Below are 112,762 nucleotides of genomic sequence, written 5' to 3'. Positions count from 1 at the left end.
GGGGAAAGCCGGTTTTAAAACCCGCCTGATTGCGGCAATCTCCGTCGTGGCCGTCGATCTGGCGGAGATCCCCGGCCGGCAACCGAGACCGATCCAGCCGCCGGAGAGCTTCATGCGCGAGACCATCGACCTGCCGCCGGAATCGATCGAAAGTCCTGCCGCATGGACCGGCGAGGACATGGCGAAACATCCTGAGCGTTGGCTGGTCGAACTGGACCCGCGCGACGTCGCGGAACTGGAGTTCGCGGCAACCGGCTTTCTCGCCCGCTCGCACGACATCGGCAACCTGACCAAGGCTGACTTCCCCTTGCCCCGGCTTGCCGGCCATCTTGCCGCCCTTCGCGAAAAACTGATCGCCGGCATTGGCTTCGAGGTGCTTCGCGGTTTGCCGGTCGAGGGATACTCCGCGCAAATGGCGGCAACGATTTTCTGCGGGATTGGCGCGCATCTGGGAAGCGCACGATCCCAGAATGCCCAGGGCCATATCCTCGGCCATGTCCGCGACACAGGCGCCGACGCCAGGGACGCCACGACACGCATCTACCAGACCTCGGAGCGTCAGACGTTTCACACCGACTCCGCCGATGCGGTTGGGCTGCTCTGCCTGCGCGATGCCATGCAAGGCGGCGAGTCCCTGCTAGTAAGCACAGTGACGATCTACAACGAGATGCGTAAAAGCCGGCCTGATCTCACCCGCCTGCTGTTCGATCCGATCGCCACCGACCGGCGCGGCGAGATACCGGAAGGGGAAAAACCCTACTTCGAAATCCCGGTCCTCAACTGGCATGCGGGATTGCTGACCGGCATCTATCAGCGCCAGTACATCGACAGCGCGCAACGCTTTCCGGATGCCATGCGGCTCAGCGCCGCGCATGTCGAAGCGCTGGATCTCTTCGACAGCCTTGCTAATGATCCCAGACTAAACCTGTCGATGCGGCTGCGGCCCGGCGACATGCAGTTCGTCTACAATCATTCGCTGCTTCACGACCGCATGGGCTTTCGCGATTGGCCGGACCCGGACAACCGCCGCCATATGCTGCGGCTGTGGTTGTCGGTGCCGGGCGACCGAACGCTGGCTGAGTGCTTCAGGCAGCGTTATGGCTCCATAGAGATCGGCAACCGGGGCGGCATCATCGTCAAGGGGACGCGCCTGAACGTGCCGTTGTTGTAGATCGACAACGGGCGGACGCCCCAGGCCTTCGCGGCGTTGATGCCCTTCGAAGAGCACACCGCAGCAGGCATCGGTATCGGCGTCAATTGCGCTGGCCGGCGACGACGCCGTCCCTGCTCAGCTGTCCAAGAAGCTCCTGAGCTTCCGGCTGCGGCTCGGGTGCTTGAGCTTGCGCAGCGCCTTGGCTTCGATCTGGCGGATGCGCTCGCGGGTGACCGAGAACTGCTGGCCGACCTCTTCCAGCGTATGGTCGGTGTTCATGCCAATGCCGAAGCGCATGCGCAGCACGCGTTCCTCGCGCGGCGTCAGCGAGGCCAGCACGCGCGTGGTGGTCTCGCGCAGATTGGCTTGGATCGCCGCGTCGATCGGCAGGATCGCCATCTTGTCCTCGATGAAATCGCCCAGATGCGAATCCTCCTCGTCGCCGACCGGCGTTTCGAGCGAGATCGGCTCCTTGGCGATCTTCAGCACCTTGCGCACTTTTTCGAGCGGCATGGCGAGCTTTTCGGCCAGCTCTTCCGGCGTCGGCTCACGGCCGATCTCGTGCAGCATCTGGCGCGAGGTGCGCACTATCTTGTTGATCGTCTCGATCATGTGCACCGGAATGCGGATGGTGCGCGCCTGGTCGGCGATCGAACGCGTGATCGCCTGCCGGATCCACCATGTCGCGTAGGTCGAGAACTTGTAGCCGCGGCGGTATTCGAATTTGTCGACCGCCTTCATCAGGCCGATATTGCCTTCCTGGATCAGGTCGAGGAACTGCAGGCCGCGATTGGTGTATTTCTTGGCGATCGAGATGACGAGACGCAGATTGGCCTCGACCATTTCCTTCTTGGCGATCGCGGCTTCGCGCTCGCCCTTCTGCACCTGGTTGACGATCTTGCGGAACTCCAGGATCGAGATCGCCGTTTCGGTGGCCAAATGCTGGATTTCGGCGCGCAGGTCGCGGATGGCGTCCTTCTCGTTCTTGGTGAATTCCTTCCAGCCGCGCGAGGTCAGGTTGCCGATCGCGCGCGTCCAGTTCGGGTCAAGCTCCGAGCCCTGATATTCCTTCAGGAATTCCTCGCGGCGCACGCCGTAGCTTTCGGCGAGCCGCAGGAGCTTGCCTTCGTTCTGCACCAGGCGCTTGTTGATGTCGTAGAGCTGTTCGACCAGCGCCTCGATGCGCGCCGTGTTGAGCGACAGCGACTTCACCGCCTTGATCAGCTGGTCCTTCAGCTCCTTCAGCCGGCGGTCCTGGCTGGGCGACAGCGTGCCGGCCGCGGCCAGCCGGTTCTCGACCTGCTGGTCCTGCAGCTTGCGCAGCTTCTTGTAGGTGTCGGCGATGACGTCGAGCGTCTCCATCACCTGGGGGCGGAGTTCCGCTTCCATCGCCGCCAGCGACAGGCTGGCCTCGTCCTCGTCTTCCTCGTCGTCATCAACCAATCCGCGCGTGTCGGCGCCGACATTGGTGACGTCGTCTTCCTCATCGCGCGAACGGCGCGGCTTGTCCTCGACCTTGGCTTCCTCGATGCGCTCCACCACCGGCGCCTGCTTGGCCTCGGGGCCGGCATAGGTGGCTTCGAGATCGATGATCTCGCGCAGCAGGATCTTGGATTCGTTGAGCTCGTCGCGCCAGATGATGATGGCCTGGAAGGTCAACGGGCTTTCGCACAGGCCGGCGATCATAGTCTCGCGGCCGGCCTCGATGCGCTTGGCGATGGCGATTTCGCCCTCGCGCGACAGAAGCTCGACCGAGCCCATCTCACGCAGATACATGCGCACCGGATCGTCGGTGCGGTCGGTCGGCTCTTTCTTGGTGGTGGTGGCGGCAACGGCGGTGCCGGTCTGCTCGGCCAGTTCGTTGGCGTCTTCCTCGGCATCGGCCGCGGTGTCTGCGGCCTCGGGCTCTTCGCCCTGCTCGTCGTCCTCGACTACGTTGATGCCCATGTCGGACAGCATCGCCATGGTGTCCTCGATCTGCTCGGAGGTCACTTCTTCGGAGGGCAGCACCGAATTCAGCTCGTCCATGGTGACATAGCCGCGCTTCTTGGCGGCCTTGATCATCTTCTTGACAGCATCATCGGAAAGGTCGAGCAGAGGGCCATCGGTGGCGCCTTCGCGTTCGGTTTCGACCTCTTCCTTTTCCTTTGTCGCCATAGTCTTTATCTTCTCCTAGCGGCCGAACATCAAAGCCGCGTAAGCTGTCGGACCAGTCAAATCGGATGCGCTCGCTTATGAGTCGCGCTTCACCGGGCCAGTAACTGCATCTCTCGTTAAGTCCAGATTAACCCTGATATCTGTGGCAGGCAGCCTGCCTGTCCAGTGACCAGTACCTCACATCGTTTATTTCCCGTCGACGCGGGTGCGGGTTAACGTTTCGAATCGTCCTGATTCCGCCATTCTGCCGGAAGGTCAAGCGCCTCTCGCATGATTCGCATGAAAAAAGCGAATCAATTACCCGACTTAGCCCCGCCACGCGCCATTTGGACGCGCAACAGCGCTTTCACATTTCACTCTCTTGCCGAGCCCGTCCCTGCCCTATGGGCCGGCAAGGGCTCTGTCTTTCTTTTGGTGGAAGCACGATCTCTGGACAAACGGTTTCCGTTTGTCCGAGAAAACCGGTTCCCACTTTTCGGGATCATGCTTTAAGCTCGCCCGGCCCTGCCCGAAGATACGCCGAAACCTTCGATCAGCGCCTCCGTCGCCTGTACATCCTGAAATTGCGCCTGAATTTCGATCAGGTGCCGGTAGTTTTCGTCTGTGGGATCGGTGGCGAGCGCCGCTTCCGCCTGTTTCAGCTCTTTATGTAAGGTGCGCGCGCTGCGCTGCAAGTGCAGGGCCTGGCTGAAAGCGTCGCGGGCATCCTCGAGGGCTGCGGTCTCCAGCGCCGGCCAATGCCGCATTCGCCGGATCAGCCCGACCGCCCGCTCCCAGATCTCGGCGCAGCCGGCGCGCTCGATCATTGCCACCACGGCCTGACGGTCATTGGCCATGTCATGCGCCATCGCGTCGAGGATGGCGGCGTGCAGCCGCCTCAGATCGGAGTTGGCGAGATCGAGAAACTCGATATGTGCGAAATTCTCGTCGATCAGCACCGGATGGTTGACCAGCGCGACGATGATCGTCGCCTCGCGCATCGACATCCCCTCGCTGCCGCGCTTGACCAGCGCCGAGCGGCCGAGGCTCTCGGTGATCGGTGTGCGTCCGCCGCCGGCCTTGGCGAATTGTCCGCCCGGCGGCGGTGCCTTGCCCTGGCCCGGGCGCCCATCCTGGCGGCCTTGCCTTATACTGCGCTGCGCGCCGAAGAAGCTCAGCACGCGCTCGCGCATCTCCTGTTGATAGTGATAGCGAAGGCTTTCGTCGCGGATGCGACTGGTCAGTTCGCGCAACGTCTTTTCGAGCTCGGCCCGCCGCTCGGGCGTGTCGAAGACGCCGCCGGCCGTTTCGCGCATCCACAGAAGGTCGGCCAGCGGCCGCGCATCGGCCAGCACGGAACGGAAAGCGTCCGGCCCTTCGGCCTTGACCAGGTCGTCGGGATCCTTGCCTTCCGGCAGCAGCGCAAAGCGCGCCGAGCGCCCTGCCTGCACCGCCGGCAGCGCCATGTCGGCGGCCCGCCAGGCAGCCTTCAGGCCGGCCTTGTCACCGTCGAAGCACAACACCGGCTCGCCGGCCATGCGCCACAACAGCTCAAGCTGGTTTTCGGTGAGCGCCGTGCCGAGCGGCGCCACGACATTCTCGAAGCCGGCCTGCGCCAGCGCGATCACGTCCATATAGCCTTCGACGGCAATGACCGTGCCGCCCTTGGCAAGAGCCTTGCGGGCGCGGGCGAAATTGTAGAGCACGTTGCCCTTGTGGAAGAGTTCGGTGTCGGGCGAGTTCATGTATTTGGCCAACGCATCCGGCGCCAGCGCGCGACCCCCGAAAGCAATGATCTTGCCACGCGAATCCGGGATCGGGAACATGATGCGGTCGCGGAACCAGTCATAGGAGACCGGAATGTCGTCGCCATGCCGCACCAGCCCGCAGGCCTCGATATCGGCTTTGGGAACACCCCTGGCGGCGAGATGCTCCTTCAGCGCATTGCGGCTGTCGGGCGCGAAGCCGAGCCGGAACGATTGCTGCGTGGCCGGTGTCAGCCCACGATCACGCAGATAGGCGCGGGCTTTCGCGCCCTCCGGCCCCTGCAGGCGCTCCTGGAAGAAGGCGGTCGCCATCTCCATGACATCGGTCAGGCTGGCGCGTTCCTTTTCGCGCCGCTCCTCCTGCGCATCGCGAACCGGCATCGGCACGCCGGCCATGTCGGCGACCTTCTCGATGGCTTCGGGAAAGCTCATGCCGTCGAGTTCGGTGAGGAACTTGAAATGATCGCCCGACACCGAGCAGCCGAAACAATGGTAGCGGCCCTTCTTGTCCTCGCAGTGGAAGGATGGGCTCTTCTCGCCATGGAACGGGCAGCAGGCCCAATAATCGCCGCGCGGCGCGTTGGTCTTCTTCCTGTCCCACGCGACGCGCTGGCCGATCACCGATGAAATCGGCACGCGGTCGCGTATCTCGTCGAGGAAGGCGGGCGGAAAGCGCATCGGGAAACTCGTTTCCCCACCATATAATCATGCCCGCGGAATCCGACGACCCCTAATGCGGACGATGCCCGGTTTCCACAGGGCAAGAAAAGGCGGCCGTTGCGGGCCGCCTTCCCTTCGCCCCCAGCAGGTTTGCTGGCCCAGACGGGATTTACTGCCCGGCAAGCGCGCCGAAAATGACACCGGAGAGGACGCCGACCAGCACATAGTCGTTGCCGACGCGGATCCATTCCTGGCCGCGGCCGGGGCGATACAGGCCATAGCGGCCATAGTCGCGGATCGGCCGGTGCTGCCTCCAACCGGAATACTTCTGGCCATTGCGCCAATGGCTGCGCTTCACGACGATCTTCTTCTTCACGACACGCTTCCTGACTTCGACGTGCTTGCCGGGCTTTTGCCAGTCGACCCGGCTGTAGGTCGACTGCGGGGCGCTCGGCGCATTCATCGGCGCGGCCTGGCCGGCGAGCGACGTGGCGGCCAGCATCGAGAAAGCGAGAGCGGAAAGGACAATGCGTTTCATTGGAAGTCTCCTTGGTTGTCGATGCCCAAGGGATAGTGACCCACCGATGAACCGAAACTGAACACCTGCATTACAATTGTGTAATGAATTCCTTCGCTTATTTAGGAGAATTGAACATCCTCGCAAAGATCACAACCAAACACGCGCGATCCACCGCGCCACACCAGCCTCGCAATGCAACCATTTGCGCGTCCGTCCATTTTCCGACACCGCCTGTCGCGGCGCAACGGCCCTTGAAATCGACAAGATTTTATTACCCGGCTAATGTAATATCGTCATCCTGGTCACTGCTATGAACATGATTCGCACCCTCGTTTCCCCCACTGATCGCCGCGCTGATCGCATCGCGCACCCCGTTGTCCGCATGCGGAAAGCGACATGAGCGGTTCCGTCGTCCTTCTGCATCTGGCCGGCGCCGTGGCGCTGATGCTGTTTGCCACCCGCATGGTGAAAACCGGCGTCGAGCGCGCCTATGGCGACGTGCTGCGCCATCGTCTGCGCGCCACCATGCGCAATCCGATCATGGCGGTGCTAGCCGGCACCGGCCTCGCCATCGCCCTGCAAAGCTCCACCGCCGTTACACTACTGGTCGGCTCCTTCGCCGGCTCCGGCATCGTCTCCGGCGCCGCCGGGCAGCTTGCCGTGCGCGGTGCCGAAATCGGCTCGGCGCTGGTGGTCAAGCTGCTGACGTTCGATCTCACCCTGCTGGTGCCGCTCTGCTTGATCACCGGCACGGTGATGTTCATGGCCACCGAGCGGCGCGACTGGCGCCAGTCCGGCCGCATCCTGGTCGGTATCGGCCTTTTGATCCTGTCGCTGGAAATGATCGGCCAGGCATCGGAGCCGCTGCGCAACAGCCAGCTCATGCCGGTCATCATCAATTACTTCTCCAGCGATTCCGTCACCGCCTATCTGCTGGCGGCGCTGATCACCTGGCTGTTCCAGTCGAGCATCGCGGCGGTTCTGTTGATGGCGACGCTGGCCGGCCGAGGCCTGATCACGCCGGAACTCGGCGTCGTCCTCATCCTCGGCGTCAATCTCGGATCCTCGATCATCGCGCCGATGCTGACCCGCTCGGCCGGGCCTGCCGTGCGCGTGGTGCCGATCGGCAATCTCCTGATGCGCGGGCTTGGCTCGCTGGTCGTGCTGATCCTGTTCATGACCTTCAGGCCGCATGTCGCTTTCCTCGGCGCGACCGCGGCGGACCAGATCGTCAACGCTCACATCCTGTTCAATGTGCTGATCCTGCTCGCCGGCCTGCCGCTGGCCGGGTTCGTCTACCGCGCCTCGGAGAAGATCGTGGCACTTGGCACCAAGCCGGCGCCGGCCGCCACACTCGATGTCGTCGAGCTTTCCGCGCTCAACGAGAGCGCGCTAGATGTTCCAAGCCAGGCATTGGCCAATGCCACGCGCGAGGTGGTGCGGGTCTGCGAGACCGTCGAGATCATGCTCAAGCGCATCATCGAGCTGTACGAGAGCGCCGATGCCGACAAGATCAAGGCGCTGGCAGCACTCGACGACCGCGTCGACCGCAAGCACGCGGCGATCAAGCTCTATCTGGCCAAGCTTACCAGGAACCCGCTGACCGAGGACGAGGCGCTGCGCTGCCAGGAGCTGATCGGCGCCTGCGTCAAGCTCGAGCAGGTCGGCGACATCATCGTGCGCAACATGCTGGTGCATGTGAAGAAGAAGCTCGAGCGCGGGTTGGAGTTTACCCCCGAGGGCTGGCGCGAACTGTGCGCCTTCCACGCTTCGGTGCTGGCCAATGCTCGGCTCGCCTTCAACGTGCTGGTATCACGCGATCCCGAGACCGCCCGCCAGTTGGTGCTGGAAAAGGACCAGCTGCGCGACCGCGAGAAGGAAACCAGCGCCAGCCATTTCGTGCGGCTGCGCGACGGAACCGCCAAGAGCGTCGAGACCAGCTCGATCCACCTCGACACCATCCGCGACCTGAAGCAGATCAATTCGCTTTTGGCGTCGATGGCCTATCCGGTGCTCGAAGAGCGCGGTCTCCTCACTGGATCGCGGCTTAAGGCGAGCGGAGGTTGACCCTGCCGGTCTCCCCTGTGAGGGAGATCGGCGCTCCACCGTCCCCACGCACCCCTCAAGAAAACCTAAAGTCGCGACAAAAATTTCTGGATTGCCCGCGACGCCCATCCGTGGTTTGAGGCCGTTCCTGCTAGGGCCTTCCCCATGTCGCTTCCGCTCATTGCCCTGTTCATCGCCGCCTTCGCTTTCGGCACCACCGAATTCGTCATCGCCGGCGTGCTGCCGCAGGTGGCGGAGGGGCTTGGCGTCTCGGTTCCATCGGCCGGTTATCTCGTCTCGGGCTATGCCTGCGGTATCGCCATCGGCGGTCCGCTGCTGGCGCTCGCCACCAAGTCGCTGCCGCGCAGGACCTTGCTGCTCGGCCTTGCCGTCGCCTTCACCATCGGCCAGGCGGCCTGCGCTCTGGCGCCCGATTTCACCTCGATGCTGTTGCTGCGCATTGCCGTGGCGATAGCGCATGGCGCCTATTTCGGCGTCGCCATGGTCGTGGCGGTCGGTCTCGTGCGCGAGGACCAGCGCGGCATGGCGGTCGCCGTCATCCTGTCCGGGCTCACCGTCTCCAATGTCATCGGCGTGCCGGCCGGCACGGCGATCGGCAACATCTGGGGCTGGCGCGCGACCTTCTGGGTGATGGGTGCGCTGGGTGTCGCGGCAACGCTTGCCATGGCAGCGCTTTTGCCGCGAACCGCTGGATATCAGGCCAAGCCCGCCGGCCTTGCGCGCGAGGTTCGCGTGCTGGCGCGCCAGCAGGTCTGGACTTCGCTGATCCTGATGCTGATGCTGATGATCGGCCAGTTCGGCCTGTTCACCTACATCACGCCGACATTGCTCGAAATCACCGGCCTTGATGAAAGCCAGGTGCCGTGGGTACTGCTGCTCAACGGCGTCGGCGCCACACTCGGCGTCTTCCTCGGCGGCAAGCTCTCCGACTGGAAGCTGATGCCGTCGCTGATCACAATGCTGGCCCTGCAGGCGGTGACGCTGGCGGTGATCTATGCCGTCAGCCCCTACCCCTTGCCTATGGTTGTGGCGATTGTCGTCTGGGGCGGTCTCAACTTCGCCATCGGCACGCCGATCCAGACCCGTATCCTGGCCTGGACCGCCGATGCGTCCAATCTCGCTTCGTCGCTCATTCCATCCGGCTTCAATGTCGGCATCGCGCTTGCCGCATCGCTGGGCTCGGCGATGCTGAATGCCGGCTACGGCTACCGCAGCCTGCCGCTGCTTGGCGCCATCGCCATGCTGGTCGCCGTCGCGGTGGCGCTCGCGTCTTATGTCTGGGAAGGACGCAGCGACGCCACGCCGCCGCTGACGGCGCCAGCCGAGTAAGCGCACGACACAGAAACGCTCACCCGCGCCAGCGTAGCAGGCGCATGGCGTTGGCGGTGACCAGCACGGTGGCGCCGGTGTCGGCCAGGATCGCCGGCCACAGGCCGGTGATGCCGGCAATGGTGGTGACCAGGAACACCGCCTTCAGCCCGAGCGCCACTGTGATGTTCTGGCCGATGTTGGCCATCACCGCCCGCGACAGCCGCACCATGCGCACGACATCCATGACCCGGCCATGCAGGATCGCCGCATCGGCCGTCTCCAACGCCACATCGGTTCCGCCGCCCATGGCTACGCCGATGTCCGCGGCGGCGAGCGCCGGTGCGTCGTTGATGCCGTCGCCGACCTTGGCCACCTTAAGCCCCTCGCACTGCAGCTCGCCGACGATGCGCTGCTTGTCCTGAGGCAAGAGCTCAGCCCGTGCCTCGATGCCGAGCGAAGCGGCAATGGCTTCAGCCGTGCGTCGGTTGTCGCCGGTCAGCATCACCGCACGGATGCCTTCGGCCTTCAGCGCCGCAATGCCGGCCGCCGCATCCGGCCGCGGCTCGTCGCGCATGGCGATCAGCCCGGTCACCACGCCATCGGCCACCAGCGCCGAGACTGTCTTGCCCTGGCCGTTGAGGCTGTCGATGGCAAGCCGCTGCGCCTCGGTCATCGCAGCACGTTCGCCCGCCGCCTGACCGGAGCCGAGGAAGACCGCGACGCCGCCGACGCTGCCCTCGACGCCTTTGCCTGGAATCGCCTTCGCGGCCAAGGCAGGCGGCACCGGCGCCTTGGCGGCCTTCGCCTTGTCCAATATGGCCACCGCCAGGGGATGGCTGGAGCCCTGCTCAAGTGCTGCCGCCAGCGCCAGCACGGTGCGTTCGTCGCGCCCATAGGCCACGATGTCGGTAACCACCGGTTTGCCCGCGGTCAGCGTACCGGTCTTGTCGAAGGCGACGGCGGTGATCCGGCGAAAGTCTTCCAGCACGGCACCGCCCTTCATCAACAGGCCATGCCGCGCACCAGTCGCCAGGCCCGCGGCGATCGCCGCCGGCGTCGAGATGACCAGCGCGCAGGGGCAGCCGATCAACAGGATCGCCAGGCCTTTGTATATCCATTCGTTCCAGTCGCCGCCGGCAACCAGCGGCGGCAGCAGCGCCACCAGCGTCCCGACCGCCAGCACAGCGGGCGTATAATACCGTGAGAAGCGATCGATGAAGCGCTCGGTCGGCGCCTTGGCCTCCTGCGCTTCCTCCACCAGCCGCACGACGCGGGCGATTGTGTTGTCCGACGCTGCTGCCGTCACCCGAACCTTGAGCACGCCATCGGTGCTGATCGTGCCGGCGAAGACACCGTCCGTGACACCTTTGCGCTTCGGCGTGCTCTCGCCGGTCACCGGCGCTTCGTCGATAGCGCTCGCTCCCTCGACGATCTCGCCATCGGCCGGGATACGATCACCTGGCCGCACCACGATCACGTCGCCGACGGCAAGGTCTTCGGCAGGGACTTCGACCGTGCCACCTGCCCGCTCGACAATTGCCGTCTTCGGCACCAGGTCGGCAAGGCCTTGGATGCTGGCCCGTGCCCGGCCGGCAGCGACGCCTTCCAGCATTTCGCCGATCAGGAACAGCACAACCACGGCGGCGGCTTCCTCGGTGGCGCCGATCATCACCGCACCGCCGGCGGCGATGGTCATCAGCATCTCGATCGAGAACGGCGTGCCGGCCAGTGCCGCCATCAGCGCGCGCCGGGCGATCGGCACCAGGCCAACCAGCAGCGCGGCCAGGAAGACCCAGCGCTCGGCCGCCGGAAACAGATGACCGATGCCGTAGGCGACAAGAAGTGCTGCAGCACAGGCCAGCGTCAGCGCCGCGCGGCGGCTGCGCCACCACGGCCGTCCCGCCTCGGCATCGTCGTGGGCGGAACCGATAGTCCGCTTGGTGGCCGGCTCGCCGCCATGGTCATGGCCTTCATGATCGTGATCATGATCAGCATGATCATGCACCTTGGCCACTGAGGCACGCCCGTCAGTCTTGGCTTCCGCCTTGACGATGCCGTAGCCCAGCCGAGCCACCTGCTGCAGCACCTTGTCTTCCGGGAGTGCACCGCCGTGGCTGACTGTCATGCTGGCGCCGGTCACCGAAACCGAGACGTCGGCAACGCCATCGAGACGGCGCACCGCCGTCTCGATCTTGGCCGCGCAGGAGGCGCAGTCCATGCCGCCGATCTTGAATCGCGTTTGCCTGAGGGGAGCCGTCATCACATCACCTGTCTGTCTTGCCCGCGCGGCGTGCCGCCACACGGGTCTTGAACCTTGATGCCCGGCACTGTAATTGCTCTAGTCACTAGAGCTTCAAGAGGCAAAAACATGTTTTCGATCGGTGATCTCTCCCGCCGCACCGGGGTCAAGGTGCCGACGATCCGCTACTACGAGCAGATGGGCCTGGTTGCAGCACCCGAGCGTTCGGAAGGCAACCAGCGCCGCTATGGCCGGCAGGAGCTCGAGCGGCTGGCCTTCATCCGTCACGCCCGCGACCTCGGCTTCGCCGTCGACGATATCCGCTCACTGATCGAATTGAGCGGCCACCCCGAGCAGCCCTGCGGCCATGCCGACCGGATCGCCGGGGAGCAACTGATTTCGGTGCGGGAAAAGATTGCCCAGCTGCAGCGCCTGGAGGCCGAACTCGAACGCATCGCCTCTTGCTGCAACGGCAAGACGGTCGGCGACTGTTACGTCATCCGCGCCCTGTCCGATCACGCGCTGTGCGCCGACGAGCACGGGTGAGGATGGCTCGCGCGCGCCCGCTACAGCTCGATTCGGAACCGCAGGCTTTCCGCTCCGCCATAGGCGGCATCTTCGAAGAAACGCTCGACGAGCTTGCCGCCATTGGTCAGGATCACCTTGTGCGATGCCGGATTGCCCGGCTTGGCGGTGATCTCGACATAAGGCAAGCCGACCGCCCTCGCCTCGTCCAGCATCAGCCGTAGCGCCTCGGTGGCGTAGCCGCGCCGTCGCTTCCACGGCACCACCGCATAGCCGATATGGCCGAGCACATGCGGCGGCAGCGCAGCCGTACCTGGCTGCCAGCGAAAGCCGATCGAACCTGAAGCTTCCCCGTCCCAGATCCAGCGCCGAAAGCCCGGCAGACGCGGCACCTTTCTGCCGTCGGGCAAGGTTATAGGGCCGCCCTTGGCCAGGGGGTCATCGAGGTCGGCGAGAAAGGCCACCGGATCCTTTTCGATGGCCGCAAGCTGCTCGCGCGTGGCTCGTTCGAGCCGCACATTGTCCGGCGACCAGCCGCGCTCGAGCGCCGCCTTGTAGGACGGTAAATGTTCAAGCGCGGGTTTGACGAGTTCGACCATTTTGCACCGGCGGAGTAGCTGCGCCGATAAAGTAGCAGCATTATCCGCGAAGGCACGGTCCACCGGGTGTAGCCTCTTGCGACAAGGCCGCATTCCCATCGCTGGAAACGCGGCCCTGGTCTTATCCCTTGGGAGGAACCGACGCTCTGGCGCAACCATTCCCAGGCCGCGCCAGTGCCTTTTGCCGAGCTCAGGCGATATCAAAACGGTCGGCGTTCATCACCTTGGTCCATGCCACCACGAAATCCCTGGCGAATTTCGCCTTGGCGTCTGCGGTCGCATAAACTTCGGCCAGCGCGCGCAGCTGCGAATGCGAGCCGAAGATGAGGTCGGCACGGGTGCCGGTCCACTTGACTTCGCCGGTCTTGCGGTCGCGGCCTTCGAACACGTCCTTGGCGTCCGAGGTCGCCTTCCACTCCGTGCCCATGTCGAGCAGGTTGACGAAGAAGTCGTTGCTCAGCGTTTCCGGCAGCTTGGTGAAGACACCGTGCTTCGACTGCCCGGCATTGGCGCCGAGAACGCGCAGGCCACCGACGAGAACCGTCATCTCCGGCGCCGTCAGCGTCAGCAGTTGCGCGCGGTCGACCAGCGCCTCCTCGACGGTCAGCCGCTGCTTGCCGCTGACATAGTTGCGGAAACCGTCAACGGTCGGTTCCAGCGGCGCGAAGGAGTGGATGTCCGTCTGCTCCTGCGAGGCATCCATGCGGCCCGGCCAGAAGGGAACGTCGACGCTGTGGCCAGCGTCCTTCGCAGCCTTCTCGACGGCGGCACCGCCGCCGAGAACGATCAGGTCGGCAAGCGAGACCTTCTTGCTGCCGGTCTGCGAAGCGTTGAACGCCTTGCGGATCGCTTCGAGCTTGTCGAGCACCTTGGCGAGTTCCGCCGGCTGGTTGACGGCCCAGTCCTTCTGCGGCGCAAGGCGGATGCGCGCGCCATTGGCGCCACCGCGCTTGTCGGAGCCACGGAAGGTCGAGGCCGACGCCCACGCCGCCGACACCAGTTGCGACACCGATAGGCCGGACGCCAGGATCTCGGCCTTCAGTGCTGCAGCGTCCTCTTCGTCGATCAGCACATGATCGACCGCCGGAATGACGTCCTGCCAGGGCAGTTCCTCGTTCGGAACCAACGGGCCGAGATAGCGAACCAGCGGGCCCATGTCGCGGTGGGTCAACTTGTACCAGGCGCGCGCGAATGCGTCGGCGAACTGAGCCGGGTTCTCATGGAAGCGCCGCGAGATCGTCTCGTAGGAAGGATCGAACCGCAAGGCGAGGTCGGTGGTCAGCATGGAGGGCGCGTGGCGCTTGGCCGAATTGTGCGCATCCGGCACGCTGCCAGCACCCGCGCCGCCCTTCGGCGTCCACTGGTGCGCCCCGGCGGGGCTCTTGGTCAACTCCCATTCGAAGCCGAACAGATTGTCGAAGAAGTTGTTGCTCCACTTCGTCGGCGTCGTCGTCCAGGTGACTTCCAGGCCGCTGCCGATGGCGTCGCCGCCCTTGCCGGTGCCGAACGTGCTCGCCCAGCCAAGGCCCTGCTGCTCGATGTCGGCGCCTTCCGGCTCCACGCCGACCAGCGTCGCATCGCCGGCACCATGGGTCTTGCCGAAGGTGTGGCCGCCGGCGATCAGCGCGACGGTCTCCTCGTCGTTCATGGCCATGCGCGCGAAGGTGTCTCTGATATCGCGCGCCGAGGCCAGCGGATCAGGCTTGCCGTTCGGTCCTTCCGGGTTAACGTAGATCAGGCCCATCTGCACGGCACCGAGCGGATCCTGGAGATCGCGGTCGCCGCTGTAGCGCTCGTCGGCCAGCCACTTGCCTTCCGGACCCCAGTAGATGTCCTCCTCGGGCTCCCAGACGTCGGCGCGGCCGCCGGCGAAACCGAAGGTCTTGAAGCCCATCGATTCCAGCGCGACGTTGCCGGTCAGGATCAGGAGGTCGGCCCAGGAGATCTTGCGGCCGTACTTCTGCTTGATCGGCCACAACAGCCGGCGGGCCTTGTCGAGGTTGACGTTGTCCGGCCAGCTGTTCAGCGGCGCGAAACGCTGCTGGCCGGCTCCGGCGCCGCCACGGCCGTCGGCGATGCGGTAGGTGCCGGCGCTATGCCACGCCATGCGGATGAACAGCGGCCCGTAATGGCCGAAATCGGCCGGCCACCACTCCTGCGAGTCCGTCATCAGCGCATGCAGGTCCTTGATCACGGCGTCGAGGTCGAGGCTCTTGAATTCCTCGGCATAGTCGAACGCCTCACCCATCGGATCGGACAGCGGCGACTGCTGGTGGAGAATCTGGACATTGAGCTGATTCGGCCACCAGTCGCGGTTGACCCTGCCGACGGCTGTGTGCACGACCGGGCATTTGCCCGTGCTGGGGTCGTCAGTTTGTGCGTCCATGTTTTTCTCCGATCGTGGCTGTGTTGAGCTGTTTCAACTGCTGCGTGAACAAGGACAAAGGATGTCCCTGGAAGCGGTCCGTTTCATGGCTGACGCATGACCGTATGCCAGATACGCGACCGAATATCTTGGATGTTCCTGTCGCTGCGGGCACGCCCCGGACGAAGCCGTCCCGGCTGCTCCTCATCTCCCTTGCAGCTCCTATAGCAAAGCTGCGCGATTAATTTAAGTTGGATTTCCTGATTACAGCGATAAGGTGACATTATGACAAACCTGACGCTGAAGCAGCTGCGCTATTTCGAGGCGTTGGCGCGGCACAACCACTTCGGGCGCGCGGCCGACGCCTGCGCGATCTCCCAGCCTGCCATTTCGGTGCAGATCAGGGAATTGGAGGAAACGCTGGGCACGGAGCTTTTCGAAAGAGGCCCGCGACAGGTCCGGCTGACCAATTTCGGCGAGGAATTCGCCTTGCGCGTCCGCGACATCCTGCGTTCGGTGGACGAGCTCGCCGACCTCGCGCGCTCGTCGCGCGACAGGCTGGTTGGTCGGCTGCGCATTGGCGTCATCCCGACGATCGCGCCCTACCTCCTGCCGACGATCATCGGCAACCTCTCGAGCATGCATGATGGCCTCGATATCCATGTGCGCGAGACGCAGACCCAGAAGCTGATCCAGGAACTCGCGGACGGCCGGCTCGATGCGGCCATCGTTGCCTTGCCGGTGTCCGAACCCTCGCTGACGGAGATCGTGCTGTTTGCCGAGGCCTTCGTCCTGGTCCGGCCCGGCGAAGACGAGGGAAAGCCGGTGCCCAATCGCGAAATGCTGCGTGAAATGCGGCTGCTCCTGCTGGAAGAAGGCCATTGCTTTCGCGACCAGGCACTATCCTTCTGCAACATGCATTCGGCACGGCCGCGCGAGTTGCTGGACGGCAGCTCGCTGTCAACCCTGGTCCAGATGGTCAGCGCCGGGATCGGCGTCACCTTGATCCCGGAAATGGCGGTGCCGGTGGAGACGCGCTCGGCGTCGGTCTCCATCGCCCGCTTCAGGAGCCCTCAGCCGTCGCGGACGATCGGCATGGTCTGGCGCAAGACCAGCCCGATCGCCAAACAGCTGCTGCGGATTTCCGAAATCGTTCGTCAGTCGGCCGACGCGCTGCGCGCGCAGCACAATCCGACACCGATTGCGCATCTGCTGAACCTGACGGCAACCGCCTGACAAACACGACATGGTCTCCGGCTTCGCGGGGTTGCCTAGACCAATCGTGTAATCACCGCTGGGAGCCTGCTAAACAAGATGTGTTTCGCCGATTGGCGCGAGGCGATTTATGATCGATTCGCGGCGGCAACACCGCGGGGAATTGCGAACGGTGGGAGAATTGATCAGGTGCGGTTGAGATCTGTCCCTCTGGGTGTCGTCGCCAGCCTCCTCCTTGCTGTCATCGCTTTGACGGTGTCGGCGCGGTCGTTTGCCGCGTTTCCCGATGTTCCCGCCTGGTTGCAGGCCCATGTCGGCGACAGCGATGGTCAGATCTCGCAAGTGGTCCTGGAGCGGGCGCGCGCGCTTTACCTGAAAAAGGTGGCGCAAGGTGCGGTCAGGAATCCCTGCTACTTCGCCATGGACGCCACACGTCCCGGCGATCTGGGCAATGGCGTGCTCGGGCGTCGGTACTATGTCATCTGCGAAGCCAGCCAGTCGTTTCGCGCGATCTCATCGGGTCATGGCGCCGGTCGGAATCTGAAAGGCACTGTCGATTTTTCAAATGGCAGGCGGTGCGCGAAGAACTTCGGCAACGCCATGGATTCTGAACTGACCGCCGGCGGGGCCTATATGACCCGCGAGGCGAAAACGTCGTTCAAAGGCTTTTATCGCACCGGTGCAAAACAGGACGCGGCTTTCTTGCGCACCTTCATACAGTTCGACGGCGAAGGCGAAGCCGCCAACGCCAGACAGCGGGTGATCGGCGGCCATGCGGCCCAGGTGCTGCGCGGCATGTGTATGCGCAAGAGTCCGAACAGCTCATACGCCGACCATGACGGTTTCGTGCCGTTCGGCAAGCTGGTGGACTATGCCGGCGGTCGCAGCAACGGCTGCACCAGCTGGTCGTCGGCGGATGCACGGCAGATCATCGCGATGGTGAAGGACAACCCGACGACGCTCTACATCTACCCGGAATCACGCGACATCGCCGCAGTGGCGGCCAACCGTTCGCGGTCGGGCGGTGAGCTCTACTGGAACGCATCCTGCCTGAAGGAAATCGGCACCCCGAAATTCTGGCCGCGAAAAACCCTCGAGCCGGTCATCGCCCAATACAAGAAGGATCATCCGGCACCACCGCCCCAGCCACTGCCGATCTGCAAGGGGTCTTGAAGTCCGCCCCCGGATAGGCCTCTCAGCGAAGATGAGATCAGGCACCTGATCCGCATCGTTGTCGAAGGCATTGGTGAACGGTCAGGCCGAATTGGCAACCGCTGACGGTCGCAAGCCCCGGTCAGCGATGGGCGGCAAGCCTACTGCAGCAGACCCTTGACGATGCCGCTTGCCTTGCCGAAATCCATCTGGCCGGCATATTTCTGCTTCAGCGCGGCGATCACCTTGCCCATGTCCTTCTGGCTGGCCGCACCTGTCGACGCGATCGCCTCGCGCGCCGCCGCCGCCACGGCGGCATCGTCCAACTGCGTCGGCAGGAAGGCGCGGATGATTTCCATCTCGCCACGCTCCTGCGCGGCCAGTTCCGGCCGCTTGCCGTCGTCGAAGGCCTTGGCTGACTCCTCGCGCTGCTTCACCATCTTGGCAAGGATCTGCAGGATTTCCTCGTCGCCGGCCGGGCCCTTGCCGGCGCCACGATTGGCGATGTCGCGGTCGTGGATGGCCGCCTGTATCAGCCGCAATGTCGGCAGCCGGTGCTTGTCCTGTGCCTTCATCGCGCTCTTCAGGGATTCGGCGATTTTGCCACGCATGGTGCTTTCTCCTTCGATCGGCGCGGACAATAGCGCCGGGGACAGGCCAACGCAAACCCTGATATTGCCAGGCAAGCCACTGATATTGCTAGATGAAATAAATCGGAGCCGGATTGCGCATGATCATTGACCGCTTTGCGCCCTTCCCCTATGTACTGGGCCTTGCATGAACTGAAGCTTGACTGCGTGGAAGCTGCGAAATCGCCGCTTCGCGCTATTTGCCGCGCAGATGACCCGCCGGGCCGATTGCAGCGCGCAGACTGATAGGAGCGCCTCCATGGCCGAGATGACCCCCGCTTGGGCAACCGAAAAGCCGACCGCCCTTCTGGTTCTGGCCGACGGCACCGTCATCGAGGGTCGCGGCCTGGGCGCCACCGGATCCGCCGTTGCCGAAGTCTGCTTTAACACCGCGCTGACCGGCTACCAGGAGATCCTCACCGACCCGTCCTACGCCGGCCAGATCGTCACCTTCACCTTCCCGCATATCGGCAACATCGGCACCAATGAAGAGGACATCGAGGATCTCAATCCGGTTGCACGCGCCGGCGCTGTCGGTGCCGTGTTCAAGGCCGATGTCACCAACCCGTCCAACTACCGCGCCGGTACCGGTCTCGACCAGTGGCTGAAGAAGCGCGGCATCGTCGCCCTGTCGGGCATCGACACCCGCGCACTCACCGCGCTGATCCGTGAAAAAGGGATGCCCAACGCAGTCATTGCGCATGCGCCCGACGGCGTCTTCGACCTCGACGACCTGAAGCAGCGCGCCGCCGCATGGTCGGGCCTGATCGGGCTCGATCTCGCCAAGGAAGTCACGTCAGGTCAGTCCTCGGTCTGGCGCGAGACGCCATGGGTCTGGAACGAAGGCTTTGGCGAACAGGCCGAGCCTTCGATGCATGTCGTTGCCATCGACTACGGCGTCAAGCGCAACATCCTGCGCCTGCTCGCCGGCCTCGGCGCCAAGGTCACCGTGGTGCCGGCCAAGACCGGCGCTGAAGAAATCCTTGCCATGCAGCCGGACGGCATCTTCCTCTCCAACGGCCCCGGCGATCCCGAAGCCACCGGCGACTATGCCGTGCCGGTCATCCAGGACCTGCTGAAGACCGACATCCCGGTGTTCGGCATCTGCCTTGGCCACCAGATGCTGGCGCTGGCGCTGGGCGGCAAGACCGCCAAGATGCATCAGGGCCACCACGGCGCCAACCATCCGGTCAAGGACCACACCACCGGCAAGGTCGAGATCGTCTCCATGAACCACGGCTTTGCCGTCGATGCGGACTCGCTGCCATCAGGCGTCGAGGAAACCCACGTCTCGCTGTTCGACGGCTCGAATTGCGGCATCACGCTGACCGGCCGTCCGGTGTTCTCGGTCCAGCATCATCCCGAGGCCTCGCCCGGCCCGCAGGATTCGCACTATCTGTTCCGCCGCTTCGTCAACCTGATCCGCGAAAAGCGCGGCGAGGAATTGCTGGCGGAGCGGGCTTAGCCGGAAGCTTTGCGCCGCCCCACGCGCCCGTCATCGCTCATATCTGCGCTCCATCTTCCGCCACGCTGGTGGTGACGTTTCTGACCGCCACCGGCTTTGCCACCTTGGTGATGAAGACGATGAGTGCCAGCGTCAGGAAAAACGCGCCAACCAGATAGGGCGCGCCGCCGAAGGTCACGGGCGCGCTCGGCCCGGTGAACCAGGAAAAGATCGCCGTATAGAGCAGCGGAGTGATGATGGAGGTGATCGAAAAGATCGAGGTCATCGCGCCTTGCAGTTCGCCTTGCGCTGAAGGCGGCACCTTGGCGGCGGCGAGGCTCCTCAGCGGGGGATCGGCCAGCGCTTCCAGACAGCCGACGACGATCACCGCATAGATCATCCAGCCTTGCGACGCGAAGGCGTATCCGAAGGCGCTGAGCGCCGTGAAGGCAAGGCCGATGGCTGCCGTCTTCCACTCGCCAAGCCTGGGGATCACGCGCGGCAGCACCGTCGCCATGACGATCGCACCGCACAGGCCGAAGGCGCCGAGCGAAAAGCCGATCTGCTGTTCGCTCCAGCCGTAGCGGTAGTTGGAGACGAACGACCACACCGCCGGATACATCATGTGCCCAAGCGTCATCAGGAAGAAGACAAGCCCGATCCAGCCGATGCCTTTGTATTGGCGCATCTGCAGGAGCGTCCCGACCGGGTTCGCGCGTTTCCACTCGAAGCGGCGGCGGTGCTTGTCGTCGAGCGTTTCCGGCAACAGGAACAGCGCAATCAGGAAGTTCACGAAAGCCAGCCCGGCGGCGAAATAGAACGGTACGCGCGGCCCGAACGTGCCGAGCAGCCCGCCCAGAACCGGACCGATGACGAAGCCGACGCCAAAAGCGATGCCGAGCAGGCCGAAATTCTTCGCCCGGTTCTCATCGTTGGAGATGTCGGCGATGAAGGCGGATGTGGTAGAATAGCTGGCGCCGGAAATGCCGGCCAGCACGCGCCCGATGAACAGCATGGGGAAGGACCAGGCGACGGCGCAGATCAGGTTGTCGATGGAAAAGGTCAGCACGGAGGCGAGCAGGATCGGCCGCCGTCCGAAACGGTCGCTCAAGCCACCCATGATGGGCGCGAAGAAGAACTGCATGGCCGCATAGACGAAGAACAGCCAACCGCCCTCGATCGCCGCTCCGCTGATGCTGACGCCGGTCAACTCCCTGAGATAGGCCGGCAGCACCGGCATGATCATGCCGAAGCCGATGATATCGAGCAGAAGCGTGGTGAAGACGAGCGCAAGGCCCCGTCTGGCGGTTTTAGGGTCGATCATGAAGGGTCAAGCTCCTCTGCTCGCCCTGGGGCGCAGGCGGACGCACCTTATAAGCGAGCCCGCCTGAAGGAACAATGAGGGAACAGGCCGGATTTTTTTATCCTGACATCCCCTGACGACACCTTCGCCGTCAGGACGGTCTGGGGAACCCGTCGCTCAGATCGGGCCGCTCAGCGTGTTGCAGTCCGAAAGCTTGCCGCTCTTGTAGCCGCGCGCCAGCCAGGTTTGCCGCTGCTGCGAGGTGCCGTGGTTGAAGCTTTCCGGCACGACATAGCCTTGCGTCTTCTTCTGCAGCGTGTCGTCGCCGATCTGCTTGGCGGCGTTCAGCGCGCTCTCTATGTCGCCCTGCTCCAATATGCCTTTCTGCGCGGTGTAATGTGCCCACACACCGGCGAAGCAGTCGGCCTGAAGCTCGATGCGCACCGACAGTTGGTTGGCATCGGCTTCGCTCATGCCTTGCCGCATCTGGTTGAACTTAGACATGATGCCGGTCAGGTTCTGCACATGGTGGCCGACCTCATGCGCGACCACATAAGCCCGGGCGAACTCGCCCGAGGCGCCGAACTGCTGGTCGAGCTGCTGGAAGAAGGTCATGTCGAGATAGACCTTGTGGTCGCCGGGGCAATAGAACGGTCCGGCTGCCGCGGAGGCAAAGCCGCAGGCCGAGCGGACCTGGCCGCTGAACAGCACCAGCTTCGGGTCTTCGTAGGTCAGGCCCTGCGATTTGAAGATGCCGGTCCAGGTGTCTTCGGTCTCGGCCAGCACGGTGGCGACGAACTGCTTCATCTCGTCGTTGGCGGGCGCACCCGCGCCGCTGTCCTGGCCGCCGCTGTCGTCGGTGATCTGCCCGCCGCCGCCCGGCAGCAGGCCGCCGTCGCCGCCACCCAGGATCGTCGACGGATCAAAGCCGAAATACCATCCGGCCAGCACCACCAGGATGACGAGGAAGATGCTGCCGCCGCCCCCGGCGCGACCACCGATGGGGATGCGGAACTGACCGGGGCTGCCGCCGCCGAGCCCGCCGCCGCTGTCGCTGCGGTCGTCCTCGATATTGTCACTCTGACGACGGCCTCTCCAGAGCATGGCAACTCCTCGCGCTGCGAACTTCCCCATTGTTCCGGCATGGCCGGCTCAACCCAACAAACAATTATCCCAATGGTTGCACCAAGTCACAGCATTTTTCGAGACTGCACCCTTGCCGATATGGCGGCCTCGCCGCTCTGGCCCAGACCACGGAAGGCCTGTAGCATCGCTGCAAACCGAGGGGGTACGCGAGGCTTGAAGACGGTCGGTGAATTCGTGTCGCTGCTCGCGGCCCTGCTCTGCCTTGGTCTCGCAAGTGCCGGCGCGGTGACGCTTGATTCCAGAGTCGCCGTCACCGATCCCGCCACTTTGCAGGCACTGGAGCGTGGCGGCCTGTCGATCAGCCGCCTGCTCGGTCCGGCACTCGGCCTCACCCGCGAGGTCGACAATCGCGGCCTGTTTTCGGTGCCGGCGCTGGCCACCGTCCGCGACACCGTCAAGCTTGAGATCGCCGACGAACCGAAGACCAGTCCCGACCCCTATGTCGCGGCCATGGCCAAGTCGAACGACACCAGCCAGAAATTCAATCCGAAATACATCGACGACGACGGCTCGACGCTCGACCTGACCGGGGTCGTCAACCGCATGGATCGCGGCTATCTCGGCCATACCGAATGCGGGGAGATCCGGCTGATCTATCGCTTCCACTATTCGGTCGCGGAAAAGCCGGTGAAGGGAAAGGCGGGCCAGCGCATCTCCTCGCGCCTGCCGCTGACCATGAGCCTGGTGTTCAACGCCAAGCCCACGCAGGCCCAGGCCCGTGCTTCAAGGGATTTGCCGAGCGCAATCGATGTGTCCTGCGCCGAAATCGCCAAGCGCTGGCTTGCAGCCGGGCAGAAGGATCTGCCGCCAAACCAGTTGGCGGCGTGGCTGCGCTCCGACGAAGGGCCGCTCTCCGGCGCCATGCTGAATTCGTCGCAGATCATGCGGCTCGAACTCAACATGCAGGTGCTCAGGCTATCGGCCTCGACGCGTCGCGATTTCGGCGGCCACGCCGAATATCTGCTGAAGATCTTCAAATGGAATCCGGCCACCTCGAGCTTCTACGAATCGAAAATGGAGAACCAGATCGACCGGGCCATCGTGCTGGCCGACAAGCCGTCCTTCGCCAAGTGGCTGCTCACCGACCGAAACATCTACGACCTCGATCATGGGCGGCTGGTCATCGACGAAAAGGTCTTGGCCAAGAGCGCCGTCTCCGTAGCACCCGGCGGCCTGAGCCGGTCGCAGAACAACATCGCCTATGGGCTGGTCGACGACGCCGATATCGACAAGGCGCTGAAGGACTACGTTGCCAGGGGCAACACGCTCTCCTCCGTCAAGTCGGTGGCCGGCTTCGAATTGCGGCTCAATGAAATGACCTGCACCGGTTGCCACCAGACGCATGGCATTGCCGGCTTCCACTATACCGGCGCAGACCCGGCCAGCGAGCCGCGCCGCAACGCTGTCTTCGTGCCGGGCTCGGCCGTGTTCTTTGCCGACCTGCCCCGCCGCCGCGCCATCGTCGAGCAGTTTGCCGCTGGCGGCCATCCGGATTTCACGCGTGGCTTTGCCGCCCGTCCGGACCAGAAATACGCCGAGGCGCTGAAGGGCACCGACCTCTACAATGGTTGGGGCTCAATCTGCTATCGCGGCGAGGATTTGAGCTTCAAGGACTGGAGTTGCGGCGAAGGCCTGCGCTGCGCCGGCGTCCACGAGAGCGCCATCCATCCGGGGTTCGGCACCTGCGTCAGCGAGGCCGGGACGGCGGTCGGCGACCCCGTCGAGTTCGGCGAGATAAAAATGTCGACATGGGGCAACGACCAGTATTGCCGGCTGTCACCGGCCACCGCCAAGGCATGCGCCATCGATCCGGCGCGGGACAAGAAGCCGCTGGTCAAGCTCGCCGGCTATGGCGCCGCACGCCAGCGCTATGACAATCCGCAGCAGAAGACCGGCGGCTTTCCCGGCGGCATGCTGCGCAAGGCAAGCTGCGACAAGCTTCCCGACGAGGCGACATGCGGCCGGCTGGCCAAGACCGGCTTCAACGACTGCATCGCGTCGGGCAAGGATCACAAATTCTGCACCAAGGAATTCACCAAGACCGCCGGCCTGCGTGCATGCGACAAGGCGCACCCCTGCCGCGAGGATTATATCTGCACCGCCGGCTATGACGACCTGGCGGAAGCAAAAGCCGGCGAAGGCACCTGCATCCCGCCCTATTTCATCTTCCAGTTCCGCGTCGACGGCCACCCCAGAAGCTGGGTGCAAGATGTCAGGGAGTGAGAGCCCGGTTTTGCCGCAGGCAAATTGATAGGCCCAGCGGTCCTTTCAAAGGGCTAACGCCCGGGCCATAGCCTAGGGACAAGCGGTTCTGCCACAACGAAGGTGCGGTTGCTGCGTCTCAGCAAACGGCTTTCGCCGACAATTGACGATGTCTGGCCGAGAGGCGCCTAATCCCTCTGCTTGGCGCCGGCGCTCTTGCCGTCGGAACTCTTTGAGCGCTCCTCGAAACGCGCGGCGCCCTTCTTCAGCGGGTGACCGGTCTCGGCCTCGGTCTTGCGCTCGTCCTTCGCCGCCGCCTGCTTCAATCCCTTGGCCGCCTGCTTGCCCTTTGCGGTCGGTGCCTGTTCAACGCCCATCACTTCCTCCCTTGGCGCGCGACGATCGCGCGGTGTCAGGAGCAACGTTCGTAACATCAGGCGGTTCCGATGGCCCGCAGGTCGGGAATTAAGGGCAATGCGGCTCAGCGCGCTGCCGTCATCGCCTTGCGGAACGCTTCGAGTGTCTCGGCGCTGACATGGTGCTCGATGCCCTCGGCATCGATGCGCGCGGTCTCGGCGCTGACGCCGAGCGAACGCAAAAAGGCTTCCACCGTCTGGTGGCGGATGCGGCTCTCCTCCGCGACCTTGCGGCCGGCCACGGTCAGGAACACGCCGCGATAGGGTTTTCTCGACACCAGCCCATCGGCGCACAGCCTGGTCAGCATCTTGGCCACCGTCGGCTGGGCCACGCCGAGCCGTGCGGCGATATCGACCTGGCGCGCCTCGTTGCCATCCTCGATCAGGTCGGCAATCAGCTCGACATAATCCTCCACCAGCGCACTGCGGCGCGCTTCGCGCGTGTGCCGGAACCCCTCCGAATGGACGTCGGCGTCAGGCAGCGGCTTTTCGCGCGGGACCGGTCTGTTCTTCAGCGCCAATGCGCGCTCCTCCTGGGAGTTTAGCCGTCCATGCATTCATAGCACGGGCTCTGATTCTTCAGGCCGTTTATTTGCATTCCGCCACAGGCGCAACCGGCGTTATCGGCAGCCGCTCCCGCGCGAGGTCACGGCCTCGCCAAAAAGCACCGACAATGAAATATAGCATATTGCATAATGTTGAGCCATGGCATACCTTAGGACAACATCGACGCGTCCCGCGGAAAGCCCCTCATGTCTGAAGTCGAAGCCACAGCCTCCCGATCCACTTGGCGGTTCGCCAGGCCAGAGGAGGACGACCAGCCCAGCCTGCGCGAGGTCAATTCTTCCATCGCCGTGCCGAATTCTGGCGTCTGGTTCCGACGGCTGTTCGCCTTCATGGGCCCTGGCTACATGGTCTCGGTCGGCTATATGGATCCGGGTAACTGGGCGACCGACCTCGCCGGTGGCGCGCAGTTCGGCTACACGCTGCTGTTCATCATCATGCTCTCCAACCTGATGGCGATCCTGCTGCAGGCGCTGGCTGCCCGCCTCGGCATCGCCACCGGCCGCGACCTCGCCCAGGCCTGCCGCGCCTATTATCCGCGCCCCGTCAATTTCATGCTGTGGATCGCCTGCGAACTGGCCATCATTGCTTGCGACCTGGCCGAAGTCATCGGCACCGCGATCGCGCTGCAGCTTCTGTTCGGCATTCCGCTGATCGGCGGCGCCATGCTCACGGCGCTCGATGCCTTTCTCGTGCTTCTGTTGATGAACAAGGGTTTTCGCTATCTCGAAGCCTTCGTCATCGCGCTCCTGATCATCATCTTCAGCTGCTTTGCCATCCAGATCTTTGTCGCCGCCCCGCCGGCCGGCTCGATCCTGCATGCAATGTTCATTCCGTCGTCCGAGATCGTCACCAATCCGGCAATGCTCTACATCGCCATCGGCATCATCGGCGCCACCGTCATGCCGCACAATCTCTATCTGCACTCCTCAATCGTGCAGACCCGCGCCTATGAGCGCACCGACAAGGGCAAGCGCGACGCCATCAAATGGGCGACGACGGACTCGACCATCGCCCTGATGCTCGCCTTGTTCGTCAACGCCTCGATCCTGATCGTGTCGGCGGTCGCCTTCCACGACACCGGCCACCAGGATGTCGCCGAGATCGGCCAGGCCTTCGAGCTGCTGTCGCCGCTGCTGGGCCTCGGCATCGCCTCGATCCTGTTCGCCGTCGCGCTGCTGGCTTCCGGCCTCAACTCCACGGTGACGGCGACGCTGGCCGGCCAGATCGTCATGGAAGGCTTCCTGCGCCTGCGCATCCCCAACTGGGCGCGCCGGCTGCTGACACGCGGCGTCGCCATCGTCCCGGTGGTAGTCGTCACCGCGCTCTATGGCGAAAAAGGCACCGGCCAGTTGCTGGTGTTCAGCCAGGTGATCCTGTCGATGCAGCTGCCCTTCGCGGTTGTCCCGCTGGTGCTGTTCGTCTCCGACAGGAAGAAGATGGGCAACCTCGCCATTCCGCGTGGCGTCGCCGCACTGGCCTGGGTGGTCGCCGCGATCATCCTGGTGCTCAACTTCAAGCTGCTCTACGACACCATGTTCGGGGTCGGCTGAGACCCGAAATCGACTGCTTCTGTTGAGAGATAGTCCGGCGACAAATCGGCAATCCGCGCTATCTTCTCCGCCGTCATGACCGGGATCCAAGACGTCAGGAAGTTCTACGCGCGGCTGATGGCCGCCAATGCCGGCTCGCCCGATCCGCGCCTGGAGGCGGTCTTCGCCGAGGTGCCGCGCGAAGCCTTCCTCGGTCCCGGACCGTGGACGATCATCGCCGGCAACGGCAAGATCACGACGCCGAGCGCCGATCCGGCTCACATCTACCAGAACGTGCTGGTGGCGCTCGACCACGACAAGGGCATCAACAATGGCGAGCCGTTCCTGCACGCCATGTGGATCGGCAAACTTGCGCCGAAACCCGGCGAGGCCGTTTGCCACATCGGCGCCGGCACCGGCTACTACACCGCGGCGCTGGCCAAACTGGTTTCGCCCGGCGGCACCGTCACCGCTTTCGAACTCGACAAAAACCTGGCCGAGCTCGCACGACAAAATCTCGAAACCTATGGCAACGTGACCGTCGTCCATGGCGATGCCGTGACGACGCCCTTGCCGCCATCCGACATCATCTATGTCAATGCCGGCGTCGCCGCGCCACCGGTGGGATGGCTGAAGGCGCTGCGGCCAGGCGGCCGCATGATCTTTCCCTGGCGCCCGGCCGAGCGCGTTCCGCTGGCGGTGATTGTGACCCGCACCGCAAAAGGCTTCGCCTGCGATCCCTTCATGCGCTCATGGTTCATTCCATGTGTCGGCGCCTCGGCGGTAGATGCTACGGCGAAGATCCCGACGCGCGACCAGGCCGCGAGCAGCCGCTCGATCTGGCTGACGTCGGACAAGATGCCGGACCGCACCGCCACAGCAATCTTCGGCGAGGTCTGGTTCTCCTCGCGCGCCCTCGATGCAAGGCCTCGCAGATGATGCATCGACGGCGGGCCCGCCAAAATTTTGCCAGCGGTGTCGGACGGGCGGCTATTCGCTCGTCCTTGGGCTGAAGTCCAGCCGCTACGGCTTGGATTGGAGAAACCGGAGCATTGGAATGAGAAAGATCATCGCCGCGACATTCGTCAGCCTCGATGGCGTCATGCAGGCTCCAGGCGGTCCGGAAGAGGATCCGGCCGGCGGCTTCAAGTTCGGCGGTTGGACGTTCCACTACTGGGACGACGCCATGGGCGCGTTCATGGGTGAGACCTTCACCAAGCCCTTCGACCTGCTGCTCGGCCGCAAGACCTACGACATCTTCGCGGCGCACTGGCCGTACCAGGACAACGATCCGATCGCTGAAAGCTTCAACGCCGTCACCAAATATGTAGCGACGCACCGGCACGACACGCTGACCTGGAACAACAGCCAGTCGCTGGGCGACGACGTCGTGGCAACGCTGCGCAAGTTGAAGCGGGAAGACGGCCCGGACCTGCTGATCCAGGGTTCGAGCGACCTGATCCAGACCTTGCTCGCCAATGATCTGATCGACGAGATCAACCTGCTGATCTTCCCGCTGGTGCTGGGCAAGGGCAAGCGGCTGTTCGGCAACGGCACCATGCCTTCCGCCTTGAAGCTGACCCGTTCGCAGGCCTCCAGCACCGGCGTCATCATGGCGACCTATGAGCGTGGCGGCGAGATCAAGACCGGATCGTTCGCGCCGGAAAAGCCGTCCGAGGCAGAGATCGAGCGGCGCAAGAACTGGAAGTAGCGTGTCGGACTCGGTATCAAGCTGGAGCACCCCTCATCCGACCGAGCTTTGCTCGGCCACCTTCTCCCACAAGGGGAGAACGTGAAGCCTGGCATATACGGCGCAGCCAATCTCAACGTTGACGATCAGCAATGACATCCGTGCGCGCTTACTTCTCCCCTTGTGGGAGAAGGTGGATCGGCGCGCAGCGCCGAGACGGATGAGGGGTGCTCCAGTGAACTGCAACCTTCACGCTGCCACCAGCCGCCGCGCCAGCCCTTCGCGAACATACCGCGCGAATTCCTGTGCCGCGGGCCCGACCCCATGCCTCGGCAAATGCAGGTTGATCGAGAAATTCGGCAGCGGCGGCAGCCCGGACTCCAATGGCAATATGTCGAGATCGGCCGGCACGGTGGAGGCCAGCCATGTGGTGACGGCAAGGTCCGAGCGCACCGTAGCCGTCGTCGCGTCGATGTTGCCGTTCTCGAACACGGTGCGCCATTCCAGCCCGTGCTCGCTGAGCGCCGACAGCACCGCCGGCCGGAAGGCGCAGGTGTCGGCAACGATCGAAACCGGCAGCGGCCGCTTGGCGCGGGCAACGCCGCCCTTGGCGCCGACCCAGACCAGCCGGTCGATGGCCAGGCACTCGCCGGCCGACGGGCCGACCCGTTCCTCGATCACCGCGAGGTCGATCGTGCCTGCCGCGAGGGCAGCAGTCAGCTCCGGTGACGAGGCGCAGACCAGCGATATCTCGACCTGCGGATAGGTCTCGGCATAGCGCTTCAGCACCGGCGCCAGCAAGGTGCCGACAAGATCGTAGGGCACGCCGAGCCGCACCTGGCCGGCCACCGCGGTGCCCGCCATCTCGCCCCAGATCTCGTCATTCAAGGCCAGCAGCCGCTTGCCCTTGCCGAACAGCCGCTCACCAGCGCGCGTCAGCCGCAAACCCGGCCGGTCGCGCTCGAACAGGCTGGCGCCGAGCGCCTCCTCCAGCCGCTTGACCTGCTGGCTGACGGCGCCTTGCGTCAGGTGCAGCGCATTGGCAGCCGCCGTCATGCTGGCCTTGTCGGCGACGGTGACGAAGGTGCGGATCAGCGCCATGTCGAGATTTCGGATCATGCTTGCATTATGTCTACTAATGCCAGCCATAGCAAACATTGCATTTACTGAAGTTCATGCGCGGCTAGGATGGCGGTGTCCGACGATGCATGTCGCCCAAAAGTGCGCAGCGGTTTTGGGCGAACGACATGCAGAAACAGAAACTTGAAGCGTGTCGACACGCTTCAAAGGAAGCCGCATGCTCGAGCCGATCATCCCCCTCGTCCTGTTTGCGATCGTTGCCACCACCACGCCCGGCATCGCTACGACCTTGTCGACGGCGTCCGGCGCGCAATTCGGCTTTCGCCGTTCGGTCCCCTTGCTGGTCGGCAGCGCCGCCGGCCTCGCCACCGTGACGGGAGCGGCCGCTGCCGGGCTCGCCGGCCTGCTGCTTGCGGTGCCCTCGCTGCAACTGGCGATGAAGGTCGTCGGCTCGCTCTATCTCGTCTGGCTGGCGATCAAGATCGGCCGCAGCGGACCGCCCAACCTGGACGTCACCATGGCCAGTCCGAACAGCTTTCTCGGCGGTGCCGGCATTCAATGGATGAACCCCAAGGGCTGGGCGATGGGGCTGGGCGCGGCAGCCTCGTTCGCGGCTTTGGCCAGCGGCCCGCTGCAGCTTGCGCTGCTGCTCGGCGCCACCTTCGGCCTTGCAGCCGCTGCCTCGCTGTCGCTGTGGTGCGTGGCCGGCATGCTGCTCGCGCGACTGCTCAAGACCGAGCGGCAATGGCGCGCGCTCAACATTGTGCTGGCACTGGTGCTTGCCGCCTCGATCATTCCGATGTGGCGGTCGGCCTGAACGCCAACCGCCACACACGGGCTCAAGCCGCGTAGCGTGCCGCCGGCTTGTCGGCATGCAGGCTGCCGTAGAAGGCTTGGCGCGCGCCGAGGAAAGTGTCCAGCTTGGAGGCGTCGGCAAGCCCCGGCACGGTGACCGTTTCGCCCTTGGCCAGGCCGACAAGGGCGGCATCGACCAGATCATCGGCCGTCATGACGATCTCCTTCGGAAGGCTATCGATATCGCTGCCGGCGATTTCCCAGAAATCGGTCCGGGTCGCGCCTGGCAGCACCACCTGCGCCTTCACCTGCGTACCCGCAACTTCGCGCTGCAAGGCTTCGGTGAAGTTGACGACATAGGCCTTGGTGCCGCTGTAGATGCCGCCGAACGAGGTGTCGAAGGCAAGCACCGAGGCGATGTTGACGATGGCGCCACGGTTGCGCGTCACCAGACCTGGCAGCACCGCACGGGTCAGCCGCGTCAAGGCGATGACGTTGACCTTGATCATGCGCTCGGCCGCGTCGGCATCAGCTGTCGCCACCACCTGCTGGCCCCCAATGCCGGCATTGTTGACCAGGACCGTCACGCTATCGTCGGCGGCGATCGCCTGCTCGACGCGGCGGACGTCATTGTCGGCGGCGAGATCCGCGCTGATCACGCTGACCTTGCGGCCGTAGGCATAGCGCAGCTTCTCCGCCAGTTCCTCGAGCCGGTCGGCGCGCCGCGCCACCAGCAGCAGGTCATAGCCCTGCCCTGCCAACCTGTCCGCATAGACCGCGCCGATGCCCGCCGAAGCTCCGGTGACCACCGCCGTGCCCTTGTTGCTCTGTCCACTCATTGTCCTGTTCCTTCTTCGATTGATTGCTTCGCTTCGACCTTGGCCGCCGGCGCCGGGGTAACCCCCTCGCCCAGCCGCCAAAGCCATCTGATTTCATTTAGTGGCATATACCACTATCAATGAAATAGGCATATGCCACTATCTTGTCAATGATCGGGACGGGGATTATTTAAGGATAAGCGGTCGGGCGTGATGCAGCCGTCGCCGAGAGAAAGAGCCGAGAGAAAAACATGTCGAAAGATACCCTGCCCGGCTTGACCCTCTGCAACAACGCCATGCTGCGTCGCGCGGCACGCAAGCTCGGCCAGTATTATGATGACGTGCTAGCGCCTTCGGGCCTCAAGGCCACGCAGCAGGGCCTGCTGTATCAGATCCATATCGGCAACGAGCCGGCGATGGGCGCCATCGCCGGGTCCCTGATCATGGACCTGTCGGCGCTCGGGCATACGCTGAAGCCGCTGATCCGCGACGGCTATGTCGAGACTTTCGCCGATCCGGACGACCGCCGCATCAAGCGCGTGCGGCTGACGCCGCAGGGTCTGGTCAAACTCGATGAGGCGATGAAGCTGTGGCACGTCGCCCAGCAGCGTTTCGAGGACGTGGTCGGCAAGGATCAGGCGGCCAAACTGCGCGCGGCGCTGGATGACATCGCCGCGCTGGATTTCGAGCTGCCGCCGGCCAGCTAAGGCAGCCGAGGGGCTTCCGAAAAGACTATTCAGCCGGCATTGCAACCGGCCGCGCCGCCCAGCGCCCGGCCAGCACGATGCCGAGCCCGATGATCGGGAAGGCCGCGGCGACCAGGCCGAGATCGGCCGGCGCGCCATAGCGCAGCACGCCACCACCGACCACGGCGCCCAGCGCCACGCCGAGATAGAGCGCCGAACCGTTGAGCGACAGCACGATCGGGGCGGCGTCGGGCGCCAGCTTGATGATGCGGCTGGCTTGCGCCGGAGGGAACGCCCATCCGACGATGCCCCACGGCACCATCATCGCCATCAGCGCCGGCCCGGCAATATGGGGCGGCAGGAAGGTCGGGATGACCGACAGCATGACCAGCATGGCCGCACTCAACGTCAGCGACCAGCCGACGGTGCGCGTCGCGCCGAAACGGTCGGCTGCCTGGCCGCCGGCGATGTTGCCGATGACGGCGCCGACACCGAAGGCGAGCAGCATGCCGGGCAGCGCGATCTGGCTGAGCCCGCCGCCCTCGATCGCCAGCGGCGCGACATAGGCAAAGACGGTGAAGGCGCCGGTCAGCGCCAGAAGCGTCGTCAGCAGAATCGGCATGACGCCAGGACGCAGGGCCGCTGCCAGCCTGCGCTTCAGGGGCAGCCTGGTGCCGACGATGCCGCGCGGCAGCCGGTACCACAAGATCGCGCCGGCAAGCGCGCCGAGGCCGGCAATTGCGTAGAACGTGCCGCGCCAGCCGGCGATCGTCGCAACCAGCGCACCGAGCGGCGCGCCTACCGCGACGGCCACCGTGGTGCCGCCGACGACGACGGCAATGGCGCGGGCCCGGTGATGGTCATCAACCAGCGCCACCGCCGTGCCCTGTGCGGTCGCCGCGAACAGGCCAGACGACAGCGCCATCACGATGCGCGCGATCAGCAGCAGTTCGAAGGAGGAGCTCAACGCGGCGGCAATGTTGCCGATGACGAAGAACACCAGCGTCCACAGGATGACACGGCGCCGGTCCCATTCGCCGGTCAGCGTCGCCAGGATCGGTGTGCCCACCGCATAGGCGAGCGCGAAGGCGGTGATCAGCGTGCCGGCCAACGGAATGGAGATTCCGGCGTCCGCCGCGATCTCGGGCAGAAGGCTGGAAATGACGAAGCCTTCGGTCGAGATCGTGAACGATCCGAGCGCAAGCCAGAAGAGGCGCTTGTCCATAGGGCGTGTCCTTAGTTCAAAAGTTATTGAACAATTGGACATAACAGGGCATGATGTCAATGAAGCCAGGGAAAAATAGCAGCACCCTCCTGACAGCCCTGTGTCAGCACAGTCGGCCAGCGCGGGTCATGAAACGGAGAAACTGTGTGCATGGCCACGCCGGATGGATGCGTTGAAATCGGCCCGAACTGTGCTTAGTTTCCAGCCATGACCTTGCCACACCCCAATACCGACCAGATCAGCCTGCCGATCGTGCTCGGCGTGCTCGGTGACCCGACGCGGCTCGCCATCGTGCGCTATCTCGCCAGTAAGGAAGGCGTGGCGCTGAACTGCAGCCAGTTCCTCGATCTCGGCTCCAAGACCAATCTGAGCTACCACCTAGCTAAACTGCGCGAGGCCGGCGTCACCCGCGCCGAAGTGGTCGGCACCAACCGGATGATCACGCTGCGTCGCGCCGACCTCGACGCCCGCTTCCCCGGCCTGCTCGACAGCGTCATCGCCGCAGCCGGAGACGACCCGGCGCTGCCGGCGGTCGGCGGCCACGACCTTGAAATGCCGGCCTGAGGCTGTTCCTCGTTCCCGCTTGAGAAATGCTGCTTCACCCCCGGAGCCACCAAAATGCGCATTGCCGTCCTCGCCGATATCCATGGCAATTTGCTGGCGCTGGACGCCGTGCTTGATGATTTGAAGCAGCGCGGCGGCGCCGACTTGACCGTCAATCTCGGCGACAGCGTTTCTGGCCCGCTGTGGCCACGCGAGACGTTTGCGCGGCTGGAAGCGCTCAACCTGCCGACGGTGCGCGGCAACCACGACCGCCGCGTCGCCGCTGACCCGGCCAGTGACGAGATGTGGCCCTCCGACGCCTATGCGCAGGAGCGGCTGACGCAGGCGCAGCGCGAGGCGCTGTTCGCGCAGCCGCTGACGCTGGAGATCGCGCCCGGCATCATCGCCTTCCATGCCCGCCCCGACCATGACGAGAAATATCTGCTCGACGCGATCACCGATGGCCAGCTGGTGCGCGCGCCACTGGCGGCGATCCGGCGCCGGCTGAAGGCGCTCGACCCGGCCTGCCGCATCGCGCTGTGCGGCCACAGCCACCGGGCTGAGTTGATCCGCATCCCCGGTGGTTCGATCATCTTCAATCCCGGCAGCATCGGCTGCCCTGCCTATGACGATGCGACACCGCCGGCGCATGTCTCGGAGCAGGGCTCGCCGCATGCGCGCTACGGCATCGTCACCTTGGGCAACGCCGGCCAGCCCGACCGCTTCGAGGCCATCGCCGTCGACTACGACCACGAGGCGGCGGCCCGGCAGGCCGAGCAGGCAGGACGCCCGGAATGGGCCCACGCGCTCAGGACGGGGTTTATGCCAGGCTGAACGCACCTGCGCTCATGCCGCCAAGGTCGAATTTTCGGGCTTACATGGCGGCGCGTCGTCCCTTATAAAACCGGCCGGGCATGCGGCGGCTCGACCCGCGGCGTGCGTGGTGTCTTTGAGTATCAGCGCACGGCCAAACGATGAGGCGCACAGTTACGCTCCGAACAACCCTGCATGCGCTGATTGCCGCTCCGCTATTGATAGCGGCATGGCCGGCCATGGCCGAAGAATCGCCGGATCTCGTCATTTCCATCGTCATCGGCCTGGCGCCGGACGATCTTCTCAATGTCCGCACCACCGCATCGCCGATCGCCAAGGTCGAAGCGCGCCTGGTCGGCGGCGCCAGCGTTACCAATCTCGGCTGCAACGACGTCAACGGCCACAAATGGTGCAAGATCGAGAGCACCGGCAAGGACAAGCTGAGCGGATGGGCGCCGGCACGCTACCTCACGCCCCTCAATCCGGCCCCTTATGTCGAAGGCCAGGCAAGGCCGGCCGACGCACCGATGGTCGCCTCCACTGGCGAAGAGGCATCCGCGCCGGACAAACCACAAATCGGCGACCCCGCCAAGCCGCAGCCGCCGCCCGACCTGGCGACGCGTCTGGGTGGCGCGGATCCGGAGGCTGGCGCCGAAAGCACCCAGAAATCAGCCGTCGAAATCGGCCAAACGGCCATGCGGGATGCCTACGGCCTGGCCTTCGCGGTGCAGGAAAACCCGACGACCGGCGAGATCGAGAAGCCGCCGGCCGCGGCATCCATTGCCCCACCGCCTGACTCACAAGCCGTCGCGCGGCTGGAACCGCCATCTGACCATGCCACCCCATCTGACCATGCCACCAATGAAATTCCCTGCGCCCGCTATGTCGGCGAGCCGATGACGCGCTGCGCGGTCAGCGTCGTGCGCGCTGGCACGGACAAGGCCGACGTCACTGTGACCTGGCCTGACGGCGGCACCCGCGTCATCTCCTTCGTCGCCGGCAAGCCGGCCAGCTCCGACGCGCCCAGCGACTTCCGCTTCACCCGCGAGGGCAGCCTGAACATGATCCGCATCGGCGTCTCCGAACGCTTCGAGATCACCGACCAGCTGGCGCTAGGGGGTTAGCGTTCAGCGGGGGCTGCCTCGGGCGTCAATTGTAGACCTCGGCGCCGCCCCTCATCCGCCTGCCGGCACCTTCTCCCCGTATCGTGACGGGGAGAAGGGGAGATGCCCGTAGCGCCGGCGCCCCTATTCCAACGTTGGTGGTTGGGGAAACCGCAAGCGGCTGCGTCTTTCTCCCCGTCACTATACGGGGGGTTGAGGAGTGGTCCGGGTAGCGGACGAAAAGCCAATTGCTTGGCTTTTCGAACGACGAACGCCCGGCAGGGCAATGAGGGGCGGCACAAACGGTTGGCAGGATACAGTTTCGAGCCCAGCCCGTTTGCCCGGGCTGTGAAGCCCCGCACGAAGCCGCATTTTCGGGGTTACATCGGGCAAAACTCTTCCCTATAAGGCCCTCCTAGCCTGATACCAGAATCGCGAGCACAACCGGCCGGGTCTTCCCGTCCCGGTTTTTTGTGCAAGCCGCCCGCCGAACGGAACTTATCGCCCATGCCAAGACGCACTGACATCAAGTCGATCCTGATCATCGGGGCCGGCCCCATCGTCATCGGCCAGGCCTGCGAGTTCGACTATTCCGGCACCCAGGCCTGCAAGGCGCTGAAGGAAGAGGGCTTCCGCGTCATCCTGGTCAATTCCAATCCGGCCACCATCATGACCGACCCGGAACTGGCCGACGCCACCTATATCGAGCCGATCACGCCGGAAGTCGTGGCCAAGATTATCGCCAAGGAGCGGCCCGACGCGCTGCTGCCGACCATGGGCGGCCAGACCGCGCTCAACACCGCTTTGTCGCTGCGCCGCATGGGCGTGCTCGACCGCTACAATGTCGAGATGATCGGCGCCGACGCCACCGCAATCGACAAGGCCGAGGACCGCGCGCTGTTTCGCGAGGCGATGAAGAAGATCGGGCTGGAAACGCCGAAGTCGATGCTGGCCAACGCCACCGACGTCAAGAACACCGACCGCAAGACGCACGAGGCCGAGCGCGCCGCCGTCAAGGCCGAGGCCCCGGCCGATCTCGACGCTGCGCTCGACGCGCTGGAAACCCGCTGGAACCTCGGCGAAGGCGACCGCAAGCAGCGCTACATCAGCCATGGCATGGCAATCGCCGCACAAGCGCTCGACCATGTCGGCCTGCCCGCCATCATCCGCCCGTCCTTCACCATGGGCGGCACCGGCGGCGGCATCGCCTACAACCGCGCCGAATTCTACGAGATCGTCCAGTCCGGCCTCGACGCATCGCCGACCACCGAAGTGCTGATCGAGGAGAGCGTGCTCGGCTGGAAGGAGTATGAGATGGAGGTCGTCCGCGACAAGGCGGACAATTGCATCATCGTCTGCTCGATCGAGAACATCGACCCGATGGGCGTGCACACAGGCGATTCGATCACCGTCGCCCCTGCCCTGACGCTGACCGACAAAGAATACCAGATGATGCGCAACGCCTCGATCGCGGTGCTGCGCGAGATCGGCGTCGAGACCGGCGGCTCCAACGTCCAGTTCGCCGTCAACCCGGCCGATGGCCGCCTGGTGGTGATCGAGATGAACCCGCGCGTCTCGCGCAGCTCCGCCTTGGCCTCCAAGGCGACCGGCTTCCCGATCGCCAAGATCGCCGCAAAACTCGCCGTCGGCTACACATTGGACGAGCTGGAGAACGACATCACCGGCGGCGCCACGCCGGCCTCGTTCGAGCCGTCGATCGATTACGTCGTGACCAAGATCCCGCGCTTTGCCTTCGAGAAATTCCCCGGCGCCGAGCCGGTGCTGACCACCGCGATGAAGTCGGTCGGCGAAGTCATGGCCATCGGCCGCACTTTTCAGGAATCGCTGCAGAAGGCCTTGCGTGGACTGGAGACCGGCCTCACCGGCCTCGACGAGATCGAGATCCCCGGCCTTGGTCATGGGACTGCGCCCGCCAACCATGCCGACGACCGCAACGCCATCCGCGCAGCATTGGGCACGCCGACGCCCGACCGGCTGCGCATGGTGGCGCAGGCGATCCGCATGGGCACCTCGCTGGAAGACGTGCACGCCATGTGCAAGATCGACCCGTGGTTCCTCGAGCAGATCGCCGGCATCGTCGCCATGGAAGCCCGCATCCGCGAGCACGGCTTGCCCGCCGACGCCGTCAATCTGCGCATGCTGAAGGCAATGGGTTTTTCCGACGCCCGCCTCGCTTCGCTGACCAGGACCGACATCGAGATAGTCCAGAAGGCTCGCGAAAAGCTCGACGTTCATCCGGTCTACAAGCGCATCGACACCTGCGCGGCCGAGTTCGCCTCGCCCACCGCCTACATGTATTCGACCTATGAAGTGCCGTTCGCCGGCGCGCTCGCCAACGAGGCGCAGGTCTCGTCGCGCAAGAAAGTCGTCATTCTCGGCGGCGGGCCGAACCGCATCGGCCAGGGCATCGAGTTCGACTATTGCTGCTGCCACGCCGCCTTCGCGCTGCGCGACGCCGGCTATGAAGCGATCATGATCAATTGCAACCCGGAGACCGTGTCGACCGATTACGACACCTCGGACCGGCTCTATTTCGAGCCGCTGACGGCGGAAGACGTGCTGGAGATCCTGCGCGCCGAACAGGCGTCGGGCGAACTGGTCGGCGTCATCGTCCAGTTCGGCGGCCAGACGCCGCTGAAGCTCGCCGACGCACTGGAAAAGGCCGGCATCCCGATCCTCGGCACCTCGCCCGACATGATCGATCTCGCCGAAGACCGCGACCGCTTCCAGAAGCTGCTGCACAAGCTCGGCCTGACCCAGCCGAAGAACGGCATCGCCTATTCGGTCGAGCAGGCCCGCCTTGTTGCCGGCGAACTCGGCTTCCCGCTGGTGGTGCGCCCGTCCTATGTGCTGGGCGGCCGCGCCATGCAGATCATCCATGACGAGGGCATGCTGCAATCCTATCTGCTCGACACCGTGCCCGGCCTGGTGCCGGAGGACATCAAGCAGAAATACCCCAACGACAAGACCGGCCAGATCAACACGCTCTTGGGCAAGAACCCGCTGCTGTTCGATACCTATCTCAGTGGCGCCATCGAGGTCGATGTCGACTGCCTCTGCGACGGCAAGGCGACCTTTGTCTCCGGCATTTTGGAGCACATCGAGGAGGCCGGCATCCATTCGGGCGACAGTGCCTGCTCGCTGCCGGTGCACTCGCTGCCTTCGGAGCTGGTCGATGAGCTGGAGCGCCAGACGGCAGCTTTGGCCCGCGCGCTCAATGTCGGCGGCCTGATGAACGTGCAATATGCGATCAAGGACGGCACGGTCTATGTGCTGGAGGTCAACCCGCGCGCATCCCGCACCGTGCCCTTCGTCGCCAAGACCATCGGGCGGCCGATAGCAAAAATCGCCGCCCGCATCATGGCCGGCGAGACGCTGGAAGACGCCTTCGCCCACTACGGCGCCATGCCCGACCCCAGGAACCCCGGCCACATCGCGGTCAAGGAAGCGGTGTTCCCCTTCGCCCGCTTCCCCGGCGTCGACATATTGCTCGGACCGGAAATGCGCTCGACCGGCGAGGTCATGGGCCTCGACCGCGACTTTGCCCTGGCCTTCGCCAAGAGCCAGTTGGGCGCCGGCGTCGACCTGCCACGCTCCGGCACGCTGTTCGTCTCGGTGCGCGACGAAGACAAGAAAGGCATCTTGCCGGCCGTCAAGCGCCTGGCCGGCCTCGGCTTCAAGGTGCTGGCCACTTCTGGCACCCAACGCTTCCTCGCGGAAAACGACGTCGTCGCCGAGAAGATCAACAAGGTGCTGGAAGGCCGCCCGCACATCGAGGACGCCATCCGCAACCGCCAGGTACAGATCGTCTTCAACACCACGGACGGCCAGAAGGCGGTGTCGGACTCCAAGTCGCTGCGCCGCGCCACGCTGATGCAGAAAGTGCCGTATTACACGACGCTGTCGGGAGCGGCCGCGGTGGCGGAGGCGATTGCGGCACTGAAGGCTGGGAGCCTCGAGGTGCGGCCGCTGCAGGAGTATTTTGCCTAAAGCGAAGCGGCGGTTGCCTCGGCTTCGGCATAGGCGTCGTAATTCCAGACCCAGGCGCGTTCCTGCGGCTGAGCGCCAAGCTTGCGGTCGCGGTTATGCAAGTCGCCGCTGGAGGCGTCATAGCGAGCACCATTCACGCGCGCCATGCGCTGGACGCCGGCAGTCCGCTCGCGCCGTAGCTGCTCGTAAATCAGCAGCGCCCGTGGGGCTGACTTGCGGTCTGCGTGGCTCAGCACGGTCGCCAGGGCAACCGCGTCTTCGATGGCCTGATTGGCTCCTTGTCCCAAATGCGGCAGCATTGGGTGGGCGGCGTCGCCCAACAGGGTCAGGCGTCCGCGAGTCCAGGTTGCGAGCGGCTCACGATCGAACAGGCCCCACCGAAACGTCGTTTTCAGTTGGGCAATGACCGTCTCGACCATGGGGTCCCAGCCAGCGAACTCCCGGGCAAGGGCGGAGGGATCGCCCCGTGCCGACCATGACTCCTTCATCGGCTCGTCAGTCGTCACAAAGCCGACGTAGTTGATGAGCAGGCCGGCGCGCACCGGATAGACGAGAAAATGCTTGCCTGCACCAAGCCAGTTGCGCATCGCTCCTGGTGGCCACGAGACACCAGCCGCCGGGATCACCCCTCGATAGGCGACCGATCCCGAATAGAGCGGGGCGGACGGGGCGACGACGAACTGCTGAAGGGTAGAATGGATGCCGTCAGCCGCGATCACGACGTCAGCCGTGGTGCGCAAACCATTGGCGAAAGTGATGACGGCCTGCTCATCGTCCTGTTCGAAGCCGATACATCTGTGGCCGGTCTTCACACTATCGGCAGGTAGCCGATCGACGAACATTGCCAGCAAATCGGCGCGGTGCATGCCGTAGAACTCGATTTGGCTGGCAAGCTCGGGGGGCCACATCGCAGCCGCATAGGATCCATCGGCGCGACGAAACTGTGGGTCGATCCATCTGGCCCCCGAGCGGATCAGCTCGTCACCGAGGCCGAGCCGCCGAAGCATCCGGACACCGTTCGGTTGGATCACGACGCCGACGCCGACCTCGGCCAGGGCCGTCGCCTGCTCGTAGAGACGGACGTCCATGCCACGTTGAAGCAGGGCGGCAGCAGCGGCGGCACCACCGATGCCGCCACCAACGACCGCCACGCGTAGCGGGCTCGTGCTCATTGCTCCGGCTCGTCAAGCATTGTCAGCCCTTGGCGCGTGCCGCCACCGCGGCCGCCAGTGAATATGGGCAGCCTAACGCCAGCGCACAGCGCAGGCAAACGGCGTGCGTCGTCGCCGAGAAAATAAGCAAGGTGCTAGGAAGCCGCCCCGCATTAGGGACGCCATCCGCAACCGCCAGGTGCAAATCGTCTTCAACACCACGTATGGTCAGAAGGCGGTTTCAGACTCCAAGTCACTCCGCCGCGCGACGCTGATGCAGAAGGTGCCGTACTACACGACGCTGTCGGGTGCGGCTGCGGTGGCCGAGGCGATTGCGGCACTGAAGGCGGGGAGCCTCGAGGTCAGGCCGCTGCAGGAGTATTTTGCTTGAGCGATTAGCTCGCTTCTCCCCGTTCCACGGGGAGAAGATGCCGGCAGGCAGATGAGGGGCAGCGCCAGCCCAAGTTCGTTGTCAACTAATGACATCAGCGACAACAGCCTTCGCAGCCTTGTTTTTAGCTCTTTCCAGCTTGTTCATAGCCTTCCGTATCCTGGCTATCGCTTCCTTCGCCTTGTCGCCTTCGATCGTGTCTCGCTTGACCACCTCATTTTCAACCAACTGCGAAAGGTTCTCGTTGCCAACTTTGATGTCAGGAAAGAGCCTCCGGATTTCGCGACGCACGATCGAAATCACGGGTTCTGACCGGATGATCGCCGATACTGTAAACTTGTTGAACAGCTGGGCTTGCTGGTGAAAGGCATCCATTGCATCGGTCGTCAGCCCTTCCTTGGCGAACAGGAAGAGGCACTGCAAATGATCCTCATTCTTGGGATTCATGTCGGCAAACACGATGCGGCACACCTCCTCGTGGCTGATCTGATTTGCCACATAGATACGGACCAGTCGCCATTCGACCGCATTGGTCAGGATCACCCAGTGAATGCCTTGATGAGCCCCATAGTCGATCACCTGCCTCAAGTGATTATCGGCCAAGCTGCTGCCAGCTGATTTCACTTCGACAAGCAATCGCAGCTTTCCTGCGATCTTGATCGCGAGGTCGCAGTATGTCGCCTTAATCTGATGCTCTGACGTCAATTCGTCATATTTGTCGTAGCCGAAAACCTCAGCCAAGATGTCCTTGATCAAGGTAACGGTGTCGGCTTCTGCCACGTCGGATTTTTGCTGAGCTAGCGTAATCCGCTGATATTTCTTGAGGTTCGACACGACGCGTTCGATGAATTTCTTCGGCAATTTGTTCAATGACTCATCCTCCCTATCCCCGACAGGAATTGAAGACGAGTTTACTTGAAAGACAAGTAAAAACTTATGCTGGGGATTGCCGGCCCTTCGCAGGGTCAGGGCGTTCGAAGCTCGAAACGCCAAGCAGTTGGTTTTTTCCCACAGCGCGGACCGCTTCTCACTCTCACGCCACCGCCACACACTCAATCTCGATATCGAACTCCATCGGCCATGACGCCACCGGTACGAAGCTGCGCGCCGGCGGGTTCACGTTGAAGTACTTGGCATAGATCCGGTTGATGGCGCTGTAGAAGCCGGAATTGACGGCGTAGATGCGCACCATCACCACGTTGTCGAGCGAGGTGCCGGCCGCTTCCAGGCAGTGTTTCAGCGCCTTCAGCGACGCCTCGGTCTGCGTTTCGATGTCGCCGCGCACCATGTCGCCGGTCACCATGTCCACCGGCGGCGTCGCCGAGATGAACACGAAGCCATTGGCCTTGACCGCCGTCGAGCAGGGAAGCCCGAGCGCCCGCACCTTGGCCGACATGACCGGCACTTCGATGATTTCTTTTTTCATGCAATTCTCCCTTTGTTTGCAGGGAGCTTATCCCGGCACCGGCGGAACGCCAGCGCCGAACCATGGTCCAGAGCCGCCCAGCTCAGCCCACCGCCACACACTCGATTTCGATATCAAATTCCATCGGCCATGACGCCACCGGCACGAAGGTCCGCGACGGCGGATTCTCGGGAAAATGCCTGGCATAGACGCGGTTGATGGCGTTGTAGAAGCCGGAATTGGCGGCGTAGATGCGCACCATCACCACGTTGTCCAACGAGGTGCCAGCCGCTTCCAGGCAATGTTTCAGCGCCTTCAGCGATGCTTCGGTCTGGGCTTCGATGTCGCCCTTGACCAGTCTGCCGGTCGAGAGATCGAGCGGCGGCGTGCCGGACACGAAGACCAGCCCGGCGGCTTTGGTCACCAGCGACAGCGGCACGCCCAGGGCACGCACGGCTGCCGACAGCACCGGCACTTCGATGATTTCTTTCTTCACGGCGATCCTCCCTGGGTTTGCCGTGAGCTTATCGCGCCGCCCGGTGAACGCCAGCGCGGATGCATGGTCCAGAAGCTACCCCTGCCCCGGATACGGCGTGCCATCCTTGTGGAGAAAACGGCCGTCGGAACTAGGGCTCATCATGTCGATGTCGGAGCATGTGATGACATCGTCCGGGTTGCGCGAGCCGACCTCCAGATAGCGCGCCGTCGCGGACGACCGGTTGATCAGGTGATGGCCGTTGCCGCTGTTCTTGGCGAAGGTCGCGCAGTCGCCGGCCTTGAGCAGCGTCTCGCCGCCGTCCTCGACCAGCGTCAACTCGCCTTCCAGCACGGTGACGAACTCGTCCTCATGGCTGTGCCAGTGGCGCTGGCTGGACCAGCCGCCGGGCGGCAAGGTCATCAGATTGACGCCAAAATCGGTGAGCCCGCCGGCATCGCCCAACCGCCGCCGCGTGCGGTCGGCGCAGGGTTGATCGAAAGGCGCGGGGTAGCCGGAGCCTTTGCGGGCCGGCACGGCTGACAGATCGATCTTGGGCATCGGTGCTTCCTCGGGTTGTGCCGACATTGTAGACAAGAACCGCTTGGCACACAGACGGACTTGTCGACGTCGGCGCTGCCCCTCATTGCCCTGCCGGGCATTTCTCCCCGTGGAACGGGGAGAAAGAAGCCGGCCGCGACGTCGGCTCTCTTCCTGCAGCGCTGGTGATTGGCGAAAGCGTCGATTACAGCTCCCTCTCCCCGTTCTACGGGGAGAGGATGCCGGCAGGCAGGTGAGGGGCGGCCCCAGCGTCCGGAAGGTGCGAACCAACCTGAAGCGATTGCCCGCCGTACAGAGCGAGTCCCTGCCCTCCTAGTGACAACACGCCTCGCCATATTGCAGCTGCTCGTTCCAGTTCGGCCGGCCCTCGGGTGTGAAATCCATCAGGTTCCACAGCGGCTCGCAGGTGCCGACGCCACGCGGATCCTGGCCTGGGTCCGTTGGCGCGAAATCCAGTTCGGAACTCCAGAAATGGCGGATGCCGTCGGCGTCGCGATGGAACACCGACAGCAGCGGCGATTGTGCGCCGTCGGCCGCCTCCGCATTGTAGTCGCGCTTGAAGGCGTTGTTGGCCGAAGACACCAGCCGCATGTTGCGCCAGCCTCGGTCGCGGCCGAGCGTGACCAGGTTTTCGAGCGCGGTTTTCGCCACCACGGCGAAGTTGAAGCCGGCGGCCTCGAGATGACCGACCGCGCCGTCGAACTGGTCGAGCAGCGCCGTGCAGGACGGGCATGGCTGGTCCGGCCGCGCGAGCTTCGCCGTGCCGCCGCTGGTCGCCACGTCGCGCGTCTCCCGCGGGTGGCGGGGAAACATCATGTTGTAGAGGATGAGGGAATCCCTGCCCGGCGCAAACAGCTCCGACAGTTTTGCCTTCGCCGGCTTGCCGTCCGGTCCCAGCGCGTCGAACACATAGTCCTGCGGCACCAGCCCGCCCAGCGGCAGCGCGCGGCGCGCAACCGCAACCTCTTCCATGGCGCGGCGCAGCCCGATTTCCTTTTGCAGCAGTTTTTCGCGGGCGGTGCGGTATTTGGCGGATTCGTTGGGAAAGGTGATCATGATCGGCTCCTTCGGTCGCGGCGCCGGCGTCCCGGCGCGGTTGCTCTGCGACCCAAGGACGTTTGGCGGCGATCGGCTCCGACATTTCTGCGAATGGCCGAAACGACTTTCTCGCAGCGGAACCTCCCTGGCTTTCCAGCATTCTCACCACAGGATTAGCGGCGTGATCTGGGGGGACAAAAATGCACGACAGCGATGGCGACGAGATCGACCTGCGCTGCCCGCAAGTGGTGGCCGACAATGCAGCCAAGGGCCTCAGGCTGCGCGGCCAATTCGGCCGTGGCGGCACCGAGATCGGCGTGGCGCGCGCCACCGAACTGAAGAACAGGGAAAAGCTCGCACCCTCCACCATCCGCCGCATGGTCAGCTATTTCGCCCGCCACGAGGTCGACAAGCGCGGCAGGAACTACGGCAACGAGCAAAACCCGTCGGCCGGCTACATCGCCTGGCTGCTGTGGGGCGGCGACGAGGGCCGCGCCTGGGCGTTGGACCTCAAGCGGAAGATCGGCAACGCGCCGGACATCTAAGCGCCCTGCTCAGCTGTACCAATCGACCTCGAACATGCCGAGCCGATCGTAGAGCCGCACTGCGGCGGCGTTCTCTTCGGTGTTCGTCTTCAGGTCGACATGGTCAGCGCCGCGTGCGCGAAAAGTGGCGAAGGCGTGCCACATCAGCGCTTCGGCAATGCCCTTGCCGCGCGCCTCGGGGTGGACGGCGAGGTCCTTGACGAAGGCCGATTTCCAGCACAGTGCGGCCGCCGCCAGCCGGCCCTTGGCATCGATGACCAGGAAACACAGAGCCGGGTCGAATTCGGGATCGTCCGATATGCGCGGCCACCACTCGTTGAACGGGCCATCGGCGCCGTCGTCGAACACTTCGGTCAAGAGCGCATGCAGGGCCGGCGCATCACCGGGCTCGAAGCAGCGCATGACAACGCCCTCCGGCCAGTGCGCGGGAACCAACGTCTCGTCGAGGATCTTGCGCAGCCGGATATCGTTCAGGGCCGGCGGGCGCGGTTCAGGCATTGCGCTCAGGCGTCGGGCTGCAGGCGGCTGCGCTGGCGGTCGCGGCCAAGCCCGGTCGCCTCGAGCAGGCCCTTGCGCTTGGCGTCGAAATAGTACCCGGTCTGGTAGAGCCAGTCGGCCCGCTTGGCGTTACCGCCGGACACCAGCCAGGCGCCACGCAGATATTTGACCGCGTATTTCAAATTGGTCTCGGCGTCGAACAGGCCCTTGGCCGGTCCGTCATAGCCCATGCCGCGCGCCGTCGCGTGCTTGATCTGCATCAGCCCCCAATGGCCATTGTTGTAGGCTTTAGGGTTGAAGGTGCTCTCGCGGTTGACGACATGGCGCACCAGATCCACCGGCACCTGGTAGAGGGCGGCGTATTTCTCGATCAGCCGCTCGACGTCACCGCGCACGCCCGGCGCGTGCTCTTCCTCCGCGGGTGCCATCGGGAATTGGACGAGGGCCGCCGGATTCTGCGGCAAGACATAGGCGACCTGCTGGACGCCTGGCACGACTTTCCGATCGCCCTTGGCGGTCGCGGGCATGACGAGCCCGGCGGTCGTATAGGTCTCGGCCGTCTTGACGGTCTCACCTGCGGTCGCCGGCGGCGGCGCTTGCCAGGCATTGGCGGTCATGATGGCGGGGACTGCCGGCGCTGCCGGGGTCGATCCGGCGAAGGCGGCGGTCGCGGCAGCCGGCTGGACGGCGGCATCGGGTGCCGGCGTGGCCGGGCCGGGCGTCAACTCAGCCGTCTGAACGGGCGCGATTCCCGATGATTGCGGAAGCACCGAAACGGTGTCCGGCAGCGGTATGGTGAAGCCGGCATCAGCGCCGGCGGCAGTCGCGGTTTCGGTCAGAGCAGGCGCGGATTTCATCTGCGAGGTCGACGTGCAACCGCTGATGCCGGCGGCGGCCAGGATCACGCCGATCGCGATAAGAGTGTGTTTTGCTGGCAAGCCGCGCTCGGGTCCGATTTGTCGGGTTATTAAGAAATTCCTTACACCAGCGATTCACGACCGGCAATCGGGGCCAACGGGTGGTTTTCGGGTGGCGAGACTCCGGTCGGGATGCCATATTGTTCTGGATATGTACCGGGAGGAATCCCGGATTTGGCCACTTTGCGGAAAGGAACGCATCATGGAAACGACACCTTCGATCACAGCCGGCCACGCAGTGTTAGAAACAGTGATCGGCTTCATGGGCATCGCCTGGAGCGAAAAGGGCCTGATCCGGCTCTGCCTGCCCGAACGCAGCCGCGAGGCGGTGGAGCGGCGGCTGATGCGCCATGCCGGCGTTTCCGCCTCCACCACCCAGCCGCCATGGGTCGTCGACCTGATCGCCTCGATCAAGGCCTATGCCGCCGGCGAGGATGTCGACTTCACCGGCGTACCGGTCGATCTCGACGGGATAGACGACTTCCGCCTTGCCATCTACGACGCGGCGCGAAAGCTCGGCTACGGCGAAACCACCACCTATGGCGAACTGGCCAAACGCGCCGGCCATGGCGGTCTGCCGCGCGAAACCGGTGCTGCCCTTGGCGCCAATCCGGTGCCGCTGGTCATTCCCTGCCATCGCATCCTTGCTGCCGGCGGCAAGATCGGCGGCTTTTCGGCACCCGGCGGCTCGAACACCAAGGAGAAGATGCTGGCTATGGAAGGCGTGCGCGTCGGCCCGCCGCCACCGGCGCAGGTTTCCTTCGGATTCTGAACCAGGCGTGCCCAAGAGGCGCCAAGACAAGCACCAATAAGGCGCCTAGTCGTTGTGGAAGAAGCGCCGGTGGAAATGTCGATCATAGTCCGGCCGCTTGCAGGTATAGACCGGACAGGATTTCGTGTCGGCGCTCGGCACATAGGCGCGTGTCCTCACCTCGCCCATGGTGCAGAACTGCTCGCTCTGCACATAGCGGTCATAGAGCGGCAGGCCCGGCACCCGCGTCGACTGGTAACGCAGGATGACGGCGCCGTGGCGCGCGATCGTCGACTGCACACGCCCGCAGCTCATACGCGTCGGGTCATAGCGCGAGATCGCCTGCGCCTGGGCGGCCACCAGCGTCAGGCAGGCGGCAAGCAGAATGATTTTCATGGTCCTCTCCCCCAAGCTCTTCCCGGATTGAACACCGCCGGGGCCCGATCCTGTTGCGACGCTCTCACGCGATTGGGGCGGCCATTGGGCGGCATCCTGATCACGGCCTTCTCACGCAGTCTTGTTTTTCGTGCGAAAGCAGCCTATATGCCTTCCATTGATATTTCGGCCGATCGATCCGGGCCTCGCGATAATCGCGTTTGCTGACGTCTATCTCCAAAATCTCGATGCACACCGGCTGGACTTCGGTCCGGTCAATCTAAAGCAAATGTGAAGGACTATCTAAATGGCAACTGGAACGGTCAAGTGGTTCAACGCCACCAAGGGCTTCGGCTTCATCCAGCCTGACGCGGGCGGCGCGGACGTATTCGTCCACATCTCCGCTGTCGAGCGTGCTGGACTGTCGACCCTGGTCGAAGGCCAGAAGATCAACTTCGAGATCGAGCAGGACCGCCGCACTGGCAAGTCGTCCGCTGGATCTCTGAGCAAGGCAGCCTGATTTTGCGAATGGCGCGCGCCSGGCGAGAGCCCGGGGCGCGCGGCAAGTCACGGATGTACTGACAGTCGCGCGAGAAGCGCGCCGGAGCGGAAAGACCCGACAGACTGGATCAGCAGATAGCTGCCAGCCCGGACCGGACGTTCCCGATCAGGCTACCGAAAATGGGAAGGCGGGATTTATCCCGCCTTTTTGCTTGTCTGGGGTTCAGCGTCCTTCTCCCACGGGGAGCTGAGGCGTGGTCCGCGCAGCGGACGAAAAGCCAATTGCTTGGCTTTTCGAATGACGAACGCCCGGCAGGGGCTGTGCTAACGCCTCAAGAGTAACGACCGCAGCCCCAAACACAACGAAGTCTGGCGCCGCCCATCATCTGGCTCCCCGTAAACGGCGGGGCTATCGCATATGGCGCTCCCCCACTCCGTCTCGGCTTCGCCGAGCCACCTCTCCCCCACATTCGTGGGGGAGAGGAAATGCCAACCGCCGGGGTCGCAGCCTTGAAAGGCTTGGGTTTCCTCTCCCCCATGGACATGGGGGAGAGGTGGSCGCGCAGCGGCCGGAGTGGGGGGCTGGCGCCGCCATATGCGATTGCCCTGCCGTAAAACGGAGAGAGGGACGCTGTGCTGCCGCTTTCGCCAATCGCCAACGTTGCTCACCCCACCCAGTCCATCGGCACATGTCCGGGATCCGCTTCCACCCGGCCAAGCCAGTCCGCCACCGCTGGATAGGCATCAAGCTGGAAGCCGCCCTGCTCTGCCGTATGCGTATAGGCATAGAGCGCGATGTCGGCGACGCTGTAGGCGCCGCCAGCGAAGAACGCGTTGGTTTCCAGAAATTTGTTCATCACGCCGAGCGCCTTGTTGCCGCGCTCCAGCGTCACCGCCAGCCGCTCCGGCGTCGCATCCCGGGCGCGTTCGGGAAAGGTCAGCAGCGCCTTGCGCACTGCGATATAGGGCTCGTGGCTGTATTGCTCGAAGAACAGCCATTGATAGGCCAGTCCCCGTTGATATCGGTCCGCCGGCAGGAAGCGCGTGCCCTCGGCGAGATAGAGCAGGATGGCGTTGGATTCGGCCAGCCGCCGGCCGTCGTCGAGTTCGAGCAGCGGCACCATGGCGTTCGGGTTCTTGGCGACATAGTCCGCTTTTCGCGTCTCACCCGTATGCGAACTCACCTCGACATTGGTGAAGGCGAGGCCAAGCTTGGCCATCAGCAGGCGCGGCTTGTAGCAATTGCCGCTGTCGATCATGCTGTAGAGTATCATTGCCGTGCCCCCGTGCGCTGCCTCAGCCGGCGCGATTATCGCAGCGGCCGCGTGCTCAACCAATGATTTGTTTTGGCACGACCATCAGCGCCGCTGATGAAAGCGTCCTTCTCCCCGTTTACGGGGAGAGGTGCCCGGCAGGGCGATGAGGGGCAGCACGGCGCATCAGGATTTCCCTCTTCGCAGCTGAGCCGTCTAACGCGAAAAGTTGGCGCTGCCCCTCATCTGGCTGCCGCCATCTTCTCCCCGCATAGTGACGGGGAGAAGGACGTTCTCGCCACGGATTTCGCCAACCACAAGCACGCCCTAGCCGAACAGAGGCACAACCTTGCTATCCCTGCCAAGCAGCGTGTCGATGGCGAGCGGCTCTTCGTTGAAGATCGTGCCAGCCAGCGCCGGGCGGGCGAGAAGAAACCCCTGCAGCAGGTCGGCGCCGCCTTCGAGCGCGACGCGCAGGTGGGTGGGCTGCTCGATGCCTTCGACCAGCACCTTGGCGCCACGGTCGTGCAAGGTCGAAACCAGAGGGCGGAAGAACCGTTCGGCGGCGGCATGGCGGCAGAACTCGGCGAACCAGGTGCCGTCGATCTTGACGATGTCGGGGTGGAGCAGGCTGACCCGCTCCTCCGTCGAGTGGCCGGTGCCGAAATCGTCGATGGCGATGCGGATGCCGTCGCGCCGCATTTCGCGCACCAGTCGGATGAGAAGCGCGTCGTCGGCTGCCTGTTCGGTGATTTCGCAGACCAGCATCCCCGGCGCGAGGCCGAAATCGCCGAGATACCTGGTCATCAGCCGGATCTCGGCCAGCGCCCGCCCGGGATGGTCGTTGATCAGCGGATTGTAGTTGAAGAACAGATCGAGCCCATCGACGCCGATGTTATGAAAATTCCTAAGATGAAGCACCCGGCACATGGTCTCGACAAACAGCCGGTCGGAAGCGGCGACGCTTTCGAAAAACACCTTCGGCGCGCCGGGGCGGCCGGCACGGTGCGGCTCGATCAGCGCTTCGACCGCGACAGCGTGAAGGAAGCGGCCGCGCGGCGCGAAAATCGGCTGATAGGCACTGCGCAGCCGGAACTCGCCATGGATGCCGTATTCGATACCGACTTCGTCGACCTGGATCGCGTTGCCGACATCGCGCCGCCGCTCGCGCCTCATGGCGCCACCCTGCGCCCGAAGGCTTTCGCCGGCCGTGTCGCATGCGGTGAGGCCGGTTGGACAGGCGCGGCTTCAACGGCCGCAGCGGCGGCCTGCTGCTTGGATTTGCCGAAGACACGAAAGCTTGTCGGCGCCAGTTCCGGCCGGGCCAGCACGAAACCCTGCACCATCGACGCTCCCGATTTCTCGGCGAGTTCCAGTTGCCAGCCCTCCTCGATGCCCTCGAACACCGTGCGGATGCCTTGCTGCTCGAAACTTTTCACCATGGTGGTCAACAGCGCGAAGCCGGCGCCGGACTCCATCAGCTGCGTGATCCAGAGGGCGTCGAACTTGACGATGTCAGGCTTCAGCTCCTTGACGCGGTTGATGTCGGAATCATCGGCGCCATAGTCGTCGACGGCGATGCGAAAGCCGTTGGCCCGCAGTGCGGCGACGAAACTGTGCAGGGTCTCCTGCGACGCCGAGCGCTGCTCGGTCACTTCGCAGACCACGCGGCGCGGATCGATGCCGGCCTCATGCAGCACCAGCCGCATTTCGCGCAAGGCATTGTCGGCAACGGTGCGCTCGGTGAACACCGACGGGTCGAAATTGACGAAGATCGAGGCCTCCTCCGGCAAGCAGGCGCCGGCGTTCAGAAGATGAAGCGTCCTGGTCAGCGCCTCGACATGCAGGCGGTCGGCGGCCGGACAGGTGCTGAAAAAGCTCATCGGCGATTGCGGCTCGCCGTCGCGGAACGGCCGGATCAGCCCTTCGAACGCCGCCACCGACAGCTTGCCCTCGTTGAAGGCGAAGATCGGCTGGAAGGCGCTTTGCAGCGTGTAGATGCCCCAGACACCGGTGGAGGTGCCGTCGTCCTGACGGATGATGTGGGCAAGCCCTATGCTGCGCGACACGGTTCCTCGCTCCGCAAACTGGCGGTCAAACTGTGATCCTGTCACGCAAGCCTCTACCGCCCGTTAATGAATTTATCGTTGCCGATCACGGGTCCTTGAGGCCTGGATCAGCCGACAATGCTTGCACTGCGCGAAATCATGAGACATGAGAAGCGCCGCGGCCGCTCCTGGCCTGCGCCGACCTTGTTTGGAGATATCCGGTCATGGCCTTTCTCGCCGACGCACTTTCCCGCGTAAAGCCCTCCGCGACCATTGCGGTGACGCAGAAAGCGCGCGAGCTCAAAAATGCCGGCCGTGACATTATCGGCCTCGGCGCCGGCGAGCCGGATTTCGATACGCCCGACAACATCAAGAATGCGGCGATCGAGGCGATCCGCCGTGGTGAAACCAAGTATCCGCCGGTTTCCGGCATCGTGCCGCTGCGCGAAGCGATAGCGAAGAAGTTCAAGCGCGAGAACAATCTCGACTACAAGCCCGAGCAGACCATTGTCGGCACCGGCGGCAAGCAGATCCTGTTCAACGCCTTCATGGCGACACTGAACCCCGGCGACGAGGTCATCATACCGCGCCCCTACTGGGTCAGTTATCCCGAGATGGTGGCGATCTGCGGCGGCACCTCCGTGTTTGCCGACACCTCGATCGACAACGGCTTCAAGCTGACCGCCGCTGTGCTGGAAAAGGCAATCACGCCACGCACCAAATGGCTGCTGATGAACTCGCCGTCGAACCCGTCGGGTGCCGCCTATACCGAGGCTGAACTGCGCGCGCTGGCCGACGTGCTGTTGAAGCATCCGCATGTCTGGACGCTGACCGACGACATGTACGAGCACCTGACCTATGGCGACTTCGTCTTCAAGACCATCGCCGAAGTCGAGCCGAAGCTCTACGAGCGCACGCTGACCATGAACGGCGTGTCGAAAGCCTATGCCATGACCGGCTGGCGCATCGGCTATGCCGCCGGTCCGGTGGCGCTGATCAAGGCGATGGACATGATCCAGGGCCAGCAGACTTCGGGCGCCTGCACCATCGCGCAATGGGCATCGGTCGAGGCGCTCAACGGCCCGCAGGACTTCATCGCCAGGAACAAGGCGATCTTCCAGGGCCGGCGCGATCTCGTCGTGTCGATGCTCAACCAGGCGCGCGGCATAACCTGCCCGTCGCCGGAAGGCGCCTTCTACGTCTATCCGTCCTGCGCCCAGCTGATCGGCAAGAAGACCAAAGCCGGCAGGCTGATCGACACCGACGAAACCTTCTGCTCGGAACTGCTCGAGGCCGAGGGCGTCGCTGTGGTGTTCGGCTCGGCCTTCGGCCTCGGCCCCAACTTCCGCATCTCCTACGCCACTTCGGAGACGCTGCTTGAAGAAGCCTGCACGCGCATCCAGCGCTTCACGGCTTCGCTGACCTGATCGACCCAGTCTTGAAATTGAAAACCCGGCTTCACCGCCGGGTTTTTTGTTGGCAACGACGCCTCCTCACGAGGCTCGGCACTCAGCCGCCATATTGGACTGACGTCACCTCTTCCAGCCAGTCGGCGTGGACACCGTCCAGCGCCTCCTGCATGGCGATATGCGTCATCGCCGATTTCGGCGCCGCACCGTGCCAGTGCTTTTCGCCAGGCGCGAACGAGATGACGTCGCCGGCCCTGATCTCCTGGACCGGCTCGCCCCATGTCTGGGCAAGGCCGGCGCCTGAGGTGACATAGAGCGTCTGGCCAAGCGGGTGCGTGTGCCAGTGGGTGCGTGCGCCCGGCTCGAAGCTGACCAGCGTGGCCCGCAGCCGCGCCGGCGCCTCCTTCTCGATGATCGGCGTCTGCAACACGCGGCCGGTGAAATACTTTTCCGGCGCTATGATGGTCGGCACGCTGCCGCAGGCAATGATCTTCATCGGGGGTAATCCTGGAACTGGTGACGCGGCCGGCGACAGACGCCGCCCGACATGTGACGAAAAATGCATTCTCGGCCGATATCATCCCAGGCGCAACCGGCCGTTTCGCGCACCGCCGCAAGATCTTAACAGCTGCGCACTAGCCCTGAGCCCGCATTTCAAGGGGCGATGAGATGAGCATATTGGCGACGATCAGGGATCACAGCGGCCGGATCTACCGCGGCATCCAGTTGCTGCTTCTGATCAGCATCGGCGCTGCGGTGCTTGGCGCGGTCGACCTGTCGCGGGACCTGCCCTCCAGCAGCGCCTTCGCGGTCTCGATCCTCGCCACCAGCCTGGCCCTGCTGGCCCTGATGTATATGCGCAGCAGCGTCGTCCATCGCTTGCGGTCGGCCGCCGCCGCAGAGGAGGAAAAGCATCATTTCCTGACCAGGGACGCGATGACCGGGGCATGACCCGCCGCTATTTCCTCGAAGCGCTGCACGACAGTCTCGGTAGCATGCGCGACCGGCGCGATGCGACCTTGCTGTTGATCGACGTCGATCACTTCAAGCAGCTCAACGACACGTTCGGACATCAGTTCGGCGACCTCGCTCTGGCGCATCTGGTCAAGACGGCCGAGCGCGTCTTTGCCGGTGGCATGGTCGGACGGCTCGGCGGCGACGAATTCGGCGTCATCGTCCCGCACAACGATCTCGCCATCATCAACAAGAAAGTCAGGCGCTTGCTGGATGCCATGCGGGCCGGGAAATCGCATGAGGGCAAGACCATCCCGCTGTCCATTTCCGTCGGCGTGGCGCTGGCGCCGGCACATACCTCGAACACCACGGAACTGATGCTGGTCGCCGACCTGGCGCTCTATGAAAGCAAGGCGGCGGGCCGTGGCCGCGTCACCGTGTTCGACGAGGAGATGCTGTCCGACAAGCGCTATCGTCGCCTGGTCGAGCGGGAGTTGCGCGCGGCGGTCTATCTCGGCGAACTGGAGCTGCACTACCAGCCAATCGTCAATCCGAACAGTTCCACCTGTGGCTTCGAAGGGCTGATCCGCTGGCGCCATCCGGTTCGTGGTCTGATCTCGCCGGCCGAGTTCATTCCGATCGCCGAACGCTCGACCCTGATCGACATGCTCGGCGAGTGGGTGTTCAAGCGGGCCTGCGCCGATATCAGCCATTTCCCGGGACGCCGCATATCGATCAACGTCTCCGGCGAACAGCTGAAGCGTGACGAGATCGTCACCATGTGCGATCGCGTGCTGAAGGAAACCGGCCGTTCCGCCGCGCAATTCGTCATCGAGATCACAGAGACGGTCGCGACCGCCGCCACGCCCGAAATCCTGCGACGCCTCGAAGGGTTGCGCGGCCTCGGCTTCCACATCGCGCTCGACGACTTCGGCACCGGCCATTGCGGCTTCAACTATCTGAAGACTTTGCCCATCGACAGCATCAAGATCGACCGCTCCCACATCCGCAGCCTCGCCCATGACCAGGTGGCGCAGATTTTCGTTTCGGCGCTCGCCCAGATCGCACGCATCCAGGACGTCACCATCGTCGCCGAGGGCGTCGAGACGCAAGAGGAATTCGCCCTGGCCAAGGCCGCCGGATGCAATCGTTTCCAGGGCTATTTCTTCGGCTGGCCGGCGCCGCGCGACAAGCTTGGTCCGTTGCGCGCCGTCCATGCCGAGCCGCTGGCGCTGAGCGCCTGAGGCGATGGCCGAAGAATTTCTATTTTTCTTGCCCTGCCGGCAAACAAGTGGGACGATGGCTTCGGGCAGGTGGCCAAACCAAAAGAACCCCGCCCGCGACGGTCGAACAGGCCGGCCGCCGCTCAGGACCGATTGACCACGCCTGAACCATGCATGCCAGTCGGTCCTACGGGAAACGCCTGAGTGGAGGTCAGTCATGGGTACTCGCGCCGGAGGACGACGCACGGGACCGAAATGCATTGCCATAATCGGTCCCTTCGCCAGCGGTAAGACGACACTTCTCGAAGCCATATTGGCCCGCACGGGCTCAATCCCCCGACAAAACCCCGTCTCATCGGGCAACACCGTTTCAGATCATTCGCCAGAGGCGCGGGCCCACGCGATGAGCGTCGAGGCGACCTTCGCCACCACCGAATTCATGGGCGAGCAGCTTACTTTCGTCGATTGTCCCGGCTCCATCGAATTCTCCTTCGAGGCCGAGCCGGTGCTGGCCGCCTGCGACCTCGCCGTGGTCGTTGCCGAGGCCGACGAAAAGAAGATCCCTGCCCTGCAGCTGATCATGCGCAGGCTCGACGATCTCGGCGTGCCGCGCATCCTGTTCCTCAACAAGGTCGACAAGGCAATCGCCGGCGTGCGCGACACGCTGAAGATGCTGCAGCCAGCCAGCGCCGTGCCGCTGCTGTTGCGCCAGATTCCGCTGCGCAAGGATGGCGTCGTCATCGGCTCGATCGATCTGGCGCTGGAACGCGCCTACATCTATCGCGAATATGCCGAAAGTGAAGTGGCCGAGATACCTGGCGATGACAAGGCACGCGAACTGGAGGCGCGCTTCTCCATGCTGGAGACGCTGGCCGATCATGACGACCAACTGATGGAACAACTGCTCGAGGAGATCGAGCCGCCCAAAGACGCCATCTTCGACGACCTCGCCGCCGATCTGCGCGATGGCGCGGTGACGCCGGTGCTGATCGGCACCGCCGAGAAAGGCAACGGCGTGCTGCGCCTCTTGAAGGCGATCCGCCACGACGCGCCCGACATCGAGGCGACCCGCAAGCGGCTCGGCGCGCCCGACGGCGCGGCCACCGTGGCTCAGGTGATGAAGACCATCCACACGCCGCATGGCGGCAAGCTGTCGGTGTCGCGCATCCTGTCCGGCCAGGTCGTCGACGGCTCCGAACTCTGGCTGCCTGGCGGCAACACGGCGAAGGTTTCCGGCATCTACCGAATGCTCGGCAAGGACCAGTTCAAGCTCACCATCGCCAAGGCCGGCGACACGGTGGCGCTGGGCAAGCTGGATGAGGTCAAGACCGGCCAGACGCTGAGTTCGGCCAAGGGCGGCATCAAGCCGCTGCTTGAGTTCGAGCCGCCGCAGCCGGTCTTCGCTTTCGCGCTGCGCCCCAAGGAGCGCAAGGACGAAGTGAAGATGTCGGCCGCCATCCAGCGGCTGGCGGAGGAAGACCCCTCGCTCAGTCTGCGTCACAACCAGGACTCAGCCGAGACCGTGCTGTCGGGCCATGGCGAGATGCATCTGCGGGTCGTGCGTGAGCGGCTGGAAGGCAAGAACCAGATCCCGGTCGAAGGTCATGCGCCGGCGGTGCCCTATCGCGAGACGATCCGCAAATCGGCGCAGCAGCGCGGCCGTCACAAGAAACAGTCTGGCGGCCATGGCCAGTTCGGCGACGTGGTGATCGAGATCAAGCCGCTGCCGCGCGGCTCCGGCTTCCAGTTCACAGACACCATCACCGGCGGCGTCGTGCCGAAGACCTATATCCAGTCGGTCGAGACAGGCGTGCGCGACTATCTGAAGTCGGGCCCGCTCGGCTTTCCCGTCGTCGATGTAGCCGTCAACCTCTCGGACGGCTCCTACCACGCGGTTGATTCCTCCGACATGGCCTTCCAGATGGCGGCCAGACTGGCGATGAAGGAAGGCATGGCCGCCTGCTCGCCGGTGCTTCTGGAACCGGTGATGAAGGTCGAGATCGTAACGCCCTCCGACGCGACCTCGAAGATCATCGCGCTCATCCCGCAGCGGCGCGGCCAGATCCTCGGCTACGATGCGCGGCCTGACTGGCCGGGATGGGATGTTGTCGAGGCAACCATGCCTCAGGCCGAGATCGGCGACCTGATCATCGAGCTGCGCTCGGCGACCGCTGGCGTCGCCAGCTACCGCGCCGTCTTCGACCACATGGCCGAACTCACCGGGCGTCTCGCCGACGAAGCGATGAACGCCAACGGCAAGGCTGCCTGATTCCATCTTCCCCCTCGAACCTCGGTTCGAGGGGGCAAAATGAAAACGACGCCCGGCGGGGACCGGACGTCGTTTTATTCGCGAACCGTTTCCCGGGAGTAAAACGGAAGGTCCGCCGCATCTGGCGCCGCCGAGCTTCGGCGGCGGAAAAGGTTCGGACGCGGTAGCCGCCTGAGCCCGGGCCGTTCGAGTGATGCCCCCATCTCCCGCACGACCACACCGCGTCCTATGGTCTGGATAGCACGTGTCGGGCGTCCATGTCATGTTACCTGAGGTTACATGTCACTGTTACGTGGCAATTCTGATGAATTTTTGAGTTGCTCCCGCAAGGCCCAGGCAACAAAAAAGCCGGATCAACGAAGATCCGGCTGAGTTTGATTGGAAGTGCCTGTTAAGGCTAACCTCCAGAGGGGAACACTCTAGGGCGCTAATGGGAGGAGAACGCGCCCAGGAGATGATCTATATATGTGCTCATCATGCCCAAGAAACAAGCATCTATTTTGCAACACACGCATGCAAAAAGACGCAGGCTGTGGTCTAACCCATATCCGAGACCAATAGGACCAGCAAAATCAGCGAAACGGAGCGCCAGGCGCTGCGATTCACACTACAGAATCGCCAATCGCGATCGATTTCTGTGCCCAAATGCCAAAACCGCGCAATGATGTGGAAGCAGGCAGTAGCCGTTCATTTATCAGGCAATCAAGGAGGAAGCACCCAATGCGGACGTTTTCGGCGATCGCCGGCAGCGCGGCGTTCTTCATCGCCGCACCCGGCGTGGTTGCCGGGCTGGTGCCCTGGCTGCTGACCGATCATTGGAGCTTGCCATGGTCGAGCCTGCCGGGCTTTGTGCCTGTTGGCGGACTGCTGATCGTCACCGCGATCGCTGCACTGCTGCATGCCTTCGGCCGCTTTGCGCTCGAGGGGTTGGGCACGCCCGCTCCGGTTGCGCCGACCGAGAGACTGGTGATCGGCGGCATCTACCGCCATGTCCGCAATCCGATGTATGTCGCGGTGCTGTCGATCATCCTCGGCCAGGCGCTGCTGTTCTCGAGTTGGACGCTTGCCGCCTACGCGATCATCGGCGCGGTCGCCATGGTATCGTTCGTCCGGCTCTACGAGGAACCGACATTGGCCCGCCGCTACGGCGCGCAATACGAGGCCTATCGCCGCGCCGTGCCCGGCTGGCTGCCGCGGCTGACGCCTTGGCGGGGGCGATTCTAAAACAGGATGAAGACCAGAAAGTCGAACGCCAGGGGTGGATCAGAAAGACCAGCTACGCGCCTTGGCGATGATGAAATCGCGAAAGACATGCAGCTTGGCCTGGTTCTTCATCGCGTCCGGATAAGCGAAATAGGTGTCGAAGGACGGCACCTCGGTCTCCGGCAACAATTGCACCAGCTCGGAGTCCTTGCTGATCACATAGTCGGGCAGCATGGCGATGCCGGCGCCGCCCTGCACCGCGCGCTTGATCGACAATATGTCGTTGATCTGCAGCGTCGGCACCCTTTGTCCGCCTTCGAAATCGCCAATCGTTTCCAGCCAGTTCAGCTCCGACAGATGCGATGGCACCGGCACGCCGAAGGTGACGATGCGATGGCTCTTCAGCTCGGCCACCGAAGCCGGCTTGCCGTGCTTGGCGACATAGGTGGGCGAGGCATAGAGGTGGAAGTGCACGGTGAACAGGCGGCGCTGGATCAGGTCCGGCTGCTGCGGCTGGCGCAGCCGGATGGCGCAATCGGCCTGGCGCATGGTCAGGTCGAGTTCCTCGTTGGCGAGGATCAGCTGCAGGCTGATTTCGGGATAGAGCTCGATGAACTCCTGCACCCGCTCGGTCAGCCAGCCGGCGCCCAGCCCGACGGTGGTCGTCACCCTGAGCACGCCGGACGGGCGATCCTTGGTCTCGGTCAGCCGCGACTTGATGGTTTCGAGCTTCATCAGCACGTCATGCGCCGTGCGGAACAGCATTTCGCCCTGCTCGGTCAGCACCAGCCCGCGGGCGTGGCGGTTGAACAGCGGCACGCCGACATCATGTTCGAGCGCGCTAACCTGCCGCGAGATCGCCGATTGCGACAAATGCAACGTCTCGGCCGCATGGGTAAACGACCCTGCCTCCGCCGCAGCGTGAAACACGCGTAGCTTGTCCCAGTCCAACGCCATGCTACCCCTCATTCTGTTTTGGCGTCTGAATGAAAAATCAGGCTTTTACACGGCGTTTCTAAGTCGCCTTCTGAACTCTTTATTCCGCCGCTTCGCGGTGCACTTCGATGCCGGCCAGATACTTCTCCGCCTCGAGTGCAGCCATGCAGCCGAGCCCCGCCGCGGTCACCGCCTGGCGGTAGATGTCGTCGGTCACGTCACCCGCCGCAAACACGCCGGGAACGTCGGTGCGGGTCGAATCCGGCGCCGTCCAAAGATAGCCGTTCGGCTTCTGCTTCAGCTTGCCGGCAAACAATTCGACCGCCGGCGCGTGGCCGATGGCCACGAACACGCCGTCGACCTTGAGATGCGTTTCCTGGCCAGTCACCGCATGCTTGAGCTTCAGCCCTTCGACCGAAGGCGGCAAGGGCGCCTTGCCGGGACGGCCGGTGATCTCGTCGACGACCGTGTCCCAGATGACGCGGACATTGTCCTTCTTCAGGAGCCGCTCGCGCAGGATGCGCTCGGCGCGGAAATCGCTGCGCCTGTGGATGACCGTCACACTCTTGGCGAGGTTCGACAGGTAGAGTGCCTCTTCCACCGCCGAATTGCCACCGCCGACCACCGCGACATCCTTGCCGCGGTAGAAGAAGCCGTCGCAGGTGGCGCAGGCCGAGACGCCAAAGCCCATGAAGGTCTGTTCGGTGGGAATGCCGAGCCATTTGGCCTGCGCGCCGGTGGCGATGATCAGCGCGTCCGCGGTGTAGGTGGTACCGGAATCGCCCTTGGCGCGGAACGGCCGCACATTGAGGTCGACCTCGGTGATGATGTCGTTGATGATGTCAGTGCCGACGTGTTCGGCCTGCTTCAGCATCTGCTCCATCAGCCACGGACCCTGGATGGGGTCGGCGAAGCCGGGATAGTTCTCGACATCGGTGGTGATCATCAGCTGCCCGCCCTGCTGCAGGCCTGCGACCAGCATCGGCTTCAGCATGGCGCGGGCGGCGTAGACCGCTGCCGTATAGCCGGCGGGGCCGGAGCCGATAATGAGAACAGGCGCGTGCTTGGTGGTCATCTGGAAGCCTCTGCGGAGGGCTGCCGGCAATTGCGGCATGGAAAACTCGTCGATATCGCGCGTAATGTAAGTGTTGCCCACGGCGCCAGCAAGGCAGGTTGGCATTCGTCCCCGGAAAGCTTTGTCGCACCCCCGTCGCCGCTTGATCGGCCGAAATATTCCGAGCGAGGGATGGAATGGACAGCGAAGTCGCTTAATTACAAGATCACGCAAGATTCTTGCGTATTGCCCCTGACTTATCGAGAGCCCTCATGCCGCTCAAGGCCGATCTCGACGCCATCGACTGGAAGATCCTGCGCGAGCTTCAGGCCGATGGCCGCATGACCAATGTCGAACTGTCGAACCGCGTTGGCATTTCGGCGCCGCCGTGCCTGCGCCGCGTCAAGCGGCTGGAGGAAGCCGGCATCATTCGCGGCTACCGCGCCTTGCTCAACGCGCCGGCGCTCGGCCTCGATGTCGTTGCCTTCTGCCTGATCGGCCTGCATCACCAGGCCGACGCCGAACTGCGCACCTTTGCAGAGCGCACCCGCGGCTGGCCGATCGTGCGCGACGCCTGGATGGTATCGGGGGAATCCGATTTCCTGCTGCACTGCGTGGCGAGCGACCTGGGGGCCTTCCAGACCTTCGTCATCGAGGAGCTGACTTCGACCCCGAATGTCGACACGGTGCGCACCGCGCTCACCATCCGCCGGGTCAAGGACGAAGGGCTGGTCTCGTTTGCACAGCCTTGAGGCTGGTCGACGGCAGCACCACATCGTCCCCGCTCGATGCGAATTCCCGGCTTCGCCATACCAGAGCCGCTTTCGCATTCGACAGGCTCTGGTGTAGAAAGCCGGAGCGTTCTGACGGACGTGGCCGCTTTGTTGGTTTCCTAAGGCAATTTCAGGAAAGTGTGACGGGTTTTTCGACAGGGATTGCGTAACAACAGATGGCGCAAGCGGCGTAATTTCACAGAACAGTGTGCTGTAGAGTGGGATCATGACTCGATTTTCTAGCCCGGTTTCGGCGCTCATCATCTGCATGAACGAAGCCGACATGATCGGCCCCTGCCTGGAGAGCGTCGACTTCTGCGCCGACATCGTCGTCGTCGATTCAGGTTCGACGGATAACACCCTGGACGTCATTCAGGAGTTCATCGCCAAGGGCTACCCGATAAGGCTGTTTCACAACGATTGGCCGGGTTTCCCACGTCAGCGGCAATTCGCGCTTGATCAAGCCACGCAGCCATGGTGCCTTTCGATTGAAGCCGATGAGGCCGTCGAGGACCTGCTCAGGCGGTCGATCGTGACCGTGACGCAGCCTCACAACGAGGCCATCGACGGATGGTTCGTAAGACGGCGCGACAAGCTGAAAGGCTATGGCTATGCGCACCGCTGGGTGCTGCACAACAGGCTGCTGCGTCTGTTCCGCCGCGACAGGGCCACCATGGACATTGACCTGCGGGTCCATGAATCGTTCGAGGTGCCGGGCGAAACCGGTACGATTGAAAATGGCGTGTTGCTGCATCGCCGCGAAATGACTGTCGCGGAGGATCTGGCAAGGGCCAACACCTACTCCAGCCTCAAGGTTGCCACGCTGGTCGAGAGAGGCAAGAAGCCAGGCTTGATAAGGCTGGTCCTGTCGCCGCTCGGCAATTTCCTGAAATTCTACCTGGCCAAGCGCTACTTCCTGTGCGGCCGGCATGGCTTCGTCTATTCGATGATGGTGATGGTGTATTCGTTCGCCACCGAGGCCAAGCTTTATGAAGCTTCACGAGACAACGATCCGACTTGAGACCGCCACGGATGGTGCTTGAGCACGATCAAATCTTGTCCGAAACCGGATTCCACTTTTCGAGATCATGACACGGTGCCGAGTGCCGCTATTGCGGCGAGCAGGCCACCCAAATCCTCGTGGTCGCGCCAGGGCTCGACTGTAAAGCCCGATTGAACGGCCGCTTCGCCGTCGACCAGCCAGCCCTGCGAGAGGCCGGCGCGCTGTCCCGCCTCCATGTCCGCCGGCTTGTCGCCAACGATCAGCGAACGCCGCAGATCGAGCCCCAGACATTTGGCCGCCTCCAGCAGCATGCCGGGATTGGGCTTGCGCATCGGATGATCGGCGATCGCAAGCGGCCCCTCGCCCGCCTCGTGATAGGCGCAGGCAAGGACCATATCCACGAACGCGTTGTCGGCGCTCAGCAGGTCGAGCACACGGCCATTGACGGCGGCGAAATCGCTCCAGCCGTAGTAGCCGCGCGCGATGCCCGACTGGTTGGTGACGATGATGACGGGAATGCCGGCCCGATTGGCCGCACCGATCGCAGCGGCGATATCCTCGCGCAGCACCATTTCGGCCGGGTCATCGGGATAGCCGGTGTCGAGATTGATGGTGCCGTCGCGGTCGAGAAACAGCGCAGGCGTACCGGTCGGAAAAATCCTGCTGTCGATCCGCTCGACCCACAGTCCGGGCTCCTGGAGCGGATAGGGTTCGGGCTTCACGACCACGTCCCGTCAGCCATTGCTGAGACGCGCTTCGACCACTTCGCACAGATGATGATAGAGGCACAGATGCCCCTGCTGGATGATCGGGGTCGAGGTCGAGGGCACGTTGAGCAGGATGTCCGATAGCGGCTTGAGCTTGCCGCCGGTGTCGCCGGTCAGGCTGATCACCGTCATGTCCATCATCCGCGCCTGCTCGGCAGCGGCGAGAATGCTCGGCGAATTGCCGCTGGTCGAGATTGCCAGCAGCACGCCGCCCGCCGAGCCATGCGCCTCGACCTGGCGCGAAAACACCGTGTCGAAGCCATAGTCATTGCCCCAGGCGGTCAGCACCGCGGCATTGGCCGGCAGTGCGATGACATTGTAGGCCTTGCGCTCCTTGAGGAAGCGGCCGACCAGTTCGCCGGCGATGTGGATGGCATCGCTGGCCGAGCCGCCATTGCCGCAGATCAGCAAGGCTTTGCCCTGCGAAAGAGCCGTCACGATGGCGCTCACCGCCCGCTCCATCTCGCTCGTCAGGTCGCGCTCGACCATGGCGGAAATCGCGGCCGCCGAGCGGACCAAGTAGTCGTTCAGGTCAGACATGAATTCCTCAGCTTGTGGTACCGCCGGCGCGCAATTTGCCGATGGTGTTGGTGGTGCTTTTGCCGGCGACGAGATCGATCAGCACGACGCGGCCGCCCGCCTTCCGCACCACATCGGCACCGACCACGGTGTCGATCGTGTAATCGGCGCCCTTGACCAGCATGTCGGGCAGCAGCGCTTCGATCAGCGCCAGGGGCGTGTCCTCCTCGAACACCACGACCGCATCGACCGAGGCAAGGGCGGCGAGCACGCAGGCGCGGTCATGCTGGTCGTTGACCGGCCGCCCGGCGCCCTTCAGCCGCCGCACCGAAGCATCGCTGTTGAGGCCAAGCACCAGCCGGTCGCACTGGCTGCGCGCCGCATGCAAGAGACTGACGTGGCCGGCATGCAGGATGTCGAAGCAGCCATTGGTGAAGCCGACGCTCAAGCCCTCCTCCTTCCACGCCGCGACCATGCGCGCGGCCGACGTAGCGTCGAGGATGGCATCCTTGTGGGCGGTCGGCCCGTGCGAACGGAACAGCGCACCGGTGAGTTCCTCGACCGTCAGCCGCGCGGTGCCGCGCTTGCCCACCACGACGCCGCCGGCGGCATTGGCGATCGATGCCGCCGCGACAGGGTCGGCACCGGCCGCCAGCGCCAATGCAAAACTCGCGATCACCGTGTCGCCGGCGCCCGAAACGTCGAACACTTCGCGCGCCTGGGTGGCGATATGGCGCGCCTCGGTCGGGTCGACCACGCTCATGCCCTTTTCGCTGCGCGTCGCCACGACGAAATCGAAGCCATGCGCTGAAATCAGCTGGCGTGCCGCCGCCACGATCTCGTCATCGGCGAACACCGCATGGCCGACAGCTTCGCCAAGCTCCTTGCGATTTGGGGTGATGGCGGTCGCCCCGGCATAGCGCGCATAGTCGCGGCCCTTCGGATCGACCAGCACCGGCTTTCCCGCATCACGGCAGATGGCGATCAAGTCGCCGGCGACGCCGTCGAGCAATATGCCCTTGCCATAGTCGGACAGGACGACGATGTCGGCGCGCGTCAGCGCCGCGCGGAAATGCCGGATCAGATCGTCGCGCTCCGCAACATCGAGCGGCTTGATCTCCTCTTCGTCGAAGCGCAGCACCTGCTGGTTGAGCGCGCTGAAGCGGCTCTTGGACGAGGTCATGCGGCCACGCGCCTGCGCCAGGCCGGCGGTGTCAGCGCCGAGTTCGCGCAGCATGCGCACGAGATTGTTGCCGGCAGCATCAGTGCCGATTACCGACACGGGAACAGCGGATGCGCCGAGCGAGACGATGTTGGCGACGACATTGCCTGCGCCGCCCATCGTCGAGGTTTCGCCGCGCCCGTGCAGCACCGGGATCGGCGCTTCCGGCGAGATCCGCTCGATGACGCCGTTGACGAACCGGTCGAGGATGAAGTCGCCGACCACCAGCACGGTGGCCTGGCCGAACCGCGCAATGGCGCGGTGCAGGGGTTCGGGAGAAGGCGGATTGTGCTTGATCATGTCACTGGCAACGCGTGGAAAAGGCCGATTTCAACCTTGCGGGTAATCATCAATTGAAGGGCCGGTTCGTTCATGGCGAAGCCGATATACCGCAAATCCACGCAGCGCAACGGCTGGCCATCACCACGATGGCCGGGCGATCAGGTCTTCTGCAGGGCGACATGGACACCCAGCCCGACCAGCACCGCCCCACCGGCCCGCTGCATCAGGCGCTGTGCACGGCTCGAACGCCGCAAGCGGCCGATCACGGCACCGGCCAGGAACACGCAGACGATATCGGCCGAAGAGAACATCAGATTGACGATGGTGCCCAACACGACGAACTGCAGCCAGACCGGTAGCGCCGCCGAGGTATCAATGAACTGCGGCAGGAAGGCCATGAAGAAGATCGCCGTCTTGGGATTGAGCACCTCGACGGTGATGCTCTCGAAAAAGGCGCGCCGCGCCGATTTCCGCTCGATCGCGGGCAGCGCCATGTCACCCTCGACGCGCTTGCGGAACAGCAAAACGCCGAGCCAGATCAGATAGAGCGCGCCGACGAGCTTGACCGCCAGGTAGAGCGGCGGCACAGCGTGAAACAGCACCGACAGGCCTGCGGCAGCGGCAAAGACATGCACATAGCCGCCCAGATGAATGCCAAGTGCTGCCGTCAGGCCGGACCAGCGGCCGCGCGCCATCGTCTGCGCGGCGGCGTAGAGCATGGCCGGGCCGGGAATGTAGGCGAAGATCGCCGTGGTGGCGAAAAACGCGATGAGCAGTTCGGTCGACGGCATTCTTTGTCCTCACGATCATGCCAGGCGGCACAAATCGACTGAAGCGGAAGCTTTGCGGCGCCACTGTGACATCCGCTTCGCTGCCTGCTTTATCGACAGCCCACCCCGCCTCCCTTATAAGGGCCGGAATCGGCAAGCGAAACGCGTATCAGGGCCAACAACATGATCATCGTCACGGGCGGCGCCGGCATGATCGGCTCCAACATCGTCGCCGCGCTGAATGCCGAAGGCCATGACGACATCCTGGTCATCGACGACCTCACCGATGGCCACAAGATCGCCAATCTCGCCGATCTGCGCATCGCCGACTATCTCGACAAGGACGATTTCCTGGGCCGTATGGAGGCTGGCTCGTTCGGCCGCATCGAGGCCGTGTTCCACCAGGGCGCCTGCTCGACCACCACCGAGTGGAACGGCAAATTCATGATGGAGGTGAACTACGCCTTCTCGAAACGGCTGCTGCATGCCTGCCAGGCGCTGCGCGTGCCCTTCCTCTACGCCTCCTCGGCGTCCGTCTATGGCGGCGGCGCCGATTTTCGCGAAGACCCGGCGCTCGAGCGGCCGCTCAACGTGTATGCCTATTCCAAGAAGCTGTTCGACGACTATGTCAGGCGCACCGTCTTCGACACCGATCATGCGCAGGTTGTGGGCTTGCGCTACTTCAACGTCTACGGTCCGCGCGAGGCGCACAAGGGCGCCATGGCTTCGGTCGCCTTCCATCTGTTCAACCAGGTCGAGCGGGGCGAGAACCCGAAATTGTTCGGGGCCTACGATGGCTTCGGACCGGGCGAGCAAAGCCGCGATTTCATCCATGTCGGTGATGTCGCCGACGTCAATCTGTGGCTGTGGAAGCGCGGATCGAGCGGCATCTTCAACTGCGGCACCGGCCGCGCCCAGCCCTTCCGTGCCATTGCCGAAACCGTCATCGACACGCTGGGCAAGGGCGAGATCGAATTCATCGAGTTTCCCGACCATCTCAAGGGCAGCTACCAGAGCTTTACGCAAGCTGATATGTCCCGTTTGCGCGCGGTCGGTTACAATGGCCAATTCCGGACAGTGGAAACCGGTGTCAGAGACTATGTCGAATGGCTGAAAGCCCAACGATCCTCGTGATCGGCCCACGCTGGGTGGGCGACATGGTGATGGCGCAGTGCCTGTTTTCGGCGCTGAAAGAGCTTCATCCCAACGCCGCGATCGATGTGCTGGCGCCGGCCTGGGCCGCACCGCTGGTCAAGCGCATGCCCGAAATCCGCCAGCAGATCGACTTTCCGCTCAAGCCCGGCGCGCTGGAATTCACCATTCGCCGGCGTTTTGGCCGACTGCTGCGCGGCCGCTACGACATGGCCTATGTCCTGCCGGGCAGCTGGAAATCGGCGCTGATCCCGTTCTTTGCCCGCATTCCGCGCCGTTTCGGCTATTTGCGCGAAATGCGCTACGGCCTGCTGACCGACATCGTGCCGCTGCCCGACAGCGTGAAACGACGCACGGCGCAGGCTTATTTCGGCCTCGCCCAGGGCGGCAATTTCCGGCCGCCACGCCTGACCGTGGACGCGAAGAACCAGGCCGCTCTGCTCGACCGCTTCGGGCTCGCGCCCCAGAAATTCGCAGCGCTGATGCCCGGCGCCGAGTTCGGCCCGGCCAAGCGCTGGCCGAGTGAAAGCTATGCCGGGCTTGCCCGTGATCTTATGGCGAAGGGTTTGAAGGTCGCGCTGTTCGGCTCGAAGAACGACCGCGACGTGGCGGCGGAGATCGCAGCCCTCGCCCCCGGCGTTGTCGACCTCGCCGGCCAGACCCGGTTGGAGGACGCCATCGACCTGATCTCGGCGGCAAGGCTGGCGGTGTCCAACGACAGCGGGCTGATGCATGTCGCGGCGGGAGTCGGCACGCCGATCGTTGCCGTCTACGGCTCGACCTCGCCACAGAATACGCCGCCACTGGCGGAACGGCGCGAACTGGTCTGGCTCGGCCTGTCCTGTTCGCCTTGCCACCAGAAGGTCTGTCCGCTCGGCCACCTCAACTGCCTGAAGACGCTTGAAGTCGAGCAGGTCGTGGCAGCGGCGAAACGCCTGCTGGAAATCCCGGCAGCCGCATGAAGGTCCTCATCGTCAAGACGTCGTCGATGGGCGACGTCATCCACACCTTTCCGGCCGTCGAGGATGCCCGCCTTGTCAGGCCCGACATATCCTTCGACTGGTGCGTGGAAGAGGCATTCGCCGGCATCGTGGCGTTGCATCCGGCGATCGACAGGATCCACACGGTGGCGATCCGGCGCTGGCGCAAGACATTGCTCGACGGCGGCACATGGCGCGAAGCGGCCGCCTTGCGCCGCACCCTGCGCGACTGCCGCTACGACCTCGTCATCGATGCGCAAGGACTGCTGAAATCAGCCTTGGTGGCACGACAGGCCGGCGCGCCGATAGCTGGCTTCGACCGGTCGAGCGCGCGCGAACCTTCTGCGTCGCTGGTCTACGACGTCACCTACGCCGTGCCGCACGACCTGCACGCCATCGAGCGCACCCGGCGGCTGTTTGGGCTGGCGCTCGGCTATCAGCCCGATCTTTCGAGGCTGGACTCCGGCATTGTCCCGCCGCCCGACAGTCTTGTCGGCATCTCCGGAAAAATCGCGTTCCTGCTGCACGGGACCAGCCGCGAAGACAAGAAGTGGCCGGTCCAAGACTGGATCGAAACCGCCCGCCTGCTGGTCGAAAGGGAAACGACGCCGGTCACCACATGGTCGAACGAGCGCGAAAAGGCCGTCGCCGAAGCGATCGCCGGGGCTGTTCCGTCAACGGTCGTGGTGCCCAAATCGCCGCTCTCCGACATCGCCGCGATCATCGGCCGCTCGACGCTGGTCATTGGCGCCGACACCGGGCTAACCCATCTCGCCAGCGCCTTCGGCCTGCCGACGGTTGCGGTTTTTCTTGCCACCGAGCCCGGCCTCACCGGCCCGCGCGGGCCATACGCATCAACGCTTTTGGCCGCACCTGGGGACCATTTAACGCCGGGGCAAGTGGTGGCGGAGGCAGAGAGGCTGCTGGAGCGTAGCCAGGCGGATTGATTTATTCAATCAATTCAATTGGAAAGGTTAGTGCTGCCCCTCATCCGCCTTCCGGCACCTTCTCCCGTATAGTGACGGGGAGAAGGGAGCAGAGCGCAAAGTTGGCGGATGTTTGCGAACGCTGAAAATTGGCGAAATCATCGGTGAAGGCGTCCTTCTCCCCGTCACTATACGGGGAGAAGTGCCCGGCAGGGCGATGAGGGGCAGCGCCAGCCTTGGCTTGAAAAGCAGATCGGCGCTTCTCAAATCCCCTAGATAAACTGCACCTGGACGATCTCATAACCCCTAGCGCCGCCTGGCGCGTTGACCTCGATGGCGTCGCCGACTTCCTTGCCGATGAGCGCGCGCGCGATCGGCGAGGAGATCGAGATGCGGCCGGATTTCACGTCGGCTTCCTGGTCGCCGACGATCCGGTAAGTCTTCTTTTCCTCGGTGTCCTCGTCGACCAGCACCACGGTGGCGCCGAACTTGACCTTGTCGCCGCTGAGCTTGCTGACATCGATCACTTCGGCGCGCGCGATATAATCTTCAAGCTCGTTGACCCGGCCCTCATTGAGGCTCTGCGCCTCTTTTGCGGCATGGTATTCGGCATTTTCGGAAAGGTCGCCGTGCGAGCGCGCCTCGGAGATCGCCTCGATGATGCGCGGCCGCTCTTCCTGCTGGCGCCAGCGCAGCTCTTCCTTCAATGACGCGAACCCCTCGCCTGTCATCGGGACCTTGTTCATGATGCCTGACCTTTCCTGCTGCCACCCCCGCGTTTCGGGGAAAGCCTTGTCGATGGGTACAAAAAGAAAACGGTCCGAGAGCCTCGGGCTAACGGAACCGTTTCACCGCAATTTCCCTGAATATAGCAATCTTCGCGGGTTTTTCACGCCCAAAAATAGGTTTTGCGAAAATGATCCGCTGCTTTCACAAATGCCGTCGCCGCAAATGCTGTCACGGCAGATGCGAACCGGCGATGGCCGGCAACAAAAAATCCGGCCGCGATCGTTCGCGGCCGGATTGAGAAGTATTAGGCGCCGAAATCAGCTCCGCATGAAATGGTCGATCTGCTCGGACAGCATCCCGTATTCGCGCGAACCCTTGCCGGTCCGCTTCTCGATTTCCATCAACTGCTGCCGGGCACCGGCCAGATCGCCGATCTGCAGATGCGCTTCGCCGAGATATTCGCGCACCAGCGTGTAGTTGGGGTCGATGCGCAGCGCTTCCTCATAATAGCCGAGACCGACGGTGACGCGGCCGGAATGGCGGTGCGAATAGCCGAGATAGTTGAGGATGCGCGGATCCTGCTTGTTGGCAGCGAGGCTGAGCACGGCGATCGCCTCGTCATAGCGGCCGGCCAGCGCCAGCGAATGACCGGCATCATAGATGCTGTCGTCGTCCAGCATGCCTTCCTGGGGTGCGACGCACTTTTTCTTCTTCTTGTCCCAGACTTCGCCCTTCTTGCACTTGGTGACGGTCTGGTCGGTATTCGGAGTGTCGCTACCGGCGGCGAACACTGGGACAGCAAGGAACTGTAGAGCGAGCAGCGCGCTCGCCGCCTGGATCAGCACTCTTTTATGCATCGAAGCCTCCTTGAGGGGTGAGAATGCAACACTAACGCCGGACGCCCTAGGTTTCATCCCGGAAAAAAAGCATATCGGAGAACATCAGGTGACGGATGCTGCAAATCCGCTATCATCCGGGCAAACGACCTGACGGAGACGGGCTGTGCAGCGGCGCCTTGAAAAGGATTGGGAGCTTTCGATCGGCCCCGACACCGTGCGCCTGTTCATCCTCAAGGCCAAGGCATTGAGTGCCGCCGTCAATGAAGACTATGCCGGTGGCGCCGAACACGAGGTCGAACTCGACGGCGAGGCGCATGCCAACCACCATCATGACGGCCTCGCCGAGGAAAGTTCCGAAAACCTCACCGAGGAAGAGTTGCGCGAGTTGATCAACGACCTCAATGTCGATGAAGCAGCCGAACTCATCGCCCTGGCCTGGATCGGTCGCGGCGACTACGATGGCACCGAATGGGCGGATGCCCTTGCCGCGGCGCGCGAACGCGCCAACAAACGCACGGCAAAGTACCTGCTTGGCATGCCGCTGCTTGCCGACTGGCTGGAGGAAGGGCTGGAAGCGATCGGCGCGTAACACCGTGGTTACCGTTCGTGATGGGGCCAAGGCAACCACCTTGCGTCGGCGCCGTTGACGGCCATGGGGTCGATTGCTTTTTCCCAAACCTGCAGGATTGCACTGGTCGTAGCCATCACGGCTGTGCTGGTTACGCCCGCCGACGCCAGGCATCGCCATCGACACCACAAGCCCCAGGTAGAGCAGCCGATGTCGCTGCGGGCCGACCAGCCGCTGGAACCGCGGGGCAAGCATCGGCTGAAACGGCGGGGCTCGCAGCACGTCACGCCGGGCCCGTCGCAGATACAACAGAAAACGATGGATCCGTTGACATCGCCTGGCGACGTCCCGGTACCGGAGCCACGTCCCGCGGACGCACAGAAGGCCGACGTTTCAAAGAAGGACGAGTTGAAGACGCAAGCTCCAAAGAGCGGCGGAGCGGCTGAACCGTTCAATCAGGAAGAAAAGTCGCATCAAAAAAAGCAGGCGCGCCCCGAACCATCGGCCGATACGGAAAACACCCCTGAACCGCCTTCTGTGGCGCCGACGCCATCACAAAAGCCAGGGACCGCGGAGCCCGAAGTTGAGCCGCCGGCTGTCGCCCCGCAGCCGCCGCAAAAGCCGGCGGATGCCGGCGACCAGAAAATGCTGCCCGACCCGCGCTCGGCCGATCTGCCCGACGAGAAGATGCCAGACGAGGAAGTCGCTTGCCGAGAGCGGCTGAAGACGCTCGGCGTCGAGTTCGAGGAACACAAGGCGGAAAGCAATCCCGAAATCGGCTGCTCGATCCCCTACCCGATCGTGCTGAAGACATTCGGCAAGTCGATCGCCATCGGCCCCGGCACCGAGCTCAATTGCCCGATGGCCGAAGCGGCGGCGCGTTTCGCCGCCAATGTCATCCAGCCGGCGGCGAAAGCCGAATTCGGCGCGGATCTGAAATCGATCGGCCAGGCATCGGCCTTTGTCTGCCGGCCACGCCACGGCACAAGAAAACTGTCGGAACACGCTTTCGGCAACGCGCTCGACATCGCCAGCTTCACGCTGTCGGACGGCAAGAAGATCGAAGTCGGCCCGACGCCGCCGGAAAAGGACGCGAAATTCCTCAACGCCGTGCGCAAGGCCGCCTGCGGACCGTTCAAGACTGTGCTCGGACCAGGCGCCGACCCCGACCATGCCTTGCATTTCCATCTCGATCTCGAACCGCGCCGCCATGGTGGCACATTCTGCCAGTGAGCATGGTTGGCCGGGACCGCGTGCCGCAATTCGGCCGCAGGCATGAACACGGGCGCTGAGTTTTCCTTTACCCTTGATCGTTAAAATGCCGGATATCCGTGAATGGGATTTCCGCCAATGGCCGGCAAATTTCGCGTCGTGTTTTCCACCGCCGCGCGCCAATCGAAACGTGCTGCGATGGTCGCCGCCGGCCTTGCCCTCGCGGCGGTTTCGGCTTGCAACACCGGCAGCGTGCTGTCACTTGAACCGGCCGTCGATGTCGGCTCGCAAACCGCTGCCGTGCCGCAATACACGGGCATGCAGAAGCTTGTTCCGTCCAATCCCTATATGACGAGCGCCGCCTATCCGCGCATGGATGAGCCGATGTCGCCGGTCGAGCAGATGCCGGCCAGCGAAACCGACTGCCGCCAGCAGTTGAAGCGCCTCGATGTCGCCTACACCGACCTGGCGCCGATCCATGAAGGTCAGTGCGGCATCGATTATCCGGTCAAGGTCTCTGCCATCGGCAGCATCCAGATGAAGCCCGCCGCGACACTGACCTGCGACATGGCCGCCACTTTCGCCGGCTGGACCAGGAACGAACTCGTTCCCTCCGCCCGCTGGCGCTATTTCTCCGGCGTCAAGACCATCCACCAGGGTTCCAGTTATTCCTGCCGCAACATTGCCGGCGAAGGCGTGCTGTCGGAGCACGGTAAGGGCAACGCGCTCGACGTGATGAGCATCGAGCTCAACAATGGCGACGACATCGACGTGCGCAAGCCCGGCCTGTTCGCGTTCCGCACCCGCGGTTTCCTCAACAACGTGCGCGCCGACGGCTGCCAGTATTTCACCACCGTGCTTGGCCCCGGCTACAATTACGACCACCGCAACCACTTCCACTTCGACATCAAGAACCGCAGGAACGGTTATCGCGCCTGCCGCTAGAGCGTCGGACAACAGCATGTCGACGCCCTTTGCCGGCGAAACACGACATCGCATAGAGTGATGCCGGAACGTTCGGGCGACGGTGATGAGCCAGCGAAGTTTTCGGCGACGCATTGCAATCTGGGTGGCGGCCTTCCTGGCCGCCTATCTGGCGCTCGCCTATTTCGCCGCGCCGGAATTCTGGACATTCCGGGATCGCGGCTTTCGCACCCAGCGCTTCGAGATGGTGACGCACACGCCGCAAGGCATTCCGGGTGATCCAATCAATGTCGGCCTTGTCGGCACCAAGAAGGAAGTGGTCCATGCCTTCGCCGTCGCCGGCTGGGACACTGCCGATGCCGTGACCTTGACGACCGCGATCGAGATCGGTGAAAGCGTGCTCTTCGACCATCCCTATCCCGATGCGCCGGTCAGCCGGCTGCTGTTCGACGGCCGCGCCCAGGATCTTGCGTTCGAAAAGCCGGTGGGAGCCAGCGCCGACCGGCGTCATCATGTCCGCCTCTGGCAGACAGGCGCGAGCGGCGATGACGGCCGGCCGCTGTGGCTCGGTTCGGCCAGCTTCGATCGCGGCGTGGGGCTGAGCCACGATACCGGCGCCATCACCCATCACATCGGCCCCGACATCGATGCCGAACGCAATTTCCTCATGCGCGATCTGGCCACCGCCGGCACACTGATTTCGACCAGAGACATGGCCGGCATCGGCGCCACCAGCAGCGGGCGCAATGGCGGCGGCGATCCCTATTTCACCGACGGCGAGGCCGTTGTCGGCGTGTTGAAGCAACTGCCATGAGATCATGTGTTCTGAGACCAGATGGTCTGGGATCGACCTGAAAATGGCCGTGACCCCGATGCCGCAGACGACATCGGTTGAGAGCTGTCACTGTCATTTTCTAAAAATCTTGGCGGACTATTTTCGAAAGCCGCGCCGCAATGCTATTGACCGCTCATGCTATACGTCGAAATCGCTATCGTGGTCGTCCTCATCTGTGTGAACGGCCTTTTGTCGATGTCCGAGCTCGCCATCGTCTCGTCGCGCCCGGCTAGGCTCAAGGCGATGATCGACCGCGGCGTCAACGGTGCCGGCCGGGCTCTGGAGCTTGGCTCCAATCCCGGCAAGTTCCTGTCCTCGGTGCAGATCGGCATCACTTTGGTCGGCGTTCTCTCCGGCGCGTTTTCCGGCGCCACGCTGGGCGACCGGCTGGCCACCTTCCTGGCTTCGACCGGCATGCGCGAAAACGTCGCCGATCCGGTCGGCGTCGGCATCGTCGTCGCCATCATCACCTATTTCTCGCTGATCGTTGGCGAGCTGGTACCCAAGCAGATCGCCTTGCGCGATCCCGAGCGCGTTGCCGCGCGGGCGGCGCCGGCAATGACCATCCTCGCCACCGTCTCGGCCCCTCTGGTCTTCCTGCTCGACATTTCCGGCCGCGCCATATTGTGGCTGCTCGGCCAACGCGGCGAAAGCGAAGAGAAGGTCACCGACGAGGAGATCAAGATGCTCGTCGCCGAGGCCGAGCATCACGGCACCATCGAATCGGACGAGCGGCGCATGATCGCCGGTGTCATGCGGCTTGGCGACCGCGCCGTACGCGCCGTGATGACGCCGCGCACCGAGGTCGACTGGATCAATCTGCAGTCCGACGAGAGCGCCATCCGCAAGCTTTTGATGGAGACCCAGCATTCGCGCCTGCCGGCAGGTGATGGCGGCGTCGATGTCATGGTCGGCGTCGTCCAGACGCGCGACGTGCTCGCCGCACTGCTTGCCGGCCGCGTGCTCGACCCGCGCAGGCATGTGCGCGCCGCGCCCATCGTCTATGATCAGGCCGACGCGCTGGATGTGCTGCAGAAGCTCAAGGAATCCGACGTGCCGATGGCGCTGGTGCATGACGAGTACGGCCACTTCGAAGGCATCGTCACCCCGGCCGACATTCTCGAAGCCATCACCGGCGTCTTCAGGGCGGACACCGATGCCGGCGACGAGGAGAATGCCGTCAAGCGCGAGGACGGCTCGTGGCTGCTTGCCGGCTACATGCAGGCCGACGAGATGGCCGATGTCCTTGGCATCGACCTGCCGGAAAACCGCGACTACGAGACCGTCGCCGGCTACGTGCTGTCGCACATGCACCATCTGCCGGCGACCGGCGAATGCGTCGACGCGCAGGGATGGCGCTTCGAAGTGGTCGATCTCGACGGCCGCCGCATCGACAAGCTCATCGCCACCCGCCTGCCCGGCACGCACCGCGAGCCGGTGCGCTGACGACCAACTTTCCGGCTCCTGTCGGTTTCGTTCGGTCGTCGCGTCGGTCCCGCTTCAGTGCGCGTCCGGAGGCGGCGCCTTCGGCGTGACGTTGCGCAGGAACGGAACGAGCGCCGTCGCGATGACGAACGCCACCATGATCACCAGGAACGCATCGGCATAGGCCATGGTCGACGCCTCGCGATAGGCCAACGCCCACAACTGCTTCAGCGAAGCGGTGTGACCGTCGCCGACGGCGCCGGGCAATTGGCCATAGCGCAGCGCGACGTTGTCGACGAGACGCATGGCAGCCTCATTCTGTGGCGTCAAATGCGATGCGATCATCAGGAAATGGAAGTTGGTGCGGTCGTTCAGGATCGCGCCGCAAACGGCGATGCCGACAGCGCCGCCGAGATTGCGCATCGTGTTGAACAGGCCACTGGCATATTTCAGTCGTTCGGGCGGCAGGCTGCCGAGACCGAGATTGACGCTGGGCGCGACCGCGAAAACCTGCGGGAAGCCACGAAAGATTTGGGGCAGAAGCAGCTGCGCGGCGCCCCATTCACTGGTGATGGCACTGAAGCTCCACATCGACGCGCCGAAGGAGGCAAGCCCGAACATCATCAGCCAGCGTGTGTCGAAGCGCTTGGCGAGGAAGATGTAGACCGGGACACCAACCATCGAAGCAACGCCGGTGGAAAAGACCGCCAGCCCGGTCTGCAGGGCGTCGTAGCCGCGCACGTAACCGAGGAACAGCGGCGTCAGGAAGATCGTGGCGAAGATGCCGACACCGGTTATGAACGAGAGGAAACAGCCGATCGCGAAATTGCGGTTGCCGAAGGCGCGGAAATCGACCACCGGCTGCGAATAGGTCAGGCTGCGGACGACGAACAGAACTCCGGTGACCCCGGCGAGGATGGCGCCATTGCGGATTGTCGCATCATCGAACCAGTTCCAGCGCGAACCCTCTTCGAGAACATATTCCAACGTGCCGAGACTGACCGCCATCAGGACGATGCCGATGTAGTCGGCGCCCTTCAAAAGGGACGGATCGGGTTCGTCGATCTTGACCAAGGCGGCAACAAGGATGGTGATGATGGTGCCTGGAATGACGTTGACATAGAACAGCCAATGCCAGCTCAGCGTATCGGTGATCCAGCCGCCGATGACGGGGCCGAGCGTCGGCGCGATCGAAGCGATGCTGCCAACCACCGCGGCCGCATAGACACGCCTCGGACCCTGGAAATAATGGAACGACGAGGTGAAGACCGTCGGGATCATCGACGCCCCGAGCAGCCCCTGCAGTGCGCGGAAAGCGATCATGCTTTCAATGTTCCAGGCCAATCCGCAAAGCATGCTTGCCAGGGTGAATCCGGCCGCCGAGATGGTGAAAAGCCATCGTGTCGAGAACACGCGCGTGAGCCAGCCCGACAGCGGGATCACGATGATTTCCGCCACCAGGTAGGATGTCTGCACCCAGCCGATCTGATCCTGGGCAGCCGACAGGCCGCCACCGATATCCTGGAGCGAGGACGCGACGATCTGGATGTCGAGAAGCGCGATGAACATCCCCACGCACATCACCATGAACGGCAGGATGCTCGCGAGGAAGGACTGCGGGACGGCGCGCTCTGACATGGCGTCCTCAGCGCGACGCGGTATCGACCGTCACGGCGGTCGACAGGCCTGGCCTGAGCGCAACCTTCTGCACCTGGTCCTGGTCGATCGTGATCCTGACAGGGACACGCTGGACAATCTTGGTGAAATTGCCGGTCGCGTTCTGCGGCGGGATCACACTGAAGATGGCCCCGGTGGCGGGCCCCAGGCTGGTGACGTGTCCTTTGAGCGGCTCGTCGGGCGCAATATCCGTATAGACCGTCGCAGCCTGCCCGTCGGCCATGTGGCGCAGCTGGTCTTCCTTGAAATTGGCATCAACCCACAGCCCCGAGGCCGGAACGATCGTCAGGAGATAGCTGCCGGGTGAAACATAGGTGCCGACCTGCGCCAGCCTGTTGCCGATGATGCCATCGATGGGCGAGCGGATTTCGGTGAAGCCGAGATCGAGCTGCGCGGTGTCGACATCGGCCTTGGCTGCCGCGACCGCCGCGGTTGCTTCCGAAATCTGAGTGTTGAGGACGTCGAGCTGTTGCTTCGCTGCCGCAAGTCCCGCACGGGAGGCGGCGACCGACGCCTTGGCCTGGCCATCGGCGGCAAAGCTTCTCTGTGCGTCCTGCTGCGAACCGGCCCTGGTGCTGGCAAGCACCTCATAGCGCTTCGCATCCTGATCGGTGAAAACAGCTGCCGCGCTCTTGGCGTCAAGATCGGCCTCGGCTTTCTGGATCATCGAATTCTGCAGCGAGACCTGGGCATGAAGATTGTCGAGGGCCGATTGCTGCTGCTGGACCGACGCCTCGGCATGTTCCAACGCTGCCTTGAAGGGCCGGTCGTCGATGCGGATCACCACCTGGCCCGCGGCGACATGCTGGTTGTCCTCGACAAGGATCTGGTCGATATGCCCGGCGACCCTTGGGGCCAGCGGCGTGACGTTGCCGCCGACATAGGCATCATCGGTCGAGACGAGAAAGCGTCCGGCCTGCCACCACTGGACGCCGTACCAGCCGGCGACGCCGATCACGACAAGGCCCGCCAACATCAGCAGCGGCCTGCGACGCTTCCTGGCGGGCATGGGAGTGGGCGCAACGGAAATGGCAGGCGTGAGATTTTGAGCGACCGATGGCTGCAATTCGGCCGGCGAAAGAACCTTGTTCATCTGCCGCGCCCCTCTTCCTGGCTGTGCTGGTGCAGCGCGTTGTCGACCAGCGGAAGGCCGGAGCCCTCGCTGCCGAAGCGATACCGCTGCCGCATGCGATCGGTAGCCGCAGGTCCCGTCGCCATGGTGAAATCCTCACTGTCGAGTTCCCTGCCGCTGTGGCGATCGACCAGCACCGGCTCGGCCCAGCGCCCGTCCGCCTTGTCCACCACCACCAAGCTCGGGCCTTCAGGCGCCAGATGCCGGTTGCCCCAGGCGAGCAGCGACAGCAGGACCGGGCGAAAATCGCGAGCCTTTGAGGTCAGGACATACTCGTGGCGAAGCGGCCGCTCGCAGTAGATACGCTTCTCGAACAGCCCACGCTCAACCAGGCTGTTCAGCCGCCGCGTCAGAATGTTGGGCGCAATCTCCAGGCTCTTTTGAAACTGGTCGAAGCGCGTCAGGCCCTGGAACGCATCCCGCAACAGAAGAATGCTCCACCATTCGCCGACATCGTCGAGGCTGCGTGCGATGGGGCACGGGCGGGTTTCAAAGCTTGTTTTGGCAACCATTGTCGTTGGTCTCTTTCAAAATAAAAGTGACTCATAGCCTAGTGGATTGCATTATGCAAGTGACTTGTAAGGATCGAGGACTGGAACCTGGTTTTCAACGGAGATCGGCTAAAACACCAAGACGTCCATTCCGCCCCTTCGGATGGGCGGCGGCGCCGTACGCTACGCCGTGGATACGGATCGCGGCGACGTCACGTCAAAAATGTTTGGGTCACGTGCTCGATCGAAGGCTTTGGCCTCGCCATGCTCGCCGGCCCGCGCCATATCCCGGCGGTAGCCTGAATGGACACGGCGGGCCTGCCCCATGCCGGCCCGCGCGTTCATCGACAGCCTCCTCGCCACCCGCCCGCCCAGAGCTCACCGAGAAGCCGTACGCTGATAATCAGCGCGATCCGTTGACATCGTGAAACCTTTTGATTTTTAAGCCGTTATCGGCCTATGTCCGGGGCCAAATCCAAGCCGAAATCTGTCAATGGTGCCAAACCACGCGGTGCTGAAAAGTCGCGCCAGGAAAAGGCATCGACTGTCGAAGCCGCGCCCAAGGCCGACGGGCATGCCGGGCCTGAGGTCGACGGGCATTCCGCGCCCGAGGTCAACGGCCAGGCCGCGCCGCCGCCGGATGTCATCGAACCCGATCCGGAACTGACGCCCGAGGAGGCCGAGCAGGCGCGCAAGAGATATCTGTTGAAGCGCTTCTGGATCAGCGCCCGCGGTTACTGGGGCCGCGGCGGCGACAGGCTCGCCTGGCCGTTCACGATCGGGCTGTTGTTCCTGATATGCGTGAACGTCGGCTTCCAGTATGGGATCAATCGCTGGAACCGGGCGATTTTCGACGCCCTTGAGCAACGCGATGCCCACACCGTGTATTTCCTGACCGCGGTCTTCGTGCCGCTGGTGCTCGGGAGCGGAAGCCTTGTCGTTACACAAGTCTTCCTTCGCATGACGATTCAGCGCCGCTGGCGTTCCTGGCTCACCACCGCGGTCATCGCGCGCTGGCTCGCGAACGGCCGTTATTATCAGTTGAACCTCGTCGGCGGCGACCACCAGAACCCCGAAGCCCGCGTGTCGGAGGATTTGCGGATTGCCACCGAATCCCCGGTCGACTTCACCGCCGGTGTCATCAACGCGTTTCTGTCGGCCTCGACCTTCATCGTGGTGCTGTGGACGATCGGCGGAGCCCTGAGCTTCACAGTCTCGGGTTCGACCATCACGGTTCCCGGCTTCCTCGTCATCACCGCGATCATCTATGCAGCGATCACCTCCACCTCGATGGCAGTGATTGGCCGCCATTTCGTCCACCTCTCCGAGGAAAAGAACCAGGCGGAAGCCGAGTTCCGCTACACGCTGACGCGCGTGCGCGAGAACGGCGAGAGTATCGCATTGCTCGGCGGCGAAGAGGAGGAGCGCAGCGGCATCGACAAGAGGTTCGCCCATGTGCTCAGGCAATGGGCGCTCCTCACAGGCCAGCACATGCGCACGGCACTGGTGTCGCAGGGGTCGAGCCTGTTCGCGCCGGTTGTGCCGGTTTTGCTTTGCGCTCCAAAGTTTCTCGAAGGCAGCATGACACTTGGACAGGTCATGCAGGCCGCCTCCGCCTTTGCCATCGTGCAGGGCGCATTCGGATGGCTGGTCGACAACTACCCGCGTCTCGCCGATTGGAACGCCTCGGCAAGGCGCATCGCCTCGCTGATGATGTCGCTCGATGGCCTGGAACGCGCTGAGCAGAGCGACGCCCTGGGACGCATCCAGCGCGGCGAAACCGAAGACGGTGCGATGCTCAGCATCGACAATCTCTCCGTGACGCTCGACGACGGCACATCCGTGGTCAAGGAAACCAAGGTCGTAATCGAAGCGGGCGAGCGGGTGCTGGTGGCGGGCGAATCCGGTTCAGGCAAGAGCACGTTGGTGCGGGCCGTCGCAGGCCTGTGGCCGTGGGGTGGCGGCAGCGTCAAGTTCCACGCCGACAGACGGCTGTTCATGTTGCCGCAACGACCCTACATCCCCTCAGGCACGCTTCGCCGCGCTGTCGCCTATCCCGCCGCCGCCGACAACTGGACGATCAAGGAGATCAAGGCTGCGCTCGACAGAGTGGGGCTCGCCTATCTCGCCGACAAGATCGAGGAAGACGCGCCATGGGACCAGACCTTGTCGGGTGGCGAAAAACAGCGACTCGCCTTCGCGCGGCTCCTGCTGCACAGCCCCGACATCATCGTGCTGGATGAAGCAACCGCGGCGCTCGATGAGAAGAGCCAGGGCAGGATGATGGAGGTGCTCATCCAAGAATTGCCGAAGGTCACCATCATAAGCGTAGCGCATCGCGCCGAGCTGGAAGTCTTCCATAGCCGCAAGATCACATTGGAGCGGCGCGAGGGCGGTGCAAAGCTTGTCAGCGATATCGATCTTGTCCCACGCAAGGGCAGACGCAACTTGATCGGGCGCGCCTTGTGGGGCTCCGGCGCGCCTCGACCGAAAGGCGGCGTGACATCGAACAAGGCGACGTTGTCCCAGACAAAAAAATGAAGTCCGCTCAGTCTGAAGCGATTGATCGACCACAATATCAGGGCGTCAGCACCACCTTCCCCGTCGAGCGGCGCTCGTCGATCAAGCGGTGCGCTTCGCCAGCCTGGTCGAGCGGGAAGCGGCCGCCGATCGCGACCTGCAGCCGACCGCTTGCCGCCAGTTGGAACAGCTCGGGCAGGCTGGCTTTCAGTACGTCCGTGGACAGCAACGGAAGCAGCGCGAAACCTCTCAAGGACTGGTTGCGGCCGATCATCGTTTCGAGGTCCGAAGCCGCAAGCGCGTAGCGGCCAAGCGCCGCGAACACCAGTTCGCCGCCGGGTGCCAGAGCCCGTAGCAACGCAGCCGTCAGCGGGCCGCCGACCGTGTCGTAGATGATATCGGCGCCCTGCCCGTCCGTGATGTCGCGAACGCGGGCGGGCCAATCGGGCTTGATATAGTCGACGGCGGCATCGGCGCCCAGCGACAGAGCGAGATCGAGCTTGGTCTTGCCTCCGGCGGCCGCGATCACCTTGCGTGCGCCCTTTAGCCTGGCCAGTTGGACAAGCAGCGAACCGACGCCACCCGACGCGGCCGGCACCAGCACCGACTTGCCGCCGGGCGAGCTTTGCCGCAGCAGGTGAATGGCCGTCAGCCCCTGCACCAACAACGCCGTCGCATCCTCGAACGATAGGGCATCCGGCAGCGGCACGATGAGATCGGCGTCGATCGTCACCTGCTCCGCATAGCCGCTGTGGGGACGCTTCGAAACGAACAAAGGCGCAGCGACACGGGCGCCCAGCAGCGACGCATCCACCCCGTGTCCAACGGCCTCGACGAAGCCCGCAGCCTCGACGCCAAGGATCATCGGCAGTTGCGGCGTCACCGCGTAGCCATCCCTGCGCATCAGCACTTCGAAGAAATTTATCCCGGCGGCATGGACGCGAACCAGCACCTCACCGGCCTGCGGCACGGGCGACGGCAGGTCGACCGCCTCCAGCACGTCGGGACCGCCGAAGCGGCTGAGTTGAATGGCTTTCATGGCAAACTCCGATCGCTATGGCATCGGCCACGGTTTGCCACTATCTGCGAAGCCTCGACTACACACTCATTTGTCCCCTGCTGACCAAGAGGTGACCATGGCCAATCCGAGCAAGAGACTGACCATCAAGAGACTGCCGATGCTGCCGGCGGAGCGTGCCCTGAAAGTGATCGCGGGGCGCTGGAAGGCGGTCATCCTCTACCATCTCTTCGACGGCCCGCGGCGGCTGTCGGCGCTGAAGGCGATGATGCCCGGCATCACCCAGAAGGTGCTGATCCACCAACTGCGCGAAATGGAAGAGCACGGCCTCGTCAGCCGCGAGATCTTTGCCGAAGTCCCCTCGCGCGTCGAATATTCGGCGACAAGTCTCGGCCTCAGCCTCGAGCCGATCCTACTGGCGCTCTGCCAATGGGGCCAGCACCACGCCCACGAACTCAACGAAATGGATCGCCTCGCCAATTGCATCATCCGCCCAAGGCCGGCGCGGGAGACGTACGCCTCCCACAATTGAAAAAGGGCGGCGCTAGCGCCGCCCCGGATCCTTGGGAGGATAATTCGAACCGGCGGTCAAGCCGCCTTGACTTCCTCGGCGACCGCGTCGGCCTGACGTGCTGCCTTCAGCACCTTGGCCCACCACGCGACGTCGTTGACCAGCGCCGTGGCGGCCTGGTTCAGGTGCTCGAGGTCTTCGAGCTTCTTCTCGCCCTGGCGGACGGCGAGGAAGTCGCCCCAGGCGATATGAACGGCTGACTTGACCGGCGCCATCTGCAATTCGACCGCATGAAGGCGCAGCTGCTCGACGGCGCGGGAGCCGCCGACGCTGCCATAGCCGACGAAGCCGGCCGGCTTCTTGTTCCATTCGTTGGCAGCGTAGTCGATGGCGTTCTTCAGCACGGCCGTCGGACCATGATTATATTCGGCGGCGGTGAAGATGAAGCCGTCGAATTCAGCGACCTTCTTCTGCCAGCGCTTCGCCACTTCATTCTGCGACGGCGCCCAGGCGGAGGATGCGACCTCGTCGAAGAACGGCAGCGGGAAGTCGCGCAGATCGACGATCTCGACGTCGATGTCGGCATGCGATTTGGCGATCTTGGCGATCCACTGGGTTGGTACGTCGGCGAAGCGCGCGGCGCGCGTCGAACCGACAATGATGGCGATCTTGGGTTTTGACATGGGGCTCTTCCTTGCAAGTAAAGCTGGTATCGTTTGGATACCGGCGCTATATGAGATACTGTCAACTCGCGGCGCAAGGAGGCACCTTTTTGTTACTGAGGAACCCGCTCAACACCGAAGATTGCCGCGCCGTTTCGGAAATCCTGCAGCGCGTCGGTGATAAATGGACCGTTCTCGTGGTCGGCAAGCTCGGCCAAGGACCGTTGCGATTCAATGAGTTACGCGCTTCTGTCGGCGGCATCTCGCAGAAGATGCTGACCACCACCTTGCGCGGATTGGAGCGTGACGGTTTCGTCACCCGCACGGTGTTCCCGACCATTCCGCCGCGCGTCGATTATGAGCTGACCGAACTCGGCCATGAATTGCTGATCCCGGTCAGCGCACTCGGTGAATGGGCGCGCGTCAACACCACGCGCGTGCGGGCAGCGCGTGAGAAATTCGACGCGACGCATGCCTGAAGCCTTTGTATTGGAATGGTTTTCGCCGATGGCTGCGCTAGCGACATTGCATTCCGTCGGCGGCAGTTGACCGGTTTCGGGTCTGGCTTTCAGACGGACGCCGTCAGCGGACAAGGGCAAAGCCGCGGCGGTACCTGCCAGCGCGGCGTTCAGCAATCGTTGACTGATTGTCTTCGTTCATCAACAGACCGTGCGCGGCCCGTTTCGCGTCTGCCGCGAGTTCACCCGGCATGGCTGTGCGCCGAAGCCCCTGTCAGGCTTCCGCCGGAACCGCCTTTGGCTTGCCCTCGCCATCCAGCGCCACCATGACGAAATCGGCATGGGTGACCTTCTCCATCAGGTCTGAGAGATAGCGCTGCGCCCAGGCCTCGACCTTGAGCGTCATCGAGGTGCGGCCGACACGCTCGACATGGGTGTAGATGCACAGCGTGTCGCCGATCTTCATCGGCTTGGCGAACGACATTTCCTTGACCGCCGCCGTCACCACGCGGCCCTTGGCGCGCTCGGCCGCACGGATGCCACAGGCAAGGTCCATCTGCGCCATCACCCAGCCGCCGAAGATGTCGCCGGCCGCATTGGCGTCCGAAGGCATGGCCAGCGTGCGCAGCGTCAGATCGCCGAGCGGCCGTCCTTCAGCGTAGTGCACCATGGGGGAAATCCTTCGAGGTCAATGCCCTCGATCCCGTACCGTTATGGCGCCGAGAGGTCAACGCGCCACCCACCGAAGTCTCGCTTAACCGCTAGAAGTAACGCTCGAGGTTCGAGCGAATGCGATCCAGGACGCGATGCCCAGAAAGGTCAGGACAGAATTCTCTGCCCGTGACTGCCTCGTAAGCCTGCGCATAGACCCGCGATGCCTGCTCGACGATCTCGTCGGGTATGTCAGGTATCGGTTGGCTGTAAGGATCGCATCGCTCGGAGACCCAGGACCGGATGAAATCCTTGTCGAAGCTCTCCGGCCGACTGCCGCTGGCGAGGGCTTCCTCATAGCTCCTGGCGATCCAGTATCGGCTGCTGTCCGGCGTGTGGATTTCGTCGGCAAGGATTATGGTCCCGCCCTTGTCGGTCCCGAATTCGTATTTCGTATCGGCGAGAATAAGGCCGCGTTCGGCGGCGCGCTGCTGGCCGCGGGCGAACAGCTCCAAGGCATAGCCCGACACGGTATCCCACTGCGCCTGCGTGAGAAGGCCCTGGTCAAGGATCTCGGCCTTGGACAACGGCTCGTCATGGCCACCGTGCAGAGCCTTGCTGGTCGGCGTGATGATCGGCTCGGCCAGTTTTTCATTGTCGCGCAGTCCGTCCGGCAGGGTCATTCCATACATGTCGCGATCACCGCGCCGGTACCTTGTCAGGATCGAGGTGCTGGTGGTTCCCGCCAGATAGCCACGCACGACGATTTCGACCGGCAGGATGTCCAGCCTTGTGCCGACGACGACGTTCGGGTCGGGATACTCGAGAACATGGTTCGGGCAGATATCGGCGGTTTCCTCGAACCAGTACCGCGCCGTCTGGGTGAGTATCTCCCCCTTGAACGGGATCGAGGTCAGGATGGTGTCGAAGGCACTGAGACGATCGGTGGCGATGATGATGCGCCTGCCGTCCGGCAGGTCGTAGTTTTCGCGGACCTTGCCGCTGTAATGGCCCGGCAATTCGGGAATGAAGGCATCAGACAGGGTGCGCATATGATTCCTGCCTTCCGCAGATTGGCCGATATCATCGCATAAGCTGTCGACCCCATGCATATCAAGCGCGATTGTCGGGATTCCCCGCAACTCGACCTGGCATCGCGGTCGCTTTTTTCACAACCGATGCCGGAAGGCGCGGCGACGCGGCGGACCCGCCGCGTCTAGGCTGTGGCCAGATTTCCGGAGCCGCCCACCAATCATGCAGACCTATGACTTCATCATCGTCGGCTCCGGCTCGGCCGGCTCGGTCCTGGCCGACAAACTGTCGGCCTCCGGACGCTTTTCCGTGCTGGTGCTGGAAGCCGGCGGCACGGACCGCCGCTTCTACGTGCAGATGCCGCTCGGCTACGGCAAGACTTTCTTCGATCCGGCGGTGAACTGGAACTACAAGGCCGAGCCGGATCCAGGCCTCGCCGGCAATGCCGACCACTGGCCGCGCGGCAAGCTGCTTGGCGGCTCGAGCTCGATCAATGCCATGGTCTGGATCCGGGGCGCGCGCGAGGATTTCGACGCCTGGGCAGCCGCCGGCAACCCAGGCTGGGGCTATGACGATATCTTGCCGGCCTTCAAGGCGCTGGAGGACAATCAGGCCGGCGCCGACGCATGGCGCGGTGTCGGCGGCCCGCTGCATATCACCGACTGTTCGGACGCCGTCCACCCACTGACCAAGCGCTATCTCGCCGCCGGCCAGCAGGCCGGCCTGCCGCTCAACCCCGATTTCAACGGTGCTGCCCAGGAAGGCGTCGGCGTCTACCAGATCTCGACCAGGAACGGCCGCCGCATGTCGGCGGCGCGCGCCTTCCTGCGCCCGGCGATGAAGCGCGCCAACGTCCGCGTCGAGATGAACGCGCTGGCGACCCGGGTGCTGTTCGAAGGCAAGCGCGCCGTCGGCGTCGAATATCTGCAGAACGGCGAGACCAAGACGGCGCGTGCCGGGCGTGAGGTCATCCTGTCGGGCGGTTCGGTCAACTCGCCGCAATTGCTGCAGCTGTCCGGCGTCGGCCCCTCGGCGCTGCTCAAGGGGCTTGGCATCGCCGTCGTCCATGCCAACGGGAATGTCGGCGCGCATCTGCAGGACCATGTCGGCATCAACTACACCTTCAAGGGCAGGCTGCCGACGCTCAACCAGACGCTGCGTCCGTGGTGGGGCAAGCTCCTGGTCGGCATGCAATACATCCTGACGCGCTCCGGCCCGCTGTCGCTGTCGATGAACAATGCCGGAGGGTTCTTCCGCACCGACCCGGCGGCGACCCGCCCCAACATGCAGCTCTATTTCCAGGCCTTCTCGACCGTCATCCCGAAAAGCGGCGAGCGCCCCATCCTGACGCCCGACCCGTGGCCCGGCTTCTCCATCGGCCTGTCCAATTGCCGCCCGTCGAGCCGCGGCGAGATCATGATCCGTTCCAGCAATCCGCGCGACTATCCCCGGATTTCAGCCAATGCCTATTCGACCGAGGCCGACGTCGCCGAGATGCTCGACGCGGTGAAGTTCGTGCGCAAGATCGCCTCGATGCCGGCAATGGCCGAGATCATCAAGGAAGAGGTCCTGCCGGGCCCGTCGATCACATCCGACGCCGATCTGATCCAGGATTTCCGGAAGCGCTCGGGCACCGTCTATCATCCGGTGTCGACCTGCCGCATGGGCCCCGATCCCTCGCGCGCCGTCGTCGATCCGCGCCTCAAGGTGCACGGCATCGAGGGCTTGCGTGTCATCGACGCTTCGATCTTTCCCGACAACATCACCGGCAACACCAACGCCGCCTCGATCATGACCGGTTGGAAGGGCGCCGAACTGGTTCTGGAGGACCAAAAATGAAAATCACCGACGTCAAGACCTGGGTTGTCGGCAACCCGCCGCCCGGCATCGGCGGCAAGTATTTCATCTTCGTCAAGCTAACCACCGATGGCGGTGTCGTCGGCTATGGCGAGGCCTACAACGCCACCTTCTCCGCCCATGTCACGGCGAAGATGGTCGAGGACATGGCCGAGCGCTATTTGATCGGCCGCGATCCGCACGACATCGAGAATTTCTTCCGCCGCGCCTATTCGTCCGGCTTCACCCAGCGCCCGGACGTGTCTGGCATGGGCTGCTTCTCGGCGCTGGAAATGGCCTGCTGGGACATCATCGGCAAGGAGGCCAACAAGCCGGTCTACAAACTGCTCGGCGGCCAGGTGCACGAGACGCTGCGCTCCTACACCTACCTCTACCCGCACACCGGCAGCGTCCACTCCGAGGATGCGCGCGGCAAGAACGTCTACAACGACCCCGATCTCGCCGCCGCCTGCGCACTCGAATATGTCGAGCAGGGTTTCAATGCGGTCAAGCTCGATCCGGCCGGCCCTTATACCGCCTTCGATGGCCATCAGCCGCGGCTTGTTGACATCGATCTCTCCGCCCGCATGATCAAGGCGATCCGCGAGGCGGTCGGTACCCGCGCCGACATCCTGTTCGGCACCCACGGCCAGTTCACCGCCTCCGGCGCGCTGCGCATGGCCCGCGCCATCGAACCCTATGATCCGCTATGGTTCGAGGAACCGGTGCCGCCCGACATGCCCGAAGTGATGGCGCAGGTGGCGCGAGGCACGTCGATCCCGATCGCCACCGGCGAGCGGCTGACGACCAAGTTCGAATTCGCCCGGGTCATCGAGAACCGAGCCGCGACCATCCTGCAGCCAGACCTTGGCCGCTCGGGCGGCATCCTCGAAACCAAGAAGATCGCCGCCATGGCCGAGGCCTACCACATCCAGGTCGCCCCTCACTGCTATTGCGGGCCGATCGTCGGCGCCGCCAACATCCAGCTGGCGGTGACGCTGCCCAACTTCCTCATCCTGGAATCGCTGAAGCAGTGGGACGGGTTCCACGCCACGCTGCTTACGAAGAAGATCGAATGGCAGGACGGCACTGTCATCCCGTCGAAGGAGCCCGGCCTCGGCGTCGAGCTCAACGAATCGGTCTGCGATGCGCATCCCTACACCGGCAAGGAACTGCATCTGCAGATGATGCAGACGCCGCTGATGCCGTGAGCGAAAGCTACGCCTTCATCGGCCTTGGCCATCTCGGCGGCAATCTTGCCGCCAGCCTGATCCGCAACGGCTTTGCGGTCACCGTCTTCGACCGCGACCCCATCGCCGTCGAGCGCCTCGTTGCGCTCGGCGCGACCGCTGCCGACAGTCCCGCCGAAGCCGCCGCTAAAGCCGGCAACGCCATCACGTGCCTGCCCTCGCCCAAAGTCAGCGAAGCGGTGCTGGCCGGCCTTGATGGACTGCTTGAGGGCCTGCCCGAAGGCGGCACCTGGATCGAGATGTCGACCAACGGGCGCGACGAGATCGTGCGTCTGGCCGCCCTCGCTTCGGCCAAGGGCATCGAAACGTTGGAATGCCCCGTCACCGGTGGCGTGCATCTGGCGGCTGTCGGAAAAGTTACCGCACTGGTCGGTGGCGATGCAGCACTTTATGCGCGCCATCGCCCGGCAATCGAAGCGATGTGCGCGAAGTCGTTCCTGATGGGTCCGGTGGGCTCGGCGGCGGTGATCAAGGTGATCACCAACATGCTCGCCTTCATCCATCTCGTCGCCGCCGGCGAGGCCTTGATGCTGGCCAGGCAAGGCGGGCTCGACCTCGGCCAATCCTACCACGCCATCGTTGCCTCCTCCGGCAACAGCTTCGTCCATGAGACCGAAAGCCAGCTCATTCTCAACGGCTCCTACGACATCGGCTTCACCATGGACCTGGCGCTGAAGGATCTCGGCTTCGCGCTCGCCATGGGCGAACAGTCTGGCGTGCCGCTCGAGCTGGCATCGCGCGTCAACGCGATTTTTGAGCAAGGCAAGGAAGCCTATGGCGGCGCCGCGTGGTCGACCCAGATCGTCAAATTGCTGGAAGATGCCGTTGGCACTGACCTGCGCGCTCCCGGTTTTCCAGCCAAACTCGAAGTCTGACCACAGGAAAGAAATCAAGCGATTTCAGTTGGTTGGGATCCGTCTCCGGATTCACCTGAATCGATCTGTTAACGACTTGATTCAATATCTGAGCGTCAGCGCGCCAGGCAGGATCTCGAAGGTCGCCGGTATACGTCCTGGCGACTCGCCATCTATGTCGACCAGCGCGCCGTTCTTCTCGACATCGCCGAGCGGCTCGACCACCACTTTCCGGCCGCGCAGGATGGTGATCGCCGGATGGTTGCGGTGCCGACCGCCATAGAGCAGCCGGATGTCCCAGATTAACTTCAGCTTGCCGGAGGCGCGTAGAATCACGATGTCGAACTGCCCGTCGGCCAGTTCCGCATCCGGCGCGATCATCATGCCACCGCCGAAGAACTTGCCGTTGGCGACCGCCACCAGCGCCATGCGCGCCTCGACCGGCGTGCCGTCGTCGACGGTGATCCTGACATGCTGGAAGCGGTAGCGGATGAACTCGACCACGGTGCGCCACAGGAACAGCGACTTCGCCGACATCTTGCCCTTGCGCTTGTCGGCATTGACGGCGCGGTCGGTGGCGCCCGACAGGCCTAGGCTGGCGATGTTGATGAAATGGCGGCTGGCCAGTGCCCCATGGTCGTCGATGTAGCAAATGCGTCCGGCATCGACTTTCCGAGGCTTGGCCTCCGCGAGCCGCTTCACCACCGCATCCACCTCTTTCGGCAGGCCGAGCCCGCGCGCGAAATCGATGCCGGTCCCGCACGGCAAGAGGCCAAGCTCGGTTGTCCTGCGGCCTTCCTTGGACGCCTGCAGCAGCCCGTCGGCCACCTCGCTGGCAGTGCCGTCACCGCCGGCCGCAATCACCAGGTCGAAACCGTTTGCCGCGAGATCGAGCGCCAGCCTTTCGGCATCACCTTCGGCCTGCGTCTCACGCAGCTCGAATTCGCCGAAATGCTTTTTCAGCGACGCGGCGACCTCCGGCCAATGCCGTTTCAACCGGCCGCCACCGGCAATCGGATTGAGGACCACCCCGACTTTCAAGCACACCCTCCCGCAAGGACATCAAGGCGCCCGGCGCCTCGAATCCTTTGCCGGCATTGAAACCCGCGCCCGCCGACAGGGCAAGGGCGAATGTCCACCGCTGCCGCCCGTCATGGCGGACCGGAAAATCCGCTGTCCTTGATTGATCCCCGATAATCCCGCTATCCACAGGCCTGCCGCAGTGTCGCCGACCACTTACCCGGCGTACATTGAACCCATCTCAGGCGGCTACCGATCGCCCAGCCGAAAGGCGAAGTGAAAGGCGGATTTCCTGAGGCCCGTACGGCCCTGAGCGAGAGCAGGCTTGCCTGTTGGAGGGACGGATGCCGAGACCTACGGGGCCGCGGAAAGCGTGCCAACGCCGACGGCGGACCGATGCTGCCATGAAGGACGGCAAAAACCTTCGATGGTGCGCAGGGCAAAGCCCGCAAGGGCGGAGACCGGCGTGGTCCCGAACGGGCGCTGCTCTCGGGTGGCGGGCTGGCAGGACCGTCAAAATCAAGGCCGGCATGGCGCGACGACTTTACGGAAGTTGCTGCCGCGACCGTGTCCTGATCTGACAGGGAGGCGCTGGGAGAGATCCCGGCGCCGACTGTTGTTTTTGGCTATCCCCTACAATTTTTACGCTGTTTCCGGATATGACTGCAACCGGCGCTGAAATCAGCTAACGTTCGGCGTCGTCGGAGTCCGTTTGATAACGCGCTCTGCAGAGGCGTATGGCGTGGGTTTCGAGAACCGAAGCGCAGCGGACATATGGGTCCGTGAGCATCGGAAGTGCAGAAAACCGCGTCAGGCGTCCGGCAGAGTTAGCGTTAGCGAATGGCTCCCTGAAGGGGGATACTTCATGACGTTGATCCAGAAGCTTGCCGTTGCCTATGCGTTCCTGTTCTTCGGCGTCGTCGCCATCGGCTACATACCGGCGTTCAACGATGCCAACGGCAATCTGTTCGGCCTGTTCTCGCTGCAATGGTACGACGACCTGCTGCACGCCTTCTCCGGCGTCTGGGCGCTGGCCGCCGCCTTCATCTCACACCGCCAGGCGGTGTTCTATTTCAAGCTGTTCGGCTCGGTCTATCTGTTCGACGGCGTGCTTGGCCTGATCACCGGTTCGGGCTGCCTCGATGCCGGCATCTTCATCAACGGCTTCCGCTCCCTCAACGATATCGAATTCCCGGCCCGCTTCTTCGCCAACCTGCCGCACATCGTCATTGGCGGCTTCGCCGTCTATGTCGGCTTCTGGCTGTCGAAGCGCATACACGACCACTTCGCCACGGCCTGATCCGGCCATGTTCATGTTTCGCTGGCTGAAGCGCATCATCAAGACGATCCTGTGGCTGATCGTCATCGTCGTCCTGATCCCGATCGTCGGGCTGAGCTATGGCTTCCTGACAACGTCGTCACTCGACAAGGCGCCGCTGCCCGGCATTGCCGACGGCGCGCCGCCCAAGGCGCTGGCCGGCAAGGTTCGCGCCGAAATCCCCGGCTATCAGCGGCCGGAGGAATCGACCTTCCTCACCTACCCGGAATGGGCGATCGTCTACGCCGCCCGCGAATATGCCGGCTTCGTCGACAAGAACCAGCCGAGCGGCTTTCCCTATTGGTCCTACGTCGGTCGCTTCTGGCAGGACTACGCCATGGTGATCCGCGCCAGCTCTGCCTACAATTTCAACTTCGCCAACCACCAGATGCTGGTCATCATCGGCACCAGCCACAGCATCGAACATATCCTGCAATGGGTCTATGAGAACACGGTCGGTCGCGTCACCGAGGCGACCGCTGCCAAGCGCACCGCCGCCGACATCTATCAGGCCAAGGTGGCTGCCGACTATGCCGCTTTCCTCGACCAGGTGCCTTGGTATCAATTTCCCTATGGCGAGAAGCGCGCCGGCCTGTTTGCCGTGCAGCCGGCGCCAGGCGACAGTTCCATCCGCACCAGCGAACGCAAGCTTGCCTTCGGCCTTGCCGACACCATCAAGCAGGCCTACGCCGACCTGATCAAGCAGGCACTCGCAGCCACATCCCCACCAGCCTTCCTCGACATCCATGTCTGGGCCAAAGGGCCGGTCGGAGAAGCGACGCGCAACGAGCCCGATACCTTGCTGGAGCGCGACTACGGCGCCGACGGCGCTGTCTTCGTCACCAAGCGCTACCAGGTCTTTACCGAGATGATTCCGCGCCTGATCGACAAGGGCGTCTCCTTCGTCGAAATCGGCGGCAATGACGAGATCATGGTCACCGTGCTTTCGACGGACTCCATCGCTGTGCCCGAAGTCATCCGCATCCTGTTCAGCTATCCGCTACCGGCTGACCCGTCGACGCGCCGCACCGGGCTGACCGTCGCCGTGCGCAAGCTGCATCTTGTGCTGCCGGCTCTGATCAAGTCAGGCGCCAGGCTTGAACATGTCTATGACTATTGAGACGATAGCCGGGCAATGCGCAGACTGATCCGCATCGTCGGCTGGCTTGCGCTCACGCTGGTCGTGCTCATTGTGGTCGTGCTTGTCGGCTTTCGCGGCGCGGCGGCGCTGCGAGAGAACCTGTCACCCGAGGAGGCAGCTCCGGCGGGAGCGCTGTTTGCCACCGTCGATGGCCTGAAGATCCACTACCAGGTTTGGGGACCGCAGGACGGGTCGCCGCTGCTGCTGTTCCACGGCACGGCCTCCTGGGCCGAGACCTACCGCGATATCGCCGCGCCATTGGGAGAACAGGGCTTTCGCGTCATAGCGCCCGACATGCCTCCCTTTGGCTATTCGCAAAGACCGGTCGACCAGGACTATTCGCGCGCTGCCCACGCAAAACGCGTCCTCGGTTTCGCCGACGCGCTCGGCCTCCGCCATTTCAGCGTCGGTGTCCATTCCTATGGCGGCGGTGGCGTGATCGAAGCCGCCTTCGAGGCTCCGGATCGCATCGACGCTCTGATCCTGCTCGACGTCGCACTTGGCCTCGGCCGGACCGAGGCGCCGACAATGCCATTTGCCGCTGTCCTGAACCTGCGATGGCCTCGCGAACTGCTCACTGCCTCGACCTTCACCAACCCGCTCATGGTCGGACCGGGTCTGCGCTCGTTCATTGAGAACGACGACGTGGTCACGGCTGAACGCATCGCGATCTACGCGCGACCCCTCAATGTCGAAGGCACCACCGATGCGGTCGGCCATTGGCTGTTCAGCGGCCTGTTCAACGACGAACGAAAATCGCTTGCCGCCAACCCCGCGAACTATCGCACCTTTGCGCCGCCCGTCCTCGTCATCTGGGGGCGAGACGATACGACCACGCCCCTGGCACAGGGTGAAGAGATTGCCGCGTTGTTTCCGCACGCCGAACTGGCGGTTCTCGATGGCGTCAACCACATCCCGCAGGTCGAACGCCCGCACGACGTGGTGCCGCTGATCGCGAATTTCCTCAAACGAATCTTGCCGGCCACTCGATAGATCGACGGTTCGGCGCTCCGCCACGCTCATTCCACAATCGCGGCCAAATCCCGCCTTGTTCGCGGGCGATGGATTGTTGCACGTCGTCCAAAAGCGGAAACCGGGTTTGGGACCGCTACATGCACCGAAATGGGCTGCCGGGGGGCATCTCGAAGGGACAAGACCGTGATCAAGACCGCCCTTGTCGCCATGACCATTGTCGGCTGCGACTGCGACGCCAGGCTTTGCGAATATATCGGCGAGACGCCGGCCAAGTGGTCGACGATCGCCGAATGCGAAGCGGCGATGAAGAGCCAGATGCTGCACGAGCGCAATTTCAACTATCCGCTCATCTCCGGCATCTGCCGCGCCAAGGGTTCGTCGTCCTCCTCGCAACTGGCCGCGACCGCGTCGCGCCCGGAGCTGAAGCCCGCCAGCAGGGTCGTTGAAACCAAAAGCCCGCTTCCGCCGGAATTGAGCCGCCGACCGAGCGTCCCGGTCGGGTCGCCGACGACGGCCGTGGAAGCGGAGGCCGCCCGGCCAGTCGCCTATGAACAAGTGGTCGATGGCGGAACCGGCGTGCTCTACCGCACGAAGAATGGCTACGCCGTGGTCAAGACCGATCTTGGTCGCGCTGCCTCGGCGACCGCCGACATGGCGAAACGGTCGGCGAACTGGCTGGCCGGACTGGTGCCGAAGGGGCTGTAGAGCAATTCCAGGGCAAGTGTGAAGCGGTCTTCCCGGGAAAGCGCGTAGCGCTTTCCATTAGGGAATTGCGTCGAAACAACGCCCTTACAGCTTGACCTTCAGGCTCTGCCAGAACTTGTCGATCAGCGGCTTTTCGGTGGCCGCATCCTCGCGGGCAACGCGGGTGATGAACAGCAGCCCCTGATCGGCGTGGCCGAAGCCGACGATCTCGAAATCGGCGGTGTCGGTGCGTGTCTTCACCTTGGCGAGAATGCCGGTCAGTTCCTTGCCGTCGGCGAGCTTGCGCGTCGTCGGCTCCTGCGTCAGCGTCGCACCGGCCTGCACCGATTCCTTGGTCATCTCCTGCAGCATCAGCTGGTTGAGCGACACCGGATTCATCTTGCCGTATTCCTGTACGACGACGATCGTGCCCAGCGCCGACGCCATCAGATACTGCGTGATGTTCTCGCCGAGATCGGTCTTGGTCACCGAGATGTCGCTCGGATGGACGAAGGAGAAACTGCCGCCGGAAAAGGTGGCGAAGTCGTTGCGCTCGAGCGTCACCTTGCTCTGTTTGCCGCCGGGCAGCGTCACGTTTGTGCTCTCGCCCGGATCGATGTCGACCGTCACGCCGTCGATCGTCAGCTTGAAAGCCTTGAGATCCTCGGCTTGGACCGGTCCAGCGCACAGCGCGATGAGGGTGAGTGCCGCCGCTGATACCATCCGCATTGGTTGTTCTCCTGACTATTGCATGTCGCCCAAAAGTGGCCCCGGTTTTGGGGCAACGACATGCAATCAACAAATGAGTAAAGCGCGTCGCCTGATTCCGTGTCGATTCGACGCGCTCTACACCATCCCGCTCAGCGCCTTGATGGCACGGTAGAAGGTCGAGGAAAACAGTTCCGTCGGGTCATATTGCCGCTTCGCCGCCAGGAAGGCCGGCAATTCTGGATAGGACGCCAGCAATTCCCTGGCCGTGTAGTGCAGCTGGTAGGGCAGGAAGAACCGCCCGCCATGCTTGATCGTCACGTCGATCAGCGCCCGTGTCAGCGCCCGCATTTTCGCATTGCCGTCGCCATCGGTCGGCTGGTTGATGTAGAGCACCAGGGAATAGGCTGGCTCCGGCGCGTAGGTCAGCGCGATATCCTCCTTGTGGACGATGCGCACCGAGGCGTTGAGCACCGGCAGCTTCTGGTTGCGCAGGATTTCGCGCGCTTCGGCGATGAACTCGATATAGGCGGCGCGCGGAATAAAGTATTCGTGCAGGATGTCGGTCTCATCCATCAGGTCGTTGAACAGATAGGGCACCGAATCGTGCATCGGGTTGTTGCGGGTGACGAGACAGGCCTCGCCTTCGGCCATGGCTGAGGTGCGCGCCACCGTGCAGCTTTCGAATTTCGGTTCCAGCGTCTTTTCGGTGAACCACTTCAGCTCCTGGAACAGGCTGCCCCATTTCGCCAGATTGATGAGCACCCGCTTCAGCCCCACCGAACCCGGCTCGCCAATCTCTGGCTGGTCGGCCGGCGGCTGGTCGGCCACCTTGTCATAGCGATAGACGATCATGTCCTCGAGGAAATTGCCCGGCGCCGTCGACAGATGGCCGTAGAACAGGCCGATCTCCTTGTTCGGTTCCAGCACGTCGGCGAAGAATTTCGGGAAATCGTCCGATTTGATGATCTCGCGCGAGGTGCGGTAGACCGTGTTGTCGACGATATCGAGCGTCGCCTCCAGCACCACGCCGAACAGGCCGTAGCCGCCGACGACGTGGCGGAACAGTTCGATGTTTTCGGTCGGCGAGCAGGCGGTCACCGAACCATCGGCCAGCATCACCCGCATCGAGCGGATCGAGCCGGCAACCGAACCCGCCTGGTGGTCCATGCCATGCGCATTGACCGACAGCGAGCCGCCGACCGAGAAGATGTCGGTCGACTGCATCGCCTTCACCGCGAAGCGCGGATGCAAAAGGTTCTGGATATCGTGCCAGCGCGCGCCCGGCTGCAGGGTCATGGTCTTGGCCGCGGCATCGACGGTGACCTTGTTGAACTTTCTGAGATCGAGCACCAGCGCGTTGTCGTCGAAGGCGTGCCCGCCCATCGAGTGGCGGATGGCCGCCAGCGAGATTTTCAGCCCGTTGGCGCGCGCGAAGGCCAGCGCCTTTGCGATGTGGTCTTCCTCGCTGACCTCGACCACGCCATAGACCGGCGTCTTCGACAGGCCGCTGGCATCGTTGATGTCGCCGCCTTTTGCCGACCAGGGCAGCGAAGGATCGAAGGCCGGCGGGCTGGCAATCGGCTTCAGCGGCAGTGCGATGCCGTCGACATCGGCGATCCGTCCGGCGTTCTTCGGTCCCGAAGGTCCTCGCGCCAGCCGCGCCACCGTGGTGCCGCCCCACAGCACCGCGCCGCCGAAGACAGCCACACCCAGCAGCAATCGCCGCGACAGGCGAAACCCTTGTTGTTCCTCGGCCATGGATATCCCCCCGTTGGCCAAGGGATAGCGCGGCGCTTTGGCAAAAACCATAGCAGTACATGGCGGAGCCGTGGCTTTGTTACGGCATCAAGAGTTGCGCTGCCCCTCATCCGCCTGCCTGGCGATGAGGGACAGCGCCCTACCCATCAGAGATTGGACTTACGAAGACTTCTTGATCGACGTCACCATGCCGGTCTTGTCATCGACCGTCACCGCCACCTTGGCGCCGACCTTCAGTTTGCCGACCGCCGCGTCCGGCGACAGCTGGTAGATCTTGCCGTCGTCGAGGGTGATCGACTTGGTCGTCGGATCGACCGACTGGATGGTGCCCTGAACGGTCGCGGCATAGGCCGTGCCGAGGAAGGCGAGCAGGGCGGCGGTGGTTGCGAGGGTCTTCTTCATCGGTAAGCACTCCGTGCTGTTTCGGTTTTCCGGGGCTGCCGTCTTAAGCAACGACAGCACCGAACGGCCTGAAACTGAAACGGAAAGCTCCTCCTCCGCAAATCACGTTGGGTGAATTTTCGCAAACAATATCATAGGCTTAATTCCGACACATTGCCTGCCGTCGATGCAGCTTCTGGCCGCTTCGTCTCCCTCCGACAAGTGCACTTCTTTCCACGAAAAGAGTCACTTGGCTGATTGTGGCGGGAAGCTTTCGATCACCACGCGGCAGCCGCAATCCACCTCGGGCGGCATCACGAAACAGACTGCTGACCGGTCATCGGTACAAATTTTGTTTCAAGGATCAGTTCGACCGCCTCCTAAAGCGGATGAAACTCGCGCTCCGGTTGCAATCCGGGAATGGATGCAGGATGGTGTCGACCGTCGCGATGAAGGGGGCCTTCCATGAAGCTTGCAGTCCGGACCATGATATCCCTGATGCTGGCGTTTGCTCCGGGATTGGCCGGCGCACAAGGAATAGATCCGGACGACGACAAGACGGTTATCTTTACTCCCGGCGATCCCGAAATGGCGGCAGCGACTGCGAAGGCACTCGCCAGCCTGGATGAATTCCTGGCTTTGTCCGAGGCTCCTCCCTCCGGCACAGATCGGTTCAAATTGAAGGTCAAGGTGCGGGACGGGAATGTCACCGAACACTTCTGGGTCATACCGTTCCGCCGCACCGAGACCGGTTTTGTCGGCATATTGGCGAACCAGCCCGAAGAGGTGCAGAGCGTCGTCCTCGGCCAGAACATAGAATTCACCAGGGACGATATTTCCGATTGGGGATACACGCGCGGCGGGCGCCAGGTCGGCAGCTTCACTGTCTGTGTGATGTTCAAGAAAATGTCGAAAGAAGAAGCGGATTACATGCGCGACAAGTACGGCTTCGACTGCTGACAGCGGTCAACCGATCTCGTCCTTCGCGCCGATCTTGCGCACCAGCGCTGCGGTCGCCAGCATGGCGCCCATGTCCGCGATCATCGGCGCGACATGCCTGGTGTAGTCGAGCGGCACCGAGATATCTGGCAGTTCGAAGAAATTCTTCGTCTGCGGCAGCAGCAGGAAACCGTCGCTGCCGTTGAGCGCGACGCGGGCCGGATCGTCTGGCCAGGTTTCGCCCAGCCATTTCAGCGCCTGCGCCAGCCGGCCGGTTACCAACGGCCGTGCAGCCTCGATGTTGTCGGTGCGGAATTCATAAGCGGCGTCGAGTTCGGGCACACCGGACGACAAGTCCTGCATCTTGCTGGCGAACATGCCGCGGAAGAAGACGACGACCGCATTGGTCCGACGCGTCGCCACCAATACCCCCGGGAACGGCTCGATCGCTTCGAAAGCGACGATGACACCCTTGAAGACTGTCGATGAATCCTTGCCCGACCCTACTCGCAGTTCTGCTTCGTAAAGCTCGAACGGAAACTCTTCGTAGCGGCCCGAAACGACATCGTCGAACGACTGCTTGTTGAAGGCGCCGACCGCCTCGCGTGGCAGCCGGTCGAAAGAGTTCGGCCTCCCTCCATGCTGGTAACGCATATCCGCAATGGAGCCGAAGATGATTGGCAGCAGCGTCTCGCGGAACGATTGCTGCAGCCGCGTCGCCGGTTTCATGGCCTGGAAGTAGAGCACGCTCGAAGCCACCAAGCCGATGCCATAGAGAAACACATGTGGTGTCGAGAACCATTGCTCGTTGGGGTCGGCGACCTTGTTGAACAGCCAAGCGACCAGCACCACGAACACCAGCACCAGACCGACGAACAGCGGCACCCGCCAGCGCACCTGCCGAACCGCCGAAGCCCTCGCCGCCTCATAGGTCTCGATGTCTTTCCGGATGCCGGCCGTGACCGCCTCGCTCGGCATGAAATCCGCTGTTTCCATCGCCACCCCCGCAAGCCTGCCTCTGCTGGCGCATGATAGTCGGTTTTGCGGGTGCCGCCAGACGGTTAAGCGGTGACACCTTCTTCGCCTGGGGGAGAAGGAAATATCGCCCGCAGCCGACCCTCCACCTTGCCGCGCATTCGCCCCTTCAACCCTTCCACCGGCAGCAGCCGCTCATGATCACCGGCGCGCAGCCGCACAAAGGGATGCAGATGGTACGACGCAATGGTGCCGCGCGTGCCGGCATCGGTACTGACATCGACGATGAATATTCCTCCAATCCGCCCCGGCCATGGCTGGCGGGCAAGGGCCGTGCCGAGGAAATCGCCGAGCCCATAGGCGACGATCGTCTGGTCGATCCGGTCCACCGGTTGTACGACATGGGCGTGATGGCCGGCGATCAGCCCGACGCCCTGCCCGGCCAGCCGCCTGGCCAGCGCCTGCGTCTCGGCGCGCGGAAAATGCCGGAACTCCCAGTCCCAGTGCGGCACCGCGCAGAGAAGATCGACGGCATCGCGCGGCCAGTGCGCTGGATCGCTTTCCAACGACACGCAGCCGGCGAACAGGTTTTCATCGGCGTTGCGCCATAGCGTGAAGGCCGCGAAGCCGACATTCAGCGGCCCGACCGCGAAGCGCTGGACGGGACCGCCGGCAGCCAGGCCGATGCTGCGGATGCCGAGCCGCTCCAGCGCCGCCACCGTCGCGTCGAAACCGGCGACGCCCTGGTCGAGCACATGATTGTTGGCCAGCGACAGCACGAGCCTTTCGTGTGCGATGCCAACGGCCGCCAGCGCTTCGACCAGAAAGCGCTCGCTCATCGCATGGTGCGTGCCGAGTTTTGTCCCCAGCACCGCACTTGGTCCGTGAACGATTGGGCTTTCGCAATTGCCGATCACCAGGTCGGCAGCGCCGAGCAACGCCTTGATCGCCGGATCGCAGTCCGGCGCGCCGCGGTTGGCCACCGCCGAGATGTCGCCGATGAAGGCCAACCGCACCGCCCGCCTCGGCGGCGGCGTCATCATCGTCGCGGCCATCGGCGCGAAACCATTGGCATCACCGCCGAGCGAGGGCTTCAGAAAGCGCGGCAGCCACGACAGTTTGTAGGAAAGCGGATAGTTCGACACGCCCAAGCCCAATCGTTTGCCCTGTGTAGACCGTCGGGCTCGAGGGTTGAAGCGCATCCGTCGACAATCGTGCAACGATGGCGGCTGGCCGCCTCGGCGCTGACAGGCGCGGCGCCGCAAATATGTGTATGGTCGCGGGCGCGACCAACGGATGGGAGGAAAAGATGACACGAATGGCAAGCCTGCTGGCATCCACTTTCATTCTGCTTGTGCCTTTGTCTTCCGCGCGCGCGGCCATGCCCGAAGCGGCAACCGCTTTATTCGAGGCCAAGACCGTGGCCGCGCGCGACACCGCCCTGGCAACGCTTGAGGCCGCCGCGTCCAAAGATCCGGCGTCAGCCTACGCTGCCGGCGCCGGCGAGTTCTTCACCGCGCTGGAACTGCTGGCCAGTGGCCTGCACCGCCATGGTTTCGAAAGCCCGCAATCGTTCATGCTGCCATTGATGCGGCTGCCGGTGCCGGACAATCCCAACCCCGAGCCGCTGACCTATGAGCAGTTCCGCGCCATTCTGGTCGGCTTCCGCGACCGGCTGGAGAAATCCGCCGCCACGCTGGGCTCGGTCCCGGCCGATGCCGATATCGGCATGGTGCTCGATCTCACCCATGTCGGCATCGACCTCAACGAGGACGGCGCGATCACGCCGGATGAGAGCATGGCCGCCATCATGGCCTCGCTGTCGCGCGGCGGCAGCGCGTCGGACGGAGCAGCACCCGTTCTCACCTTCCGCTTCGACCGCGCCGACGGCTATTGGCTGCAGGGCTACGCCGAATTCCTGATGGCGCAGGCCGATTTCTGGCTGGCGCATGATTTCAGGAGCACCTTCGACGGCTCATTCCATATGCTGTTCCCGCGCGCCAAACTGCCGTTGCAGGACATTCTCGTGCCGCCGAGCAGCGACATGGGCAGCAGCATCTTCTCGTCGGAATGGCGCATCGCCGATTTCATTTCGCTGGTGCATCTGGTCAACTGGCCGGTGGTCGAACCCGAGCGCCGGCAAGCGGCGCGTCGCCACCTGCTCGAAATGATCCGGCTGTCGCGCGAGGACTGGAAGGCGATCCGCGCCGAGACCGACAATGACCGCGAATGGCTGCCCGGGCCGCAGCAGAAGGGCGAGAACCATCTCACCGGCCTCGAAGTCGGCGAGGAGCAGGTCGAGGCCTGGCTCGCCACCTTGACCATGGCCGAGGATCTCCTGGAAGGCCGCTTGCTGCTGCCGCATTTCCGTATCACCGGCAAGGGCATCAACATGAAGCGCTTCTTCGACGAGCCAAAACCCTTCGACCTGGTGCTGTCGATCACCGGCCCGGCCATCGCGCCCTATCTCGAAAGCGGCAAGATCCTGACCAGCGAGGAATTCGACCAGATCCAGCGCCAGTTCGGCGGCGCAGGGTTCCTGACCTTTGCCTTGTGGTTCAACTAGCGCGCAAATCCGTGCAGCCGGCCGAGCAGCCATTGCAATGGATTGCCGACGAAAGCACGCGTAACGAAACTGTCGTGGGCGGCGTCCGAGGCAAGCAAGGCGACGGTGCCGGCTTCGAGGCGGCGCGGCGGGCCCGAACTGGCGTCGATGCCCTGGCCTGCCAGCAACTGTCGGATTTCTGCAGTGCCGGAGGCGGACGATTTGCCATAGGCGCTGACGAAGAAGCTCTTCCTGTGGCGCGCGGCCCAGTTGGCGAAAATGTCGGCCTCGTCGAACACGGCGTCGAGCAGGATGACGCCGAGCAGGCGGCCGTCGATGTCGCCATTCCTGAGCACGGAGGCGGCGGGATTGTAGCCGCCGCTATAGGCGACGAGTACAACTGGCATGGCATCGAATTTTGCCGCCTTGGCGCCGGTCAACTCGCCCAGGCCTTGCGCTGCCTCGGCCATAAATCTCTCAAAATGACCGGGCGTCCAGAAATTGCCGGCGCTCGAATCCTGCGCGTTGCTGGCGAATTGCGGCGCCACAAGCACGGCGTTGAGGCCGGAGGTTTCGACCTGCGCGATAACCCTCTGGCGGCCGACGACATCGCGCTGCAAGGTGGCGCCATTGCCGTGGAAGAACACCACGATGACTGCCGGCCTGGTCGGATCGAACCCTCGTGGCGCCGCCAGCAGCGTGCTGCGGTCGGAATAGGTCTGGTCTTCCCAATAGACGCCGCCACGCGGCGAGGTGTGCCCGCGCCGGCCGTTTGATGTCACGTCGAGAAAAGGCCCGGATCCATCGGGCAGCTTTCCCCGGTAGGGAAAGGGCGACGTCTTGAACGGCACGATGGCCGACATGGCCTTGCGCAAGCGCGCGCCCTCGCCCGACGCTGGAAACGCCGCCGCGGCCAGCAGTCCTGCGACGATGGCGCGCCGGTCGAGCATCAGGCCGCCACCAGCCGGATGGCTGGCGCCTTCGACGGCAACAGCACGGCACGGAAGGCCGGGATGGCGACGAGATAGGCGATCGCCGCCCATTGCAGCACGGCGCTGAGGCCGAAACTTGTGGCGACGATCGGCACGGCGGCCGAGCCAATCACCGAAAAGCAGCCGTTGATGCCCCAGGCCCAGACGAAAAGGTGCTCCTTGCCGAGCCGCGCCAGCCAGGTCATGGCGGTTGCCATCGGTATGCCCATTAGGAAGGCCGGTGGCGATACCAGGAGGAAGCAGAGCAGCAGCCGGACGGCATAGGGATAGGCACCAATCCAGTCGAGCACCGGCGACAGATAGAAGCCGTACGCCAGCAGCAGCACGCAGATCGCCGACAGCACGACAGGCAACAGTCTCCGGGCGCGGTCGAAGATGCGCTCGGCAAACAGGCTGCCGAGACCGGAAAACACCAGCATCGACGAGATCAGCACCGAGGCCGACACGGTCGGATTGGCGAGCGCCACGGTGAAGCGGCTGATCAGCCCGACCTCGACCATGATGTAGCCGAGGCCGAGGCAAGCGAAGTAAAGGATGGTGCCGAGCTTGCCACGCGAGCGCGAGAACACGATCCGCCAGCCGAAGATGACCGGCAGCAGCACCAGCGACGCCGCCGTGATGCAGGCGATGCCGAGCGTCGCCCAGATCAGCAGATAGCCCCAGTCGTCCTGGAACAGGTCGAGCCGGTCCAGCGTCAGCGGCAGGTCTGCGACCTTCACATAGGCGGCGAAGTAGGGCTGGTCGTTGCTCAGCGGACGCACGTCGAAGACATAGTCGCTGGCAAGCTTTGCCCAACCGCCCGTCAAAAGCGCGTGCCAGGTCATGCGCTGCAGCGCGGTGGCCGGCAGCACGTCGGGGCCGGCATCGCCGCCAGCATCGGCGCAGGCATCGAGGGTCGGATCGGCCGGCGCGGTCGGGTCGCAGGCTGCGTTGGGAGCGGTCGGGTTGGCCGGCGCCGTCGCATCGGCGGCGGGTTGGGTCAGCGTCGCATCCTGTCCGCTGCCAAAGATCGAGGCGCGATAGTCGTCGAGGATTTTCTGCGCCGTCGAGCCGTCATAAGGCATGCCGGGGTAGTAGACCTCCTCCCACGACATCGACTTGGTGTAGTCGCGCAGGGTCTTGATTTCCGCGGCGCTGAAGCCGCCGCGCTTGAACAGCACCGTGGTTGTCGAGAGATAGCTCGACACGGCGAAGATATCGTTGGCGACACCTTGCGGATCGAACATCCGGGCCGCCTCGGCGATGGTGGAATAGAGCTTCAGCACTGATTTCGGCGGCTCTTCCTTGTTCCACAAGGTCACCGACAGTACGCCGCCATCGGCCAGTGCATGCATGTAGCTCAGCATCGCCTCGTGCGTGTAGGCGTATTTCTCCGAGATGGCGAAGCCGCCCGGATTGGACAGGCCGACGCTGTCGGCGAGGCTGAGGTCGATGACATCGTAGCGCTCGCCGGTGTTGGCGAGGAACAGGCGCCCGTCATAGTCGATCACCTTGAGGCGCGGCTCCGCCAGGATATCGCCGGTGACATCCTTCAGCACCGGGTCGCCGAACGCCCGCAATGTCATCGGGTTGCTCTCGGCGACGGTCACCGAGGTCGAGCCGGCATTGAGCGCGGCCTGCGTGGAGATGCCGCCACCGAACTGCACGACGAAGGTCTTAGGCTTCGCCTTGATGACATAGGGATAGTGCATCGGCAGATAGCGAAAATAGACCTGCTCGGCGGACGCCAGATTGCGCATGATGCCTTCCGGCCCGTCGCCGTCGCGATACATACCGACATAGGTGTTGGCCGGAACCTCCGGCATGCCGAAGGCGGCATTGTCGCTCAGGCCCGGCGCGAAATGCATGTAGGAACTGGCATAGACCTGCAGGTCGCCAAACGGCGAAACGCTGCGGTAGATGCGCTTGCCATCCGGGAAGTTGCGGGCATAGGCGACGCCCTTGTACTGTGACACGGCGATGTCGGGTATGCCAAGCAGGCCCGGCAGCATGAGGTACCCGGCGATCGACAGCGCCGCGACAACCGCGCCGGCGACGACGCGCTTCCAGGCGCCGAATGCGAAGAACCACAGCAGCGAACCGGCGGCCCACAACAGCAGCGGCACGACGATGATGGCTTCCGGCGCGAACAGATACATCGACACCAGCACGACAAGACCGGCGAGCCCGGAGCCTGTGAGGTCAGCGAAATAGACGCGGCCGAAGGCGGTTCGGCTTTTCAGGAAGACTATGCCGAGGAAGAACGCGCCGGCCAGGAACGGCAGAAGATAGAGTAGGAAATTGGCCAGCAGCCGCCATTTCTGCTCGGGATCGGAGACCAGGAAGATGGCGTTGAACGGCACCGTCTGGGCAGCAAGGTTGGAGGCGACGGCGAGTGGGCCGACCAGCAGCAGTGCCGCCGTGGCGGCCCCTTGCCAGTGCCGGTCGAACCAGTCCTTGCCGGCGAAGATGACGACGCTGGACAGCGAGAAGCCAAGCATGGCGAGGCTGACCACCAGAGAACCGAAATGCGACCAGCTGCCGACGGCGAACACCCGCATGACCGATATCTGCAGCGCGATGATGGCGCCGGCAATCAGCCCGATTGCGAGGTAATGCGCGAGACCAGGCGCCTCCAGCGAGGCGATGCTTGGTCGGGAGATCGGTGCGACGGCTGCCATGCGGGCCTTTTTATCTGGCGGTTCAGCAAGGCCTTACCAAACGGCCAGCTCAGCTGTTGTGCGTGCCGACGATCTGGTCGCCTTCCATCTTGGTGAAGGGCACGAAAGGCACCACCTTGCCATTATAGATGTCCGAGCGGACGATGTTGAACGTGCCGTCGGCGAGCTGCTCTTTGATCACCTTGAGCACATGCTGGGCGCCTGGCGGACCGACCGGGATGACCATGACGCCATTCGGTTTGAGCTGCTGCAACAGCGACGGCGGAATGTGGTCGATGCCGCAGGTGACGATGATCTTGTCGAACGCCCCAACGCTTTCCCAGCCGTAATAGCCATCGGCGTTGCGGCTGGTGACCGAGCCGAACTCGCTGTAGCCGCGCTCGATCAGCGCGTCATAGGTGCGGCGGGTGCGCTGCGCCAATGGATTGATGATCTCAATCGTGTGCACCTTGTCGGTCAGGTTGGCCAGATAGGCCGACTGGTAGCCGGAGCCGGTGCCGATCTCGAGCACGGATTCGCCCAGCTTGACATCGATGGCCGTCGTCATGCGTCCAACCAGATGCGGGCCGGAAATGGTCACGCCATAGCCGATGTCGAGGAAGGCGTGATCATAGGCGCGCGCCAGATTCTGCGGCAGGACGAACTCCTCGCGCGGCGTCAACAGGAAGGCGCGCTTGTTGCGGTCGTCCAGAACGTCCTTGTTGTAGACCATGATCTGGAAGCGATCGAAGCGCTCGGCCAGCAACTTCGGGTCCTCGCCTCGATTGGCCACCATCCACTCGATGAACGCCTTCTTGTCATTCACCGGCACTTCGGCGTTGCGATCATACGGCACCGGCACGCCAGCCCTAGCGGCGCACGGAAGAATGGAAAATGCCGCCGCCCCCGCCGACAGCGTCAAGAAGTCCCGACGCTTCATTAAAAAGCCTCCAAAGGTGGCCTTTGCCACCTCAAACCCAAGCATTTCAATCCGATTGCACTGCCTCCCAAAACGAGTCAATGGCCGTCGAGGGGCGACCGTCCGGGCGATGATTTTGTGGCAGGCGGGCAACAGTTTTGCCGGTGCCGACGGCCTGTTCAGCAGCACTCGATGGCGCGCGACATTGTCGCATGACTCGCTGAACGGCCTTTTTGGTAAATTAGCAAAGGCTGTTTTGCTTGACTTGGGCGGCAAAAACAGGCAGCAAAACAGGATTGGAGGGGCTCCAATGCCGCGTTGATGGTCGTGGACAAGCCTTTTGAGGCAAAAAGTCCACGTCGCTCGTTTGGTTTTGAGAGGGATTGATTAACCAACTTTGTCCATATTTTGAAGCAATCGGCAACTAACGACAGGCGCGGCAAACGCGTCGGGGACCACCTGGGATCACTCACAGAATGGTCGTCGCGGCTATAACAGCCGCGGACGTGGGAGCCGATTGGAGCAAGATTGGTGCATGGCGTTCTTGAGTAAAAAAACTGGCGGGGACGAGCGTTGGGACGGCGAGACCGCCTGCGACGCGCCACGTTCCTCTTCCTTCAACCCTGAACGGATCGTCCGCTGGGTCGCGGTGCCCGGTGTCAGCGCGGCCATTGGCCTCTGGCTGGTCGGTACCATGGCTGGCCTGAGTTCCGTCGGCGCCTCGCTGTCGGCGACATCAGGCGGCCTGCCGCAGACGCTTTCGATGCCGGGGGCGCTTGCCCTTGCCGATCCGTTGAAGCAGCGCTTCCTGACATCTTCGGCGCCGTTCGTGCTGGCCAATGCCAATGGCGGCGCGCAGGCGCTGCATGACCATGCCGTGCAATGCGGCGCGGGTTGCTTCAAGCTGGCTGCGTTAAACCCGCAGGCTGAGAAATCCGCTCGCCTCGTGGCGCAGGCAAAGCCAGCCCCGATGGTTGTAAAGTCGAAATCGCAAGAGCGTTTCGAGCGCATGGAGGCGTCGCTGTCGCCGGCCAAGCTCGCCGCTGCCTTTGCCGGCGCCGGAAAACCTGTCGTCGCGGCCGGCGCATCCGCGCGCCCGGTCATTTCCACCGTTGCGCCGCAAATTGCGGAAGCGTCCCTGGTCCCGTCCGTCAAGGTCATGGCCAGCCTGTCGGATGACGTGCCGGCTCCAGCGGCCGAACGCTTCGCCCGGATGGATACCGGCTCCGTCGTCGTGCAGACGGCGCCGCAGCCGGTGGGCTTTGCCCTGTCGGACGCACAGACGCCAGACAACGCACAGCTGGCGCTTGCCCTCGTCCAGTCGCTGCCGGTCGACGACGAGGCGTTCGCCTCGCCGCTGCCTATGACCGAGTCCTCGGCCGATGTCGCGGTTTCGCCTGTCGAAACCCAGCAGGCACAGCCCGGCGATGCAGCTTCCCTGCCGGATGCGCTGACCGACGACGTGCCGTTGCCGACCCGGCGCCCGCAATTCGACGCGCCGCAGCAGCCCAAGGTCGTACAGCAGTCGACAAAGCCCATCCAGCAACAGTCGAAGCCCGTCCAGCAGCAGAAGCCCGCCCGTGAGATGGTTCAACAGGCCCAGCCCTCCAGGCCGGCGCGGCAAGGCAGGCCCGGCGAGGGCGACGTGCTGGCCTATGCCAAGCCCGACACACCTTCCGGCGGCCTTGGCCAGGCATTCAAGAACCTGTTCAACTCGCCGGGCTCCAGGAGCGGAGCCAGCAATGGCGTCGCCGTCTACGACATCAGCGCCGGGACCGTCTACATGCCTGACGGCTCGAGGCTCGAGGCGCATTCGGGCGTTGGCGCCATGGCGGACCAGCCGCGCTATGCCGATCAGAAGAACCGCGGACCGACACCGCCCAACACCTACAATCTGTCGCTGCGCGAGTCGCGCTTTCATGGTGTGGAGGCTTTGCGCCTGACACCGGTCGATGGCCGCAACAAATACAATCGCGACGGCCTGCTGGCCCATACCTACCTGCTTCGGGGCCGCTACGCCCAGTCGAGCGGTTGCGTCGCCTTCAAGGACTATGCGCGCTTCCTCGCCGCCTTCAAGAAGGGCAAAATCAAGCGCCTCGTTGTGGTGCCGCGCCTGTCGTCTTCGCCGACGCGGGTCGCATCCGCCGCCAGGGGCGCGTAATACCAAGAAGCATTCGGTCGCACTTTCTGCCCGGCTCCTGACAGCCTACTGTCAGGAGCCGCGTTGTCCGATACGCCTCTCCCCACCGCGCTCTTTCCATTTTGGTCAGGAAATCCCATATTCGGGACATGGCCAAATCCCCCGACAAAAAAACGCCGCCGACGGCGAGTGACCACCGCGCCGCCCCGAAGCGGCGCAGCCCGCTGACCGACTTCCTCGACGCCTCGGAGCCGCTGCACAAGGGCGGCTTTGCCGAGATGCCGCAGGCCGAACTGTCGGGCACGCAGCTGGCTGGTTCGATCGCTGATTGGGCCGAGCAGATCGAGCAGGAAGCCGAAAAAGAAGGGCGCCTCACCAGCAGGAGCGACGGCGGCAAATCGCCGAAGCCGTCGAAAAAGATCCCCGAGCGCTCGTCTTCGCCCGGGCGCACCGCGCGCGGCACCTCGATGGGCGGTGCAGCGACAGCCAGGGAGCGCACCGCCGCCGGCCTCAACCCGGTCGCCGGCCTCGACATCTCGCTGGAAGAAGCCGAGACGATGACCTCAAGCGGCGTCACCGCCACGGTGGCCGCGCTGTCAGCGCTGATCGAATCCGGCAATCCCCTGCACAAGGATGGCGTGTTGTGGACGCCGCACCGCCCTGCCCGCCCGGAAAAATCCGAAGGCGGCATCGCCATCAAGATGGTGTCGGATTTCGAACCTGCCGGCGACCAGCCGACGGCGATCAAGGACCTGGTCGAAGGCGTCGACAACAGCGATCGCACCCAGGTGCTGCTCGGCGTCACCGGCTCCGGAAAAACCTTCACCATGGCCAAGGTGATCGAGGAGACGCAGCGCCCTGCCCTGATCCTGGCGCCGAACAAGACGCTGGCCGCACAGCTCTATTCCGAGTTCAAGAAATTCTTCCCCGAAAACGCCGTCGAGTATTTCGTCTCCTACTACGACTATTACCAGCCAGAGGCCTACGTTCCGCGCACCGACACCTTCATCGAGAAGGAATCCTCGATCAACGAGCAGATCGACCGCATGCGCCATTCGGCGACGCGCTCGCTGCTCGAGCGCGACGACGTCATCATCGTTGCCTCCGTGTCCTGCATCTACGGTATCGGCTCGGTCGAGACCTACACGGCAATGACCTTTCAGATGCAGATCGGCGACCGGCTCGACCAGCGCGCGCTGCTCGCCGACCTCGTCGCGCAGCAGTATAAGCGCCAGGACGTCAACTTCGTGCGTGGCTCGTTCCGCGTGCGCGGCGACACGATCGAGATCTTCCCGGCCCACCTTGAGGATCGCGCCTGGCGCATCTCGATGTTCGGCGACGAGATCGAGCAGATCACCGAGTTCGACCCGCTGACCGGCCAGAAGACTGGCGAGTTGAAGAGCGTCAAGATCTACGCCAACTCGCACTATGTGACGCCGCGCCCGACCCTCAACCAGGCGATCAAGTCGATCAAGGAAGAGCTCAAGCACCGGCTGGTGGAACTTGAGCGCGCCGGCCGGCTGCTCGAAGCACAAAGGCTGGAACAGCGCTGCCGCTTCGATCTGGAGATGCTCGAAGCCACTGGCTCCTGCGCCGGCATCGAGAACTATTCGCGCTATCTCACCGGCCGCCAGCCGGGCGATCCGCCGCCAACACTGTTCGAATACATACCGGACAACGCGCTGGTCTTCATCGATGAAAGCCATGTCACCGTGCCGCAGATCGGCGGCATGTATCGCGGCGACTTCAGGCGCAAGGCGACGCTGGCGGAGTATGGCTTCCGCCTGCCGTCCTGCATGGACAACCGGCCGCTGCGCTTCGAGGAATGGGACGCCATGCGCCCACTCTCCGTCGCCGTGTCCGCGACACCGGGCGGCTGGGAAATGGAGCAGTCCGGCGGCGTCTTCGCCGAGCAGGTCATCCGCCCGACCGGGCTGATCGACCCGCCGGTCGAGGTGCGCCCGGCCAAGAGCCAGGTCGACGATGTCGTCGGCGAGATCCGCGACACCACCAAGGCCGGCTACCGCACGCTGGTAACCGTGCTGACCAAGCGCATGGCCGAGGACCTCACCGAATATCTGCATGAGCAAGGCATCCGCGTGCGCTACATGCACTCCGACATCGACACGCTGGAACGCATCGAGATCCTGCGCGACCTGCGCCTCGGTGCTTTCGACGTGCTGGTCGGCATCAACCTCTTGCGCGAGGGCCTCGACATTCCCGAATGCGGCTTCGTCGCCATTCTCGATGCCGACAAGGAAGGTTTCCTGCGTTCGGAAACCTCGCTGATCCAGACCATCGGCCGCGCCGCCCGCAACGTCGACGGCAAGGTCATCCTTTACGCCGACCAGGTCACCGGCTCGATGGAACGGGCGATGGCCGAGACAAGCCGCCGCCGCGAAAAGCAGATGGAGTGGAACGCGGCCAACGGCATCACGCCGGAATCAGTCAAGTCGCGCATCTCGGACATCCTGGATTCGGTCTACGAGAAGGACCATGTCCGCGCCGACATCTCGCAGTTCACCGACAGCGCCGGCGCCATGATGGGCAACAATCTCAAGGCCCATCTCGACGCCATGGACAAGCAGATGCGCGACGCCGCCGCCAATCTCGACTTCGAGAAGGCGGCCCGCATCCGCGACGAGATCAAGCGGCTGCGCGAGATGGAACTGTCGATCTCCGAAGACCCGCTGGCGCGCGAGATGGAAGGCCAAAGTCCCGCCTCGGGCCGCGAAAAGGGCAAGCACAACAAGGGCGTGGCCAAACATCGTACGACTGAGGAACAGGAGCGTTTCCGCAAGCTCGACGCAGCACGTGCCGCCGAAGAGGCGGCCAAAGCTGCCCGGCCCAACCTCTTCCGCAAGCCGGCCCTCGACGAGATGGGCGCCGATGGCGCGATGCCGGTGAAGAAGCCGCTGTTTTCCAAACCGTCGCTCGACGCCATGGGTCCGGGCACCGACATGCCGACGCCCGCAGGGGCGGTCTCCCGTTCGCTGTTCAAGAAGCAGTCGGCCGAAGAGGCGCACGGTTCCGATTACGGCATTCCCGGAGACTCGACCAAGCCGCTGTTCAAGAAGAACTCGCTCGACGAAATGACAGTGCGGCGGACGGAGACACCAATCGAGGGCGACAAACCGGTCAAGCGCGAGCGCGCCGGCATCGGTTCCTACGAGGATCCGGGCGATGCCCGCCGCGAAAAGCGTCGGCCGGGCAAGACGGGCAGGCCGGGACGGTAGGAGGCTCGCCCTTCTTCCCCTGTGCGAGAAGGCAGGCGCGTCACCGTCGGCGCAGTGACATTTCCGCTTGGCAACCCCTGAACAGTTTGCCTGGGCCATGCGCCTGCCCTTGTCAGTTGCCGGTCGAAACGATACGGGCCTTGGCAGCTTCTCCGCTTCCACCTGCAAGCCCCACGGCCCCCCAACACAATGAAGTCCAAAGACATCGTTTCCTACGTCTTCCTGGCCATCACCTGGGGGCTGTCGTTCCTGGTGCTGCTCAAGGTGGTGCATGCCTTTGGCTGGATCGGTGCGGTCACCTTGCGTTCGCTGATCGCTGGCATCACGCTTCTGCTGCTGGCGGCGGCAACGAGGCGCCGGCTCGACTTCAGCGCCGGCTGGTCGCACTTCGCCATTGTCGGCGCGACGACGGTCGCGGCACAGTTGATCGGCCTGTCCTATGCCACCCCGCGCATCGGCACGGCGATGGCGGCCATCCTCGTTGCCGCGATCCCGCTGTTCTCGATGATCATCGGCCAGTTGTGGGGGCTTGAGCGCATCACCCTTCGCGGACTGGCCGGGCTGCTGCTCGGCGCCGCCGGTATCATCATTCTCGTCGGCTTCCCGGCAGTGCCCGTCACCGCATCCTTCGCGCTCGGCTGTGCCGCTTCGCTGTTCAGTTCCTTCTCGGCAGCCTTCGGCAGCAACTATGCCAACCGCCATCTGC

The 112,762-nt window shown here is 63.7% G+C and carries 103 protein-coding genes and 1 pseudogene (1 of these 104 cut by a window edge); 52 read left to right on the top strand and 52 right to left on the bottom strand.

The window, feature by feature from the left end:
• Positions 1-112: 112 nt before the first annotated feature.
• A complete protein-coding gene (locus tag AC1DZU_RS05595; protein WP_477282529.1) occupies positions 113-1,171 on the top strand; it encodes a TauD/TfdA family dioxygenase in 1,059 nt (352 codons plus the stop codon).
• Positions 1,172-1,288: 117 nt separating this feature from the next.
• Here AC1DZU_RS05595 and rpoD read toward each other — a convergent pair whose 3' ends face one another.
• The 3 genes from rpoD to AC1DZU_RS05580 all read right to left on the bottom strand — a co-directional run bounded on the left by rpoD (position 1,289) and on the right by AC1DZU_RS05580 (position 6,253).
• Positions 1,289-3,310, bottom strand: a complete 2,022-nt coding sequence (gene rpoD / locus AC1DZU_RS05590; protein ID WP_095090975.1) for an RNA polymerase sigma factor RpoD — start codon at positions 3,308-3,310, stop codon at positions 1,289-1,291.
• A 488-nt stretch (positions 3,311-3,798) separates the two neighbouring features.
• On the bottom strand, positions 3,799-5,733 hold the full coding sequence (gene dnaG, locus AC1DZU_RS05585; RefSeq protein WP_477282526.1) for a DNA primase: 1,935 nt from the start codon (positions 5,731-5,733) through the stop codon (positions 3,799-3,801).
• 151 nt (positions 5,734-5,884) lie between these two features.
• Entirely contained in the window at positions 5,885-6,253 is a 369-nt protein-coding gene (locus AC1DZU_RS05580; protein ID WP_477282524.1) for an RcnB family protein, read from the bottom strand.
• Positions 6,254-6,631: 378 nt separating this feature from the next.
• On the opposite strand from AC1DZU_RS05580, the gene AC1DZU_RS05575 reads away from it, so the two are divergent.
• Positions 6,632-8,302, top strand: coding sequence for a Na/Pi cotransporter family protein (locus AC1DZU_RS05575; protein ID WP_477282522.1), 1,671 nt, complete (start codon positions 6,632-6,634; stop codon positions 8,300-8,302).
• Between the two features lie 144 nt (positions 8,303-8,446).
• Complete coding sequence (locus AC1DZU_RS05570; protein ID WP_477282520.1) at positions 8,447-9,631, top strand: MFS transporter; 1,185 nt, start codon at positions 8,447-8,449, stop codon at positions 9,629-9,631.
• 19 nt (positions 9,632-9,650) lie between these two features.
• Here the strand turns inward: AC1DZU_RS05570 and AC1DZU_RS05565 are convergent, their stop codons facing one another.
• Positions 9,651-11,873 (bottom strand): heavy metal translocating P-type ATPase, encoded by a 2,223-nt coding sequence (locus tag AC1DZU_RS05565; protein ID WP_477282518.1) that lies wholly within the window; start codon positions 11,871-11,873, stop codon positions 9,651-9,653.
• A 108-nt stretch (positions 11,874-11,981) separates the two neighbouring features.
• On the opposite strand from AC1DZU_RS05565, the gene AC1DZU_RS05560 reads away from it, so the two are divergent.
• Positions 11,982-12,398 (top strand): MerR family transcriptional regulator, encoded by a 417-nt coding sequence (locus AC1DZU_RS05560; protein ID WP_477282516.1) that lies wholly within the window; start codon positions 11,982-11,984, stop codon positions 12,396-12,398.
• A 20-nt stretch (positions 12,399-12,418) separates the two neighbouring features.
• Here AC1DZU_RS05560 and AC1DZU_RS05555 read toward each other — a convergent pair whose 3' ends face one another.
• Positions 12,419-12,976 carry a GNAT family N-acetyltransferase gene (locus tag AC1DZU_RS05555; RefSeq protein ID WP_477282514.1) on the bottom strand — a complete coding sequence of 186 codons (558 nt, stop codon included), beginning with the start codon at positions 12,974-12,976 and terminating at the stop codon, positions 12,419-12,421.
• A 190-nt stretch (positions 12,977-13,166) separates the two neighbouring features.
• Positions 13,167-15,362 carry a catalase/peroxidase HPI gene (katG, locus tag AC1DZU_RS05550; protein ID WP_477282512.1) on the bottom strand — a complete coding sequence of 732 codons (2,196 nt, stop codon included), beginning with the start codon at positions 15,360-15,362 and terminating at the stop codon, positions 13,167-13,169.
• A gap of 264 nt (positions 15,363-15,626) precedes the next feature.
• Between katG and AC1DZU_RS05545 the strand changes: the two genes are divergently transcribed.
• Positions 15,627-16,577 carry a hydrogen peroxide-inducible genes activator gene (locus AC1DZU_RS05545; RefSeq protein WP_477282510.1) on the top strand — a complete coding sequence of 317 codons (951 nt, stop codon included), beginning with the start codon at positions 15,627-15,629 and terminating at the stop codon, positions 16,575-16,577.
• Between the two features lie 168 nt (positions 16,578-16,745).
• Positions 16,746-17,729 (top strand): hypothetical protein, encoded by a 984-nt coding sequence (locus tag AC1DZU_RS05540; protein WP_477283260.1) that lies wholly within the window; start codon positions 16,746-16,748, stop codon positions 17,727-17,729.
• Positions 17,730-17,869: 140 nt separating this feature from the next.
• Here AC1DZU_RS05540 and AC1DZU_RS05535 read toward each other — a convergent pair whose 3' ends face one another.
• On the bottom strand, positions 17,870-18,319 hold the full coding sequence (locus AC1DZU_RS05535; RefSeq protein ID WP_477282508.1) for a GatB/YqeY domain-containing protein: 450 nt from the start codon (positions 18,317-18,319) through the stop codon (positions 17,870-17,872).
• 277 nt (positions 18,320-18,596) lie between these two features.
• Here AC1DZU_RS05535 and carA point away from each other — a divergent pair, with 277 nt between their 5' ends.
• Positions 18,597-19,802, top strand: a complete 1,206-nt coding sequence (gene carA, locus AC1DZU_RS05530) for a glutamine-hydrolyzing carbamoyl-phosphate synthase small subunit (protein WP_477282506.1) — start codon at positions 18,597-18,599, stop codon at positions 19,800-19,802.
• A 37-nt stretch (positions 19,803-19,839) separates the two neighbouring features.
• On the opposite strand, the gene AC1DZU_RS05525 is transcribed toward carA, so the two are convergent.
• The gene (locus AC1DZU_RS05525) at positions 19,840-21,105 is read right to left on the bottom strand and encodes a TCR/Tet family MFS transporter (protein WP_477282504.1); all 1,266 of its coding nucleotides are present in this window, start codon (positions 21,103-21,105) and stop codon (positions 19,840-19,842) included.
• Between the two features lie 156 nt (positions 21,106-21,261).
• Positions 21,262-22,188 (bottom strand): KPN_02809 family neutral zinc metallopeptidase, encoded by a 927-nt coding sequence (gene ypfJ / locus AC1DZU_RS05520; RefSeq protein WP_477228134.1) that lies wholly within the window; start codon positions 22,186-22,188, stop codon positions 21,262-21,264.
• 195 nt (positions 22,189-22,383) lie between these two features.
• On the opposite strand from ypfJ, the gene AC1DZU_RS05515 reads away from it, so the two are divergent.
• Complete coding sequence (locus tag AC1DZU_RS05515) at positions 22,384-24,453, top strand: hypothetical protein (RefSeq protein WP_477282502.1); 2,070 nt, start codon at positions 22,384-22,386, stop codon at positions 24,451-24,453.
• Positions 24,454-24,620: 167 nt separating this feature from the next.
• On the opposite strand, the gene AC1DZU_RS05510 is transcribed toward AC1DZU_RS05515, so the two are convergent.
• Positions 24,621-24,809: a hypothetical protein gene (locus AC1DZU_RS05510; protein WP_095090960.1), complete on the bottom strand. Its 189-nt coding sequence runs from the start codon at positions 24,807-24,809 to the stop codon at positions 24,621-24,623.
• Positions 24,810-24,913: 104 nt separating this feature from the next.
• The gene (gene mntR, locus AC1DZU_RS05505) at positions 24,914-25,369 is read right to left on the bottom strand and encodes a manganese-binding transcriptional regulator MntR (protein ID WP_477282499.1); all 456 of its coding nucleotides are present in this window, start codon (positions 25,367-25,369) and stop codon (positions 24,914-24,916) included.
• A gap of 231 nt (positions 25,370-25,600) precedes the next feature.
• On the opposite strand from mntR, the gene AC1DZU_RS05500 reads away from it, so the two are divergent.
• The 3 genes from AC1DZU_RS05500 to AC1DZU_RS05490 all read left to right on the top strand — a co-directional run bounded on the left by AC1DZU_RS05500 (position 25,601) and on the right by AC1DZU_RS05490 (position 28,655).
• The gene (locus AC1DZU_RS05500; RefSeq protein ID WP_477282497.1) at positions 25,601-26,965 is read left to right on the top strand and encodes an Nramp family divalent metal transporter; all 1,365 of its coding nucleotides are present in this window, start codon (positions 25,601-25,603) and stop codon (positions 26,963-26,965) included.
• A gap of 75 nt (positions 26,966-27,040) precedes the next feature.
• The gene (locus AC1DZU_RS05495) at positions 27,041-27,883 is read left to right on the top strand and encodes a protein-L-isoaspartate O-methyltransferase family protein (RefSeq protein WP_477282495.1); all 843 of its coding nucleotides are present in this window, start codon (positions 27,041-27,043) and stop codon (positions 27,881-27,883) included.
• Between the two features lie 118 nt (positions 27,884-28,001).
• Positions 28,002-28,655 carry a dihydrofolate reductase family protein gene (locus tag AC1DZU_RS05490; protein WP_477282493.1) on the top strand — a complete coding sequence of 218 codons (654 nt, stop codon included), beginning with the start codon at positions 28,002-28,004 and terminating at the stop codon, positions 28,653-28,655.
• A 228-nt stretch (positions 28,656-28,883) separates the two neighbouring features.
• Here AC1DZU_RS05490 and AC1DZU_RS05485 read toward each other — a convergent pair whose 3' ends face one another.
• Positions 28,884-29,753 carry a LysR family transcriptional regulator gene (locus AC1DZU_RS05485; protein ID WP_477282491.1) on the bottom strand — a complete coding sequence of 290 codons (870 nt, stop codon included), beginning with the start codon at positions 29,751-29,753 and terminating at the stop codon, positions 28,884-28,886.
• A 178-nt stretch (positions 29,754-29,931) separates the two neighbouring features.
• Here AC1DZU_RS05485 and AC1DZU_RS05480 point away from each other — a divergent pair, with 178 nt between their 5' ends.
• On the top strand, positions 29,932-30,531 hold the full coding sequence (locus AC1DZU_RS05480) for a LysE family translocator (protein WP_477282489.1): 600 nt from the start codon (positions 29,932-29,934) through the stop codon (positions 30,529-30,531).
• 22 nt (positions 30,532-30,553) lie between these two features.
• Here the strand turns inward: AC1DZU_RS05480 and AC1DZU_RS05475 are convergent, their stop codons facing one another.
• Positions 30,554-31,348: an SDR family NAD(P)-dependent oxidoreductase gene (locus AC1DZU_RS05475; RefSeq protein WP_477282487.1), complete on the bottom strand. Its 795-nt coding sequence runs from the start codon at positions 31,346-31,348 to the stop codon at positions 30,554-30,556.
• Positions 31,349-31,578: 230 nt separating this feature from the next.
• On the opposite strand from AC1DZU_RS05475, the gene AC1DZU_RS05470 reads away from it, so the two are divergent.
• On the top strand, positions 31,579-32,034 hold the full coding sequence (locus tag AC1DZU_RS05470) for a MarR family winged helix-turn-helix transcriptional regulator (protein ID WP_477282485.1): 456 nt from the start codon (positions 31,579-31,581) through the stop codon (positions 32,032-32,034).
• Between the two features lie 25 nt (positions 32,035-32,059).
• Here the strand turns inward: AC1DZU_RS05470 and AC1DZU_RS05465 are convergent, their stop codons facing one another.
• Entirely contained in the window at positions 32,060-33,238 is a 1,179-nt protein-coding gene (locus AC1DZU_RS05465; protein WP_477282483.1) for an MFS transporter, read from the bottom strand.
• A 207-nt stretch (positions 33,239-33,445) separates the two neighbouring features.
• Between AC1DZU_RS05465 and AC1DZU_RS05460 the strand changes: the two genes are divergently transcribed.
• The 4 genes from AC1DZU_RS05460 (at position 33,446) to carB (ending at position 39,708) form a co-directional block, all read left to right on the top strand.
• Positions 33,446-33,802 carry an ArsR/SmtB family transcription factor gene (locus AC1DZU_RS05460; protein ID WP_184874572.1) on the top strand — a complete coding sequence of 119 codons (357 nt, stop codon included), beginning with the start codon at positions 33,446-33,448 and terminating at the stop codon, positions 33,800-33,802.
• 54 nt (positions 33,803-33,856) lie between these two features.
• Positions 33,857-34,615 carry a metallophosphoesterase family protein gene (locus tag AC1DZU_RS05455; protein WP_477282481.1) on the top strand — a complete coding sequence of 253 codons (759 nt, stop codon included), beginning with the start codon at positions 33,857-33,859 and terminating at the stop codon, positions 34,613-34,615.
• A gap of 218 nt (positions 34,616-34,833) precedes the next feature.
• Positions 34,834-35,718, top strand: a complete 885-nt coding sequence (locus tag AC1DZU_RS05450; RefSeq protein ID WP_477282479.1) for an SH3 domain-containing protein — start codon at positions 34,834-34,836, stop codon at positions 35,716-35,718.
• Between the two features lie 486 nt (positions 35,719-36,204).
• Positions 36,205-39,708, top strand: coding sequence for a carbamoyl-phosphate synthase large subunit (gene carB / locus AC1DZU_RS05445; protein WP_477282477.1), 3,504 nt, complete (start codon positions 36,205-36,207; stop codon positions 39,706-39,708).
• Here the strand turns inward: carB and AC1DZU_RS05440 are convergent.
• On the bottom strand, positions 39,705-40,880 hold the full coding sequence (locus AC1DZU_RS05440; protein ID WP_477282474.1) for an FAD-dependent monooxygenase: 1,176 nt from the start codon (positions 40,878-40,880) through the stop codon (positions 39,705-39,707). The two genes, carB and AC1DZU_RS05440, sit on opposite strands and share 4 nt — an antisense overlap.
• Before the next feature lie 107 nt (positions 40,881-40,987).
• Between AC1DZU_RS05440 and AC1DZU_RS05435 the strand changes: the two are divergent.
• Positions 40,988-41,250 (top strand): annotated as a pseudogene (locus AC1DZU_RS05435) (hypothetical protein); the annotation flags it as partial.
• A gap of 81 nt (positions 41,251-41,331) precedes the next feature.
• Here AC1DZU_RS05435 and AC1DZU_RS05430 read toward each other — a convergent pair.
• The 5 genes from AC1DZU_RS05430 to AC1DZU_RS05410 form a co-directional block, all read right to left on the bottom strand.
• Positions 41,332-42,120, bottom strand: coding sequence for a hypothetical protein (locus AC1DZU_RS05430; RefSeq protein ID WP_477282472.1), 789 nt, complete (start codon positions 42,118-42,120; stop codon positions 41,332-41,334).
• Positions 42,121-42,283: 163 nt separating this feature from the next.
• Entirely contained in the window at positions 42,284-42,676 is a 393-nt protein-coding gene (locus tag AC1DZU_RS05425; RefSeq protein WP_477282470.1) for a Rid family hydrolase, read from the bottom strand.
• An 82-nt stretch (positions 42,677-42,758) separates the two neighbouring features.
• The gene (locus AC1DZU_RS05420; protein ID WP_477282468.1) at positions 42,759-43,151 is read right to left on the bottom strand and encodes a RidA family protein; all 393 of its coding nucleotides are present in this window, start codon (positions 43,149-43,151) and stop codon (positions 42,759-42,761) included.
• A 75-nt stretch (positions 43,152-43,226) separates the two neighbouring features.
• Positions 43,227-43,691, bottom strand: coding sequence for a cupin domain-containing protein (locus AC1DZU_RS05415; RefSeq protein ID WP_477282466.1), 465 nt, complete (start codon positions 43,689-43,691; stop codon positions 43,227-43,229).
• 312 nt (positions 43,692-44,003) lie between these two features.
• Positions 44,004-44,747 (bottom strand): DUF899 family protein, encoded by a 744-nt coding sequence (locus tag AC1DZU_RS05410; protein ID WP_477282464.1) that lies wholly within the window; start codon positions 44,745-44,747, stop codon positions 44,004-44,006.
• A 182-nt stretch (positions 44,748-44,929) separates the two neighbouring features.
• On the opposite strand from AC1DZU_RS05410, the gene AC1DZU_RS05405 reads away from it, so the two are divergent.
• Entirely contained in the window at positions 44,930-45,274 is a 345-nt protein-coding gene (locus AC1DZU_RS05405; protein ID WP_477282462.1) for a hypothetical protein, read from the top strand.
• 9 nt (positions 45,275-45,283) lie between these two features.
• On the opposite strand, the gene AC1DZU_RS05400 is transcribed toward AC1DZU_RS05405, so the two are convergent.
• Together AC1DZU_RS05400 and AC1DZU_RS05395 are read right to left on the bottom strand one after the other, a co-directional pair.
• On the bottom strand, positions 45,284-45,772 hold the full coding sequence (locus AC1DZU_RS05400; RefSeq protein WP_477282460.1) for a GNAT family N-acetyltransferase: 489 nt from the start codon (positions 45,770-45,772) through the stop codon (positions 45,284-45,286).
• 5 nt (positions 45,773-45,777) lie between these two features.
• Entirely contained in the window at positions 45,778-46,710 is a 933-nt protein-coding gene (locus AC1DZU_RS05395) for a transglycosylase SLT domain-containing protein (protein WP_477282458.1), read from the bottom strand.
• Between the two features lie 181 nt (positions 46,711-46,891).
• On the opposite strand from AC1DZU_RS05395, the gene AC1DZU_RS05390 reads away from it, so the two are divergent.
• Complete coding sequence (locus AC1DZU_RS05390) at positions 46,892-47,461, top strand: methylated-DNA--[protein]-cysteine S-methyltransferase (protein WP_477282456.1); 570 nt, start codon at positions 46,892-46,894, stop codon at positions 47,459-47,461.
• Between the two features lie 45 nt (positions 47,462-47,506).
• Here the strand turns inward: AC1DZU_RS05390 and AC1DZU_RS05385 are convergent, their stop codons facing one another.
• Positions 47,507-47,836 carry a hypothetical protein gene (locus AC1DZU_RS05385; protein ID WP_477282454.1) on the bottom strand — a complete coding sequence of 110 codons (330 nt, stop codon included), beginning with the start codon at positions 47,834-47,836 and terminating at the stop codon, positions 47,507-47,509.
• A gap of 286 nt (positions 47,837-48,122) precedes the next feature.
• On the opposite strand from AC1DZU_RS05385, the gene AC1DZU_RS05380 reads away from it, so the two are divergent.
• Positions 48,123-48,335 carry a cold-shock protein gene (locus tag AC1DZU_RS05380; protein ID WP_010910991.1) on the top strand — a complete coding sequence of 71 codons (213 nt, stop codon included), beginning with the start codon at positions 48,123-48,125 and terminating at the stop codon, positions 48,333-48,335.
• A 646-nt stretch (positions 48,336-48,981) separates the two neighbouring features.
• On the opposite strand, the gene AC1DZU_RS05375 is transcribed toward AC1DZU_RS05380, so the two are convergent.
• From AC1DZU_RS05375 to AC1DZU_RS05365, 3 genes are all read right to left on the bottom strand, one after another.
• Entirely contained in the window at positions 48,982-49,590 is a 609-nt protein-coding gene (locus AC1DZU_RS05375; RefSeq protein WP_477282452.1) for a glutathione S-transferase family protein, read from the bottom strand.
• Between the two features lie 306 nt (positions 49,591-49,896).
• A complete protein-coding gene (locus tag AC1DZU_RS05370; RefSeq protein WP_477282450.1) occupies positions 49,897-50,745 on the bottom strand; it encodes an EAL domain-containing protein in 849 nt (282 codons plus the stop codon).
• Positions 50,742-51,638, bottom strand: a complete 897-nt coding sequence (locus tag AC1DZU_RS05365) for an EAL domain-containing protein (protein WP_477282448.1) — start codon at positions 51,636-51,638, stop codon at positions 50,742-50,744. The genes AC1DZU_RS05370 and AC1DZU_RS05365 overlap by 4 nt, the downstream gene beginning before the upstream one ends.
• Before the next feature lie 203 nt (positions 51,639-51,841).
• On the opposite strand from AC1DZU_RS05365, the gene AC1DZU_RS05360 reads away from it, so the two are divergent.
• Positions 51,842-53,044 carry a pyridoxal phosphate-dependent aminotransferase gene (locus tag AC1DZU_RS05360; protein WP_477282446.1) on the top strand — a complete coding sequence of 401 codons (1,203 nt, stop codon included), beginning with the start codon at positions 51,842-51,844 and terminating at the stop codon, positions 53,042-53,044.
• 82 nt (positions 53,045-53,126) lie between these two features.
• On the opposite strand, the gene AC1DZU_RS05355 is transcribed toward AC1DZU_RS05360, so the two are convergent.
• Positions 53,127-53,522, bottom strand: coding sequence for a (R)-mandelonitrile lyase (locus tag AC1DZU_RS05355; RefSeq protein WP_111542955.1), 396 nt, complete (start codon positions 53,520-53,522; stop codon positions 53,127-53,129).
• Between the two features lie 173 nt (positions 53,523-53,695).
• Between AC1DZU_RS05355 and AC1DZU_RS05350 the strand changes: the two genes are divergently transcribed.
• The 4 genes from AC1DZU_RS05350 to AC1DZU_RS05335 all read left to right on the top strand — a co-directional run bounded on the left by AC1DZU_RS05350 (position 53,696) and on the right by AC1DZU_RS05335 (position 58,696).
• Positions 53,696-53,977 (top strand): hypothetical protein, encoded by a 282-nt coding sequence (locus AC1DZU_RS05350; protein ID WP_477282443.1) that lies wholly within the window; start codon positions 53,696-53,698, stop codon positions 53,975-53,977.
• Positions 53,974-55,224: a putative bifunctional diguanylate cyclase/phosphodiesterase gene (locus AC1DZU_RS05345; RefSeq protein ID WP_477282441.1), complete on the top strand. Its 1,251-nt coding sequence runs from the start codon at positions 53,974-53,976 to the stop codon at positions 55,222-55,224. The genes AC1DZU_RS05350 and AC1DZU_RS05345 overlap by 4 nt, the downstream gene beginning before the upstream one ends.
• Before the next feature lie 196 nt (positions 55,225-55,420).
• Positions 55,421-57,472 carry an elongation factor G gene (locus AC1DZU_RS05340; RefSeq protein ID WP_477282439.1) on the top strand — a complete coding sequence of 684 codons (2,052 nt, stop codon included), beginning with the start codon at positions 55,421-55,423 and terminating at the stop codon, positions 57,470-57,472.
• Positions 57,473-58,192: 720 nt separating this feature from the next.
• A complete protein-coding gene (locus AC1DZU_RS05335) occupies positions 58,193-58,696 on the top strand; it encodes a methyltransferase family protein (RefSeq protein WP_477282437.1) in 504 nt (167 codons plus the stop codon).
• Between the two features lie 39 nt (positions 58,697-58,735).
• Here AC1DZU_RS05335 and AC1DZU_RS05330 read toward each other — a convergent pair whose 3' ends face one another.
• Positions 58,736-59,632, bottom strand: a complete 897-nt coding sequence (locus tag AC1DZU_RS05330; RefSeq protein ID WP_477282435.1) for a LysR family transcriptional regulator — start codon at positions 59,630-59,632, stop codon at positions 58,736-58,738.
• A 79-nt stretch (positions 59,633-59,711) separates the two neighbouring features.
• Positions 59,712-60,686 carry a thioredoxin-disulfide reductase gene (gene trxB, locus AC1DZU_RS05325; protein WP_457152230.1) on the bottom strand — a complete coding sequence of 325 codons (975 nt, stop codon included), beginning with the start codon at positions 60,684-60,686 and terminating at the stop codon, positions 59,712-59,714.
• Between the two features lie 251 nt (positions 60,687-60,937).
• On the opposite strand from trxB, the gene AC1DZU_RS05320 reads away from it, so the two are divergent.
• Both AC1DZU_RS05320 and AC1DZU_RS05315 read left to right on the top strand, forming a co-directional pair.
• Positions 60,938-61,417 (top strand): Lrp/AsnC family transcriptional regulator, encoded by a 480-nt coding sequence (locus AC1DZU_RS05320; RefSeq protein ID WP_095090929.1) that lies wholly within the window; start codon positions 60,938-60,940, stop codon positions 61,415-61,417.
• A 247-nt stretch (positions 61,418-61,664) separates the two neighbouring features.
• On the top strand, positions 61,665-62,459 hold the full coding sequence (locus AC1DZU_RS05315) for a glycosyltransferase family 2 protein (RefSeq protein WP_477282432.1): 795 nt from the start codon (positions 61,665-61,667) through the stop codon (positions 62,457-62,459).
• A gap of 65 nt (positions 62,460-62,524) precedes the next feature.
• On the opposite strand, the gene AC1DZU_RS05310 is transcribed toward AC1DZU_RS05315, so the two are convergent.
• The 4 genes from AC1DZU_RS05310 to AC1DZU_RS05295 form a co-directional block, all read right to left on the bottom strand.
• Positions 62,525-63,163, bottom strand: coding sequence for an HAD-IIIA family hydrolase (locus tag AC1DZU_RS05310; protein ID WP_477282430.1), 639 nt, complete (start codon positions 63,161-63,163; stop codon positions 62,525-62,527).
• 12 nt (positions 63,164-63,175) lie between these two features.
• Positions 63,176-63,748 carry a D-sedoheptulose-7-phosphate isomerase gene (locus AC1DZU_RS05305; protein ID WP_477282428.1) on the bottom strand — a complete coding sequence of 191 codons (573 nt, stop codon included), beginning with the start codon at positions 63,746-63,748 and terminating at the stop codon, positions 63,176-63,178.
• A gap of 7 nt (positions 63,749-63,755) precedes the next feature.
• Positions 63,756-65,249: a D-glycero-beta-D-manno-heptose-7-phosphate kinase gene (gene rfaE1 / locus AC1DZU_RS05300; protein ID WP_477282426.1), complete on the bottom strand. Its 1,494-nt coding sequence runs from the start codon at positions 65,247-65,249 to the stop codon at positions 63,756-63,758.
• Positions 65,250-65,389: 140 nt separating this feature from the next.
• Positions 65,390-66,022: a LysE family translocator gene (locus AC1DZU_RS05295; protein WP_477282424.1), complete on the bottom strand. Its 633-nt coding sequence runs from the start codon at positions 66,020-66,022 to the stop codon at positions 65,390-65,392.
• Positions 66,023-66,184: 162 nt separating this feature from the next.
• On the opposite strand from AC1DZU_RS05295, the gene rfaD reads away from it, so the two are divergent.
• From rfaD to waaC, 3 genes are read left to right on the top strand one after another with little or no spacing between them, the layout of a single operon-like run.
• Positions 66,185-67,135 carry an ADP-glyceromanno-heptose 6-epimerase gene (gene rfaD / locus AC1DZU_RS05290; protein ID WP_477282422.1) on the top strand — a complete coding sequence of 317 codons (951 nt, stop codon included), beginning with the start codon at positions 66,185-66,187 and terminating at the stop codon, positions 67,133-67,135.
• Positions 67,108-68,115, top strand: coding sequence for a lipopolysaccharide heptosyltransferase II (waaF, locus tag AC1DZU_RS05285; protein WP_477282420.1), 1,008 nt, complete (start codon positions 67,108-67,110; stop codon positions 68,113-68,115). Before rfaD ends, waaF begins: the two co-directional genes overlap by 28 nt.
• Positions 68,112-69,080 (top strand): lipopolysaccharide heptosyltransferase I, encoded by a 969-nt coding sequence (gene waaC, locus AC1DZU_RS05280; protein WP_477282418.1) that lies wholly within the window; start codon positions 68,112-68,114, stop codon positions 69,078-69,080. The genes waaF and waaC overlap by 4 nt, the downstream gene beginning before the upstream one ends.
• A gap of 251 nt (positions 69,081-69,331) precedes the next feature.
• Here waaC and greA read toward each other — a convergent pair whose 3' ends face one another.
• Together greA and AC1DZU_RS05270 are read right to left on the bottom strand one after the other, a co-directional pair.
• Positions 69,332-69,805 carry a transcription elongation factor GreA gene (gene greA / locus AC1DZU_RS05275; RefSeq protein WP_095090920.1) on the bottom strand — a complete coding sequence of 158 codons (474 nt, stop codon included), beginning with the start codon at positions 69,803-69,805 and terminating at the stop codon, positions 69,332-69,334.
• A gap of 300 nt (positions 69,806-70,105) precedes the next feature.
• Positions 70,106-70,645: a tetratricopeptide repeat protein gene (locus tag AC1DZU_RS05270; RefSeq protein WP_477282416.1), complete on the bottom strand. Its 540-nt coding sequence runs from the start codon at positions 70,643-70,645 to the stop codon at positions 70,106-70,108.
• A gap of 145 nt (positions 70,646-70,790) precedes the next feature.
• On the opposite strand from AC1DZU_RS05270, the gene AC1DZU_RS05265 reads away from it, so the two are divergent.
• From AC1DZU_RS05265 to AC1DZU_RS05245, 5 genes are all read left to right on the top strand, one after another.
• The gene (locus tag AC1DZU_RS05265) at positions 70,791-71,216 is read left to right on the top strand and encodes a DUF3775 domain-containing protein (protein ID WP_184874603.1); all 426 of its coding nucleotides are present in this window, start codon (positions 70,791-70,793) and stop codon (positions 71,214-71,216) included.
• Between the two features lie 189 nt (positions 71,217-71,405).
• Complete coding sequence (locus tag AC1DZU_RS05260; protein ID WP_477282414.1) at positions 71,406-72,428, top strand: extensin-like domain-containing protein; 1,023 nt, start codon at positions 71,406-71,408, stop codon at positions 72,426-72,428.
• A 117-nt stretch (positions 72,429-72,545) separates the two neighbouring features.
• Positions 72,546-73,352, top strand: a complete 807-nt coding sequence (locus tag AC1DZU_RS05255) for an extensin-like domain-containing protein (protein WP_477282412.1) — start codon at positions 72,546-72,548, stop codon at positions 73,350-73,352.
• A gap of 85 nt (positions 73,353-73,437) precedes the next feature.
• Positions 73,438-74,145, top strand: coding sequence for an LssY C-terminal domain-containing protein (locus AC1DZU_RS05250; RefSeq protein WP_477282410.1), 708 nt, complete (start codon positions 73,438-73,440; stop codon positions 74,143-74,145).
• A 156-nt stretch (positions 74,146-74,301) separates the two neighbouring features.
• On the top strand, positions 74,302-75,612 hold the full coding sequence (locus AC1DZU_RS05245) for a hemolysin family protein (RefSeq protein ID WP_477282408.1): 1,311 nt from the start codon (positions 74,302-74,304) through the stop codon (positions 75,610-75,612).
• Between the two features lie 54 nt (positions 75,613-75,666).
• On the opposite strand, the gene AC1DZU_RS05240 is transcribed toward AC1DZU_RS05245, so the two are convergent.
• The 4 genes from AC1DZU_RS05240 to AC1DZU_RS05225 all read right to left on the bottom strand — a co-directional run bounded on the left by AC1DZU_RS05240 (position 75,667) and on the right by AC1DZU_RS05225 (position 79,236).
• Positions 75,667-77,229: a DHA2 family efflux MFS transporter permease subunit gene (locus tag AC1DZU_RS05240; protein WP_477282406.1), complete on the bottom strand. Its 1,563-nt coding sequence runs from the start codon at positions 77,227-77,229 to the stop codon at positions 75,667-75,669.
• Between the two features lie 7 nt (positions 77,230-77,236).
• Complete coding sequence (locus tag AC1DZU_RS05235) at positions 77,237-78,361, bottom strand: HlyD family secretion protein (RefSeq protein ID WP_477282404.1); 1,125 nt, start codon at positions 78,359-78,361, stop codon at positions 77,237-77,239.
• The gene (locus AC1DZU_RS05230) at positions 78,358-78,912 is read right to left on the bottom strand and encodes a winged helix-turn-helix transcriptional regulator (RefSeq protein WP_477282402.1); all 555 of its coding nucleotides are present in this window, start codon (positions 78,910-78,912) and stop codon (positions 78,358-78,360) included. The genes AC1DZU_RS05235 and AC1DZU_RS05230 overlap by 4 nt, the downstream gene beginning before the upstream one ends.
• Before the next feature lie 162 nt (positions 78,913-79,074).
• Positions 79,075-79,236, bottom strand: a complete 162-nt coding sequence (locus AC1DZU_RS05225) for a hypothetical protein (RefSeq protein WP_477282400.1) — start codon at positions 79,234-79,236, stop codon at positions 79,075-79,077.
• A gap of 114 nt (positions 79,237-79,350) precedes the next feature.
• On the opposite strand from AC1DZU_RS05225, the gene AC1DZU_RS05220 reads away from it, so the two are divergent.
• Positions 79,351-81,432: an ABC transporter ATP-binding protein/permease gene (locus tag AC1DZU_RS05220; protein ID WP_477282398.1), complete on the top strand. Its 2,082-nt coding sequence runs from the start codon at positions 79,351-79,353 to the stop codon at positions 81,430-81,432.
• Positions 81,433-81,469: 37 nt separating this feature from the next.
• On the opposite strand, the gene AC1DZU_RS05215 is transcribed toward AC1DZU_RS05220, so the two are convergent.
• Complete coding sequence (locus AC1DZU_RS05215) at positions 81,470-82,450, bottom strand: quinone oxidoreductase family protein (RefSeq protein ID WP_477282396.1); 981 nt, start codon at positions 82,448-82,450, stop codon at positions 81,470-81,472.
• On the opposite strand from AC1DZU_RS05215, the gene AC1DZU_RS05210 reads away from it, so the two are divergent.
• Entirely contained in the window at positions 82,449-82,961 is a 513-nt protein-coding gene (locus AC1DZU_RS05210; protein ID WP_477282394.1) for a winged helix-turn-helix transcriptional regulator, read from the top strand. The two genes, AC1DZU_RS05215 and AC1DZU_RS05210, sit on opposite strands and share 2 nt — an antisense overlap.
• A 56-nt stretch (positions 82,962-83,017) precedes the next feature.
• On the opposite strand, the gene AC1DZU_RS05205 is transcribed toward AC1DZU_RS05210, so the two are convergent.
• The gene (locus AC1DZU_RS05205; protein ID WP_477282392.1) at positions 83,018-83,623 is read right to left on the bottom strand and encodes an NADPH-dependent FMN reductase; all 606 of its coding nucleotides are present in this window, start codon (positions 83,621-83,623) and stop codon (positions 83,018-83,020) included.
• An 89-nt stretch (positions 83,624-83,712) separates the two neighbouring features.
• Between AC1DZU_RS05205 and AC1DZU_RS05200 the strand changes: the two genes are divergently transcribed.
• The gene (locus tag AC1DZU_RS05200; RefSeq protein WP_477282390.1) at positions 83,713-84,081 is read left to right on the top strand and encodes a winged helix-turn-helix transcriptional regulator; all 369 of its coding nucleotides are present in this window, start codon (positions 83,713-83,715) and stop codon (positions 84,079-84,081) included.
• A 253-nt stretch (positions 84,082-84,334) separates the two neighbouring features.
• Here AC1DZU_RS05200 and AC1DZU_RS05195 read toward each other — a convergent pair whose 3' ends face one another.
• Both AC1DZU_RS05195 and AC1DZU_RS05190 read right to left on the bottom strand, forming a co-directional pair.
• Positions 84,335-84,730 (bottom strand): acyl-CoA thioesterase, encoded by a 396-nt coding sequence (locus AC1DZU_RS05195; protein WP_095090906.1) that lies wholly within the window; start codon positions 84,728-84,730, stop codon positions 84,335-84,337.
• 91 nt (positions 84,731-84,821) lie between these two features.
• Positions 84,822-85,763, bottom strand: a complete 942-nt coding sequence (locus tag AC1DZU_RS05190; RefSeq protein WP_477282388.1) for a phosphoribosylaminoimidazolesuccinocarboxamide synthase — start codon at positions 85,761-85,763, stop codon at positions 84,822-84,824.
• Between the two features lie 202 nt (positions 85,764-85,965).
• Between AC1DZU_RS05190 and AC1DZU_RS05185 the strand changes: the two genes are divergently transcribed.
• Genes AC1DZU_RS05185 through AC1DZU_RS05175 form a run of 3 tightly spaced genes read left to right on the top strand, consistent with a single transcriptional unit; the run spans position 85,966 to position 89,704 of the window.
• Positions 85,966-87,582 carry a GMC family oxidoreductase gene (locus AC1DZU_RS05185; protein ID WP_477282386.1) on the top strand — a complete coding sequence of 539 codons (1,617 nt, stop codon included), beginning with the start codon at positions 85,966-85,968 and terminating at the stop codon, positions 87,580-87,582.
• The gene (locus AC1DZU_RS05180; RefSeq protein ID WP_477282384.1) at positions 87,579-88,790 is read left to right on the top strand and encodes a mandelate racemase/muconate lactonizing enzyme family protein; all 1,212 of its coding nucleotides are present in this window, start codon (positions 87,579-87,581) and stop codon (positions 88,788-88,790) included. The genes AC1DZU_RS05185 and AC1DZU_RS05180 overlap by 4 nt, the downstream gene beginning before the upstream one ends.
• The gene (locus AC1DZU_RS05175; protein ID WP_477282382.1) at positions 88,787-89,704 is read left to right on the top strand and encodes an NAD(P)-dependent oxidoreductase; all 918 of its coding nucleotides are present in this window, start codon (positions 88,787-88,789) and stop codon (positions 89,702-89,704) included. The genes AC1DZU_RS05180 and AC1DZU_RS05175 overlap by 4 nt, the downstream gene beginning before the upstream one ends.
• An 81-nt stretch (positions 89,705-89,785) precedes the next feature.
• Here the strand turns inward: AC1DZU_RS05175 and AC1DZU_RS05170 are convergent, their stop codons facing one another.
• Positions 89,786-90,724 carry a diacylglycerol/lipid kinase family protein gene (locus AC1DZU_RS05170; RefSeq protein ID WP_477282380.1) on the bottom strand — a complete coding sequence of 313 codons (939 nt, stop codon included), beginning with the start codon at positions 90,722-90,724 and terminating at the stop codon, positions 89,786-89,788.
• Positions 90,725-91,568: 844 nt separating this feature from the next.
• On the opposite strand from AC1DZU_RS05170, the gene AC1DZU_RS05165 reads away from it, so the two are divergent.
• From AC1DZU_RS05165 to AC1DZU_RS05150, 4 genes are all read left to right on the top strand, one after another.
• Entirely contained in the window at positions 91,569-92,003 is a 435-nt protein-coding gene (locus tag AC1DZU_RS05165) for a DUF4383 domain-containing protein (protein WP_095090901.1), read from the top strand.
• 7 nt (positions 92,004-92,010) lie between these two features.
• On the top strand, positions 92,011-93,141 hold the full coding sequence (locus tag AC1DZU_RS05160) for a hypothetical protein (RefSeq protein WP_477282378.1): 1,131 nt from the start codon (positions 92,011-92,013) through the stop codon (positions 93,139-93,141).
• Between the two features lie 15 nt (positions 93,142-93,156).
• A complete protein-coding gene (locus tag AC1DZU_RS05155; RefSeq protein ID WP_477282376.1) occupies positions 93,157-94,155 on the top strand; it encodes an alpha/beta fold hydrolase in 999 nt (332 codons plus the stop codon).
• A 165-nt stretch (positions 94,156-94,320) separates the two neighbouring features.
• On the top strand, positions 94,321-94,842 hold the full coding sequence (locus tag AC1DZU_RS05150; RefSeq protein WP_477282374.1) for a hypothetical protein: 522 nt from the start codon (positions 94,321-94,323) through the stop codon (positions 94,840-94,842).
• A gap of 84 nt (positions 94,843-94,926) precedes the next feature.
• Here the strand turns inward: AC1DZU_RS05150 and AC1DZU_RS05145 are convergent, their stop codons facing one another.
• The 3 genes from AC1DZU_RS05145 to AC1DZU_RS05135 form a co-directional block, all read right to left on the bottom strand.
• Positions 94,927-95,550, bottom strand: coding sequence for a hypothetical protein (locus AC1DZU_RS05145; protein ID WP_477282372.1), 624 nt, complete (start codon positions 95,548-95,550; stop codon positions 94,927-94,929).
• A gap of 117 nt (positions 95,551-95,667) precedes the next feature.
• Positions 95,668-97,290 (bottom strand): FAD-binding oxidoreductase, encoded by a 1,623-nt coding sequence (locus tag AC1DZU_RS05140; protein WP_477282370.1) that lies wholly within the window; start codon positions 97,288-97,290, stop codon positions 95,668-95,670.
• Between the two features lie 159 nt (positions 97,291-97,449).
• On the bottom strand, positions 97,450-97,692 hold the full coding sequence (locus tag AC1DZU_RS05135; protein ID WP_477282368.1) for a DUF1344 domain-containing protein: 243 nt from the start codon (positions 97,690-97,692) through the stop codon (positions 97,450-97,452).
• A 444-nt stretch (positions 97,693-98,136) separates the two neighbouring features.
• On the opposite strand from AC1DZU_RS05135, the gene AC1DZU_RS05130 reads away from it, so the two are divergent.
• Positions 98,137-98,631 (top strand): YegJ family protein, encoded by a 495-nt coding sequence (locus tag AC1DZU_RS05130; protein ID WP_477282366.1) that lies wholly within the window; start codon positions 98,137-98,139, stop codon positions 98,629-98,631.
• Positions 98,632-98,637: 6 nt separating this feature from the next.
• Here the strand turns inward: AC1DZU_RS05130 and AC1DZU_RS05125 are convergent, their stop codons facing one another.
• Complete coding sequence (locus tag AC1DZU_RS05125) at positions 98,638-99,606, bottom strand: hypothetical protein (protein ID WP_477282364.1); 969 nt, start codon at positions 99,604-99,606, stop codon at positions 98,638-98,640.
• Positions 99,607-99,671: 65 nt separating this feature from the next.
• On the bottom strand, positions 99,672-100,730 hold the full coding sequence (locus tag AC1DZU_RS05120) for a CapA family protein (RefSeq protein ID WP_477282362.1): 1,059 nt from the start codon (positions 100,728-100,730) through the stop codon (positions 99,672-99,674).
• A gap of 164 nt (positions 100,731-100,894) precedes the next feature.
• Between AC1DZU_RS05120 and AC1DZU_RS05115 the strand changes: the two genes are divergently transcribed.
• Positions 100,895-102,151, top strand: coding sequence for a hypothetical protein (locus AC1DZU_RS05115; protein ID WP_477282360.1), 1,257 nt, complete (start codon positions 100,895-100,897; stop codon positions 102,149-102,151).
• On the opposite strand, the gene AC1DZU_RS05110 is transcribed toward AC1DZU_RS05115, so the two are convergent.
• From AC1DZU_RS05110 to AC1DZU_RS05100, 3 genes are read right to left on the bottom strand one after another with little or no spacing between them, the layout of a single operon-like run.
• A complete protein-coding gene (locus AC1DZU_RS05110; RefSeq protein WP_477282358.1) occupies positions 102,148-103,080 on the bottom strand; it encodes a hypothetical protein in 933 nt (310 codons plus the stop codon). The genes AC1DZU_RS05115 and AC1DZU_RS05110 overlap by 4 nt on opposite strands.
• On the bottom strand, positions 103,080-105,782 hold the full coding sequence (locus tag AC1DZU_RS05105) for a hypothetical protein (protein WP_477282356.1): 2,703 nt from the start codon (positions 105,780-105,782) through the stop codon (positions 103,080-103,082). Before AC1DZU_RS05105 ends, AC1DZU_RS05110 begins: the two co-directional genes overlap by 1 nt.
• Before the next feature lie 49 nt (positions 105,783-105,831).
• Entirely contained in the window at positions 105,832-106,617 is a 786-nt protein-coding gene (locus tag AC1DZU_RS05100) for a protein-L-isoaspartate O-methyltransferase family protein (protein WP_477282354.1), read from the bottom strand.
• Positions 106,618-106,648: 31 nt separating this feature from the next.
• On the opposite strand from AC1DZU_RS05100, the gene AC1DZU_RS05095 reads away from it, so the two are divergent.
• From AC1DZU_RS05095 to AC1DZU_RS05080, 4 genes are all read left to right on the top strand, one after another.
• On the top strand, positions 106,649-107,002 hold the full coding sequence (locus AC1DZU_RS05095) for a hypothetical protein (RefSeq protein ID WP_477282352.1): 354 nt from the start codon (positions 106,649-106,651) through the stop codon (positions 107,000-107,002).
• Between the two features lie 213 nt (positions 107,003-107,215).
• The gene (locus tag AC1DZU_RS05090) at positions 107,216-108,841 is read left to right on the top strand and encodes a DUF2778 domain-containing protein (protein ID WP_477282350.1); all 1,626 of its coding nucleotides are present in this window, start codon (positions 107,216-107,218) and stop codon (positions 108,839-108,841) included.
• A gap of 128 nt (positions 108,842-108,969) precedes the next feature.
• Positions 108,970-112,056 (top strand): excinuclease ABC subunit UvrB, encoded by a 3,087-nt coding sequence (gene uvrB / locus AC1DZU_RS05085; protein WP_477282348.1) that lies wholly within the window; start codon positions 108,970-108,972, stop codon positions 112,054-112,056.
• Between the two features lie 189 nt (positions 112,057-112,245).
• Positions 112,246-112,762, top strand: the 5' portion of a protein-coding gene (locus tag AC1DZU_RS05080) for a DMT family transporter (protein WP_477282346.1). It continues 389 nt past the right edge of the window; only the first 517 of its 906 coding nucleotides appear in the window; it begins with the start codon at positions 112,246-112,248; its stop codon lies off the right edge, out of view.

This window comes from Mesorhizobium sp. P2_A12 (assembly GCF_056405075.1).
The sequence above is the reverse complement of the archived record's forward strand: the minus strand, read 5'-3'. Positions and strand labels throughout refer to the sequence as shown.

Excerpts from the sequence above, each read along its gene's own strand:
- AC1DZU_RS05595 (WP_477282529.1), top strand. The coding sequence starts at position 113 with ATGCGCGAGACCATCGACCTGCCGCCGGAATCGATCGAAAGTCCTGCC.
- rpoD (WP_095090975.1), bottom strand. The coding sequence starts at position 3,310 with ATGGCGACAAAGGAAAAGGAAGAGGTCGAAACCGAACGCGAAGGCGCC.
- dnaG (WP_477282526.1), bottom strand. The coding sequence starts at position 5,733 with ATGCGCTTTCCGCCCGCCTTCCTCGACGAGATACGCGACCGCGTGCCG.
- AC1DZU_RS05580 (WP_477282524.1), bottom strand. The coding sequence starts at position 6,253 with ATGAAACGCATTGTCCTTTCCGCTCTCGCTTTCTCGATGCTGGCCGCC.
- AC1DZU_RS05575 (WP_477282522.1), top strand. The coding sequence starts at position 6,632 with ATGAGCGGTTCCGTCGTCCTTCTGCATCTGGCCGGCGCCGTGGCGCTG.
- AC1DZU_RS05570 (WP_477282520.1), top strand. The coding sequence starts at position 8,447 with ATGTCGCTTCCGCTCATTGCCCTGTTCATCGCCGCCTTCGCTTTCGGC.
- AC1DZU_RS05565 (WP_477282518.1), bottom strand. The coding sequence starts at position 11,873 with ATGACGGCTCCCCTCAGGCAAACGCGATTCAAGATCGGCGGCATGGAC.
- AC1DZU_RS05560 (WP_477282516.1), top strand. The coding sequence starts at position 11,982 with ATGTTTTCGATCGGTGATCTCTCCCGCCGCACCGGGGTCAAGGTGCCG.
- AC1DZU_RS05555 (WP_477282514.1), bottom strand. The coding sequence starts at position 12,976 with ATGGTCGAACTCGTCAAACCCGCGCTTGAACATTTACCGTCCTACAAG.
- katG (WP_477282512.1), bottom strand. The coding sequence starts at position 15,362 with ATGGACGCACAAACTGACGACCCCAGCACGGGCAAATGCCCGGTCGTG.
- AC1DZU_RS05545 (WP_477282510.1), top strand. The coding sequence starts at position 15,627 with ATGACAAACCTGACGCTGAAGCAGCTGCGCTATTTCGAGGCGTTGGCG.
- AC1DZU_RS05535 (WP_477282508.1), bottom strand. The coding sequence starts at position 18,319 with ATGCGTGGCAAAATCGCCGAATCCCTGAAGAGCGCGATGAAGGCACAG.
- carA (WP_477282506.1), top strand. The coding sequence starts at position 18,597 with ATGGCCGAGATGACCCCCGCTTGGGCAACCGAAAAGCCGACCGCCCTT.
- AC1DZU_RS05525 (WP_477282504.1), bottom strand. The coding sequence starts at position 21,105 with ATGATCGACCCTAAAACCGCCAGACGGGGCCTTGCGCTCGTCTTCACC.
- ypfJ (WP_477228134.1), bottom strand. The coding sequence starts at position 22,188 with ATGCTCTGGAGAGGCCGTCGTCAGAGTGACAATATCGAGGACGACCGC.
- AC1DZU_RS05510 (WP_095090960.1), bottom strand. The coding sequence starts at position 24,809 with ATGGGCGTTGAACAGGCACCGACCGCAAAGGGCAAGCAGGCGGCCAAG.
- AC1DZU_RS05500 (WP_477282497.1), top strand. The coding sequence starts at position 25,601 with ATGTCTGAAGTCGAAGCCACAGCCTCCCGATCCACTTGGCGGTTCGCC.
- AC1DZU_RS05495 (WP_477282495.1), top strand. The coding sequence starts at position 27,041 with ATGACCGGGATCCAAGACGTCAGGAAGTTCTACGCGCGGCTGATGGCC.
- AC1DZU_RS05490 (WP_477282493.1), top strand. The coding sequence starts at position 28,002 with ATGAGAAAGATCATCGCCGCGACATTCGTCAGCCTCGATGGCGTCATG.
- AC1DZU_RS05485 (WP_477282491.1), bottom strand. The coding sequence starts at position 29,753 with ATGATCCGAAATCTCGACATGGCGCTGATCCGCACCTTCGTCACCGTC.
- AC1DZU_RS05480 (WP_477282489.1), top strand. The coding sequence starts at position 29,932 with ATGCTCGAGCCGATCATCCCCCTCGTCCTGTTTGCGATCGTTGCCACC.
- AC1DZU_RS05475 (WP_477282487.1), bottom strand. The coding sequence starts at position 31,348 with ATGAGTGGACAGAGCAACAAGGGCACGGCGGTGGTCACCGGAGCTTCG.
- AC1DZU_RS05470 (WP_477282485.1), top strand. The coding sequence starts at position 31,579 with ATGTCGAAAGATACCCTGCCCGGCTTGACCCTCTGCAACAACGCCATG.
- AC1DZU_RS05465 (WP_477282483.1), bottom strand. The coding sequence starts at position 33,238 with ATGGACAAGCGCCTCTTCTGGCTTGCGCTCGGATCGTTCACGATCTCG.
- AC1DZU_RS05460 (WP_184874572.1), top strand. The coding sequence starts at position 33,446 with ATGACCTTGCCACACCCCAATACCGACCAGATCAGCCTGCCGATCGTG.
- AC1DZU_RS05455 (WP_477282481.1), top strand. The coding sequence starts at position 33,857 with ATGCGCATTGCCGTCCTCGCCGATATCCATGGCAATTTGCTGGCGCTG.
- AC1DZU_RS05450 (WP_477282479.1), top strand. The coding sequence starts at position 34,834 with ATGGCCGAAGAATCGCCGGATCTCGTCATTTCCATCGTCATCGGCCTG.
- carB (WP_477282477.1), top strand. The coding sequence starts at position 36,205 with ATGCCAAGACGCACTGACATCAAGTCGATCCTGATCATCGGGGCCGGC.
- AC1DZU_RS05440 (WP_477282474.1), bottom strand. The coding sequence starts at position 40,880 with ATGAGCACGAGCCCGCTACGCGTGGCGGTCGTTGGTGGCGGCATCGGT.
- AC1DZU_RS05425 (WP_477282470.1), bottom strand. The coding sequence starts at position 42,676 with ATGAAAAAAGAAATCATCGAAGTGCCGGTCATGTCGGCCAAGGTGCGG.
- AC1DZU_RS05415 (WP_477282466.1), bottom strand. The coding sequence starts at position 43,691 with ATGCCCAAGATCGATCTGTCAGCCGTGCCGGCCCGCAAAGGCTCCGGC.
- AC1DZU_RS05410 (WP_477282464.1), bottom strand. The coding sequence starts at position 44,747 with ATGATCACCTTTCCCAACGAATCCGCCAAATACCGCACCGCCCGCGAA.
- AC1DZU_RS05405 (WP_477282462.1), top strand. The coding sequence starts at position 44,930 with ATGCACGACAGCGATGGCGACGAGATCGACCTGCGCTGCCCGCAAGTG.
- AC1DZU_RS05400 (WP_477282460.1), bottom strand. The coding sequence starts at position 45,772 with ATGCCTGAACCGCGCCCGCCGGCCCTGAACGATATCCGGCTGCGCAAG.
- AC1DZU_RS05390 (WP_477282456.1), top strand. The coding sequence starts at position 46,892 with ATGGAAACGACACCTTCGATCACAGCCGGCCACGCAGTGTTAGAAACA.
- AC1DZU_RS05385 (WP_477282454.1), bottom strand. The coding sequence starts at position 47,836 with ATGAAAATCATTCTGCTTGCCGCCTGCCTGACGCTGGTGGCCGCCCAG.
- AC1DZU_RS05380 (WP_010910991.1), top strand. The coding sequence starts at position 48,123 with ATGGCAACTGGAACGGTCAAGTGGTTCAACGCCACCAAGGGCTTCGGC.
- AC1DZU_RS05375 (WP_477282452.1), bottom strand. The coding sequence starts at position 49,590 with ATGATACTCTACAGCATGATCGACAGCGGCAATTGCTACAAGCCGCGC.
- AC1DZU_RS05370 (WP_477282450.1), bottom strand. The coding sequence starts at position 50,745 with ATGAGGCGCGAGCGGCGGCGCGATGTCGGCAACGCGATCCAGGTCGAC.
- AC1DZU_RS05360 (WP_477282446.1), top strand. The coding sequence starts at position 51,842 with ATGGCCTTTCTCGCCGACGCACTTTCCCGCGTAAAGCCCTCCGCGACC.
- AC1DZU_RS05355 (WP_111542955.1), bottom strand. The coding sequence starts at position 53,522 with ATGAAGATCATTGCCTGCGGCAGCGTGCCGACCATCATAGCGCCGGAA.
- AC1DZU_RS05350 (WP_477282443.1), top strand. The coding sequence starts at position 53,696 with ATGAGCATATTGGCGACGATCAGGGATCACAGCGGCCGGATCTACCGC.
- AC1DZU_RS05345 (WP_477282441.1), top strand. The coding sequence starts at position 53,974 with ATGACCCGCCGCTATTTCCTCGAAGCGCTGCACGACAGTCTCGGTAGC.
- AC1DZU_RS05340 (WP_477282439.1), top strand. The coding sequence starts at position 55,421 with ATGGGTACTCGCGCCGGAGGACGACGCACGGGACCGAAATGCATTGCC.
- AC1DZU_RS05335 (WP_477282437.1), top strand. The coding sequence starts at position 58,193 with ATGCGGACGTTTTCGGCGATCGCCGGCAGCGCGGCGTTCTTCATCGCC.
- AC1DZU_RS05330 (WP_477282435.1), bottom strand. The coding sequence starts at position 59,632 with ATGGCGTTGGACTGGGACAAGCTACGCGTGTTTCACGCTGCGGCGGAG.
- trxB (WP_457152230.1), bottom strand. The coding sequence starts at position 60,686 with ATGACCACCAAGCACGCGCCTGTTCTCATTATCGGCTCCGGCCCCGCC.
- AC1DZU_RS05320 (WP_095090929.1), top strand. The coding sequence starts at position 60,938 with ATGCCGCTCAAGGCCGATCTCGACGCCATCGACTGGAAGATCCTGCGC.
- AC1DZU_RS05315 (WP_477282432.1), top strand. The coding sequence starts at position 61,665 with ATGACTCGATTTTCTAGCCCGGTTTCGGCGCTCATCATCTGCATGAAC.
- AC1DZU_RS05305 (WP_477282428.1), bottom strand. The coding sequence starts at position 63,748 with ATGTCTGACCTGAACGACTACTTGGTCCGCTCGGCGGCCGCGATTTCC.
- rfaE1 (WP_477282426.1), bottom strand. The coding sequence starts at position 65,249 with ATGATCAAGCACAATCCGCCTTCTCCCGAACCCCTGCACCGCGCCATT.
- AC1DZU_RS05295 (WP_477282424.1), bottom strand. The coding sequence starts at position 66,022 with ATGCCGTCGACCGAACTGCTCATCGCGTTTTTCGCCACCACGGCGATC.
- rfaD (WP_477282422.1), top strand. The coding sequence starts at position 66,185 with ATGATCATCGTCACGGGCGGCGCCGGCATGATCGGCTCCAACATCGTC.
- waaF (WP_477282420.1), top strand. The coding sequence starts at position 67,108 with ATGGCTGAAAGCCCAACGATCCTCGTGATCGGCCCACGCTGGGTGGGC.
- waaC (WP_477282418.1), top strand. The coding sequence starts at position 68,112 with ATGAAGGTCCTCATCGTCAAGACGTCGTCGATGGGCGACGTCATCCAC.
- greA (WP_095090920.1), bottom strand. The coding sequence starts at position 69,805 with ATGAACAAGGTCCCGATGACAGGCGAGGGGTTCGCGTCATTGAAGGAA.
- AC1DZU_RS05270 (WP_477282416.1), bottom strand. The coding sequence starts at position 70,645 with ATGCATAAAAGAGTGCTGATCCAGGCGGCGAGCGCGCTGCTCGCTCTA.
- AC1DZU_RS05260 (WP_477282414.1), top strand. The coding sequence starts at position 71,406 with ATGTCGCTGCGGGCCGACCAGCCGCTGGAACCGCGGGGCAAGCATCGG.
- AC1DZU_RS05255 (WP_477282412.1), top strand. The coding sequence starts at position 72,546 with ATGGCCGGCAAATTTCGCGTCGTGTTTTCCACCGCCGCGCGCCAATCG.
- AC1DZU_RS05250 (WP_477282410.1), top strand. The coding sequence starts at position 73,438 with ATGAGCCAGCGAAGTTTTCGGCGACGCATTGCAATCTGGGTGGCGGCC.
- AC1DZU_RS05245 (WP_477282408.1), top strand. The coding sequence starts at position 74,302 with ATGCTATACGTCGAAATCGCTATCGTGGTCGTCCTCATCTGTGTGAAC.
- AC1DZU_RS05240 (WP_477282406.1), bottom strand. The coding sequence starts at position 77,229 with ATGTCAGAGCGCGCCGTCCCGCAGTCCTTCCTCGCGAGCATCCTGCCG.
- AC1DZU_RS05235 (WP_477282404.1), bottom strand. The coding sequence starts at position 78,361 with ATGAACAAGGTTCTTTCGCCGGCCGAATTGCAGCCATCGGTCGCTCAA.
- AC1DZU_RS05230 (WP_477282402.1), bottom strand. The coding sequence starts at position 78,912 with ATGGTTGCCAAAACAAGCTTTGAAACCCGCCCGTGCCCCATCGCACGC.
- AC1DZU_RS05225 (WP_477282400.1), bottom strand. The coding sequence starts at position 79,236 with ATGAACGCGCGGGCCGGCATGGGGCAGGCCCGCCGTGTCCATTCAGGC.
- AC1DZU_RS05220 (WP_477282398.1), top strand. The coding sequence starts at position 79,351 with ATGTCCGGGGCCAAATCCAAGCCGAAATCTGTCAATGGTGCCAAACCA.
- AC1DZU_RS05210 (WP_477282394.1), top strand. The coding sequence starts at position 82,449 with ATGGCAAACTCCGATCGCTATGGCATCGGCCACGGTTTGCCACTATCT.
- AC1DZU_RS05215 (WP_477282396.1), bottom strand. The coding sequence starts at position 82,450 with ATGAAAGCCATTCAACTCAGCCGCTTCGGCGGTCCCGACGTGCTGGAG.
- AC1DZU_RS05205 (WP_477282392.1), bottom strand. The coding sequence starts at position 83,623 with ATGTCAAAACCCAAGATCGCCATCATTGTCGGTTCGACGCGCGCCGCG.
- AC1DZU_RS05195 (WP_095090906.1), bottom strand. The coding sequence starts at position 84,730 with ATGGTGCACTACGCTGAAGGACGGCCGCTCGGCGATCTGACGCTGCGC.
- AC1DZU_RS05190 (WP_477282388.1), bottom strand. The coding sequence starts at position 85,763 with ATGCGCACCCTGTCTGATGCCTTCATTCCCGAATTGCCGGGCCATTAC.
- AC1DZU_RS05185 (WP_477282386.1), top strand. The coding sequence starts at position 85,966 with ATGCAGACCTATGACTTCATCATCGTCGGCTCCGGCTCGGCCGGCTCG.
- AC1DZU_RS05180 (WP_477282384.1), top strand. The coding sequence starts at position 87,579 with ATGAAAATCACCGACGTCAAGACCTGGGTTGTCGGCAACCCGCCGCCC.
- AC1DZU_RS05165 (WP_095090901.1), top strand. The coding sequence starts at position 91,569 with ATGACGTTGATCCAGAAGCTTGCCGTTGCCTATGCGTTCCTGTTCTTC.
- AC1DZU_RS05160 (WP_477282378.1), top strand. The coding sequence starts at position 92,011 with ATGTTCATGTTTCGCTGGCTGAAGCGCATCATCAAGACGATCCTGTGG.
- AC1DZU_RS05155 (WP_477282376.1), top strand. The coding sequence starts at position 93,157 with ATGCGCAGACTGATCCGCATCGTCGGCTGGCTTGCGCTCACGCTGGTC.
- AC1DZU_RS05145 (WP_477282372.1), bottom strand. The coding sequence starts at position 95,550 with ATGCGGATGGTATCAGCGGCGGCACTCACCCTCATCGCGCTGTGCGCT.
- AC1DZU_RS05140 (WP_477282370.1), bottom strand. The coding sequence starts at position 97,290 with ATGGCCGAGGAACAACAAGGGTTTCGCCTGTCGCGGCGATTGCTGCTG.
- AC1DZU_RS05135 (WP_477282368.1), bottom strand. The coding sequence starts at position 97,692 with ATGAAGAAGACCCTCGCAACCACCGCCGCCCTGCTCGCCTTCCTCGGC.
- AC1DZU_RS05130 (WP_477282366.1), top strand. The coding sequence starts at position 98,137 with ATGAAGCTTGCAGTCCGGACCATGATATCCCTGATGCTGGCGTTTGCT.
- AC1DZU_RS05125 (WP_477282364.1), bottom strand. The coding sequence starts at position 99,606 with ATGGAAACAGCGGATTTCATGCCGAGCGAGGCGGTCACGGCCGGCATC.
- AC1DZU_RS05115 (WP_477282360.1), top strand. The coding sequence starts at position 100,895 with ATGACACGAATGGCAAGCCTGCTGGCATCCACTTTCATTCTGCTTGTG.
- AC1DZU_RS05110 (WP_477282358.1), bottom strand. The coding sequence starts at position 103,080 with ATGCTCGACCGGCGCGCCATCGTCGCAGGACTGCTGGCCGCGGCGGCG.
- AC1DZU_RS05105 (WP_477282356.1), bottom strand. The coding sequence starts at position 105,782 with ATGGCAGCCGTCGCACCGATCTCCCGACCAAGCATCGCCTCGCTGGAG.
- AC1DZU_RS05095 (WP_477282352.1), top strand. The coding sequence starts at position 106,649 with ATGGAAAATGCCGCCGCCCCCGCCGACAGCGTCAAGAAGTCCCGACGC.
- AC1DZU_RS05090 (WP_477282350.1), top strand. The coding sequence starts at position 107,216 with ATGGCGTTCTTGAGTAAAAAAACTGGCGGGGACGAGCGTTGGGACGGC.
- uvrB (WP_477282348.1), top strand. The coding sequence starts at position 108,970 with ATGGCCAAATCCCCCGACAAAAAAACGCCGCCGACGGCGAGTGACCAC.